The sequence below is a fragment of the Lentiprolixibacter aurantiacus genome, from assembly GCF_026241225.1.
Taxonomy (GTDB): Bacteria; Bacteroidota; Bacteroidia; order Flavobacteriales; family Flavobacteriaceae; genus Lentiprolixibacter; species Lentiprolixibacter aurantiacus.
Genome location: NZ_JAPFQP010000004.1, coordinates 516,697 through 629,109, shown reverse-complemented (window position 1 = coordinate 629,109; position 112,413 = coordinate 516,697). Strand labels below are relative to the sequence as shown.

Sequence of the window (112,413 nt, the reverse complement as noted above, 5' to 3'; positions counted from 1 at the left end):
TCCCGATCATGAAAATGGTCGGGATTTTTTATTGCCCCCTATCCACCACCATACCAACCTCCCTGATTAGAGCCTGTATAGGGGAACACTCCACAAGACAAGCCACTAAAGCCCTCCGACGGGGCGCTATGCGCCTCCTCCCCACAAACTCAAGATAACCTGTTTTACTGCAGTATGGAAACGGGTAAAAAATAAGAACGGTCTTTGAAAACAACCAAATCTCAAGCTCCTTGGAGCTATCATTCTTAATCAGTTCGTATGACTGGCATCATAGCAAGGATGATAAAGGTATAATATCTTTAATACCAAATCATTAATCAGTAATTGTCCATGATACGCACATTAACCCCAAGTGATTTACGGAAAGATATTTCCAAACAGAAAATCGACTGGAAACAGCTCAAAAAAAAGGAACCTTCTAGACCCCTAATAGGCCAGGAGCGTGCCTTGAAAGCACTGGAATTTGGAATTGGAAACAAAAGAGGGGGGTTTAACATCTATGTTTCGGGATATCCCGGAAGCGGAAAATCCAAAGCAGTTAACCATTTTCTTGAAGAAAAGGCAAAATTGGAAGAAACCCCGGGCGACTGGTGTTACGTAAATAATTTTCAGGATTCTTTTTACCCTAAAAAACTAAAGCTTCCCAACGGAGGGGGGCAAACCTTTAAGTTAGAGGTTCAGCAGTTGATCTTAGAAATACAAAAAATGCTGATCAATGCTTTTGAAAGTAAGGAGTATCACGATAGGAAGGAACAGATAATCGAAGAATTTAGGCAAAAGGAGAAGGAATTTCTTAAACAGATACATAGAAAGGCCAGAGAAAATAATTTTACTGTTACACGGACTCCCATAGAAATCCTCGTTATACCTACAGATAGAGAGGGAACTCCTTTAAGTGATGAAGAATTTAATAAACTTAACCAAAAAGAACGGGATCAAATCCTAGCAAAACAATCGGAACTTAAGGATGAATTGTTTCACCTGCTTCAAAAAAATCGGGAGATAGAACGCGAAAGCAATAAATCACTTTTTAAATTGGACGAAAGTATTTCTTCCTATGCCATAGACACTTTATTAGAGGAACTGCAGGAGAAATACATAGGTTTTGAAGATGTTCTTTTGCATCTTTCTGAAATCAAAAACGACATTATATCAAATTTGCACGATTTTCTAAAAGCCAGTTTACAGCAAGAAGGTCCCAGCTATAAACAGGATGTAAGGTTTCAGAAGTATGAAGTAAATGTAATTACAGACAACACCAACCTTTCTGGTGCCCCTATTGTACTCGAACTTAATCCAACCCTAAACAATTTGTTCGGCAAATTGGAACATGAATCGTACATGGGAACCCTCATAACGAACTTCACTCTGATTCGTGGTGGTGCATTGCACAGAGCAAACGGAGGATATCTGATTATTCCCTTAAAGGACTTGTTGTTTTCTTACTTCTCCTGGGAAAGTTTAAAGAGAGCATTAAAAAACAATGAGATTATAATTGAGGACGCTAGGGAGCAATTGGGGATTATTAGTGCTAAAAGTTTAAAACCTGAACCTATTCCTCTGGAGGTTCAGGTTATATTGATAGGTTCTCCCAGATGGTATTACCTGCTTTATGAACTTGACGAGGATTTTAAGGAACTCTTTAAAGTCAAAGCAGAGTTTGATACGGCTATGGATTACTCCCTCAGTAATATTCAGGATTTTGCTGGTGTCACCTATAAAATGCAAAGGGAAAATGACTTATACCCAATAAACAACAAGGCCATGGGCAGGCTTATCGAACACGCCTCGAGAATGGCAGATGATCGAAAAAAGATATCCATTAAATTCAGGGAAATCAGGGACATCCTTCATGAGGCTGATCATTATGCCCGAACGGGAGAAAAGAAAGTGATAGATGTAAAACATATAGAACAGGCAATAGAAGCTCGCTATTTTAGATCTAACCTTATCCAGGAAAAGATTAATGAACTGATAAAGAGAGGGCACTTGATGATTGACCTTACGGAATATAGAGTCGGACAAATCAATGGAATCTCGATTTTAGATCTTGGGGACATAAGTTTTGGTAAACCTAATAAGATTACAGTAAGTATAGCCTCTGGTAAAGTTGGATTGATTGATATCGAAAGGGAAGCCAAATTGTCCGGGCCAATTCACACGAAAGGCACACTTATTTTGCAAGGGTATTTACTCGAAAAATATGGGCAGGATAAACCAGTAAGTCTCTATGCAAGTTTGGTTTTTGAACAGAGTTATTCTGAAATTGATGGCGATAGTGCTTCTTGCGCTGAGCTGTTTGCCTTGTTGTCAAGTCTGGCTGATTTACCTATTAATCAGGGGATTGCCGTAACAGGATCCATCAATCAAAAAGGGGAGTTGCAACCTGTGGGGGCCATTAATCAAAAGATTGAAGGCTTCTTCGAAGTATGTGCCCAGCGTGGCTTAAGCGGAAAACAGGGGGTCATCATTCCCAGGCCAAACCTGGACAATTTAATGCTCAAAAAGGAAGTTGTAGCAGCAGTTGAAAAGGGGTTGTTTTCTATCTGGGCCGTGGATACAGTAGACGATGGCCTTGAAATTATTACCGGTTTCCCTGCAGGAAAAAGGTTGAAAGGAGGATCGTTCTCTACGAACTCAGTGCATTGTCGGGTAGATGAGAGGATCAGGCAACTAAATGCGAATATTGCAGCAGTTTCTGCCAGCAACGCAAAAGAAGAACACCTTTCATATTAGTCCCGGTAAGGAGCAGTTGTAAATCCAGAAAAAGAATCAGCTTTTCGATGGGGCGCTATGCGCCTCCTCCCCACAAGTTCAAGATAGGGAATAACGCTGCAGGAACCCAGCAAGAATAAGGATAGATTGATTTTCTGAAACCTTATCTAATCTGAAATACTGAAGGTTTTGAGCATGCCTTTAGCCTTTGAACCAGGTACTTCAGAAATGAAGGCGTAAGTACCAGGGCTTAAATCAGCTTCAAAATACTGTACACTTCCAGCAGGGGCATCATTAGTGCCGCCCAGGAAAGTAAAGCCTTCCGGTAATTTAGAACTCATAAGACCAGTAGGAGAGGCCCAATTTATCCAGGCCTCCAGAGCATCAAGGTCAGCACCTTCTTCCATGCGGACAAGATTCACATCGTGACCCACAAAATTTTCGTGCACAATCTGGTCTTCATAGGTTACTGAGAAAATAGTAGTTCCCTTGGTCATATTTCCTGAGTAGTTGATGCCATCTTCGCTGGAAATAGTAATGCTAACATTGGCTTCAGGCGGCTTATTTCCGCTATCCTCAGACCTGATAATAAACTCTTTTGCCATTCCCATAGAAGTGTGGAAACGACCATCAGGCATTCTTACGTAACATTCCATAATGTAATATCCCGGAGCCAGATTCAATGTGCTAATAGCAGTTTCCCGGGGCGAAATTAAACCCGTACCTCCTGAAAATACAACCTGTCCAAACCACTCAGGCAATTTTCCAAATGCCGCCATAGCCTCTTCCATTTTTCCTTCCATGATCATTGCCATACCTTCTTCAAAGGCAGGAGCTACCTCAGCTATTGTGTTCTCTATGGTAATTCCTTCCGGATATTTATCCAGTAAAATGAAATGAGGTTCGGTTGAAAGATTCTTGTAAACAAATGTGTTCCACCCGGAATTGATAGTGTCCGGAGCGAAAAACTCCATAGAACGGGTAACTACTTCAATTACTTCCCGCTCAGGTTCAGAGGCTTCTGCCTCGGATGCTTCTTGTTTTTTGGGATCCGACTTACATCCGACAAAAAAAATGGTCAAAAGTACTAACAAGGCGCTCAGCCTGCCTGATAAGAATAAATTGTTCATAATGGGTTGGTTGTTAATATGTTTTCTCAAATTAAGAAAAAAAATAACACGGCAAAAAGATAAAACAGAGATATGAAAGCCCCTGCTCAAATCCTGGGCAGGTCCCCTTCTCCCTTCAAGGGTAATTTGGAACTCCCCATCAAATAACTGTCTACATGATATGCCGCCTGTCTCCCTTCGGAAATAGCCCAAACTATGAGCGACTGACCCCTGCGCTGGTCGCCAGCTACAAAAACCCCGGGAATATTGGTCTTATAATTAGCTGCAGAAGCCTTGATGTTGGTCCTCGGATCCGTTTCAAGACCCAATTGATCGGCAATGGTCATTTCTGAGCCGGTAAAACCAAGGGCAAGCAGAGCCATTTCACATTTCCATTCTTTTTCCGTGCCTGGCACTTCCTTGAGTACAGGCCTCTTCCCCTCTTGTTTCTCCCAGCTTACTTCAACAGTTATTAAACCCTTCAAATTACCCTCTGCATCTCCTACGAATTCTTTGGTGGAAATACTGAAGACGCGCTCTGCTCCTTCTTTATGAGAAGAACTGGTTCTCAGGCGCATAGGCCAGAATGGCCAGGGTTGATTTTCGGGCCTTTCGGTGGTCGCCTTGGGCATGATTTCAAAATTAACAACAGACCTGGCTCCCTGCCTGAATGAAGTCCCAATACAGTCGGACCCGGTATCTCCCCCTCCAATTACGATTACGTCCTTATCTTTTGCGATCAGTTCCTTCTCAAATTCTGTAAGCCCTCCAACACGGCGATTATTCTGGGTAAGGAAATCCATAGCCTGAACTACCCCGTTAAGTTCGGCACCTTTGATTGGCAGACCACGCCTGACAGTTGCACCACCGCAGAGCACAATTGCATCGAAATCCTGAACCAGCTCACTAGCCGGGATATCCTGCCCCACATGCACCCCACATTTGAATGCTATCCCTTCGGCTTCAAGTACCTCCAGTCTGCGATCTATAATTTGCTTTTCCATTTTAAAGTCGGGAATACCATATCGCAATAAACCGCCGGGAAGCTCATCGCGCTCAAAGACAGTTACTTGATGACCGGCGCGATTAAGTTGCTGGGCTGCGGCCAGGCCTGCAGGACCAGATCCCACTATGGCCACACGTTTACCAGTTCGCGTAGTGGGCGGTTGTGGTTTGATCCAACCTTTATTAAAGGCCGTTTCAACGATATTCTTCTCAATATTTTCTATGGATACAGGATCCTCATTAATGCCCAGAACACAGGCCTCCTCGCAAGGAGCGGGACAAAGTCTTCCTGTAAATTCCGGGAAGTTGTTAGTAGCATGCAGTATACCTGCGGCCTGTTCCCACTTGCCGCGATACACAGCATCGTTAAAGTCTGGTATCAGATTCCCCAGGGGACATCCGCTATGACAAAACGGAATACCGCAATCCATACATCTTGCCCCCTGTTCTTTTAGCTCCTTTTCTTTTAAAGGAATAGTAAATTCCTTGTAATGCTTTGTGCGTTTCTCGACAGGTTGATACTGTTCAACCTTACGATCGTATTCCATGAACCCTGTAATCTTTCCCATTCCGCAGTTATATAGTTTGTGATTTTTCCCTTTCCAATCGTATTAGCGCCTGCTTGTATTCTTCCGGGAAGATCTTAATGAATTTTGGCAGGCATTGCTCCCAGTTCTCAAGGATTCGCTGAGCCAAAGGACTCAGGGTAGTGTTATAATGCGTTTCAATGAGTTCCCTTAATTGAGCGATATCCTGGTCCTCCTCTACAGGAAGCAAGTTCAGGGTGTTCTTATTGCACTTGCTTTCAAAGGTGCTATTTGGATCGTAAACATAAGCGATACCACCGCTCATCCCGGCTCCGAAATTACGGCCTACTTCGCCCAGGATCACCGCAACACCCCCCGTCATGTACTCGCATCCATGGTCTCCTATTCCTTCCACAACGGCTTTGGCCCCGGAATTACGAACACAAAAACGTTCCCCGGCCTTCCCATTAATATAGGCTTCTCCGGAAGTAGCTCCATAAAGGGTTACATTGCCAATAATGATGTTTTCCTCAGGTTTGATGGTTGAGTTTTCAGGTACTTTGATCACCAGGCGTGCTCCCGACAGCCCTTTTCCCAGATAATCATTTGTGTTACCATTAACCACCAGGGTGATTCCTTTAGTGGCAAAGGCACCGAAACTCTGGCCTGCAGAACCAGTAAAATTAATTTTTAGCGTATTGTCAGGAAGACCATCAGAACCGTAGATCTTTGAGATCTCATTGCTCACTATTGCCCCAACAGCGCGGTCTGTATTATGTATCGGAAAATCCAGTACAGTTTTTTCCTTACGGAACAGTGCAGGGTGAGCCTGTTCTATGATCTCAAATTCTATGGACTTGTGCACATCGTGCCGTTGCTTTTTCGTGTTGTGGAATTTTGTCCCCTTGGGAACATCAATGGTATGAAGTATAGGAGTCAGATCAATGCCACTGGCTTTGAAATGGTCAATTGCGGCCTTGCGATTCAGTTTCTGTACCTGACCAACCATTTCATCTACCTTTCGGAAGCCCAGTTGAGCCATAATTTCACGTAACTCCTGGGCAACAAAATACATGTAGTTGACCACGTGTTCCGGCTTTCCTTCAAACTTCTTGCGCAACTCAGGGTTTTGGGTAGCAATACCTACCGGACAGGTATTCAGATGACACACCCGCATCATAATGCATCCGGAAGCCACAAGCGGGGCCGTGGCAAATCCGAATTCTTCAGCACCCAGCAGGCAGGCGATAGCAACATCCCTGCCGGTCTTGAGCTGTCCATCACACTCCAGGACCACCCGATTGCGCAGATCATTAAGTACAAGGGTTTGCTGAGCCTCTGCTATACCGAGTTCCCAGGGAAGGCCGGCATGTTTCAGGGAAGTTAGGGGAGAAGCCCCGGTTCCCCCATCATGACCTGAAATGAGGATTACATCTGCCTTGGCTTTTGATACTCCTGCAGCTACAGTGCCCACACCTACTTCCGATACCAGCTTAACATTGATTCGAGCCTCTCTGTTGGCCGATTTCAGGTCGTAGATAAGTTGTGATAGGTCCTCTATGGAATATATATCGTGATGAGGCGGAGGGGAAATCAGCCCCACGTATGGAGTGGAATTCCTGGTTTTGGCTATAGCCGGATTAACCTTAGGGCCCGGCAATTGTCCCCCTTCACCCGGTTTTGCACCCTGAGCCATCTTAATTTGTATTTCCTGGGCATTGGTCAGGTAATTTGAGGTAACTCCAAATCTTCCTGATGCCACCTGCTTGATTGCACTGTTTTTCCAATCGCCTGTCTGGTTCCGGTAAAAGCGTTCCGCATCTTCACCCCCTTCACCGGAATTGCTCTTTCCACCAATCCGGTTCATGGCAATGGCCAGGTTTTCATGCGCTTCCTTGCTGATGGAACCGTAAGACATAGCGCCCGTCTTAAAACGCTTTACTATTTCCGTCCAGGGTTCTACTTCTTCGATGGGAATGGGATCAAAATTGGCAAACTCAAAAAGGCCCCTAATAGTCATCAAATTTCTGGATTGTTCGTTAACCAGGGAGGCATATTCCTTATATGTTGTTGGCTCATTATTGCGCACCGCTTTCTGCAGTTTAGCTATGGTAAGCGGGTTGAACATATGTTTTTCCCCATCCCTTCGCCAACGATATTCTCCTCCGATCTCCAGATCCAGATTGGCAGCAACCTCCTCCTTCTCAAAGGCCTTCTTATGTCTTTTGGCGATCTCTTTTTCTATTTCATAAAGACCAATGCCCTGTATGCGTGTTGGAGTATTGGGAAAATACTTGTCAACCACCCTGGTGCCAATGCCGATACATTCAAATAGCTGGGAACCGCGATAAGAATTAAGGGTAGAAATGCCGATTTTATTCATCACTTTCAGGATGCCTTTTCCCACGGCCTTATTGTAATTCTTAATAGCCTCTTCAAAACTGTATTCCTTAATATCCTGGGCCTCTATTTGTTCTCCGATGATTTCATTTACCAGGTAGGGATTAATTGCGCTGGCACCAAAGCCAAATAACAAAGCAAAATGATGCACCTCGCGTGGCTCCCCTGATTCAATTATTATGCTGAGCCTGGAGCGTTTCCCTATCGCCCGCAAACCGCTATTGACATAGGAACAGGCCAGAAGGGCCGGAATCGGAGCCTTTTCTTCACTGAGGTTGCGATCCGAGAGTATTATAATATTTGCTCCCTGGTCTATGGCCGCTTCCGCTTGTTTTAAAATGGACTCCAGTCCGTCTTCAAGACCATTATGACCCCTTTTTACTTCGTACAGGATGGGTATGGAAACTACTTTGTAATCCGGACTGGCGTCGTAGTTTTTAATTTTATCAAGGTCCTCCTTTGAAATTACCGGGTTTTGTATTTTGAGCTTCCGGCAATGTAGCTCGGTATATTCAAAGAGGTTCTGGTCACTGCCTAAAGTTAGACTGATGTCTGTGATAAGCTCTTCCCTGATACCATCCAGGGGCGGATTGGTTACCTGGGCAAATAACTGTTTGAAATAGTTGTACAGTAGCTGCGGTCTTTCCGATAAGACGGCAATGGGCGTATCAGAGCCCATAGAGCCAATGGGTTCCTTGGCATTCTTGCCCATTGGTAAAATGATGGAGTTGATGTCTTCCAGGGTGTATCCAAATGCAGCTTTTCTCTTTTCCAGCGGGGCTTCATCCAGAAATAAGGGGCAGTCGTTATAAGGGATATCCCGAAGGTGAACCAGGTTATTGTCTAACCACTTTTTGTAAGGGTGCTTGAGTGCAATTTCACTTTTGATCTCTTCATCGTTTACAATACGTCCTTCTTCCATGTTCACCAGGAACATCTTACCGGGTTCCAGGCGACCGTGAAACTCAATATTGGCAGGCTCCAGTTCAACTACACCGGTTTCAGAGGACATGATTACATAGCCGTCTTTGGTAACGCTGTATCGCGAAGGTCTCAGCCCGTTCCGGTCAAGTACGGCCCCTATGTAATTGCCATCAGTAAACGGAATTGATGCCGGGCCATCCCAGGGTTCCATCAGGCAGGCATTGTATTCATAAAATGCCTTTTTGTCTTCTGACATATCCGGATTCTTTTCCCAGGCTTCCGGAACAAGCATCATCATCACTTCCGGCAGGGACCTTCCTGTCATAAGCAAAAGTTCAACTACCATATCCATGGTTGCCGAATCTGATTTGCCCGGTAAAATTATCGGTAGTATCTCTTTGATTGCGGGACCAAACAAATCACTTTTCAGCAATTCTTCCCGGGATCGCATGCGGGAGACATTGCCTCTTAACGTATTGATCTCACCGTTATGGCACATATAACGAAATGGCTGTGCCAGATCCCAGGTTGGAAAGGTGTTGGTGGAAAAACGCTGATGCACCAAAGCAAGGCGGGTAATAACTCTCGGATCCATAAGATCCTTGTAATAAAGCTTTATGTCATGGGGCATTAGCAGCCCTTTGAATATAATTATACGAGTAGAAAGGCTGGGTACATAGAAGAAATGACGGTCAGACAATCGGGAATTCCCTATGGCATGCTCTGTAATTTTTCTGGCGATGAAAAGTTTAAGGTTGAAATCAAAATCTTCCTGTTCCTTTTCAGCCTTGCCAATAAAAACCTGCTTTACAAAGGGTTCACTTTCTTTGGCTATTCTTCCCGGTATGGCATGATTTACCGGGACATCACGCCACCCAACTAATTGCAGTCCGACCTCCTTTATCTGGGCTTCGAAAATATCGATACAATAATTGCGCTGATTTTCTTTCTGTGGCAGGAAAACGTTTCCTACCGCATAGGCTCCGGGTTCCGGGAGTTCAAATGAACACACTTCCTGAAAGAAAGCATGTGGTATGTCTATTAATACACCGGCTCCATCACCTGTTTTTCCATCGGCACTAACAGCCCCCCGGTGTTCCAGCTTATCCAGGATTTCCAGGGCCTTGTGAATAATGTCGTTCGACTTCTTTCCTTCAAGGCTGCATATAAATCCTGCCCCACAATTATCGTGCTCAAATTCCGGCAGGTATAATCCCTGTTTTCTATCAATCATGCGTTACGGTATTTCAGCTAAAATATCGTTTTGTGTAGAAAGTATATTCAAAAGTTAACAGCTTGATGAAATAAATTTAACTTTTACAATAAAACGTTAAAAAATGTTCAATTTGGAAAAAAACAAGTATCTGAATTAACAATTCCTCATTTGTGCTTGCCAGGAGTCGTTCAAGTACCCTTTGGAAGGGGGTCTTTTATGATTATAGGGCTATAAGTGTATTGTACCCCCTATAATAGAGCAGGTATAAAAAAAGGTAGCCAAAATAATATTCCGGCTACCCTTGAAATTTTAAAATGCACGCTAAGCAGTTATCTAATTGCTTAGCACAGAACGGGAAATTACAATCTTCTGGATTTCGGAAGTGCCCTCATAGATTTGTGTAATTTTGGCATCCCGCATCAGGCGTTCCACATGATATTCCTTTACATATCCGTTACCCCCATGGATCTGTACGGCTTCCACGGAAGCCCACATAGCTACTTCAGAGGCATATAATTTAGCCATGGCACCGGAGAGGTCATAATTATTACCCTGGTCTTTATCCCAGGCCGATTTGTAAACCAGATGCCGGGCTGCTTCAATCCGGGTATGCATGTCGGCAAGCTTAAAGGCAATGGCCTGATGCCTGCTTATTTCTTTTCCGAATGCCTTGCGCTCTTTGGAATACTTCAGTGAAAGTTCATAAGCACCGGCGGCTATACCAAGGGCTTGTGCTGCAATTCCAATGCGCCCTCCTGCCAGGGTTTTCATGGCAAATTTAAACCCGAAACCATCCTCCCCGATTCGATTCTCCTTGGGAACCTTTACATCATTGAATTGAAGAGAGTGGGTATCACTTCCCCTTATTCCCAGCTTGTTCTCTTTGGGGCCAATTTCGAAGCCGGGCATGCCTTTTTCCACAATCAGGGCATTAATTCCTTTATGACCTTTATCAGCGTCTGTTTGAGCCATAACCAGATATACGTCTGCTGTTCCACCATTGGTAATCCAGTTTTTAGTGCCGTTTAGCAGGTAGTGATCACCCTTGTCTATTGCCGTTGTCTTTTGAGATGTGGCATCACTGCCGGCCTCTGGTTCTGAAAGACAGAAAGCTCCTATAATTTCTCCCGTTGCCAAACGCGTCAGGTATTTCTGCTTTTGTTCTTCAGTCCCGAAGGTTTCCAATCCCCAGCAAACAAGAGAATTGTTAACGGATACTACCACTGAAGCGGAGGCGTCTATTTTTGACAGCTCTTCCATAACAATTACATAGGAAAGCGTGTCCATGCCACTGCCCCCATATTTAGGGTCTACCATCATACCCATAAAGCCGAGCTCTCCCATTTTTCGGACGGCTTCAGCCGGAAAGCGTTGTTCCTCATCTCTTTCGATTACACCCGGCAACAGTTCCTGCTGAGCAAAATCGCGCGCAGCTTGTTGGATCATCAGGTGCTCTTCGGTTAACGTAAAATCCATAATATGTGAAATTGACAAAAAAGGTCTACAAAGATAAGGCCTGGTTAGATATTTATCAATAATAACAACCCTAATTTGAGAATAATGAAACAATTATTTTTTCTGATAACAGGCCCTCCTAATAAAATAATCCTGGGGGTTTTAAACCAAGACCAAATTTTTATATTTGTCTGTAGCACTTTTTAAACCACATCCAAACCTGTAAATATGAGACAACATTAGCCCTTCGGGGCTTATTTTAACAAGAGAATCTCTGAAGTGGCCTTGGTGACAGGCTATATAATTTCTAAAATAATTTACAGGTAAAATAATGAAAGAACTACTAAAAAAATACGAGAATAAACCTCCGGAAATTGTTTTCAACTGGAAAGATTCGGAAACAGAAGCTGAAGGTTGGACAGTAATCAACTCTCTTCGAGGTGGTGCAGCCGGCGGAGGAACCCGAATGCGTGAAGGCCTGGATATGAATGAAGTGCTATCCCTGGCTAAAACCATGGAGGTGAAATTCACCGTTTCAGGACCTCCGATTGGCGGGGCCAAATCAGGGATCAATTTCAATCCACATGATCCCCGCAAAAAAGGCGTGCTTGAAAGATGGTACCGCGCAGTTTCTCCACTGCTTAAAAGTTATTATGGTACTGGTGGCGATCTGAATGTGGATGAGATTCATGAAGTAATCCCCATAACGGAAGAAGCAGGTGTCTGGCATCCGCAGGAAGGCGTATTCAATGGGCATTTCCGCCCAACTGAAGCCGACAAGATCAACCGGATCGGACAGCTACGACTGGGGGTTATAAAAGTTCTTGAAAACGAACAGTACTCCCCGGATATTTCCAAAAAATATACGGTGGCCGACATGATTACCGGTTTCGGCGTTGCAGAGGCCATAAGACATTATTACGACATTTACGGAGGCACCGTGATCGGGAAAAAGGCCGTTGTGCAGGGTTTTGGAAATGTTGGAGCGGCAGCAGCCTTCTACCTGGCTCAGATGGGAGCTAAAATAGTAGGTATTATTGATCGTGTGGGTGGTGTTATTAAGGAAGACGGATTCAGCTTTGAAGAGATTAAGCATTTTTTCCTGCATAAAAAAGGAAATACACTCCTCATTGCGGATGCAGATATATTGATTCCATTTGATGAAATAAACGAACGCATCTGGAGTTTGCCTACGGAAATATTTGCACCCTGTGCGGCTTCCAGGCTTATTACCCAGGAACAAATCTCCCAGATGATCGATACCGGACTGGAGGTGATTTCCTGCGGGGCCAATGTTCCATTTGCGGATAAGGAAATCTTTTTCGGGCCCATTATGGAATACACGGACGAACGCATCAGCCTAATTCCGGATTTTATCTCAAACTGCGGTATGGCACGCGTTTTTGCTTATTTTATGGAACGCAGGGTGTCAATGGATGATGAAAAAATATTTAATGATACCTCAGATACTATTAGAAAAGCAATTTTGAATATCTTTAAGCAAAATGCATCCAAAAAAAGCCTGAGTAAAACAGCATTTGAAATCGCTTTAAAACAACTCGTCTAATAATAAACCAACCATATGGAAACCATTATTATCATTGTTTTCTTAGTAGGATACCTCGCAATTACCCTGGAACATAATCTCAAGATAGATAAACTCATACCGGCACTGGCCATGATGGCCATATTATGGGCTATAATTGCCCTTACTCACCTGCCGGTATTCGAGGTAAATGCGGAGCTAAAGGAATTGGAGCCTTCACATCTGGATGAGATGTTGCTGCACCACCTGGGGAAAACGGCAGAGATCCTGGTTTTCCTGCTGGGAGCCATGACCATAGTGGAAATCATTGACTATTTTGATGGTTTTGCTACGATCAAAGGCTATATCAAGACCAGAAGCAAGAAAAAGCTTCTCTGGTTATTTTCTATTCTGGCTTTTGTTTTATCGGCAATTATAGATAACCTGACCGCAACAATTGTACTTGTTACCATCCTGCAGAAAGTAATTCAGGATAGGGAAACGCGCCTGTGGTTTGCGGGACTGATTATCATCAATGCCAATGCAGGGGGAGCCTGGTCTCCAATAGGTGATGTAACTACCACCATGTTGTGGATTGCGGATAAAGTATCGGCATCGCAACTGGTGATCACGGTCCTGGTGCCTTCCATTATGTGTATGGTAGTACCTACCCTGATCGCGCAGAATTTTAAGGCTTTTAAGGGCAATATAGAATCTATGGGGGAAATAGAAACTTCTAAATCCCCTTATGGGCCGATCATGCTCTATCTGGGTCTGGGAGCTATTGTTTTTGTACCCTTTTTCAAGACTATTACCCATTTGCCTCCCTACGTGGGCATGATGCTGTCCCTGGCACTGGTAGCTACCTTTGCCGAGATATATAGTAATGCCAAGATCAGCATCACAACGGTTGACGGAGAAAGCGACGCTGCTTCTCACCACAGCCCTGTGCACAAGTCGCTCTCAAAGATCGAACTTCCCAGTATCCTGTTCTTTTTGGGAATCCTTCTCGCTGTGGCGGCCCTGGAATCTCTGGGCTATCTGTTCCATTATGCTGAAAGCCTGAATCAGGCCATACCCAACACCGATATTGTGGTTATGCTCCTGGGTATTGGATCTGCTGTAATCGATAATGTACCACTGGTTGCAGCCAGTATGGGTATGTTTTCGCAGCCTATGGATAGCCCCTTATGGCATTTTATCGCCTACTCCGCCGGAACTGGTGGAAGTATGCTAATTATTGGTTCAGCAGCGGGAGTTGTGGCCATGGGTATGGAAAAGATCGATTTCTTCTGGTATCTTCGCAAAATATCCGTTTTGGCACTGGCAGGATTCCTTGCTGGAGCGGTGGTATTTATCTTAATGCGAGATTTTGTTCTATAAGGCATAATTTTATGCACTTTATGCCGTTATAGGGGCAACTGTAAATGAAAAAAATTTATGATTTTATTCCAGGATCTTGTGGACGAGACACAAGCAGGGGAAGTGATTTCTGAAGAAAAGACACTTTCAGTAATAGACCTTATCGTAAACGGAGGTGCGGGCAGCATTCTGATTATCTCAGTGCTATTTGTCATGTTGGCAGTGGCCCTCTACATTTATTTCGAACGAATTCTTGCTATAAAGGCAGCCTCCAGTATCGACAAAAACTTTATGAATCAGATCCGCGACCATGTCATGAATGGCAAACTGGAAGCGGCAAAAATCTTATGTGCCCAGACCAATTCTCCGGTAGCACGACTCACGGAAAAAGGGGTATCCCGAATCGGAAAGCCCCTCGATGATATCAATACGGCCATCGAAAATGCCGGTACGCTTGAGGTTTACAAGCTGGAAAAGAATGTAAACATTCTTGCCACCATTGCCGGGGCCGCCCCAATGATTGGATTCCTGGGAACTGTTATTGGTATGATCCTGGCTTTCCACCAGATGGCGAGCAGTGGCGGACAAGCCGAAATGGGGGCACTTGCCTCAGGAATATATACGGCCATGACCACCACAGTGGCAGGTTTGGTAGTGGGTATTATCGCCTATATGGGTTACAACCACCTTGTGAACCGCACAGACAAGGTTGTCCATAAAATGGAGGCCAATGCGGTTGAATTCCTGGATTTGTTGAACGAACCGGTATAATTTCGGGCTATGAAACTGAAAGGGAGAAATAAGATCAATCCACAGTTCAGCATGTCCTCGATGACAGACATTGTTTTTTTGCTGCTCATTTTTTTCATGCTGACCGCCAATGCACCCAATGCACTGGATTTACTATTGCCAAAAGCAAAGGGTAAGTCAACCAATACCCAAAACGTATCGGTGACTATCAACAAGAACCTGGAGTATTTTGTCAATAACGAAAGGATTAACGGAGAATACATTGAAATTGAATTAAAAAAGGCACTTAAGGACCAGGAGAAGCCCACGATCATTTTAAGGGCAGAAGAAAGTGTCGCCATAAAGGAAGCGGTTAATGTGATGGATATTGCTAACCGCAACAATTATAAGGTGATCCTGGCTGTGCGCCCCAACTAATGGCGTTACTGGATACGAGACACAAAAAGAAATCCTTCTGGCTTACCACTATACTGCTGAGCCTGTTTCTCCTATTACTTTTCTACATAGGTCTTACTTACATGGACCCGCCAATTGAAAACGGGATTACCGTCAATTTTGGTTATGTAGACTACGGGCAAGGGCCGGCACCGCCAAAACCTAAAGCACAACCGCAACCCGTGCAGGAAGAGGAACAGGAGGAGGAAGTACCTGAGGAACAGTTACCGGAACCTGTTGTTGAACAGGAAGAAGAAATGGTAACCGAAAAGGAAAGTGAAGAACTGCTTACCCGGGAATCTGAAGAAGCTATAAGGATCAAACAACAGGAAGCCGAAAAACGCATAGCCGAGGAAGCCGCCCGTAAAGCAAGGGAGGAAGCAGAACGCCTGGAAAGGGAGCGTCAGGCCGCAGAGGAAAAGGCAAGGCAGGAACGGGAAGCCAAAAAGAAACAGTTAGATGAGTTGATGGGCGGACTAAACAATGCTGAAGGTGCTGAGGCAGAAGCTGAGGGTGATGATCAGGGAGCGGGTGACAAAGGCCAGCCCGATGGTGATCCTTATGCAAATACCTACTATGGCAGCCCGGGGACAGGTAGTGGGACAGGCGGATATGGACTTTCCGGTCGTTCGCTGGCCAACAGGGGTAAAGTACAGCAGGAATGCAATGAAGAGGGCAGGGTTGTTGTTCGTATTGTGGTTGACCGCAATGGTAAGGTAATCGATGCCCAGGCAGGAGTAAAGGGAACTACCAACAACCATCCCTGTCTGCTGGAACCCGCACGTAAAACGGCTTTTCTTCACAAATGGAATCCTGATTCCAAAGCACCCAGTCAGCAAATTGGCTTTGTGGTGGTCAACTTCAAACTGGGAGAGTGAATTATCAGGAAACGCTGGAGTGGATGTTTGCCCAGCTGCCCATGTATCAGCGTAAAGGGAAGGACGCATATAGCGGCAAACTGGATGGTATAAGGCATTTAGCCGCCTACCTGGGAAACCCTCATTTTAAATTCAAAAGTATTCATGTAGCCGGAACTAATGGCAAGGGATCCAGTAGCCATATGCTGGCCTCTATCCTGCAGGAAGCCGGCTATACAGTGGGGCTTTATACTTCACCTCACCTTAAGGATTTCCGGGAGCGGATCAGGATCAATGGCAGGCCTGCCAGTAAGCAGTTTGTAATTGGTTTTGTTCGCCGTCATCTGGATTACCTGAAGCATCATAAACTCTCGTTCTTTGAGATGACTGTGGGAATGGCTTTCGATTACTTTGCGAAAAAGAAGGTAGATATTGCCATTATAGAGGTTGGTTTGGGTGGCCGTTTGGATTCTACCAATATCATTACTCCTGAAGTTTGTCTGATAACCAATATTGGGATGGACCATATGGACCTTCTGGGGGATACCCTGCCGAAAATCGCCAGAGAAAAAGCCGGCATTATGAAGCCCAATGTACCTGTTGTTATAGGTGAGTTTCACGAAGAAACGGCAGCAGTCTTTGAGGAGGTTGCATCAGAGGTGGGAGCTCCGCTGTACTTTGCCCGTGATAATAAGGAGCCTATCCATTATGAAACCGATTTATTAGGGGATTATCAGAAGTTCAATATTGCAGGAGTAATAGCTGTACTTAGGCATCTCCGCGGATATTCCGTGTCCCGAACCCATATCAAGAGCGGGCTCAATGCTATAGTCGAAAATACAGGTCTTTTGGGGCGATGGCAGGTTTTGCAGGAATCTCCAAAGGTAATATTCGACGTAGGGCATAACCAGGAGGGGATAGCGCTTATAATGAAACAACTTTCAAAGGAGACTTATACGCGGTTGCATATGGTATTGGGGTTTGTGAAAGAAAAGGACCTGCAGGCCATATTACCCTTATTTCCCGGGAAGGCTAAATATTTTTTTGCCAGGCCGCAGATTCCAAGAGGACTAAGTGCTGAAGAACTGCAGAAGGCGGCAGCACAACATGATCTGAGGGGAGAGGTTTATACTTCAGTTCAGGAGGCATACAGGGCTGCTTTAATGCACGCGAATAAAGACGACCTGGTGTTTGTTGGAGGCAGCAACTTTACAGTTGCTGAGGTATTGTAATTTTTCTGAAATTTTGTTTTTCGTACCAAAAAACTATCCTATATTTGCACCCGCCTCCGCTCCAATGGAGCTTCGGCGAACAAAACCCAGGTCACAGGGTTATATTATTGATAGAAAAAGAGGGCTCTTAGCTCAGTTGGTTCAGAGCACCTGCCTTACAAGCAGGGGGTCACTGGTTCGAATCCAGTAGGGCCCACATCAAGCAGAAAACCAGCACCATCCGGTGCTGGTTTTTTCTTTTCCCGAGAAAGCGAAATTTATTTCAGCTTTTGAGGGGAAGGAAAAAACAAAGGCAAACCTGTGAAGGTTTGCGGTTTTCTATTTGCAGTCGTTGTCTCCCGGTCTGGATCACGAGCATTAGCGAGTAATCCAGTGGCTTTCGCAGGAAAACAAAAAACCACCAGGGTTAGCAGTTGTGGATTTTCTAATTGCAGCCCCGGTTTCCTATTCTGGATCATGAGCAAGGCGAATACTCCAGTAACTTTTTAGAAGAAAGCCAAATTCATTTGAGCTTTGGGATGGAAAAGAAAAAATCAATTCGCGACAGGGAATTGGGGTTTTGTATTTGCAGTCGTGGTTTCCCATTCTGCATCATGAACGACGTGAGTACTCCATTCGGTTTTTTGATCAGGGGGCAGGAAATACGATCCTACTAACCGGCACCTCAACAGCCTCCTCCCATGGGATCATGGCGTTGATCAGTCTTACTGTGCTGAAGTCACATATATCCTCTTCCCTGATGGCAGCTTCCTTTATGATGCCATCCCGGATCAGTTGTTCACGCCTGACACCCTTTAGCAGGGGTGTGTTTGAGGTATACCATGACACCCCATCGCAGAACACCAGGTTGGCGTATGAAGCGTCTGTTACGCAACCGTTTTTTACAATGATAATATCATCTGCCCCGGAATTGGAAAATAGTCGGTTAATATGATCCCGGTTAGCGTATTTATGGTGGTATTCTATACTGTTATCCCTTGCGATCGCCAGGGATCCAACAACCCTTTTTTGATAAGGGATATATTGTACTTCCTGAATTTCATTTAAATCGTAGATTACCCTGCATTTGTACACCATTTGATCCGAAAGTGCATGGGTCTTGATGTATTCTTCCAGGTGAATCCTGGTGCCTGCCGAATAGTCCAGTAAGGTACGGTTTACCCTTTCCTGGTGGAGTGACAGGTTTTCGATAAGCCCATTCGCAATACGGATGGATTCAATAAATCGGGACATAAATCTTGTCTATCAGTTCCTGATATTCCTCTTCCATAGAACTAAGGTGAGTGATTCCACCACCACTCCTGTACGTGTAATTCTGATCGATATACCGGATCAGAATGCAGCTGTCCAGGTTTTTTCCATCGAAATAGCCTGCAATACCTGTGTAATAACCCCTTTCCGCTCCTTCGACTTCCTGTATAATCTGGACGGTTTTGTTTTTTGGGGCACCTGAAATGGAACCGGCGGGTAGTAATTCCCACAAGATATCTCCTATGGAGCTGGCAAAACCCTCCGGCAGGCTTCCGCAAATTTCCGAACTAACCTGTCCGAGTTTCTTGGAATTGGATTGAATTACCTCGTAGTACCGATATTTATTTACGGTTACATTATTAGCCACCTTGCTCAGGTCATTTCGCAACAGGTCTACAATTGTGGCATGTTCTGCCTGTTCCTTTTTGTCGGCCAGAATCCTGTCCCTGGCATCCTTCAAATCAGCGTCGATGGTACCCTTCATGGGAAAGGTACAGATCCGGTTGTTTTTAATCTGCACAAAAGATTCCGGGGAGAAACAAACAAATTCATCCTTTAGCCAGACTTTATAACGGGAAACCGAAGCGTGGAAAATTTCTTCAAGAGTAAGGTCCGTTTCAAGGGGACTGGAAACAGTCAGGTTTACCAGGTAGCTGTTTCCGCGAAGCAACTGATCCTTGACCTGGTTAAATTTCAATCGATAAAGATCCTGTTCCAGGACTGTTTTATCGAACCTGAATGCCCTATTGCCATTGCTTTTGGGGGCTACATTGGTTATACCGTCGAAGTTATATTTGAAACTCTCAGGACATTCATCCATTAACCATGCCCTCGGTTTTTGTTGCTCAAAATCGATCAAAAAAACAAAAGGCTTGCCTTCCTTTCCCCATTTGTTCAACTGTTCTCTAAACATGGAATCCTGACAGTGTCTTTAGTTTCGCGAAAATATCAAGAAAATTGATTCTATGGAACATTCTTTTTGGATGAAGCGATATAGTCTTTGAGGGCGAGCTTTTAAAGGTATTTAGTCTTCCTCCTTCTTCATTAAGGGTTTGATCAGGCGGTATTTGCCTAAATCGTATTTGTCCAGGAAAATCCCGCTTTTTCGGGACAGTCCATTTTCCATTATATAGCTTAATGGAACTGTTCGGTCAAAGCCCCTGAGGATTTCCTTGGTAATCGCGAGGACAGGCAGCGCAAGGATCATACCGGGTATACCCCAGACAATAGCTCCTATAAACAACCCCAGTATTATGAACAATGGGTTGATCTTTATGCTGGGTCCCATGATGTTGGGGGAGATGAGGTTACCTTCTATTTGCTGAATCATGATATAAAGTGCTACTACAGCAATAGGTTGCCAAAGGGTGTCAGAGAGGATCAGCATGTAGGTAAATGGCAATACCACCCCAATAGTGGTGCCAATGTATGGAATGATCTCCAGGAAACCGGCCAGGAACCCCCAGAAATAGGCGTAAGGCACCCCAATTGCCCAGAGTCCGGTTCCGATGAGCAACCCAAGGATCACGATTACAATCGCCTGTCCCATCAGGTAGCGTTTGGTAAGGTATTGCACTTTTAAAAACAGTGCCTCCAGTTTTTTCCGTTGATCTGGCCCTACCTGGGCAAGTAAAAAATTCTTAAAGGAAATCCGGTAGAGCAGTATAAAGTACGTGAGTACTATAATCAGCACCACATGGGCTATGACGGTGGTTGTGGAGGTCAGGCTTTCGCCCAGAGCATCTGCCGGGACATCCACTATGGAGTTGAAATTCTTCTCCACCCAATGTGAAGTGGATTCCGCATCCAACTTAAATTTATGATCCACCCAGTCCATGGCCAGGGTCATTTTTTCCTTTAATTTATCCCTGGACGAGGGTAGGTTGCCAAACAATATGCGCGACTGGTTGAAAAAGAAGCCTAAAACCAGCAGAAATGGGATTACTGCCGTGATATATGAGACCAGGATGGCCAGGATATTGTTGCGAATATGTCGCTCAAAAAAATTGACAATTGGGTTGAGGAAAAGGGCAAGCAGTACGCTGAACAACAGGGGTATCAGTACCACCTTGGCGGTAATAGTGATCCATACCGCCAAAGTACTGATGCCGAGGAAGTAAAAAATATTTTTTAAACTGATTCCAGCATTGCTCATGATGGATTTAAAATAGACTTAGTTGTTCTTTGTCATGAAATCGAAAAATTCCTTTTTAAGGTCGTTATACATTTCTCGTTCTGTCTGCATTTGTTCCCTGAAGTCCACATGGTAATCATACATAACGTGGTCCATACTGTTCTCTCCTGCCTGGTATTGTCTGGATATATTCATTTCATGAGCACGTATACGCTGCCTGAAGGCTTCGATCTTGGAGTGGTGTATGCGGAAGCGGTTTTCGAAGTGGTCCAGCTCTACCAGAAATTCCCTGTCCTGGCTTTTATGCAGAATTTCAGCCAGGCGGTTTTTGAAAATTTTGATTTCATCATCATAAAAATCGAGCTCTCTTTCCCACTGTTGATGCTCGAAGTGAATATCCTCGTTGAAGATGGGTTTGGTTTCCATAATATTCATGTTGTAAATCGTTAGACATAGGATAAATCTAGGGGGTTTGACCGGGGAATAAAATGACATAAGTCATTCTTTTGGCATGATCTAAGTCATTTAGTTCCCGTAACCGATTCGATACCTTTGAAATTGCCCTGCAATTCAATAAACATCGATGAATACGGCAAAACCCATATCCGCAGGATTTCGCCATTTCTTTGTGGAAATTGGCGAATTGTCTCTCTTTGCAGGCCGGTTCTTTAAAGAAACGGTTAAGCCCCCTTTTGAATTCAGGGAACTTTTGAGGCAATGCTATCATATGGGCAACCGGTCTTTAACCCTGGTCCTGGTTACCGGGTTTATAATTGGCCTGGTACTCACGCTGCAGTCAAGGCCCACCCTTGTGGAATTCGGAGCCGTATCCTGGATGCCCGATATGGTGGGAATCTCCATCGTACGGGAACTGGGTCCCGTAATTACTGCTTTGGTCTGTGCAGGGCGTATTGCCTCCGGTATAGGCGCCGAACTGGGATCCATGCGGGTTACTGAACAGATCGATGCCATGGAGGTATCCGGAACCAACCCTTTTAAATATCTGGTGGTAACCCGCATACTTGCCACAACATTGATGCTCCCGCTTTTGGTGATACTTGGAGATGCCGTAGCGCTTTATGGCTCTGCCCTGGTCGAGAATTTCAAAGGAGATGTTTCCTTCCAGCTTTATTTTAACCGTGTATTTGATGCACTGGAATACGGGGATTTAGTCCCGGCAACCATAAAATCTTTCTTCTTTGGGTTCGCCATTGGCCTGGTGGGTTGCTTTAAAGGCTACTACAGTAAGAAGGGTACTGCCGGGGTTGGCCTTGCTGCCAATACCGCCGTGGTATTTACTTCCATGCTGTTGTTTGTGATCGACTTTATCGCCGTTTTTATATCAGATATTTTTTATGAACTATGAAAGCTTCCCCTTCACATATAACGCAATTGAAGCCTAAGGAGCCTCCGGAGGTCATGATCCATATAGAAGATCTGTACAAGAGTTTTGGGGAAAATCATGTGCTCAATGGATTTAATATGAAATTGTTCAGGGGGGAGAACCTGGTGGTAATGGGTAAATCAGGCTCTGGCAAATCTGTTATGATCAAATGCCTGGTGGGCCTGATGAAGCCCGATAAGGGTCGGATTTTCGTAATGGGCAGGGAGATCGGCACCCTGGACCGTGAGGCGCTGGACATATTGCGATCGGATATAGGGTTCCTTTTCCAGGGAAGTGCACTTTACGACTCCATGACCGTGCGTGAAAACCTGGAGTTTCCTATGCGCAGGCACAGTGAAAAACTGGGTGAAATAACTGATACCCTTCCGCTAGTGCTGGAAGCCCTGGAAAGTGTGGGCCTCGCTCATACTGTTGACCTAATGCCCGAGGAACTTTCCGGTGGGATGAAACGAAGGGTGGCTTTGGCCAGGACATTGATCCTGAGGCCCAAGATCATTTTGTACGATGAACCCACCAGCGGCCTGGATCCGATCACAGCCAAGGAAATTATTGAACTGATGCGTAGCATACAGGAGAAATATGGAACATCATCGCTTATAATCACCCACGATGTGGACTGCGCCCGGGTTATTTCCGAGCGTATGATCCTGCTGGTTGATGGGGTGAATTATGCCGAGGGAACCTATGAGGAACTTGTCCTTTCAAAGGATCCCAAGGTAGAGGCATTTTTTAAGAAATAGGATATGGAAAAATCTACTGCCCAGAAATTGAAATTAGGTGTTTTTGTGATCCTCGGGACCGCACTGCTTGTTGTCGCTTCCTACCTGATCGGCAATAGGCAGAATATGTTTGGTCAGAACTTTACTATTGAAGCTGTCTTCAAGAATGTGAACGGATTGCAAAAAGGGAACAATGTTCGCTACGCGGGGATAAACGTTGGAACCGTTAGCGATATTGATATGGAAAACGATACCCTGATCCGCGTCCTCATGCTTATCGAGGAGAAAATGCATCCGCATATCAAAACCGATGCGATTGCCACTATTGGTTCAGACGGCCTTGTGGGCAGTATGATCGTCAATATCATTCCTGGCAATGGCAATGCGCCTCTGGTACAGGATGGGAGCCGGATAACTTCCTATAGCAGGATCGGTGCCGAAGATATGCTTAGTACACTTAATGTTACCAACGAGAATGCAGCCTTACTTACCGCTGACCTCCTAAAGGTTACTACAGCCCTGAGGCAGGGAAAAGGTACTTTGGGCCGACTGCTTAACGATACGGTTATGGCTAATAATTTAGAGCAGACCATCTACAACCTGAATAAAGCCAGCAGAGAAGCAGATATCATGTTCAAAGAATTGAATAGCCTTACGAAAGGGATAAAGGCTAAGGAAAGTATTGCCAATATATTGCTAACTGATACCTTGAGTGGCCAACGGGTAAAGGAGATTATGGTTAACCTCGAGATATCCAGTAAAAATATGGCAACGGTTACCAGCGATCTGGACAGCCTTGTAAAAGATTTAGATCAAAGCAGCGGAGCCTTTAATTATCTTACCCAAGATACCACCCTGGTAAATAGGCTTTCTGCTACTATGAAAAATATAGAGGAAGGAACAGCTAAATTCAATGAGAACATGGAAGCTTTGAAACACAGTTTCCTCACAAGGGGATATTTTAAGAAGCTGGAAAGAAAAGAGCGGAAAGCGGCTGCGAAACAGAATAATTCTCCCTGATGCTCAATAAGGCTGCCTTACGATAGTTTTCCATTTTTCTGGAGCCGCCCGGCGAATGTCAGACAAATAGATTTCATGGTGCTTTCCCCTATTGGTAAATCCCAATTCCCGAATATACTCATGAACCTTCTGAATAGTTGGGCCTTCTTCTGAAAAAGGACCGATATGCATTATTTGCGCGGCCCTTCCTTCTTCAAAGGATTCCAAACGAATTTTGTCCAGTGCCGGCAAGTCTTTTTTCTTTTTGATCGTTTCAATTACTTCATTTGCCATGTCCTGATCGATCATTTCGGGTTGCATGATCATGGCTGTCCATAACCAATCGTCCTTGGGGAGGCTGCCAAAGTTCTCCATATCATGGGCCCACCAGAGTCCTTCCAGCGGCATAACTCCGTAATCAATGCCCAGGGGTCCCTTTTTTATGGTAAATTTCAATGCATAGGACAGGGAAAAAAGAGCCTCAACGGCCTGTTTGTATTCAATAGCTGTATTGGGATCTCCCTTGCCGTCTATCATCAGGAAATTAAAACTGGGTACATGAACGGTAACTACATCGGAAGCCCTGGGTTGATACAGGGGTTTGAGTTCTTTTTTAAGGTCTCTTTTACTCATTTTTGTCCGAATACTTTTCCAACCTTCTCGGATCGTGGTTTGCCCAGTAAATTCCCTTTACGCCCTCTACCCAATTATCGTACATAAAAATAAGGGTAATTTCTTCTATCGTTTCGATAACACCCAGAATGATCATAGTGTAGAACAGCCAATATACCGGACCAAAAAAGAGTATCCACAGCACAAACGCAGCCTGGACTATTGCCGATAATTTTGCGAGATAGGTGTGAAATGCAGTGGCCTTGCCATACTTCTTAAGTGCGATAAGCATCTGGATGATGTAGGGGACAAAAGCGATAAGGATCAGTATGAAATTCTCCCGCATAAAGTCGTATTCGAAAATAAGGAGCCCAAACAAAGCGATGATCAGGGTAAGCTGGTCCCCATAAGAATCCAGTTGGGAACCCCGGGCACTGCTGATCTTTAATTTACGTGCGAGAAAACCGTCAATAGCATCGGTGGAATAGCTGATCAACATAAACCAGGAAAACAGTTCGCGTTCACCCAGCCAGATAAAGACAATAAGGATCGGTACTGCAAAGATGCGGTAGAAGGAAAACCAGTCCGCTATATTGAAATCCCTGAAAAATCGCATATATCCCTGTTTCAGATTTTAATTATGTCTGATGGCGTCTCTACCAGAATGGTGATCTCACCTCTGATGGCTATGGGTTGTTTCATTATATCCGGATTTTTCTGGATCATTTTAATCCAATCCTCCGGGGAAAATTCAGCTTTGCTGAATTTGGCAGAATAGGAGGTATGGTCCTGGTTGACCAGGTCCGCAACCTTAATTCCTAGCCTGTCTACCAGTTCCATGATCTGGGTGCCGGTCAGCGGAGTTTGAAGGATATCTATCTCCTGTATGGGAAGTCCTTCAGCTCTGGCATAGGCAAGGGTTTGTTTGGCCCTTCTGCTCCCGGAATTGTAATAAAGCGTAATCTGACGATCTGATGTGGCAATTTCTCCCATGGCTGTAATTTTGTTTCATATCCCATAAATTCAGGGAATCCATTATGGTAATGTTAAAGTTAGCGCAACTGCCAAAGCGGAAAAATGACTATTATCATGTATAATGCCCGCTGCTACCCTGACTGACTACCGTCATTTCATTTAGAAGGGCTTTTTAATAGTTTGCAGCTTAATCCTAAAGTAGATCAAATGAAATCCCTGTTGTACGCCACCGATTACTCACCTAATTCCGTGCCTGCCCTCAAGTTTGCATGGAACCTTAGTCAAAAACTGGATGTTCCGCTTTATGTGATGCACGTTTTTGACATCAATGCCACATTCATAAGCACGGTTAGCATAGCCTATGCGCGAATGGAGGAAACAGCATTTTTAAGGAATACCGAAAGGCTAAAGGAGTTTTGCCTGGAACACCTTGCTAAAATACCGGATCAGAAGAAATTGATTACGGTGGTTGCTGAAAACAGTATTGCTTCCCTGAGTATACTTGAAAAGGCCGAAGAAATAGGGGCAGGAATGATTCTGGCAGGCAAGAGGGGAAGCACCCTGATGCGCGACCTTTTTATGGGCAGCACGGCCTCCGGGTTAATTGAGAAATCTCATATTCCGGTAATGCTTTTGCCGGAGCATTATGAATTTTCCAGTATTGAAACTATTGTTTATGCAACGGCATTTGAACAGGCCGATATTTATGCAATCCGTGATATTACCCATTGGGCCTCCCTTTTTGGAGCTGAGATCAGGATTTTTCACGTATCTACCAGGGATGAGTATGCAGGGGAAGACCAGATGGAATGGTTTAAAGAAATGCTGTCACAAAAAGTAAATTATCCCAGGATGCAATTTGAATTGCGCTTCGCAGAGGATATTTATAAGGCTTTAACAGATTACCTCTGGGAAGTTAATGCAGATTTACTGGCCATGCTGGAACGCGAAGAACACCACCTGATTTCCAATATCTGGCATAGGGACCTTGTAAAAAGAATGAAAGGTGAATCTAACCTACCGCTTCTCAGTATTCCGAAGAGCAAGGAACATGCTTCAGGATTGGCCTGAGAAATTCAATTGAGAATGGAAAGATGTTAGAATCGGGGTCATTGGTAATGCAGATAGAAGATTGGTTTTCAGGAGGGAGTGCCCTTTGGGGTTATGGCCTGTGGATAGTCAATCTCTTAACAAACTTCTTTGCATTTATCGTATTGCATTTCCTGCTAAAGAAGAGTTTGCAGCAATTAGTAAGGCATAAACATGAAAACAGGCTCAAGTGTCCTTACTGCCCTCCTTTTAACCCATTACCTCAATTCTCTGAACAAATATTCAAGGAATTCCCGGACTATTGTTTTATTGAGCCAGGCTATAGTAGCAATGGTTTACGTTCAGGTCTTACTCCCTGTGCCAGGAATAATTGCTTACCTGTTGATCCTGGCGGTTACTTACGGTATTACCCTGTTGTTTATCCGTGATACCCAATTGCAGAATTGTGAATAAATTAAATTACTATGAAAATAAAAACAACTCCAATCGCGGTCAGCATTGCGCTGGGTACCGTAAGCCTGAAAGGAATACTGTGTATCCCGGATCAGCCCAGAGGGATTATACTGTTTTCACACGGTAGCGGAAGCAGCAGGTTGAGCTCAAGGAACAATTATGTTGCTTCAATATTGCAGGAAGAGGGCATGGCTACCCTTTTGTTCGATTTACTAACCGAGCAGGAAGACCTAAACTACGAAACTCGTTTTGATATACCGTTGCTAACCCAAAGACTCATCGCTGTTACACACTGGATTAAAGCAAAAGAGGAAACCAGAACACTTAAAGTGGCCTATTTCGGAGCCAGCACGGGAGCTGCCTCTGCCCTGGGAGCTGCCGCCTACTTTGGCAAAGAAATATCTGCTGTGGTATCCCGGGGGGGAAGGCCGGATTTGGCACTTAAAGTATTGCCAGAAGTAAAAGCACCAACCTTGCTTCTTGTAGGAAGCAGGGATCGAATGGTTATAGGCCTCAATGAGCGTGCCTATGACCAATTGCCTTGTACAAAAAGGCTGGAAATAGTCGAGGGGGCTTCCCATTTGTTTGAAGAACCCGGCAAATTGGAAGAAGTTGCCCTCCTGTCTGCCAAATGGTTTACAAAATACTTTAAATAGGAAATGGGTCATTTGTATGAAAACAGGAACGATGCAGGAAAGCAACTGGGGGAGCAATTGAAGGAATTTCTAGGCCAGGATATTGTAGTCTTGGCCATTCCCCGGGGAGGATTACCCGTAGGAGCTGAGGTAGCCAGGTTCCTTAAGGCTCCCCTGGACGTTGCCTTAACCAAGAAAATAGGTCACCCCTACCACAGGGAATATGCGGTAGGGGCGGTAAGCCTTGATAGTGTTGTACTAAGCGAAACAGAGACCATTCCCAGGGTTTATATTGAGGAAGAGATATCTCGCATCAGGGAAACACTTCGAAAGCGTCAGGATCAGTATTACAAGAAGCGAAAACCTGTACCCCTCGTGGATAAGGTGGTTATTGTTGTGGATGATGGGATTGCTACCGGGAATACGCTTTTGGCAACGGTACAATTAGTTTCAAAACAGCATCCGGCCAAAATAATTGTGGCAATACCCGTAGCACCGTTACAGGCGGTTCACATGCTTGAGGCCCTGCCCCAGGTAGATGAGGTGATATGCCTGGCCACGCCAATGAATTTCAGGGCAGTAGGACAGTTTTACCTGCATTTTTACCAGGTTTCCGACGAGGAAGCAATTCGCATCCTGGAGGAGGTTAATGCCACTAACCCTTAACCACCACCATAGGCTTTAACTTGGCCACCTTTGTTGCGATTCCTGAAGCATGGACCGTTTCCACTACCTCATTGATATCTTTGTAGGCAACGGGCGCTTCTTCGGCTATGCCTTTAAATGATCCTGCTTCAACATAGATGCCTCGAGAGCGAAGCTCTTCCTTGAGAACAGGTGCATTTACCTGTTTTTTGGCTGCCGTACGGGATAATCTGCGACCGGCACCGTGGCAACAGGAACCAAAAGTGATTTCCATGCTTCTGGCGGTACCCGCGAGCACATAAGAGCACGTTCCCATACTTCCGGGGATGATCACTGGCTGACCTGCTTTCAGGTATTTTTCAGGCAATTCCGGGAAGCCAGGTCCGAAAGCACGCGTTGCTCCTTTACGGTGTACAATCATCAGAGAAGACTTCCCCTCTACACTGTGTTCCTCTAATTTGGCAATATTGTGGGCAACGTCATACATAAGGTGCAGATCGTCTACCTCAGATCCAAATACTTTTGCCCATGCAGTCCTAGCCTCCCAGGAAATCAATTCGCGGTTGCACCAGGCAAAATTAGCTGCCGCGCACATAGCCCTGAAGTAGTTTTGCCCTTCTTCTGAATCAAAAGGAACGCAGGCCAGTTCCCGGTCCGGTACGTTGATCCCGTATTTTTCCATTGCTCCCATTATGATTTTGATATGATCCGTGGCTACCTGGTGCCCAAGTCCCCTGGATCCCGTGTGAATGAGCAATACGACCTGTCCGCACTCCAAACCATAGGCAGTGGCAATATTGGTATTGTAGATCTCATCAATGTAATCAACTTCTACAAAATGGTTGCCTGAACCTATTGTACCTAACTGATCTTTGCCCCGTTGTTTGGCCCTTTCCGAGACCAATCGGGGATCTGCCATTTCAAGTTTGCCATTGCTCTCTATAAAACGAAGGTCTTCCGCCTTTGCATAGCCCTGGGATACAGCCCATTCAGCACCATTACGAAGCACTTCATGCATCTTCCGGGAAGACAATAGTATTGATCCGCCCTTGCCCATTCCTGAAGGGATATGATTGTATAACTCCCTGGACAAAACTCCCAGACTTTCCTGTACAGTTTCACGATTAAGGGAGGACAGCAACAGTCTTACTCCGCAGTTAATATCATATCCAATGCCTCCCGGGGAAATAGCCCCTTTGGGATAAGAAGTGGCTGCAACACCACCAATAGGAAATCCATAACCTTCATGTACATCAGGCATAACCATGGAGGCCCCCTGTATTCCGGGAAGGGAAGCCACATTAACCAGTTGGGCAAGAGAACGGTCTTCCATGATTTCATCCAGCAGGGTCTCGGAGGCCAGAATACGTGCCGGGACATTCATGTATTGCGGGCGAAAAGAAGTGGGAATCTCCCAGAGGTAATCCTTAATCTTATTAATATGCTCTTTTTGAATTTTCATATTTCATATATCAAACAGAATTAAGGATTCCCAAAGGTCTGATGTGTTCTTTTTGACTTCTGCTTCGTGATAGGTTACGGCCTTAATTTCTTCATCCAGTTCTGAATAAGGGGCCCCGTAAATTTTTGCCGAGATATTTGTCTCTGAAAGGGCTGTCAATTCCATCCGGCAGAAAATGGCTTTTTCGGTATAGGAAACAGAGAGTACTTCCGAAAGGAAATCAACCATAAGACACCCAGGATCTGTAGCTGAAATATTAATAGGAATCTGCAGGGATAATTCCTTCTCACGTTCACAGAATTTCTCCTTAAGGATACCTGACATACCCAGCAGCCCTTCCTGAAAAAGTTCGGGTAAGGATGATGCCTCTAACCGCATACGGATATCAGCCGTATGCGGCAGATATTCTATGCTCATTTTCGGATAGCTTTAACCACAACAAAGGAACCCTCTCCGAAACCTTCCTTCGGGTACTGTGCGTCGACTATGTCATCCAGTTCCCCAAAAAGGGTCTGATTGAATTCCGGTTTGCTAAATCCCGTTTCCTTTAGAAGGCTTTCCACTCTCTTTACCGTATAAAAGGAAGCGTCTCTATAAAATGTGCTGCGATGTTTTTTTTCCAGGTAGTTTTGGGCCACTGGCATTTCCTTGTCCAGGAAACCGATAATAATGGATCCATCTCTTTTTAGTACCCGGTTAGCTTCCCTGAGGGCAAGTTTAAGATTGTCCAGATAGCAGATGGTCACAAACAACACAAAATCAAACTGCATGTCTGCATAGGGCAGTTGTTCTGCTGTGCCCTTCACAACTTCAATACCCCGTTGTACCGCCTTTTGCGCCATGACCTCAGCGGGTTCTATTCCTTCCCTGATTCCAAGTGCATGTGCAAACCTACCTGTACCCAGTCCTACTTCTATGCCATGGATATTCTCGGGGAGTTTCTCAAACTGGGCCTGTATCGCCCTGACCTCAGACTCAAAAACCATTTTATGATCTTCATACCATTGTTCATAATCCACAAGGTTGTCTTCAAATACTGTATATGCCATAATGATAAATTATTAATATTAGGAAACAGCAAGATCATGAGAATAAATGATCCTTGAAATGATATCGGTCAGACCTCGCAGGAATGGACCAGCCCGTATGGAATATAGGTAAATGAAAAAAGCACAACCTATTAGGCCGTGCTTTTAAAGAGGCTCCCAAAATTTTCCTTTTCAATCCATATCCATTATTCCAAAACAAACTTTGGTATTTACGCGGTATTCGGAAATAGCATTATCAGTAACTGTTACCTGCATATCCTGCACATATACTGAACGGATATCCTTCAGGGTTTTGGAGGCTTCTGTGACCACGTTCTGAACTGCATCTTCAAAACTCACTGTAGAGTTTCCTAAAATCTCAACTACTTTTAAAACGGCCATGATCTTGGTTTTAAGGGTTAAACAGCAGAAAGATAAAGGCTGTTAATGTATCCTGAAATGACCTTGCTCATTTACAGGGGCGACAGCTAATAGTTTTTGCAGATGCAAACCTTAATACCGAAAAAGGGCATTTATGGGCCGTTTTGAATAGGGCATATGCCCTTTGTCCAGTATGTAGACCTTGCCCCCCTTCAGGAAGGTATCTCTTGCCATCCTGTTATAAATGGAGATATTCTTTTTTGTTTTCTCTGAATCCAGGATAATACATCCCTTTTCCGAATAAGTTCCGAATTCGTCTGTACCTTTTTGAATGAATAAGGTATCCACTCTACCGTCCTTGACTGCCCGGAGAATATCTGCAATTTGGTGTGAGGTATTGGAACGGTGGACATTCTCCCTGTAAGCCCTGATTTTGGCATCCAAAGTTGCTTTAAAATACGGGGCTACAAGTTCCCAGGCTTCCTGCTGCAACGTTCCAACATCCTTAAATTCAGGATCTCCCCAAAGAGCTTCCTTATAAAGGTTGGGATAGGAATTTACTTCCTTGTAAAGAGAATGCCATCTGGAAACTCCGGCAACAATCAGAGGGGCATTGCTTTCGCCTAAAAGTTTCCTTACGCCTTTATCGATCTCCTTGAAAAACTTGATTAACTCTATTTTTTCATCATCCTTGCCTTCGCCATGACCGTGGAATGAACCCTGTGCATATCCGGCCTGGCCGCTGCGGAATTGTAGTGTTTTTTGCTGGTAATCATAACCTACTACTTCCTCCAGCTGTTCAGGGGCATGGGTTTCAAGATTCAGGTCTCTAAGGCCGTAGCGGTCTGCTTTGTATAGCCTTACATAATCCCTGCTAAGCCCAAGTATAAAATACTCGCCGTTTTGGTGATACATCGGGTATAGGGGAAGCATGTAAAAATGATTGCTGACGTAGCTTACTGGCTCGAAAGAAAAAGGTAACAGGTAGTATTGCAGTCCGGATTCTTTTTCAAGGAATATAGCCAGCCCGTCACCGGGATTACGCCACAATTCACGGTTTTCCACAAGACTGTGCAATGGTTTGAGATACTCCTTTATTTCGGGATCTTTCATGCCGTATTCGCCCAGCGTTTTTTCGAGCCTGTGGATCTGGGATTTCAGCGTGGCAGGCCCCATCTCCTGATTCTGTTCCTTTCCTTTTTTGAACATGGGCAGGTAGATGCTGACGCAAAAAGGATTGCGGGTTTCTGAAAGATTTTTAAAGGTATTTAATGGCAGGGGTTTTGTACTAATTGAACGCATTTTATTTACATTTTCACCAAAGTAGCGAATGCCCGGTTAATGCAAAATGATATGCATCATCCCACTACTTATCTGTTGTCTTATTACTGCGCGAGGGTATTCTTGATTAACAGAAATTCACTGACATTGGTCATGTCAATGGCACCAACCAGGGCTCCGGCTTGATCAATAACGGGAAAGAAGCGTTGTTTTTGTCGGGCAGCGACTTCAAAGAATTCAGTGAGCCGACCGTCCTCTTTCATTGCATAGAACCCAGTATTCATAAAATCCCGGACAAGTAGTTTGCGGTCTTTGCTGCGATTGATGATTTCCTTGTGATATATGGTCCCTGCAATCTGGTTGTTTTCTACAACTACAAAATCCTTCTCGGTACTCGCCAGCAAGAGGTCAATAATTTGCTCCATGGTATAATCGGGGCTTACTGTGGTTATCTGGGTGAGCATGGCATCTTTTACCAAATGCCCCTCCAGTAGTGTTGTCTGTTTCACCATCTGGTTTTCGCCATAGGCCCCGATGAAAATAAACAAAGCAATGAGGACAAGGAAGGGGTTGAAGAACAATCCCAGGATAAAAAATACCACAGCCAGGGTTTGTCCCAGGGTGGCTGCTATTTCCGTTGCCCTGGCCCTGTTCATCTTAAAAGCCAGTAAAGCTCTCAATACCCTCCCTCCATCCATAGGGAAAGCGGGTATCATGTTAAATGCAACCAGCATAATATTGGCTATCAGCAGATAAAAAAGCAGTGTACTGAAATTAGGTGTTGTGAGCAGGGTTTCCAGTTTATCCGCTTCCATACTGAGGTAGGTCCCCAGGGGAACCACAAGCAGCAAGAGCAAGGCAATAACTACGTTTACTGCAGGTCCGGCCAGGGCGACAAGCAATTCCTGGCGGGGTTTTTCCGGCATCTTTTCCAGAGAGGCTACTCCACCTATAGGCAGCAAGGTTATTTTTCTGGTTCCGATATTGAACTTTCTGGCGGTTAGGGCATGACCTAATTCATGCAGTACAACGCAAAGGAATAGGAATAAGATCAGGGAAACATTCATAAGTGCTGAATTGAGGTCACCTCCACGTCTTATATCCAGGTAAACTACCCAGATCAGTAGCAGGGTAAAGGTCCAGTGCACTTCAATCTTGATACCTGCCACTTTTCCCAAATGCAATACACCTTTCATAACTATAATTTACATCAATCTAGTCACATAAGCCAATTTCAGCAATGATTAAGATCATACCTTATATCTGGACCCTGGTTTAACTTTGATTGTTAATCGCATCAAAGAAGGAAATGGAAAGAATTCAGGAATCAAAACTTGCCCATCTTAATACCAAACAATCACTCTGGGATCAGGTATTCACTGTGGCCCCACTGGTGATCATTGGTACGCGTGAAGATGATAAATATGACCTTGCCCCGAAGCATATGGTCACACCAATTGGATTTGGACCTTATTTTGGATTTGTGTGTACACCGAGGCATGCCACCTTCCACAATATAAAGGATACCGGAGAATTCACGGTGAGCTTTCCCAAACCGGATCAGCTGGTATTCACCTCACTCAGTGCAACTCCAAGAAAAGATTCCTGCTCAAATTATGACATAGTGTTCGAATCCCTCCCCATGGTAAAAGCGCTTAACAGGGATTTGCCCATTATTGAAGGGGCGTATTTATACCTGGAGTGCAGGTGCCTGAAAATCCTGGATGGTTTTGATGACTACGCTATTATTACGGGTGAAGTGCTGGCAGCATATGCAGACAGCCAATATACCCTGGTCTCCGAACGGGATAAAGATAAACAGCTTCGACAGCATCCCTTATTGGTTTATGTAGCTCCCGGAAGATTTGCCACGATTACGCAAACGTTTAATTTCCCATTCCCCAAAGATTTTGAACGATGAAGAGGGTCTGTAGCCATGTAGCAGAAATACTATCCTTCCTCCACGCACATGAAGATGAGATGCGAGAATTTCTCGGGGATCTGGTTTCCATGGAGACACCTTCTCATAATAAGGAAGCACAGCATATTATCCTGGAGTTTTTAAGAGAACGCTTTGAAGCGCTTGGTTTCCATGTTCTCCATGTCCCGGGAAAAAAAACAGGAGGCTATTTATATGCGAGGCCACTAAAACGAAATAAAAACAGGCCCATTCAGTTGCTCATCGGTCATTGTGATACCGTCTGGCCCACCGGAACCCTTCAGGAAAGGCCTTTGTCCTATGAAAAGGGAAAAATAAAAGGTCCGGGAGTATACGATATGAAAGCGGGACTTACTCAGATATTCTATGCCCTGGCCGCTATACAAAGCATGCCCCTGCCCATAAAAGTAGAACCGGTGGTTGTGATTAATTCCGATGAGGAAATAGGCAGCTGGGAATCTACAAGCATAATAAAGCGATTGTCCCGTATAGCCAGCCGGGCCTTTATACTGGAACCTCCTTTAGGCCTGGATGGTAAACTGAAAACTGCAAGGAAAGGAATTGGTCGCTTTACCATTACTGTAAAAGGAAAAGCTGCCCATGCCGGTCTGGACCCCACCAAGGGTATCAATGCCATTGTGGAATTGTCCCACCAGGTGCAGCAGCTCTATGCCATGAACGACTATGAAAAAGGGATAACGGTTAATGTTGGTACGATTGAAGGGGGTATCTCCCCCAATACAGTGGCTCCTATGAGCAAAGCTGTGGTTGATGTCCGCGTACTTAGTGAAAAGGACGGTGAATTTATCACCAAAAAAATCAAAAGCCTGAAACCACATCACAGGGATGTTGAATTGATCATTGAAGGGGCAATAGGCCGCCCCCCAATGGAAAAGACCCCCAGGAACCAGGAACTCTGGAGGATTGCCCAACTGCAGGGGAAACAACTTGGTTTAAAATTGGAAGAAGCCACCGCAGGAGGCGGCTCAGACGCCAATACCACCAGCTTGTATACCGCTTCTCTGGATGGTCTGGGAACCCCTGGTGACGGGGCACATGCGCTGCATGAGTTCATTTTTGAGAAAAAACTCCTGGAACGTACTGCACTGCTCACCCTGTTGTTATTGACGGAACCTATAAATGCTGCCTGATGGATCATAAATATATATACACCTCATTAACCCGGATCTCGGATCTGGAAAACAAGGATTTTGGTTTAAAAAAAATAGACAGGACCCACTGGGAAACCGGCGACTATGTTGCCTGCAGGATCCTTGATCCCGGTAGTAATAACATCCTTACCCTTGAGCTTACAACGGGCAGGATGCGTGGTATTATTGGAGGAGAGTCTATTGTAGGCGCTTTGGGCGAACGCCACGCCACGCTGGAGGCCACCGGTACCTGGAGGGAGGTGGGAGACGATCTGAAGATGCACGTGCTCACTGCAGCGGGATTATTTGGTAAGCTTACATCCAAATCGGTCTTTATCCCAAATATGATGGAGGTGGTTTATATGGGGCACGTAATGCGTTATGGAAACAAGGTGCGCATGCAGGATTTTATAATTCCTACACCTGTAGTTCCCTTTAAGACCCCAGTGGTGCTATTTACGGGTACTTCAATGTCTGCCGGTAAAACTACCTCGGCCCGTATTGTAACCAACCTTTTTGTACAGGCCAATTACAAGGTGGTGGGTGCCAAGCTTGCGGGCGCGGGCAGGTACAAAGATATTCTGGCCATAAAGGATGTAGGCGCTGAAGCTGTCATGGATTTTGTAGACGTAGGCCTGCCTTCATCCATCTTTCCCAGGATCCAGTACAAGGAAAGGATCCAGTTGCTTTTGAGTCATATTGAGAAGCTAAAAGCCGATATTGCTATTGTTGAAGTAGGGGCCTCGCCACTGGAGCCCTACAACGGTGATATTGCTATTAAGCTAATAGGGGAGCAGATTAAATGTACCGTTCTCAGTGCCTCGGACCCCTATGCCGCCTACGGGCTTATGAAGGCTTTTGAAATTGTGCCAGACATAGTTACAGGTATTGCCTCCAATACTATTGCCGGACGCGCCATGGTAGAAGAACTTTGTGGTGTTAAAACCCTCAATTTGATCGATTTCAGTACAACTCCTGAATTGAAGGAGATCCTTACGGAAACAACCGGTTTTCCAGTATAGAAGCTGCAAACCTGACAAGTATCATATTTACAATCCTCCTGGAATATTATCTTGTTCTGTATCAAAACAAACTGATTCAGCAAATAGAGCGATGAAAACAACCGAGATGAATGTGTGCCAGAGCTGTGGGATGCCAATAAGGAATATGTCCGATTTCGGGACCTATCCGGATGGTAGTGTAAACACGGACTATTGTTTCCATTTTTATCAGGACGGACATTTTACGGATCCCGATGTTACACTGGAAGAAAAAATTGCGCGAAATATTGCTCTGGCTCAAAGATTGGGTGTTTCCAGGCAAAAGGCACAGAGGATGGCCAGGAACATTTTGCCCGGACTAACGCGCTGGCGAAAAGCCGGCAGGAAGGTTTCCTCCTGATTTGGTATTGGTTAAACAGGTATTGTTTGATCATAAGGGATCGGGATATTCCGTAATACCAGAACATATGAATGTTATTCCAAAAGTACCCCGGCACAATTTCCTTTTACTGCCTTTACTGGGTATGGGGCTTTTTGTGATCCTCTATGTACTGGCCGCTATAAAATACCCTGGAGGCAGCTGGATCGATGCCACTGCCCCCGGCTTTAGTTTCTGGCATAATTATCTTTGCGACCTGCTGGATTACCGCGCATTGAATGGCGAACTGAACAGTGGAAGGTATTATGCCCGGGCATCCCTGGGTGTATTGTGCCTTAGTTTGATATACCTCTGGCTTTTCCTGCCTCATCTTTTTCCAAAATGGAATTGGAATACGAAGCTCATGTGGGTATCTGGCATACTCGCTTTTCTGTCCACCATGCTGCTCTCATCTGGCACCCATGATGTTACTGTTCGGGTCGCCGGTTTATTCGGCGCAGTTGCACTTTTAAGCGCCTTTGCAGAGATGTGGAAGGCCGGTTACATTGGGCTTATGAGATATGGATTTATCTGCCTGTTTATTTTCCTTGGAAACTATTATATCTATGAAACCGGCAAAGGGTTATTCAGTCTTCCGCTAATACAGAAAATTACTTTTAGCGGATTTATTGCCTGGTTTATATGGGTGGACCTGATCCTTTACAAACGGTTTAAAAACAAAGCCATGCATAAGGTCTTACCTCAGGATGGTCTAGGCTGATAAATATTAAATGAAAAAGGGTTTTTGCTATTGCGGATGCTCTTCATTATTAACTCTAAAATTTTAACTATGAACCCGACGTATCTATTTCTGATTATTCTCGGCTTAATCCTGCTGGCCGGGATCCGTGTGATCTATCAGTACAAAAGAGCACTGAAGTTCCGCTTCGGTAAGTATGTAAAAACATTGCAGCCCGGTTTCCGGTGGATCATTCCCATTGTGGAAACCATTCAGGTGGTTGATATCCGTGTGATTACCATCAACATAATTTCCCAGGAAGTTATGACGGAAGACAATGTACCCTGCAGCATTGATGGTGTGGTTTTCTTTAAGATCTATGACCCCGAAAAGGCTGTGCTTGAAGTGGAGGAGTTCTCCTTTGCCATAACCCAGCTTTCGCAGGCCGCCTTGCGCGATGTCTGTGGTAAGGTAGAATTGGATACCATCCTTTCCAAACGGGAAGAAATGGGTAAAAATATCAAGGCTATTGTAGAGCAGGAAACCCATGAGTGGGGAATCGAGATTATGGACGTTAAGATCAAGGATATCCAGCTCCCTGAGAATATGAAGCGCATGATGGCCAACCAGGCCGAGGCAGAACGCTCACGAAGGGCCAGGATTATTTTGGCGGAAGCGGAAGAACAGGCAGCAAACAAGTTGTTGGAAGCCGGTTTGCAGATCGACAAGTCTCCGTCAGCTATCAAGCTGAGGTTATACCAGACCTTGTCTAATATCGCCGCAGAAAAGAATTCCACTATACTGTTCCCGTTCCCGGAAGAAGTCCTGCCGAGAATCAGCAAGAAGAAATAGGATTGACGTGATATTTGCAAAAGGGAAGGTGTCAAAAACATTTCTGTCTCTGGCACCTTTCTTCATGTCTGATCGGTAAACTCCGGTAACTATTCAGTGAGTCAGATAGGACTCATACTTTTTCAGGCCATCGTTTAGCATTTGAACAACTGCTGAACTGGTTATAGTAGCTCCTGATACCCCATCAACCATGTATGCCCCCTGAATCACTGCCTTGCCATTCTGATTAAGGCCAAATACGTTGCCTTCACTCAAAATTTCCTGGTTGCTGAACTGATCGCCAAATGCTGAACTCATAATGCCATTTCCATATCCTTCGCTTTCCATTTCATGACCAAAGCGAACTTTCAATATTGTACCGGTGCCTTTATCGATCAAGATTCTCGCCCAAATTGGACCGAGGTAACCTTTGCCCGTAAATAACAAGAGGCTCCTATCCGATCCCTTATCTTCAAAAATGGGCAGGGCAGAGGCTTTTCCATTTTTCATTATGCCTTTATAAAATTTGAGGTTTTGTTCAGCATCCGAAGCAATTACCCCTTCTTCTCCCATCACTGCCTTATAATTGAACAAGGTGTCTGTTAATGTACTGTCCGAAACTTTGAAATCCATAAATCTGGCTATTTCTGCAAAAGCCGGGTCCAGGCTTTTAATAACTTCTGCTTCGGGAACTGCTGCGGGTTCTTCCTTATTGGGCTTGTCCTTACAGGAAGCAACCGAAAGTATAATCATCAGGACAGGTAAGCATAGCTTGGCTGAGTGCATTGGTTTGAAGTGCATGATTAATTGTTTTGATTTACAGAACGGGCCGGATCCATCGCAGTACTTTGGAATTTCCGGCCCATTTTACATTATTATTTTAAGGGATCCATACCCATGGCTACTCGAGGTCTAGCTTCATTAATTCCCAGTTATCCCCTTTTTTCACCGCAGCCAGGTTCTTTGAAAGCAATTTTGCTCGCAATTCGGGGAGTTCATACCGTCTTTTGGACATTAAAATATTATCCCGTTTGGCGAGCAAACGCATGATGTCTCCTTTCTGATCCAGGATTACCTCACTGAATTTATAATCATATATGTTAAGCTGGAAGTTATTTTTTCCACGGAATGTTTTGGTCATCAGGATTCCTACGGCATAACCCTGATCGAATTCCGTTACGTTGAGGTATTCTGGCTTAATCCTGGTGGTACCCGTTTTGTCGATAAATCCATAGACATAAATTTCCTCTTCCTCCAGCATTTCCCTGATCATGCAAAGCCCGTCCCTGAATGCCGGATAGCGAATGGCTTCAATGCCTTTCCTTTCTTTGTCTGCCAATTTGTTCCAAACAAGGTCATCCCTGAAGTCGATTACCAATTCTCCTTCCTCATTGATAAAACCCCATTGGTTCCCGACTCTTACTGCAGCCAAACCATCACTAAAAGGGGCTACTTCGTCTATATCTTTCAACTCCTGCCCAAAACTGGAAAAGGACAGAAAAGTCAACAGAGCAAACAAGATCATACTTCTCATAATTCTGAAATTTATTAGATTAATTACTGGCCCAAAGGTATTGTCCTGCAGGAGCATAAAATATGACTTTAATCAGGCACAAGAGGATGTATAGCCTTGCTAATTAGTTATTGCCAAAGCGTTATAGCATGCTGGATATCAGGTAAAAAATGGAAAATACAGTTACGTTTCAGAACATTATATTGGAATAAATAAGGCTTTTCAGTTCCTTGGGAAGTCCGTCACGTATATCTTCCATCTCCCCCAGGGATATATATTTCCTTAGGTAAATGAAGGTGGTGTTAATATACTGTTCTGCAACATCGTCGCTATATTCAAAGTCGTTGATGGCGGCAGGGCCGTCATGCTGGCGCACCAGATCTATGAATTCCGGGATGCGCTTTACTTTGGGTTTTTTCTGTCTTATGTTCCATCCATGGACGTAAACGGCCTTGAGGAACATGGGTAGTTGGGCTATAAGTTGCAGTGATTCCTCTGGGGTAATGATGTCTCTTAAAGCATGAAGTATGGACGTCAGAATCCTTCCGGCCTTATCCCTGTTATCTCCCAAATTCATCTCCTTAGCATAATGTTTTAAGAAGGTGTTGCCCTCTGTTGCATACTGATTGAAATTAAGTGCCATGATCTGTCTTTTAAGATTTTTAATATCAACTCAATATGAGAAATTCATGCTGTTCCTGAAATGATCATGATCAGTTGCCGGTATAATTCTGACTATTTCTGCAATAATCTTTGCAATGGTTTTTTTCGCCTATTTAAGACTGACCATGATCATAGTATCTCCCCGGGGTTATCTGTAATTTTAGGAGAACTTAAAATATCAGGGCTATGTTTAAAATTCTGCTTCCAACGGATTTTTCGGATAATGCCTGGAATGCCATAAGCTATGCAATGGAATTCTTCAAAAACGAACAGGCCACATTTTATTTATTGCATACCTATACCCCCGCTTTCTATCGTATGGACTATATGATGGGAGGCCCTTCCTTCAGCGCTATTCCTGATGTGGGAGTGGATATTTCCCTGGCTGGCCTTGAAAATACTTTGGAACAGGTTAATAAGACGTTCAACAATCCCAATCATACCGTAAAGACTATCTCGGCGTTCAATCTTCTTACTGATGAGATAAATGAGGTTTCGGAAGAGAAAGATATTGACCTTATAGTAATGGGTACCCAGGGAGCCACAGGGGCCAAGGAGATATTCCTGGGTTCCAATACGGTATTTGTGCTCCGCAAGGCAATAGTGCCCGTCCTGGCCATCCCTGAATCCTATAGTTACCAGAAGATAGAAAAAATGCTGTTTCCTACAGATTATCAGATATTTTACAAACCGGAGGAAATAGATACTATTAAAGGATTTGCAGCAATTCATGGTGCAGAGATAACCGTACTCCATGTCAAGGAGGAATATGACCTCAATGAAACCCAGGTTGCCAATAAGCAACATCTTGAAAAGTGTTTGGCCGGGGTCTCCCATCGCTTTGAAGAAAAGAAGGGAGCCATTATGCCGGATGCCGTGATTGACTATATCAACGATCATAATTACCAGCTGTTGACCATGATGAACCGGAAACATTCCTTTATGGAGCGACTGCTTTGGAAGCAGAATATAGATCAGATAGGCTTCCATACTCCTGTACCTTTTCTGGTGATAAGAGATACTGCTAGTGATATTAGATAATAAGCCCTATGAAAAAGATCCTGATACTCACCGACTTTTCCGATCCTGCATGGAACGCCCTGTTTACTGCACTTAAATTGCATGAAGGACGTGAATGCCAGTTTTATATTCTGCATACCTATGAACCCAGCTTTGCAGGGGTACTTGGAAATACGGCAAAAAAACGCGTAGGTGTGCTGTACGATTCCCTCGAGGCACATACGGAGTCTGAATTAGACAGGATTGAAGAATATCTGGGAATGCACCAGCATGAACCCCGGCACCACTTCAAGACCCTGTCCCTGGCCGAGGACCTTGTAGATGGTATTCAAAAAACAGTCAGGGAAAAAGAGATAGACCTGATCGTTATGGGAACCAAGGGAGCCACTGGTGCACGGGAAGTCTTTATGGGAAGCAATACGGTCCGCGTGATCAAAAAAGTGCGTAACTGCCCCATACTGCTTGTGCCAGCAACAAGCGATTTTAAAATGCTGCATGCGGTTATCTTCCCAACGGACTTTACCCAATACTACGATCCCTATGAATTGTCGCCATTGCTAGACCTGGTAAACGCCTGGAGCGCAAAGATCATTGTCTTTCAGGTAGCTCAGGAATTTAGACTAAGCCCAGAACAGGATGCAAATAGAAAGCTGCTGGAAAAACGATTGAAGGGAGCTCATATAGAATGGAAGAGGGGAAGCCTTAAAAGTACGGTTGAGGCCGCTATTATGGAATTCATCGAAACCTGTGATGCCGATCTGATAGCTTTGATTCACTATCATCATACCTTCATGGAACGCCTTACCCGCGAACCGGTTATTAAAAAGATTGGTTTTCATACCCCGGTTCCCATGCTGGTATTACCAGACCTCTGATGCGGATTATCATTAATCTATAGAATTACCTCTGATGCGAATATTGCTACCAACCGATTTTTCAAAAAATGCCTGGCATGCCATACAGTACGCCCTTTATCTTTTCGAGAAAAACGACTGCCAGTTTTTCGTGTTGCATGCCCATCAGGTGAGTCCCTCAGGTTTGGTGAGCACTATTAACAAAGAACGGGACACGCGTTTGTTTGAGATTACCTTACTGGAAGCCCAGGAGAAACTAAATAAGATTGTCAATCACCTGGATGCCATCAATAAGATTGCCGGCCATCACTTCGAGGGTTTATTGGAGACAGATACCCTGCTGAATGCCATTGGCAGGCAAATGATTGATAAAGACATTGACTTTGTGTTTATGGGGACTCAGGGCGCCTCAGGGATGAAAGAGGTTTTTCTGGGAAGCAATACGGTGAGGCTAATCCTTAACTTAAAAAACTGTCCTATCATGGTGGTGCCGGAACATTTTGAAATTGGCCCCTACAGGGAAATCCTTTTTGCTACCGACTTTAAGCATCATTATAAAAAAGCTGAAATACAACCCTTGCAGGATATTGCCGCAATTATTGGGGCCACTTTGGTGGTAACCCACATAGCCATGGAAGAAACCCTGGATGCGGAACAGAAGCAACTCCGCAAAATGCTGTATAGGTTGCTTGAGGGTTCAGATTTCCGCTTTGAGGATATTGCCTATTATCCCAATATCGCTTCTCGTATACAGGAATGGTCGCGGGAAGCACATATGGGTATGATTGCCATGATCAACTGCAGGCACGGATTTTTTAGCAGCTTGCTCAGGGAGCCTGTAGTTAAACGAATTGCTTTTCACACAGAAGTCCCATTCCTTGTCCTGCCAGAGATAACCTAAATCCAAATCCCAAGCTGGTTTATTGCTGCACTTTAAAATTATTCTATCGGGCGGCTTACATTTCCTGGGTTTATCCCATAAATTTGTCAATTGAAAATCATGTCAATGAGCAAAGCAGTTTATATTGCAACTTCTGAACCCAACAGTGGTAAGTCTATAGTTACTCTTGGGGTAATGCACCTACTAACCGGAAGGGCTGCCAGAGTGGGTTATTTCAGGCCTATAATCGATGACTACCCGAAGGGTAAGCGCGACAATCATATAAATACGGTAATCTCGAATTTCAATCTCGAACAGTCTTACGAGGAGTCCTATGCCTGTACTCGCAGCGAGGTAGTGCAAAAAAGCAGTGAGGATAAGGCTGATGAAATTCTGGATTCTATAATCGAAAAGTTCAAAGCTCTCGAAAGCAAGACCGATTTTGTGCTGGTAGAAGGGACTGATTTTTCCCGTGAAGGTACTGTTCTTGAATGGGACTTTAATTTGCTGGTAGCCCAGAACCTGGGGATACCAGCCATCCTGCTGGCAACGGGCTTGGGTAAATCTGTGGAAGAATTGACCGGCAACCTCTACCTTGCTTTCGACTCCTTTCGGGGTAAAGGAGTAGATGTGCTTATGGTTGTGGCCAATAAGGTAAGGCCTAAGGATCTGAAACGGGTTGCAGGAATGTTGCGCAAGCAGATTCCTGAAAATGTACTTATAGGGGCCATTCCCTTAAATCCACTTCTGGGGAATCCCACAATTAAAGAAATCGCCGAGCAGATGAAGGGCAAGGTGCTGTTTGGCGAACAGAACCTCAACAATCAGGCGGGTCACTTCGCGGTAGGGGCAATGCAGCTGAATAATTACCTCACGCATATGAAAAAAGATATGCTTGTAATTACCCCCGGCGATCGGTCCGATATCATCCTGGGAGCCCTGCAGGCTAATTTATCCCTGAATTATCCCTCAGTTTCAGGGATAATATTAAGTGGTGGTCTGGTGCCTGCCGATTCCGTTCTCAGGCTTATCGAGGGTTTGTCTGAGGTGGTTCCCATAATTTCCGTTAAAGGTGAAACTTATGTAGTGACCAACAAGATTGGATCGATAAAACCCAGGATTTACGCTGAGAATACCCAGAAGATCAATACCTCTATCAAGGATTTTATAAAGTATATATCGGAGGAAGAACTGGCTCGATTGCTTGTTACTTCCAAAACCAATGGCATAACTCCGAGGATGTTTCAGTACAACCTGCTGAAGAAGGCCCAGTCCAACAAGAAGCATATTGTCTTGCCGGAAGGGACCGATGAGCGAATTTTAATGGCTGCCCAGGACTTGTTGCATGACAATGCGGTATCCCTTACGCTTCTTGGTGAGCCGGAACGGATCAGGAATAAGGTGAAGCAGATGGACCTGGACCTCGATCTTGATCAGGTTACCATTATCGATCCCGTCAATTCACCTCATTTTGATGATTATGCACAGACCCTGTATGATTTGCGCAAACACAAGAATGTAAATCTGGCCATGGCCAGGGATCTGATGGAAGACGTTTCGCATTACGGAACCATGATGGTCTATAAAGGGCATGCAGATGGGATGGTGTCCGGAGCTGTGCATACCACCCAGCATACCATCCGACCTGCCCTGCAGTTTATCAAGACCAAACCGGAGGCATCCATTGTGTCTTCCATTTTTTTCATGTGCCTGGAAGATCGTGTTACCGTATTCGGAGACTGTGCCATCAATCCGAACCCAACGGCAGAACAACTTGCCGAAATTGCAATTTCATCGGCTGAGACCAGCAAGATGTTTGGTATAGAACCGAGGATTGCCATGCTTTCCTATTCCTCAGGTACTTCCGGTGCTGGAGAAGATGTGGAACGCGTGCGGGAGGCTACTTCAATTGTGAGGGAACGTAGGCCAGACCTGCTCATTGAAGGACCTATACAGTACGATGCCGCCGTGGATATTGATGTGGCTAAGAGCAAATTACCTGACTCGAAAGTTGCCGGAAAGGCAAGTGTCTTCATATTTCCTGATCTCAACACCGGTAACAATACGTATAAGGCGGTCCAACGCGAAACAAAAGCACTTGCCATTGGACCTGTGATACAGGGCCTGAATAAACCAGTAAATGATTTAAGCAGGGGATGTACTGTAGACGATATTATCAATACCGTAATCATTACGGCCATTCAGGCTCAGGAATAAATAAGATATTATGCTAATTCTGGTATTGAATTCAGGAAGCTCTTCCATTAAGTTCCAACTTCTGTCCATGCCTTCTGGAACAATGATGTGTTCGGGTTTTGTAGAGCGCATAGGCAATCCCGGGGCCCGCTTTTACCTTGAGACTACCAAAGGGGAATATGATAAGGAACAGGAGGTGCCAGGCCATCAAAAAGGACTTGAAATTATTGCGACCCATCTGACAAACCCGGAATTGGGCTTACTACAGCCGGGACAGAAGATCAGTGCTGTTGGCCACAGGGTGGTTCATGGGGGGAAGTTTTATGCCCAAACCGTGAAAGTAACACAAATTGTAAAGGAGAAAATAAAGGAATTGGCCTCTCTTGCGCCTTTGCACAATCCCAACAACCTGCTTGGGATTGAAGTATCTGAACAATTGTTTCCTGAAGCGGAACAGGTTGCTGTCTTTGATACCGCATTTCACCAATCTATACCGGAAAAGGCCTATCGTTATGCCATTCCCAATGTCTTTTATGATGATCATGGCATAAGGGTCTACGGCTTCCATGGTACAAGTCATAAGTATGTATCAGAAAGGGCGTCGGAATATCTGGGCCGGATCCCATCGCGCATGATCACCATTCATCTGGGCAACGGGTGCAGTATTACCGCTATCAGGGACGGAAAAAGTGTTGACCATAGTCTGGGATTCGGACCTTCCAACGGACTGATCATGGGTACCCGAAGCGGAGATATTGATCACGCGCTCATTTTTTATCTATTGGAGAGAGGCTACACGGCTGAAGAGCTAAACCAGATCCTGGTTAAGGAAAGTGGTATGTACGGCCTGACCAGATTAAGAGACTTGCGCGATATTCAGTCAGCCGCCGAAAAAGGGGATAGAAATAGTATACTGGCCCTCGATATGATGTCCTACCGTATCCGAAAATATATCGGCGCCTATGCTGCAGCCATGAACGGCCTGGATGTGTTGGTTTTCACCGCTGGGATTGGTGAGAATTCTGCATTGGTAAGGGAACAGGTCTGTGGTGAAATGGATTATCTGGGCCTTGAGATCGACCCTGATAAGAACCAGAAAGCTAAACGAGGCATATGCGAGGTGCAGTCCTTCGATGGCCGGGTTAAAATCCTAATCGTTCCAACCAATGAGGAATTGGAAATAGCCAGGCAGACTTACCAATTACTGAAGTAGCCTACTGAAGGAAGTAGAGCAGGACAGTAATGTTTCTCTTTCCAGGGATTGGAGAAGATCAATCTTTCCTGCGGCTCTGTGACCTGTCCAGGTTGCTTCGACCCCTGTTAGACCTGTTGTTGTGATATTCTTCTATTCGGTCTCCCCTGTAATCCCGGATCCTTACGTAACGCGATCTTCGGAGGTTGTAGCTTCGGTAACGTGGGGGTAGCACCTTCCTGCGTATCCATACCCCTCCATTGAGGTAAACGTACATGCTGGTATTCAGGTCATAGTAAATGGTCAGTTCAGGAAAATAGACATAGCGTACTACTTCCAGCCGGTTAGGATAAAACCATGGAGGCGGCGGAGATGAGGGTCTCGAAGTTATAAGGACTGGTCCGCAACCCATTAATAACCATATAAATCCACCCAGGAGCAAACGTTGACTCAGTTTAAAGATTTTCATTGGATATAGTTTTTAACATAGTTCAAAATAATAATGAGCTTTTCACATTTGAAATGACCAAGGTCATTTCACAGGATAGTACTAACCTGTACATTGGGGTGATAAATAATTAAAACGTTTATAGTCATGACAGATAACAGTGGAAATGTATTGCTGGCATTGTTGACTGGTGCTGCAATAGGAGCGGGAATCGGTATCCTGTACGCTCCGGACGAAGGAATTAAAACCAGGAAAAAGATCAAAAGGAAAGCATTGGATGCTAAAGAAGATCTTACCGAAAGGATAGTGCACGCCAAGGAAGAATTAACTAAGACTGCCAATGAGAAAAAAGAGGCATTTGAGCAAAAACTGGAAGATACTATATCTACCATGAGCTATAAGGCCGATGATATCATTGTAACCTTGGAACGAAAATTAGAAGAGCTCAGGAAAAAGAATGCCGAACTTCAGAAAACCTGACCCATGGCTTTTGAAGAATTGAAGCACGATTTTTCTGAGATCGATAAGGAGGTGTCTGCTTATGTAGAACACAGCCTGGAGTATGCCAAGCTCAAAAGTTTTAAGATCTCCATGGTACTGGTTACCTATTTTGCCAAAGTTGTATTGATAGGAGTCCTTGCCATACTGACCTTGTTATTTTTGAGCCTGGCAGCTTCTTTTGCCTTAGGCGAGGAATTAGATAATCTGTTGTATGGATTCCTCATAGTAGGCCTCATATACCTGTTACTGGCATTTGTTGGCTATGTATTGAGGGAAAAGCTCAACAAACCCATTTTAAGAATGTTCTCCAAACATTATTTTGACGAGTCATGACAAAACAATTTAGTTCTTTTGATGAAATAGATGAGCAACTTAAGATCCTTACGCTTAAGCGTGAAATAGATAAGGAATGCGCAAAGCTCAGGATTTACGATATAAAAAATCACCTGTATCCGGTTAACCTCGTTCGTAGTATGGATGGGACCTTAGCCCGGGTCATGATCCCACTGGTGCTGACCCGGATAATGAAAAAAATCCAATCCCGGAAAAAGGAAGAAGTCTAGCCACATTAATTTGTGGCTTTTTTTGGTTATTACCTGCCAGATTCGACCAAAAGGAGCAACTTTCCTAAATTTATCACAGTAAAATCAATTTTTTAATTTAAGCAGCGACAGCTTATGGAGCTAGGACTGGTGCTTAGTGGAGGAGGTGCGCGCGGAATAGCGCATCTCGGAGCGCTTCAGGTTTTCAGGGAATGGGGTTTGAAACCCGAAATTATTGCAGGCACAAGCGCAGGGGCCATTATAGGTGCCTTATATGCTGCAGGCATGGAGCCTGAAGATATTTTTGAATTCATCAGGAGCACGGAAATATTCAGTTTAAAGAAATATGCAGTTAGCAAACCTGGTTTTGTAGACACGGAGAAGTTCTACAATCGCTTTTGTGAATGTTTTGCTTCTGACAATTTTTCTTCCCTTTCCATTCCTGTGCTGGTTACGGCTACGAATTTGCTCTCGGGATCTCCGGTAGTTTTCAGCGAGGGTGAACTGGTCAGGCCTATTCTTGCTTCGGCCGCTTTTCCAGGGGTTTTTACACCTGTAAGGATAGGTGATGCGTATTATATTGATGGGGGGGTTCTCAATAATTTTCCGGTAGACTTGGTTTCCGGCAAATGTGAAAAGCTTATCGGGATTTATGTCAACCCGTTTGAACAAAAGGGCTATCAAGACTTTAAACACTCTTTGTCCATACTGGAACGCGCTTATCAGATCCGTGCCTCCCGGGACTCACTATCCAAATTTGAGTTTTGTACCGTTGTTATTTCGCCACAAGGGCTCAAGCGCTTTGGCACATTTGATCTCAATAACCTGGAAACGATCTATCAATTGGGTTACGAATCTGCATTGAGGACTTTGGATGCAAATCGGGGGACTTTTGAAAAGTAGGATGTGTGCCCTAAACAAAATAAGCCCCGGAAAACCTGTAAATTACATGGACAACACAAGTTTTCCAGGGCCTGACTAATTAAACAAGACCGTCATGAAATCTCCACCTTTTTAGGTGCTTTTTTCACAACTTCCTCTTTTTTTACCAGATTGAAGCGCAGGATGCCATCTTTGTACTTGGCTTCAATTTCTTCATCCTTTACACTTTCTGGTAACAATAATGACCTTTCAAAAGCATTATAGCTGAATTCTTTCCTGGTGAACTCCTCTTCTTTCTCTTCTTTTTCGGCTGATTTTTCAGCAGAAACACGCAGGTAGCCATCTTCCAGAGTAATGTCAAAATCTTTTTTGGAAAATCCTGGTGCAGCCAGTTCAATTTCGAAATGATCATCCAATTCCTTAATGTTCAGGGCGGGTTCCCCGGTCCTGCCATTCCAGAAGCGCTCATTTAACAGGCCTCTTTTCCAGAATCGATTGTCAAAGAAATCTTCCATGTCAAAAAAATCGGAAGTAACCAGATCGGCAAAAGGTCGAGTCCTTTTTTTAAATTTTACAAGTGACATGATAAATACTTTTGGGTTATACATTAAATCGGCACCAAATCTAATGGAAAACTTCCTCCTTTGAAATGATCTTGGTCAGGCCCGGTCTTAACCGGTTGATTTATTGAAAGTTTGATTTGATTTTTTCCAAATCATCAATGCAGAGCTGTTATCAAAACCTGACAGAAGTCATAGTGGGCCCGACTTGGATAATGTAGCTTTAGAAAAGCATTGGAGAGCCTTTATTAAGGCCATTATTAACGTATAAATCGTGATTATGCCAACTAGGGAGTTATTAAAATATAAAGCTGAAGATAATTTCAAGGACTTTTACGAAAGGATAAAATCATTGGTTCCGGAATTGGAGCGATTTATGGTCGCAAGCCTCAAGGTGTCCGAAAACCAGGGGAAAATTGACCGGCAATTCTATGACCCCAGGGGGATGCTGGATGAGGTGTATTTAGATATCTTCCGGAATTTGCCGGAGGATATGGACCTCAATAAACTGAAACATCTGTTGTTCGAAAAATCCATAACTAAGATCGATGATCTGCTACAACAGGAAGCCGAAACATCGACCGCAATACATGCGGATAATATTCTGAAGCAGGAATTGAACCGATTACAGGAAAAATGGTTTGTTGATGTTGATGGTGATCTCTTGCTTAAAACCGAGTTGGACGACATTTCCTATAAACAGGATCATCAATGGTCTCCTCCTATACTTCTGGATGAAGCAGTTGAGCAGCAGCTGATCCATAAGCTGGACCTTGATGAATCTAACTTTCTGTCAGAGGAAAAACGCGGTTTAATGGGAAGTGTATACGATAGGATTCCTTCCCGTAGCAGACACATGCTTGAACTTTTTGTTTTTGGCGATCAGACCCAAAAAGATATTTCGGAGATAATGCACATTAACGAGGAAAAGGTGAGCAGGATGCTCCGGATTATGTTCGAAAAGTTCAGATTAATTTAGTTCAGTACCATACGCAGCGGACAGTGATCCGAGCCGTAAATTTCTGAAAGTATCTCTACTTCCTGTAATTTTGGAAGCAATGATTTGCTGATCAAAAAATAATCGATCCGCCATCCGGTATTTCTTTCACGCGCCTTAAATCGATAGCTCCAATAGGTATAGGCTACATTATCAGGGTAGAGGGATCTGTATGTATCTATGAAGCCCTCCTGAAGATAATTCTCCATTCCATCTATCTCAATCTGGGTATAACCTGCGGTCTTGTTGTAATTAGTCTTGTCATTTTTTAGATCGATAGGACCATGGGCCACATTGAAATCGCCGCATACGACAACGGGCTTTTTTGATTCCAGGTTTTTCAGGTAGGTCAGAAAAGCAGCGTCCCAGGCTTTTCGGTATTCCAGTCGCTCCAGCTTTTGGCCGGAATTGGGAACATATACATTGACCAGGAAGAAAGCGGAATATTCTGCGCATATGATACGACCCTCTTCATCAAATTCCGCGACACCCATATCCAGGGAATGGCTTTGGAAAGGTATTTTGCTGATTAGGGTTGTTCCGGAATACCCTTTTTTTAGCGCGGAGTTGTAGATATGGTGATATTTCTGGTATGGCGAAAGGGCCGCCGCAACTTCCTTGTCCTGCGCCTTGGTTTCCTGAAGGCAAAGCACATCCCAATCCAGTTCTTCCAGGGATTTGAAAAAATCTTTCTTGATCACAGCGCGAACGCCATTTACATTCCATGAGACGATCTTCATAGCTATCGTTTAAGGGGTCTGAAGTTGTGTTTAAACCGGGCTTCCAAAGTTAGGGGATATTCAATTAATACGCCTGATCTATGTTTCTGTCATTCAAAAATAATACCGTGATTTGGAGGAAAAAGCCCATAAATTTACGATATTCGTCGGTCTATATTTATGGTGATTCTAAATCCAAAATGGGAACAGGAGTGTTAGCTCAGCTGGTTTAGAGCACCGCCTTGACAGGGCGGGGGTCGTTGGTTCGAATCCAATACACTCCACATCAAGCAGAAAACCAGCACCATGTGGTGCTGGTTTTTTCTTTCCCGAAGAAAGCCAAATTCATTTGGGCTTTCGAAGGGAAAGGAAAAACCAAAGCGGACCTGTCAAGGTCTGCGGTTTTTTATTTGCAGTCGTGGACTGCATTTGGATCATGAGCGTAGTGAATAATCCAACGGGCTTTCGAAGGGAAAGGAAAAACCAAAGCGGACCTGTCAAGGTCTGCGGTTTTTTATTTGCAGCCGCGGACTGATTTTGGATCACGAACGCCGTGAGTAATCCTCAAATTGGGCATAAGGGAAAGGTATTCCCCTCAAGCGGAATAGTTGATTTTTTAACCCAACGCTTTGGTTGGGACAGGTTTGCATGGGGAAATTATTCGGATCGCTATATCCTCTTTCTCATTTGCATGATTTAAAAATCAAGTATGCTAAATGAGGTCCAGTATCCGCTCCAGTGCCATTCCTCTGGAGGCTTTTATCAGAATAGTACCCTCAGTTACCGGGTGTTTCCTGAGGTAATCCTTAAGGTCCTCAAAAGTTTTGAATTTATGTGCCCTAGAGGCGGTGTCGAAAAAGTGCTCACCAACCAGGAATACCCCCTGATACCCCATCTTTTCGGCTTGTTCTGCAATTTGCTGATGCTCCATTGCGCTGTCCTGCCCAAGCTCAAACATATCTCCCAGAAAAACTATTTTGTATTCAGCTTCCATGTCTTTGAAGTTTTCAAGGGCAACTTTCATGCTGCTTGGATTGGCATTATATGCATCCAGTACAATGGTCAGTCCGTCGCGCTTAATCAACTGAGAGCGGTTAGCCTCAGGCACATAATTTTCAATGGCCCGTTTCATATCTTCAGGGGGTACTTCAAAATATTCCCCGATAAGGAGTGCTGCACAGCAATTACCAAAGTTATAGGCACCGATCAATTGTGATGTGATGGTTGTCTGGTCAAAGCCTATTTTTACAAATGGATCAGCCCCCAGAAACCGGATGATCCTGTAGTCTGACTTATCTCTGCTATATCCTGTTTTTCTCCCATATGCGTTCAATTTTTGGAGCTGTATCGGATCATCTGCGTTGAAAAATATGAACTTATCATGGGCTATAAGGTGGTCGTACATCTCACTTTTGCCTTTGATCACCCCCTGAACGCCCCCAAATCCCTCGAGATGGGCTTTGCCAAAATTGGTGATATAGCCATAGTCCGGTTCTGCCAGTTTGCACAAAAAGGCGATTTCCTTCTGGTGGTTGGCGCCCATTTCAATAATGGCGATATCAGTTTCCGGGTTAATAGTTAGCAAGGTGAGGGGTACGCCAATGTGGTTGTTTAGGTTCCCTTTTGTGGCAATGGTATTGTATCTGGTTTTAAGTACGTTGTGGATGAGCTCTTTAGTGGTGGTTTTTCCATTGCTACCTGTAAGTGCCACTAACTTCGTGCCGCAATAATTGCGGTGATAGAGGGCGAGGTCCTGTAGGGTCTTTAGGGCATTGGATACAAGAACGGTATGATTACCCGTTGCATAATACTCTTCGTCAATAATTGCGAGTATAGCTCCTTTTTTAAGGGCTTCCCTGGCATAGGCATTCCCGTTGAAATTCTCACCCTTAAGAGCAAAAAAAATACACGGCCCATCAATTTTCCGGGTGTCCGTGCATACAATAGGTGTTTCGAGAAACAATCTGTGCAAGGCGGCAATCTCCATGCATCAAAGATAAAAAAAGCCCCGATACCTTAGGTGTCGGGGCCAATAACACTTTGCTTAAAATATTACCTAGCTTTTTTACCTCTTACGGTCTTGTTCTTGGTCTTGGATTTGGAACCAACCCTTGACATGGCACATCGGAAACCGATATAGTCAGTGGCCATGTATTGAGGCAAATATCTTCTTTGTGCAGGATCTAACCAGTAGGCACGGTCTCTCCAGGAACCACCTTTGTACACACGAACTTCATCATTGATTAGCGAAGTACGGTAGTTGTCGGTGTCGTACTGACGTACCAGATTACCGGCAGAATCTCTTTCCACTTTGTGTTTGGGAGCATTATACATCTTCCTTTGACTTTCATCATCCTCATCGCTGAAGCGATCAAAGAATCTTGATGATCCCGGGTCACCATCCCTGTAAGCCCTGTTGTCGCTATCAGAGAAATTGGTTCTCAAATAGGTTTCCTGTTCATCTACAGGCACCATTTTGATCTCTCCAGGCAGATTCACGGCAACTACTTTTCCTGTAGGAAGAGTATCGTAAACAATATTGTCTTCCAGGATCTTGACCTTACCATCCTTATCGATAGCCGTCTTCATGAAAACATTACCACGGTAATAATTGAAGTCAGAGATTTCATCATCAACTATAGGTCGGTATACATCAGCAACCCATTCCGCCACATTACCGGCCATATCGTATAATCCGTGGTCGTTTGGTTTGTACGACTTAACTTCTGCAGTAATATCGGCACCATCGTCAGACCATCCGGCAATTCCGCCGTAGTCTCCTTTACCTTGCTTAAAGTTGGCCAACTGGTCGCCACGACCTACACGCTGGCCATTACGAGTGTAATCGCCTTCCCAAGGGTATTTCTTCCTTCCCCTGTAGTTATTATACTCACGGGTACCTACGAGGGCCTGAGCGGCATATTCCCATTCTGTTTCTGTAGGTAAACGATATTCGGGCATGATGATACCGGAGCTTCTTTTGGCGAAAACGGATACAGAATCCCGCTTTTGCTTACCTTGAAGAGAATCAATTTCGCCACCGTATACCGATTCCGGCCTGTTCAGGTACGCTTCTGTGCTGAAGGTTCCTGAGCTTTCACCAGTCAGGGGCTTGTATTTTGCTTCTGAATCCAGGTATCCTTCGCGCTCAAGCAAAGCCTCATTAACACGGTCTGTACGCCATTCGGCAAACTCAACGGCCTGTACCCAGTTCACACCAACCACAGGATACTCAGCATAAGCCGGGTGGCGCAGGTAATTGTTGGTCATGGTTTCATTAAACCCTAGACGGTTTCTCCATACCAAGGTATCAGGAAGGGCTCCCTTATAGATATTGGCATATTTAGGATTTTCCGGTGGGTATACTGCTTTAAGGTAGTCCAGGTACTCCAGATACATTACATTGGTAACCTCCGTTTCATCCATGTAGAAAGATTGTACGTGCTGCGTGGTTGGGGTATTATTCCAGTCATGCATCACGTCATCCTGCACCTTTCCTTTGGTGAACGTACCTCCTTCAACAAATACGAGGCCTGGGGCAGTTTCCTGTTCCTTAAAATCGGAATTGTACTGGAATCCTCCTTCCTTGGCATTGATCTTCCAGCCAGTAGCCCGAGAGATATTCTTGGAACTCGATGACTTTTTACAGCTGTTAAGGCTTAGGGCTCCCGCAATTACGGTTAATGAAAGAAAAACCCTGGTCATTTGTTTTTTCATCTGTATTTAGGACTTTACATAGTCAAACCGCACTTGTCGGTTTGTGGTTTTAGATAGATTAAGTGTCGCTTTTGGCTAATAGAACGAGCATTTACCCATAATATTTTACAGCCCCGAATTTTTTTTGCGGCTTTCCAGCAGCCCGGTTTTTCGGTAGTTTTCGACAAATTGATAACGCAGGCTTTGCCGGAATAGTATATGGCTTTTTCCTGTTGGCCGCCTGAAACACCGCTCTTAGGTCTGCCAAACCTGAATTTATGAGACTAAGATCTATGTATTTATAAGGGGTAGAGAGGGAATCCGGTTAATTGGGATTTAAGTATTTTCCTGATTTTTAGGTTTTATCCGGAATAATATATGATTAGGCAGTAGTTTCAAACAATAAGTACGGAAGAGCTCCGTTCTGTTGTTTTATACCATATAGTCTATATACAAGAAATTTTGCATATGAACAGGATGAAAAAATTATCATTGCTACTCCTCTTTTTTCTAGTTTACAAGGCTGTTGCCCAGGAAGATAGAAGAGTTATCACCACAGCAGTACCCTTTCTTACGATTGCTGCCGATGCCAGGGCTGCTGGTATGGGTGATATGGGTGTGGCTACTTCTGTAGATGCATTTAGTCAGCAATGGAACCCTGCCAAATTCGCTTTTGCCGAACAACAAATGGGAATCGGTGTGAGCTATACACCATACCTGGAAAGTATTATCACAGATATTTCCCTTCTGGGTGCTAACTTCTACAATAAGATCAATGACCAGAGCGCCTTCGCCTTCAGTTTGAGGTATTTTACACTGGGTGAAATTGAATTTCGTCAGTTTGCTAATGATGAGCCCAGGATTGCTAAGCCCAATGAACTGGCATTAGACGGTTCCTATGCCCTTAAATTAAGTCCGACTTTTTCCATGGCCGTGGGCGGCCGGTTTATCAGGTCCAACCTGAAACTTCAGGATGCCGGCGATGTGGATTCCCAGGCCTCAAGCACTTTTGCTGTCGATGTTGCGGGTTATTACCGTTCTCGGGAGATAGCATATAACAGTTTTAGTGGACGGTGGAGGGCCGGATTTAATTTGTCTAACCTCGGCGGTAAGATCAAATATGATGATGGTGGACAGGAAAATTTCATCCCCACCAACTTGCGATTTGGAGGTGGTTTTGATTTCATCTTTGATGCAGACAATACGCTCGCACTCACGGCAGAATTCAACAAATTACTTGTTCCTACCCCCAAGGATTTTGACGGAGATGGAGATATCGATGCAGATGACAATGCAGAGTACCAGGAGCAAACTTTCTTTGAAGGTATTTTTTCATCCTTTGGAGATGCCCCGGATGGGTTTGGTGAAGAGTTAAAAGAGGTTACCTGGGCGCTTGGTGCTGAGTACAGTTACCAGAATGCTTTTATGGTTCGTACAGGTTATTTCAACGAGAGCGAGGAAAAAGGATCCAGGAAGTTTTTTACCCTGGGTGCTGGCTTTAAGTTCAAGGCAGCACAGATAGACCTTTCTTACCTGTTCTCAACTTCTCAGGTGCGAAATCCACTTGAAAACACCTTGAGGTTTTCCCTTACTTTCAATCTGGGACAGGAGTTTATCAATGATTAAGTAAAATAAAAAGACAACCAATCCATAAATAGGAAAAACCTGCTTCACGGCAGGTTTTCTTATTTTTACACTCATTGCAATACCAATATGGAAAAGAAAAGCATTGTAAGCGAAATCAACATTTACCATGATGTTGGAGAACTCAGCCCCGAGGAGCAGCTACTGCTAAAGAGGGCAAGTGAGGCAAGGGAGGACGCCTATGCCCCTTATTCCCGATTCAAAGTGGGTGCCGCAGTTCAGCTGGAGAACGGTGCAATTATTATTGGCAGCAACCAGGAGAATGCCTCTTTTCCTTCAGGATTATGCGCGGAACGGGTAGCGATCTTTCAGGCTGGTGCCAGTAACCCCGGAGTAACAGTTAAATCAATAGCCATAGTAGCTGCCCCCGAGAAATCGGATTCAGGAAAACCGGCAGCGCCATGCGGCAACTGCAGGCAGGCCATTTATGAGTACGAAAGCAAACAGCAAAAACCCATCAGTATTTTGATGATGGGCAGTGACGGAAGGGTATTCAAATGCAGGTCAATAGAAACTTTATTGCCACTGGCTTTCAACAATGATTTTCTGGGATGATCACCTTTGCTACGGTATTCCTGAAAGAACAGCAGTAAACCCGGTTACTTTCTATTTCCCCTTTTTCGGCATTTCTTTTTCTCAATGGATTTAATGTGTATTTTTGTTTTCCATTTTTGGGGGCAAACCTATTGCTCCCCGGGAATGCTAAAATCAAAAGAAACCTGATTCATGGAGAAAATAACTAAAGAGGTTTATCTGAAATGGTATGAGGATATGCTGTTCTGGAGAAAGTTTGAAGACAAGCTTGCAGCAGTTTATATTCAGCAGAAGGTTCGCGGTTTCCTGCATCTTTACAATGGTCAGGAGGCAGTTTTAGCTGGTGCACTTCACGCCATGGATCTTACCAAGGACAGAATGATTACGGCTTACCGGAACCACGTGCAGCCCATAGGAATGGGTGTGGACCCCAGAAGGGTTATGGCAGAGTTGTATGGAAAGGTTACCGGTACCTCCAAGGGTATGGGTGGGTCAATGCATATTTTCAATAAAGAACATCGCTTCTATGGCGGTCACGGTATTGTAGGGGGTCAGATCCCCCTCGGAGCAGGACTGGCCTTTGCTGATAAATATTTTAAACGAGATTCTGTGACCTTGTGTTATATGGGAGATGGTGCCGTGCGGCAGGGAAGTTTGCACGAAACCTTCAACCTGGCTATGCTCTGGCAATTGCCTGTAGTTTTCGTGTGCGAAAACAATGGTTATGCTATGGGAACTTCTGTTGCCCGTACGGCGCACCATGAAGAAATCTGGAAACTTGGCCTGGGATATGAAATGCCTTCTGCCCCCGTTGACGGAATGGATCCAAAAAAAGTAGCACAGGAGATGAGCAAGGCAATTGAGCGGGCACGCAGTGGGGGAGGACCAACTTTCCTCGAGATGAAAACCTATCGCTACCGAGGGCACTCTATGTCGGATGCACAGCACTACAGGACTAAAGAAGAAGTAGAGGAATACAAAAAAATTGACCCAATTACACAGGTTAAAGAGGTGCTCCTGGATAAGAAATATGCCACCGAAGAAGAAATTAAGGAAATAGACAAACGCGTAAAGGATAAGGTCAAGGAATGTGAACAGTTTGCAGAAGAATCTGCCTATCCTCCTGTAGAGCAATTGTACGACGTAGTTTACGAACAGGAGGACTATCCTTTCTTACCACATAAATTATAGACAAATGGCGCAAATAATCAACATGCCCAGGCTAAGCGATACCATGGAGGAAGGAACCGTGGCTAAATGGCTTAAGAATGTTGGAGATAAAGTGGAAGAGGGCGATATCCTGGCAGAGATAGAAACTGATAAGGCCACCATGGAATTTGAGTCTTTCCACGAGGGTGTGCTTTTGCACATAGGAATACAGGAAGGCGATGGAGCCCCCGTAGACTCTTTGCTGGCTATTATTGGCGATGAAGGGGAAGACATTTCGGCCTTGCTTGATGGAGGCTCAAAACAGGAAGCTAAACCTCAGGCTCCCGCAGAGGAAGCCGGGGAAGCTGCACCAGCACCAGCTGCATCTGCAGAAATTCCCGAAGGTGTTGAAATTGTTAAGATGCCCCGCCTGAGTGATACTATGGAAGAGGGTACCGTTGCGACCTGGTTGAAGAAAGTCGGAGACACTGTTGAAGAAGGAGATATCCTTGCTGAAATTGAGACGGATAAGGCCACCATGGAATTTGAGTCTTTTTACTCCGGAACACTTCTGCATATTGGAATAGGGGAAGGCGAATCAGCACCTGTAGATGAGGTACTGGCCATAATTGGCCCTGCCGGAACGGATGTCAGTGCTGTATTGGCAGGCGGAGCACCAGTAGCTGCGACCCCTGAAAAAGTTGAAGATAAAGCAGCCGCCCCGGACACCATAGCTGAGGTGCAGGCCACGGCTGTACCGGCTCCGTCTGCAAATGGCGAACGACTCTTCGTTTCTCCCCTGGCTAGGAAAATGGCCGAAGAGAAGGGTATTGATTTAAGTACTGTTTCCGGTACGGGAGATCACGGCAGGATAATCAAAAGAGATATTGAGAATTACAAAGCTCCAGCTGCGGCAGCTCCGTCAATACCGGCATCAACAGAAACTGCAGCATCCCCTGTTGCACCTTCTGTAGTCCTTCCGGTTGGAGAAGAGCAGGTAGAGGAGGTTAAGAATTCTCAGATGCGTAAAGTAATTGCCCGCAGGCTCAGCGAATCTAAGTTTACCGCTCCCCATTACTATCTGATGATTGAGGTAGACATGGACAATGCTATAGCTTCCAGGTCTCAAATCAACGATATACCTGATACCAAAGTATCATTTAACGATATGGTAGTAAAAGCCTGTGCGATGGCTCTGAAGAAGCACCCACAAGTGAATACCAGCTGGAATAATGATACTACAAAGTACAATAAGCACATAAATATAGGTGTGGCTGTAGCTGTAGAAGATGGTTTGGTAGTACCGGTAATCCCTTTTACGGACCAGATGTCTCTGACGCAGATAGGAGCTGCAGTAAAAGACCTCGCAGGCAGGGCCCGCAACAAAAAGCTTACACCTGCTGAAATGGAAGGAAGTACTTTTACGGTTTCCAACCTGGGTATGTTTGGTATTTTGGAGTTTACCTCAATTATCAATCAGCCGAACTCTGCAATTCTTTCTGTTGGGGCAATCGTGGAAAAACCAGTTGTCAAAAATGGAAACATCGTAGTTGGCAACACCATGAAGCTTTCTCTGGCTTGCGACCACCGTACCGTGGATGGTGCCACGGGGGCCCAGTTCCTCCAGACACTAAGGATGTACCTGGAAAATCCGGTGACCATGCTGGCCTGATCACAAGGGTTAAGAAAAAAGTTAATCAAAAAGCATCTCTTGTTCCTGCAAAAGATGCTTTTGTTTTAAATGGGTAGTTTATTATGTACAGGTATCTTACGGTGATTCTGAGCTTTCTCGTAATCCTGAGTTGTGCTTCGCAGAAGCGGGCTAAGGAAGGAGAAGTGGTAGAAATTATTTTGGGACATGGTCGTAAAGCAGAAATGAACAATGTCCTGCAAAATAATGCCAGGCCGGTTAAGGGGGAAATGTTTACAGATAGTACCCACATAAAGCAGCTGGTATATTACTTGTCTTCGGATGAAATGAAAGGCAGGGAAACCGGAAGCCTTGAAATTGATTATGCAGCAGAATTTTTAGAAAAACTCTTTGTCCAGAATGAGCTGAGACCTTACTTTTCAGGATATAGGGATACCCTTTTAAATTCCAAAACTACTGCTTGCAATATAGTGGGTTTCCTTCCTGGGCAGGACCCGGAATTGCGAAAGGAGTACATTCTTATCGGGGCACATTATGATCATATCGGTCTTGTTAATGTGATTAATGGAGACTCTATTGCCAACGGGGCCAATGACAATGCCTCAGGTACTGCCACGGTCCTGGAACTATCGCGCTATTTCGGTAAGGGGAAAACCAATAAACGCAGTTTGATTTTTGCTTTGTTCAGTGCAGAGGAAAAAGGATTGCTGGGTTCCCGCCACCTGGCCCAAAGATTAAAGGCGGAAGGGGTTAATCTTTACCTGATGCTGAATTTTGAAATGACAGGTGTTCCTATGAAAACAGAGGATTACCTCATGTACATTACCGGCTATGCCAAGTCCAATCTGGCTGAAATTGCAAACTCCCTAGTATCCGATGAGCCTATTGGATATCTTCCTGATGAAGATAAGTTCAACGTCTTTGAGAGATCGGACAACTTCCCTTTCTACGGTAATTTCAAAATTCCCTCCCATACGTTTTGTACATTTGACTTTAGCAATTATCCTCATTATCACAGGGCAACAGATGAACCGGAGGAGTTGGACTACAAACATATGTCGGGCCTGATAAATAAGATGATTCCTATTATTGAAGGACTCACCAACAGCCCGGGTCAGACGGTTAAATTGAAATAATGGCGAACATAATAATTACAGGGACCAGCAGAGGTATAGGATTAGAAATGGTTAAACGCTTTGCCGATTGCGGGCACCGGGTGCTGGCCTTGTCGCGAAACCCTGATCCGGTTGCTACCCTGCAATTGGATGCCGTTGCTCATTTTCCATTCGACATCACCAGTACATCGGACATTGAGAAGGTAATAAAGTTCATAGCCGGAGAATGGAAAGAGGTAGATGTGCTCATCAACAATGCCGGATTATTGCTGAATAAACCCTTTGAGGAAACCACGGCATCAGAATTTGAAGCCGTTTATGCAGTGAACGTTTTTGGCGTTGCCAGGCTGATCAGGGCGGTCCTGCCCTTTATGAATCAAGGAGGCCATGTTGTTAACATCAGTTCGATGGGGGGCGTTCAGGGGAGTGCCAAATTCCCGGGGTTATCTGCCTACAGCAGCAGCAAGGGCGCACTGATTACCTTAACAGAATTGCTGGCCGAAGAATACAAGGAAAAGGGGCCCTCCTTTAATGTCCTGGCACTTGGAGCTGTGCAAACTGAGATGCTGGAGGAGGCATTTCCGGGCTACCAGGCACCTTTGAGTGCCCAGGAAATGGCGGCTTACATTCAGGACTTTGCCCTGGCAGGGCACCAGTACTATAACGGAAAGGTGCTGCCGGTTTCCAAGTCAACCCCCTAATTTCGTTTCCTGAACTTCTGAAGGCAGGGTTCAAAACAGGGGAAGGTTATAATAAGGAATCCGCCCTCAAGACGGAGACCAATTGAATAATCCACTGAATCGGCACAATCTATCCAATAACCGGAATCCGATAATGCGTATGTTCCAGTAATTGTACCTTCCGATTCTATGGAAAAATCGCAAATAGAACCCCTGGAAGTATAGATGCCATCTTCAAAAAAAGTGATTTGTTTATCGCTGCTTACAGATCTGAATCGGCCACTTCCGTCTCCTGGGTCTGCCAATACCTCTATCAGAGTCCATTCTCCAACAATGTCTGTTGTAACTTCAGGACCATCACATCCGTTTAAAAGGATGATTGCCCCCATGGCAAATAATAGTCTTTTCATAATACTGCTAAGATTCCAATATCTTCAAAAGGTTGTCTGGGAATCTTAGATAAGTAAGAATATTTAGTAAAAAAGTACAGCTTAATTGTTTCATCTACTTATCATTTAGGCCTATTTTTGGTTCCATGAAGGAGTTATTGATGCACTATATCCCCGATACTGCGATTGATCCCTGTGTTGATTTGTTAGGCAGTCACAGGGTAGAGGTAAAGGTCGTTAACCATCGCGTTAGCAAACATGGAGATTACAAAAGGACTGCGTTGGGATACCACCAGATTACAGTCAATTCCTCCCTGAACCCCTATCGTTTCCTGATCACTTTAATACATGAGATCGCACATCTTAAGGCCTTTGAAGTATATGGCAGGCGGATTAAACCTCATGGAATCGAATGGAAACAAACCTTTAAGGATTTAATGCTTCCCTTTTTGAGGCCGGATATCTTTCCATCCGAGCTTCTGCCGCATCTGGCTAAACATTTTATCAATCCCAAAGCCAGCAGTGCCGTGGATGCAAAATTATCTCTAGCTTTGAATCGATATGACGGGAAGGAAGAAAGGATATATCTTTTGGATTTGCCAGCGGGAAGTGTTTTCAGTATACATAATGGCAGGCAATTCAGGAAAGGGCATCAGCGTGTTAAACGCTTTGAATGCGCTGAGCTGCATTCGGGAAAGGTCTACCTTTTCCAACCCCATACAGAAGTTGAACATTTAGGCAATTAATCATATGAACAATAATTATTACGCGATTCTCATGGCTGGAGGGGTAGGTTCCCGCTTTTGGCCCGTAAGTACCAGGGAATACCCGAAGCAATTCCACGATTTGCTGGGAAGCGGGCATACCCTCATCCAAAAGACTTTTAATCGTTTGAAGCGATTTATACCTGCTGAAAATATTTACGTGCTCACCAATGAAATATACCAGGACCTGGTTATGGAGCAACTCCCGGAAATTGATAAATCCCAGGTTATTCCGGAGCCGGCTATGCGGAATACAGGCCCTTGCATTTTATACGCGGCGCTTAAGATCCAAAAACAAAACCCCGATGCTTTGATGCTGGTAGCTCCCAGTGACCACTGGATTGAGGATGAAGAAGCATTTAAAAATGACGTTACCCTTTGTTTTGAAAAAAGCAAATCGGAATCTGTTTTGTGTACCCTGGGGATAAAGCCAACTTTTCCAACTACCGGATACGGGTATATTGAATTGGAAAAGGAAGAAAAGGAAGAAGGCCTGAGGACTGTGAAGCAATTCCGGGAAAAACCCGATTATGTTACCGCACAGAGCTTTCTGGAGCAGGGGAATTTCCTTTGGAATGCCGGTATTTTTATCTGGAGTGCCAGAACAATCATTGATGCCTTCGCCAAATACCAGCCAGAAATGTACAGCCTGTTCAAAGCAGGTATACCGGTGCTGAATACGGAGCAGGAAGCTGAGTTTATTGCGACACACTATCCTCAGGCTGAAAATATTTCCATTGACTATGCCATCCTGGAGCATGCTGAAACCACTATGGTGCTCCTGGCAACGTTTGACTGGAATGATCTTGGTACATGGGGGGCTTTATATGATGAACTGGCCGAAAACCAACGTCGGAATGTTGTGGTAAATGGGAAATTTATAAGTCAGGATGCTGTTGGAAACATCATCCATGTGCCTGAAGGTAAGCTTGTTGTGCTTGACGGCTTAAGTGATTATATTATTGTGGACAAAGAGGAAGTTCTGATGATTGTTCCGAAAAGCAAGGAACAGGATATCAAGAAAATCAGGTCTGTGGTAGGAGAAAAATTTGGAAAACACTATGTTTAGGAGATGATAAACGAGGGACTTGAAAAGGAAAATATTCAATCGCCAGGTGATGGAAATGGAAGCGGTGAGGAAATAAAGCGAGATTTCCAGGGCCTTATTGGAAATGTGCGCAAGTTCCTTTCCGAGCTTTTGAATATCAGGCAAAACACAGACCAGGATGCAACCAGGGAAGCCATAATTGCGGATATTCCTTTTAAAGGACATACGTCATGGATCCTGATTTGTTCCATATTTATCGCCTCTGTCGGGCTTAACGCCAATTCCACTGCTGTGGTTATCGGGGCCATGTTAATTTCTCCCCTCATGGGTCCAATTTTAGGTATGGGTATGTCCGTGGCCATAAATGATATTTTTACACTGAGGAGGTCGCTTAAGAATTTTGGGGTTATGGTAATTTTAAGTGTACTTACCGCTTTTCTTTTTTTCAAATTCTTTCCACTTCGGGATGAATCTTCAGAACTGCTGGCCAGGACTGCACCTGATATCCGGGACGTGCTTATTGCCTTTTTTGGTGGACTGGCACTGGTAATTGCCCGTGCAAAAAAGGGTACCATTGCCTCGGTGATTTTTGGTGTGGCCATCGCTACGGCCCTGATGCCACCCCTTTGTACCGTCGGTTTTGGATTGGCCATAGGGAATCTGAACTATGCAGGTGGAGCCATGTATTTGTTTATTATCAACACCATTTTTATTGGGCTTGCAACCTTTCTGGTGATTAAATACCTGCGTTTTCCAATGGTTCGGTACGCCAATTCCCGCAAAAGGCGTTTTACCGCACGGGTTGCCTCTTTAATTGCCCTACTGGTAATGGTTCCGGCAGTTTATACCTTCTACATTGTGTTCCAGAAATCGCAGTTCGAATACCAGGCTAAACAGTTGATAGACGAGACCATTGAAGTTTATCAGTTTATGAAAAGTGGACGTTTTATGGACAATCTTACTGAGATTGAATATAATAGGGAAGGAAACTCCTTTATCGAACTGGTTATTATGGGCGACGAAGCGATCCCGGAAAACGTGATCAACTCCTGGCGAAACCAGAAAAGTAAATATCCAATGCTTGAAGAAGCAGAACTCCGTGTAGTTCAGGGCGGAAGGGATGATTCGGAGGAGAAATTCAGGTATGTAAACGAACTATACGAGGCTAAAAAGGCTGAATTGTTGAACAAGGATGAGCGTATCCGGATCCTGGAAGCTGAACTGGCCAACCTCAGCCGTCAGGCAACCCAACAGATACCCTTTGCTGATATCAGTTCAGAAGCCAGAGCTTCTTATGAAAACCTAGATGGCTTCAGTTTTTATTACAGTATCCGTACCGATTTCAGCAAGACAGATACCGTCCCTGTTTTTGAAGTGAAGTGGAAAGAGGCTGCCAGCAGTGATCAGATAGTCCAGGACAGCCGCAAATTGCACGAATGGCTTAAATTAAGGCTTAAGAACAATGCCATCCAATTGAAAACCTCTGCAAATTAGTCCCCGTCTTTCAGATACATCTGACGTACTTTCTTGAATAATTCCGAGGAGTAGACAAAATCGGTGATTGCCTTGTTGTCTGTCCTGAAGATATCCTTATTGGTGCCTTCCCATTCCTTAACACCATTTTTAAGGAAGACGATTTTCTCACCAATTTCCATCACCGAATTCATATCGTGACTGTTGATTACGGTAATAATGTCGTATTCCTTGGTAATTTCCTGTATGAGGTTGTCTATCAGGATAGCCGTATTGGGATCCAGTCCGCTATTGGGTTCGTCGCAAAAAAGGTATTTCGGATTCATGACTATGGCACGTGCAATAGCCACTCTCTTCTGCATGCCACCTGAAATCTCCGAGGGAAATTTTTTGTGGGCATCTACCAGGTTTACCCGCTTCAACACAAAGTTTACACGGTCTTCCATTTCAGAACGGGATTGTTTGGTAAACATTTCCAGTGGGAACATCACATTTCCTTCAACTGTCATCGAATCGAAAAGGGCACTACCCTGGAATACCATACCCATGTCCTGCCTAAGGTCGCGTCTTTCATCCCCGGATAGCAAGGCAAATCTCCTGCCATCATAACTTATGGTGCCTTCATCTGGTATCATCAGACCCAGCAGGCATTTCATAAAAACAGTCTTGCCCGAACCACTTTGACCAATAATGAGGTTGGTCTTCCCTTTTTCAAAGGTGGTGGTAATGCCTTTCAAAACATGGGCATCCCCAAAGGATTTATGGAGGTTTACTACTTCGATCATCAGCCCAGGAGTAATTGAGTGAGAATAAAATTCAGGATGATAATTACCACACTGGTCCAGACAAACGCTACGGTACTGGCCTTACCCACATCCAGGGCACCACCTTTCATATAATACCCGTGGAATGACGGCAAAGTAGCTATGATAAATGCAAATACTACTGACTTGATAAAGGAATAGGTAACGTGGAAGCTTATGAAATCCAACTTAATACCCTCCACAAATTCTGCACTGGAGCTGTGGTTGCCGAGCACATTGGCTACCCAGCCTCCAAAAATTCCCACATACATGGCTATGGCCACGATAAAGGGGTAAAAAAGCATGGCAATGATCTTTGGAAAGACAAGGTAATTGAGGGAGTTTACCCCCATCACTTCAAGGGCATCAATTTGCTCCGTTACCCTCATGGTACCAATGCTGGAGGTGATATAGGAACCCACCTTGCCCGCCATGATAATGGAAGTAAATGTAGGAGCAAATTCAAGGATTACGGATTGTCTGGTAGCAAAACCAATCAGGTTTTTAGGGATCAGCGGATTGGTCAGGTTGAGGGCTGTCTGTATAGCCACAACACCTCCAATGAATATAGATATGAATATGATAATTCCAAGAGAACCGAAGATAAGTTCATCTATTTCCTTGAGGATCAAATTCCTCATTATTGCCCATTTGGTTGGTTTTTTGAAAACCTCGCGAACCATAATGGCATAGCTTCCAATAGCGGAAAGGTAGTTCATCTAAACGGCGTAAACTTCTTTGCGTAAAAATAACAATATTAACTTTCATTTGACTTTTGATTCCCTTTTTTGAGTCCTTAATTCGCTATTTTTGAAGATTAAAATTGATTTCTATGAAGCGTTTTCAACAGTTTGTACTGGCTCTGTTTTTCATCATTTTTAGTGCAGATAATACCCTGTATGCACAGAAGAAGAATAAGGTTCGCAATTCTGGAGATACGGAACAGACCGCACCTTTTACACGGCCTAAATTGGTAGTGGGTATTATTGTAGACCAAATGCGCTACGACTACCTTACGCGCTTTTGGGGTCACTATGGTGAAGGAGGCTTCAAACGCCTGGTTAATGAGGGTTTTAATTGCCGTAATAACCATTTCAATTACGCCCCTACCAAAACTGGCCCGGGACATGCTTCCGTCTATACGGGTACCACACCGGCGGTACATGGAATTATAGGCAATGACTATTACGACAAAGAAAGCGGTGCTGAGGTCTATTGCGCCTCAGACCCTGATCAGCTTCCCATTGGGACCCAATCCGAAGATGGCAAAATGTCCCCTCACCGCATGTTAGTTTCAACAATAACGGATGAACTCCGACTGCATACTCAAATGCGATCAAAAGTGATTGCCATATCTTTAAAACATCGTGGAGCTGTATTTCCAGGAGGCCATACAGCCAGTGCTGCCTACTGGTTTTCAGGGGAATCAGAAGGTAAATGGATTAGCAGTTCTTATTACATGGAAGAGCTCCCGGCATGGGTAAAACAGTTTAATGCTTCCGGATCGGTTGATAAGTATAAGAAGGTCTGGAATACATTAAAACCTATTGATACTTACCTTGAGAGCGGGGCCGACAATACCCCCTACGAAGAAGCCTTTAATGGGGAGTCCGCGCCGGTTTTTCCTCACAACCTGCCAAGCCTCTGGGAGGCAAACGAACAATATGAGATGATTTTCGATTCACCTTATGGTAATAGTCTTACTACCGATTTTGTTTTTGAGGCCTTGGACAATGAAAATCTGGGTGAAGATGACATAACAGATTTTTTGGCGATTAGCTATTCCAGTACTGATCGTATCGGGCATCAATTCGGAGTTAATTCCAAGGAAGTGCAGGATACCTATTTAAGGTTAGACAAGGACCTGGAGCGTTTGTTTGCGGAGCTGGACAAAAAGGTAGGCGAAGGACAGTATACCGTGTTTCTGACTGCGGACCATGCTGCCGTAAATGTTCCTGCTTACCTGAAAGATGCTGGTATTCCAGCTGGTAATTTTAGTTTTTCATGGCACAGAAAGAAATTGGATGACTTTTTAAGTTATCGATATGGGACATCTGATCTGATAAAGGATTATTCCAATGCCCAGCTTTTTCTGGATTATGACTTAATTCAAAACCTCGATCTCAGCTTAAGGGAAGTGCAAGAAGAAATTGCTGCTGAAATCCTCAAGTATAAGGGAATAAGCCAGGTGTATACCGGTTATCAGATGATTAACAATGATTACAGGGCAGGGATACCTCACATCCTGCAGAATGGGTATCACCCAACACGATCAGGTGATGTTTTATTTGTGCTGGAACATGGATATGCTTTTGGAACTAGCAAAGGATCTGAACACGGTTCTCCACAGGTGTACGACACACATACGCCCTTGTTATTTTATGGTAAGGGAATAAAAAAGGGGAGTACGGCTGCACGGACCGAAACTCCAGATATCGCTCCGACTATTGCCTCGCTCCTGGGTATAGCATTTCCCAACGGAACCACGGGAAGCCCTATTGAAGCCGTGTTAGAATAGTTTTTTGCGTATCCCCTGCCAGCGGTGTTTTCGGATAAAGCGTCCTTCTTCTTCTGATACGATATAGGGTTTTTTGTTTTTCCTGGCAGAAAGGTAACCCCTAAGGTTATCTATAAATGCAGGTAGTTTTTTTGATTTTAGAGCCATCTTGAGGGAAGCAATTATGGTAATACCCAAGCCGTAACGCAGGGCATACATGGCTTCCCCCTGTAAAAATTTGGCACGCTTGTTATAAGCAGCTCCAATAGGTCTTAAATGTTTGACCCTCAGCGTTTCATCGGTATAAATGGCAAAGCCATGAAATAAAGCCAGGAGTTCGTCAACCGTATCCCAGCCCATTGCTGCTTTTAACCCTCCTATTGCCTTAAAACAGGATTTGGAGTACGATTTAAATGCACCTCTAACGTGGTCATTATTCATGGGATGGTTGCGTTTCCATTCACCTTTGGTATCCTTTTCATAAGCGAACCCTCCGGCTATACCCACTTGTGGATTCTCCTGGAAAATCCTGGCAATGTGTTTGAAATAATCAGGAGGCAGGATGATATCTGCATCCAGTTTTACCAAAAAGTCATACGCGTCATCAAGCAATTCCAAACCATAATTAAAGGTTTGAATCACTTTACTTCCAGGCATATGCTGCTCAGATGAATGGCGGTTTCTCTTTTGAATGAAGGGATGCTTTTTTACATAGCCATCAATGATACCCTCGGTATCATCTGTAGAATGGTCGTTAACAACAATAACCTTTTTTGGTGGCAGGCTTTGGGCTACTACAGAATCCAGTGTGCCTGCAAGAAATTCGGCCTCATTATGCGCGGGGATAATAATGTAATACTCCATAGTGTGCCGGGAACTTTTAGCTGTTTCTGCGTTCTGCGTACACAATATAGTATCTGGGAGTGAACCACCTTAACAAAGGTCTGAGCCCTATTTTCTTAACAGGATGTGTCCATTTATGCCGGTCTTTGATTTCCCATCCGGCTTTGTCCAGTAACCAGTCGAACTGCCAGTCCTCAAATTCATGATAATGCCTGTCCCAGGGATCCTCTTTGCTTCTGTATGCACTGGCAAACCAGAGTTTCAGCGGAACGCTGGCCACCAGTTTTTTGGTTTTTATAGCCTTAAGAACATTGAAGGGAGCCACCATGTGTTCCAGGATCTCGAAGGCTGTTACTACCTCCGCAGATGATTTGCTTACCGCACCAAGGTTCATGTCCAGGTCTTCACCACTGGTATTCTCCACCTCATACCCACGCTCTTTCATAATATCTGAAAACGGGTTTTCTACTCCCAGATCAAGAATATGAGCTGGTTTTCCTATATGCTTTTCAAGGAAAGTGATTGTTTCGCTATATCGCTTGCTTGGATACGATTTTTCGTACATAAGGAATCAACAACGATATACAAAAGCATTGATATTCATTCCTGCACCAACGCTGGCAAACATAACGATATCCCCTTCCTCAATGTGGTGACCTTCCAGTTGCCCACGTTTAACCATGTCAAATAAGGTTGGTATAGTAGCAACGGAACTGTTGCCCAGTTTTCTGATATTCATGGGCATAACATCTTCAGGTGGCTTCATGCCGTAAAGTCGGTAAAAACGGCCCACTATAGCTTCATCCATTTTTTCATTGGCCTGATGGATGAATATCTTCTTAAGCTCAGTTATGGGAACACCACTTTCTTCAAGGCATTCTTTCATGGCCTTGGGCACGTGTGAAATGGCAAATTCATAGATCTTACGCCCATACATCTTGATATATTGGGTAGTATCGTTGCTTTCCTTATTGTAGGTTTCGCCATTGAACAGGAAATACGCTTCTTCGTTGGCATAAGTGAGGGATCCATGTGCCAGGATACTCCCCGAGCTGCCTTCCGAGGATAAAACACAGGCTCCGGCCCCATCGGAATAAATCATGGAGTCCCGGTCTACGGGATCTACAACCCGGGATAAGGTTTCTGCACCAATAACCAGGCAATTTTTAGCCATGCCACTCTTAATGAAAGCATTTGCCTGTATAACTCCTTCCACCCAGCCCGGACAGCCGAAAAGCATGTCATAGGCCACGCAACGGGGGTTCTTAATTCTGAGCTGGTTTTTAACCCGAGTAGCCAGGGTGGGCAACATATCGGATTGTGCATGCCCTTTGGTTACATTTCCAAAATTATGGGCAAAAATAATATAGTCCAGATGCTCCGGGTCTATTCCCGCATCCTCAATAGCCCGCTGTGCTGCGTAGAAACCAAGATCGGAAGTATTGTAATCATCACGTGCATAGCGTCTTTCTTTAATACCTGTAATAGCCTTGAATTTATCAATAATTACAGTAGTAGGCTGGTCGAATGGCGCCCCGTTGCTGTTCAGGAAATTGTGTTCCTGAAAATCCTGATTTGTAGTTTTTATGGAAGGGATATAACACCCTGTTCCTCTTAATCCAACGTTCATCATACTTTTTCCAATAGTTACAAAGGTGATAATATAACCAAATTTACTTATGCGTTGAACCTTATAATGCTGGTTTCTACGATACCCAACACCTCCAATCAGGGCTATAATAAACTCATTATTAAACTTTTAAACCCTAACGATTCCCCGGTTCAGGTAACGCATTCCAAACACGGTCAGGCATAAGCTGCCATAGGGGCACAACTACACATCAGGTTTCTATCCCCATAGGCATCATCAACCCTCCTCACACTGGGCCAGAATTTGTTATCAGCCACGTAAGGCAGAGGATATGCTGCTTCCTGGCGGGTATATTCGTATGGCCAGACATCCGAACTTACCATGGCCATTGTGTGAGGAGCGTTCTTAAGCAATTGCAGGTAACGTTCCTCTCCCTGGCCAGCAAGTTCAATTTCGCCGTAGATAGCAAGCATGGCATCGCAAAAACGGTCCAGTTCAGCCAGACTTTCACTTTCAGTAGGTTCAATCATCATGGTTCCTGCAACCGGGAAGGATACTGTTGGGGCATGGAAGCCATAATCCATCAATCTTTTGGCGATATCCGTAACCTCTATGCCATACTGTTTGAAAGGCCTGCAATCAATGATCATTTCATGAGCAGCCCTGCCCTTTTCCCCTGTATACAGAATTTTGTATTTCTCTTCCAGCCTGTTTTTGATATAGTTGGCATTGAGTATGGCAATTTTGGTTGCCTCTTTAAGCCCTTCTTCCCCCAGCATTTTTATATATCCATAGGAGATTAGGCAGGCCAGTGGACTTCCCCAGGGGGCAGCCGAGATAGCGGTAATGGCGTGTTCTCCTCCGGTGCTTATTACGGGGTGGCCTGGCAGAAAGGGAGCCAGTTGGGATGCCACACAAATAGGGCCTACTCCCGGACCACCACCACCATGTGGAATAGCAAAGGTCTTATGTAAATTCAGGTGGCAAACATCAGCGCCTATGGCGGCAGGATGGGTAAGACCAACCTGGGCATTCATATTGGCACCATCCATGTAAACCTGTCCGCCGTTCTCATGGATCAATTGGGTGATTTTACGGATAGAGGATTCGTAAACCCCATGTGTTGAGGGATACGTAATCATAAGAGCCGCCAGGTTTTCAGAATTGGCAATTACCTTTTCTTCCAGGTCAACTAAATCAATATTTCCGTGATCATCTGTTTTGGTAACCACCACCTTCATTCCTGCCATTACAGCGGAAGCGGGATTAGTACCATGTGCAGAGGCAGGAATGATACAGATATTCCTGTGTGTATCCCCGCGTGATTCGTGATACGCCCTTATAGTCATCAAACCGGAATATTCTCCCTGTGCCCCGGAATTAGGCTGAAGCGAAGTAGCAGCAAAACCGGTAATGGTCGTAAGGTCATCTTCCAGTTTACGAAGGACCTCATGGTAACCGGCTGCCTGTTCTACAGGAGCAAAAGGGTGGATGTTCCCCCATTCCGGAGTACTGAGGGGAAGCATCTCTGTAGCTGCATTCAGTTTCATTGTGCATGAACCCAGCGGAATCATGGAATGGTTCAGGGCCAGGTCCTTACGCTCGAGTTTTTTGAGGTATCGCATCAATTCTGTTTCAGAATGATAGGAATTGAAGACTTCGTGTTCCATAAACGAAGAGGACCGCTTAAGGCTCTCCGGAAAAATATCCTCGGATGTGGACTGGTAGGGGGAGAGGTCAACAAGGCTCCCAGAGCCGTCCAAACATCCCGCCAGTTCCATCAGGTCTTTTTGGGTGGTAGCTTCATTAAGCGAGATCGAAAGGGTTTTATCGTCAATATAATTCAGGTTGATCTCCCGTTCTTCGGCCAGTTGTTTTACTGTATCAATATTTTCAACACGGATCTTTAAAGTGTCAAAAAACAGCTCGTTCTCCTGTTCAATTCCTGAATCACAAAGAAAAGCGTTGAGGATCTTTGCCTTCCTGTGTATTTCATTTGCGATATGCCGGAACCCATCAGGACCGTGGTATACCCCATAGGCTCCTGCCATAACGGCCAGCAGCACCTGTGCTGTACAGATGTTGGATGTTGCCTTATCCCGTTTTATATGTTGCTCCCGTGTTTGAAGCGCCATTCGCAAGGCGGGCTGGTTATCCAAATCTAAGGTGATACCGATAATCCTGCCCGGGATGTGCCTTTTGTAAGCTTCACGCGTGGCAAAATATGCTGCATGCGGTCCGCCATAACCAAGCGGAATACCGAAACGCTGGGTGGTTCCCACAACTACATCAGCTCCCATTTCACCCGGAGGGGTCAGCAAGACCAGACTTAGCAGGTCCGCAGCTACGGCAACCTTTATATTATTAGCCTGACAGTGGGCAATGAAAGAGCCAATATCTTCAACCTGGCCATATTTCCCCGGATATTGCAGAAGTGCTCCAAAATAGTCTGTCCCATAATCAAAATCCCGATGATCGCCTACCTCTAGCTCTATACCCATGGGTTTGGATCGGGTAGTGAGCAACGAAACCGTCTGTGGCAATACATTTTCCGAAACAAAGAATTTGTTAACGCCCAGTTTCTTTTGATCCCTGCTTCGCAAATGATGAAGCATAGTCATGGCTTCTGCGGCAGCCGTACTTTCATCCAGTAAAGAAGCATTGGATAGTTCCATTCCGGTAAGGTCGGAAACCATGGTCTGAAAATTCAGAAGGGCTTCCAGCCGACCCTGGGCAATTTCAGCCTGGTAAGGGGTATAAGCTGTATACCAACCTGGGTTTTCAAGGATATTTCGCTTAATAACGGAAGGGGTTACACAGTCGTGATATCCCAGGCCGATATAGTTTTTAAATACCTTGTTTTTCTTCGATACTGATTGCAGATGGTTCAGAAATTCTGCTTCGCTTATGGGCTGGTCCAGTTGCAGTGGTTTATCCAACTGAATTTCCCCTGGAATGGTTTCTTCTATAAGCTGATCAAGGCTGTCAACCCCGATGGTTTGAAGCATATGGTTCAGGTCCTGCGGTCTGATTCCCACATGCCTTAGCGCAAATCTCTCCGTATTCATTTTACTGGAAATTTTGAAATGCACAAAATTAGGGATTAATTCTCTTAAAATGGTCTAAATACGGTTCCTGCAGATGAAAGTTTTTAACCATAAATCAACGGTTTGAAGCGTTTGGTTACATTTGTTTAATGAAGCTCCTGAAGGACGTTTTCAAGTTTTATCTGCATTCCAGTATACATGTTGGCCTGGCGGTACTTTCACTGTTATGGGCTACCTCTTATTTCTTAAACAATATCCCGGGAAAAGGGCTGAGTATTTTTGTTTTTTGCAGTACAATAGCCACGTATAATTTTATAAAATATGGTGTAGAAGCACATAAGTATCTCATTGTATCCAATCGCTACCACAGAAGCATTCAATTTTTTAGTATTGCCAACCAGGGGCTGGCCCTGATATATATTGGTCAATTGAACAAATCCGGTTTGATTTTGCTGCTCTTTGTAGCCTTTTTGATAGCGATTTACGCCATTCCCATTTATCCCAGACTCAAAAACCTCAGGAATTACGGTATCCCCAAAGTGCTGCTGGTTGCTCTGGTGTGGACCTTAATAACTTCCCTATTGCCCATGCTGCAGTTTGATGTAGTATGGGGTTGGGACCGTTATCTTGATTTGACACAGCGTTTCCTGCTGATTTTGGTTTTAATGGTTCCCTTTGAAATCCGCGACCTGAATGTGGACCTTCCCGAATTAAGAACCATACCTCAGCGTATTGGGGAAACTGCCACCAAAGCCCTGGGTTATTCCCTGGCGATTGTATATTTCCTTCTGACTTTTCTTAAGGACGACTTACATCCACAGGAACTTATGAATCAGGCAGTGCTGCTGCTTTTGTTAATATTAATATTGGTGTCTACGAGCAGAAGGCAATCAGAGTATTATGCGGCATTTTGGGTAGAGGCTGTGCCCGTAATTTGGCTGGGAGTAATTTGGGTGCTGGATTTACTTCAGCTTTCTTTCTGAATCTTCTTTTTCATTTCTTCCTTGTCCTTTGCAGAAAGGCTATGCAAACCGGCTTTATCGCAAAGCCGGGTCAATCGGGTGTTCTTCCTGGAAAAAGAAGCACAGGTCTTGCATGCCAGGATATGCAGGAAAAGCTGCAGGCGTTCCCTCCAGGAGGCTTCTTTGTATTGCTTCCGGTTGCATATATGGGCGGCTTCCTCACATGAAATCATTATCCAAACCAGTTTTTATCCAGGCATCCCATCAGCGACGTACGCGCCCTGTGGATCATTACCCAGAGATTAGACGGATTTATTCCTAATTCATTACACACATCTTCCGTGCTCATGCCCTGTATGGTCTTCAAGGTGAATACTTTGGCTTGCTTTTCAGGTAATTTGCCAATACAATCCTGTATGGCCTGCCCCAATTCTTCATTCTCAATCGCACCTAACTCCTTCACACTAACAGGATCTGCAGCCCGTTCCTCCAGCCAGTCGCCTTCGGAGTCCTCCTGGGAAACGTACTGCATGCGCACCTCTGCCTTGCCTTTTTTTGAGTTTATCTTCCGGTAATGATCAATTACCTTTCGCTTTAAAATGGAAACCAGCCAGGTCCGCTCCGAGGCGGTACCCTTGAAATTTTTGGCAGAACGCAAACCGGCCAGAAAAGTTTCCTGAACCAGGTCCCGGGCTATTTCCGAATCACTCACCCGCGAAACCGCATAGTTATACAGGTAATCTGCATAGGTATCCACCCAGGTGTCAGGCTGCAGTTGATGTGTGTTTGTACCGCTAGGCATCTGCACAAATTTAAGGCTAATATGCAAGAATAAATATCACTATTTTTGAATAAACCCTTTGTCATGAAACGATTACTCATTTTATTTTTTATTGGAGGATTATTGATCTCATGTTCGGAAAAAAGGCAGATGCCCATAACAGAACTGACATCTTCAGATCTGGAAAATGCGGTACTGCTAGATGTGCGTACACCCGAAGAATTCGCTGAAGGACATCTTGAGGGCGCGGTTAATATGGACTGGTATCAGGCAGATTTTACCAGCAGACTTGAAGCAGTAGACCGGGGCGAAAAGGTCTATGTGTATTGCAAAAGAGGGGGTAGAAGTGCCGAAGCAGCCCAATTATTAGACTCCCTTGGGTACAAGGTTATAGACCTTACCGGTGGATATGATGCCTGGCTTGAAGCTAAGGACTAAGCTGTTTTCTTCATCAGCCCGGCCCTTTCCAGTAATGCCTCCAGGCGTGGTTCCCTTCCCCTGAAACGCACATATAATTCCATAGGTTTTTCCGTACCTCCTTTGGAAAGGATATGCCTCCGCAATTTTTGAGCTGTTTCCTGATCAAATATTCCCTCTTCCTTGAAATAGGCAAATGCGTCTGCATCGAGAACCTCCGCCCATTTGTAGCTGTAGTACCCCGAGGAGTAACCACCCTGAAAAATATGGGAAAAGGCTGTACTCATGCATGTATCCTGATGATCCGGGAAGAGCCGGGTAGCTTCAAATGCGGCAGCTTCATAGGCTTTTACATCTTTTACGCCAGATGGATCTTTGCCATGCCATGCCATATCCAGCAATCCAAAACTCAGCTGCCTCAAAGTGGCCATTCCTTCCTGGAAGGTGGCACTTGCCTTAATTTTGTTGATTAGCTCCATTGGAATTACTTCCCCAGTTTTATGGTGAAAGGCAAAGAGTTCCAGTGCCTCTTTTTCATAGCACCAGTTTTCCAGAAGCTGGCTTGGGAGTTCCACAAAATCCCAGTATACCGATGTGCCGCTAAGGCTGGGATACTCTGTATCCGCAAGCATTCCGTGCAGGGCATGCCCAAATTCATGGAATAGGGTAGTCACTTCCGTAAAAGTCAGGAGTGATGGCCTGGTTTTGGTAGACCTTGTAAAGTTGCACACGTTAGAGATATGGGGCCTTTGGTTTTTTCCCCCTTTGCGATACTGGGGTTTAAATGAAGTCATCCATGCCCCACCCCTTTTTCCGGATCGAGGGTGAAAATCTGCATAGAAAAGGGCAATAAATTTTCCTTCCTCGTCAAAAACGCGATATGTAATTACTTCTTCGTGGTATTTATCCACATCATCCACCGCTTCAAAGCGCAATCCAAACAATTTTTCCGTAACCCGGAATACCCCATCCAAAACGTTTTCCAGCTTGAAATAGGGTTTGAGCTGCTCATCGTCAAGTTCAAAAAGCTTTTTCTTCAGTTTTTCGGAATAATAGGCCGCATCCCATTTTTGCAGATCAGCTATGCCATCTGTGTCCCTGGCAAAGTCTTTAAGTTGCTGAAATTCCCTTTCAGCAGCCGGTTTTGCTTTTTCGAGCATTTCATCCAGAAAGTCCATGACCTTTTGAGGGGTATCTGCCATCCGTTCTTCCAGCACAAAATGTGCATGGGATTCATAGCCCAGCAACCGAGCCCGTTCAAAGCGCAACCGGGATATTTCCATTACCAAACCTGTGTTGTCCAGTTTGTCTCCGTGAAATCCCTTGCTTGCAAAAGCCAGATAGAGCTTCTTGCGCAGCTCCCTGTTTTTGGCGTATTTCATAAATGGCAGGTAACTGGGGTAATCCAGGGTAAAAACCCATCCTTCTTTCTTTCGAGATTCTGCAAGCTGCCGGGCGGCTTCAACAACTCCTTCGGAGAGACCCTCTAACTGACCGGGATCCTGAAGATGTAACTCGTATTTGTTTGTCTCAGCTAAAACATTTTCTCCGAATGAGAGCTTGCGGGTTGCCAGAGCAGTGTCTATTTCACGGAGCCTTTTTTTATCTTCCTCAGAAAGGTTGGCACCATTCCTGGTGAAATGCCTGAACTTTTTTTCCAGAAGGGTTATCTGTTCCGGGTTCAGATCCATAGTCTGGCGGGAATCGTAAACGGCTTTTACCCTTTTGTAGAGATCGTCATTAAGCGTGATGTCATTGCTGAATTCCGTCAGCAGTGGAGAAATCTCCTGAGCCAGCCCCTGGAGGGTTTCATTTGTGTTAGCGGCATTGAGGTTGAAAAAGAGGCTGGAGATTCGATCCAGGTGCTGACCGCAGAACTCAATAGCTTCTATTGTGTTGGCATAGGTTGGGGCCTCATTGTTTTTTACAATGTCATCAATTTCCTTGCGTGCATCTTCCAATGCAGACAGGAAGGCCGGTTTAAAATGTTCATTTTTTATCCTGGAAAAAGGCGCTTCATCAAAAGCAACAAGTAGGGGATTTACCTCTGACATACTTTACAGTTCAAAAATTAGAATTACAGGTTTTATTCGGGATGTTTGGTTACAACTTGCGAACGGATTCCGCACCCTTGATAACCTTCTCTTTGAGTCCTTCTTTGTATGCCATTATTTTTTCGAGTATTTCCGTTTCCTGACTACCTAAGATCTGGGCAGCCAGTATTCCCGCATTTCTGGCTCCATTAAGTGCTACGGTGGCTACAGGTACCCCGGCAGGCATTTGAAGGATAGACAAGACAGAATCCCACCCGTCTATGGAATTACGGCTTTTAACCGGCACGCCTATCACCGGCAGTGGAGAAAGTGAGGCCACCATTCCTGGCAAATGTGCAGCGCCTCCCGCCCCGGCAATGATCACACTGTATCCGTTTTTATGGGCATTCTTACTGAATTCAAAAAGTTTTTCCGGCGTTCTGTGAGCCGAAACGATATCTACATCCACGGCAATGTCGAAAGATTTAAGCAGGTCTACTGCTTCCTGCATTATTTCCAGATCACTGGTACTTCCCATTACTACGGCTACTTTGCTCATTCTATTATGTTGTTAGTTACTGATAACGCGTATTTTTTTCTTTACAGTTTCTGCTATTTCACGGGCTTTGTCCACATCCTGGTTCACTATGGTAACATGTCCCATTTTCCTGAATGGGCGGGTTTCCTTCTTTCCATAGATATGGGGGACTACGCCATCCAGCTGCAATATTTCATCAATATTTTCATAGACAACATTACCCGTATACCCTTCGGCACCTACAAGGTTGACCATAATTCCTGCTACCTTGCTTTCAGTATTTCCAAGGGGAAGGTTCAGTATGGCGCGTATATGCTGTTCAAACTGGTTGGTGTAACTCGCTTCTATACTGTAATGCCCACTATTGTGTGGCCTGGGCGCCATTTCGTTTATAAGTATTTCATTATCCCGTGTCTGGAACATCTCAACAGCGAGCAAACCAACATGATGAAGTTCCCGGGAAACCTTCAGGGCTACGTCCTGTGCCTTCCTCGCAACAGCATCCGGGATACGTGCCGGACATATAACATACTCCACCTGATTGGCTTCCGGGTGGAATTCCATCTCCACAACAGGGTATGCCTTCTCCTCACCATCAGCATTTCTGGCGACAATTACTGCAAGCTCATTTTCAAAATCGATCAGCTCTTCGGCTATGCATTCCACGTTCGGCAGGTTCTCCAGATCCTTTTCGGAGCGCACTACCTTTACGCCTTTGCCATCGTAACCGAATTGGGCACTTTTCCATACGAAAGGAAAAGAAAGTCCGCCATGGGCAATGCTTTCCCGGATTTCACTACTGTAGGCAAACCTGGAGAATGGAGCCGTGGGCAGATTGTGATCCACATAGAAAAGCTTTTGACGGGCTTTGTTCTGTATGGTGCGGAGCACACGTGGCTGCGGATAGACCGTTATCCCCTCTTCCTCCAGCTTTTCCAGGGCTTCCACATTAACGTTCTCAATCTCTATGGTGAGCAGATCAACATCTTTACCAAAGTTATAAACGCTTTCAAAATCCAGCAGATCACCCTGGATGAATTCATTGCAGGCAATCCGGCAAGGAGCTTCTGAAGAAGCATCCATTACCCGGGTATAGATATCAAATTTCCGGGTTTCATAAAGTAACATTTTACCTAGCTGTCCACCGCCAAGGATACCCAGTTTAAAATCGGAAGAAAAGTAATTTTTGGTCATAGAAATTACCTGATACGCCAACATTACAGCTTATTCCAACAAAAATACGGCTAAATCTCATAAACCCATGGAACAGGCTAAAAAAAGAGAAATCAAAACCTTATCTTTGGCATCCGCAAATAAACTGACCATTGATTAAACTGCACGACAAACAATTCGTTCCGTTCCTGAGCGAGGCGCAAATTTTTGAAGCGGTAAAAAAAGTTGCCGAAGATGTTGCCCGTGATTACAAGGACAAGAATCCAATATTTGTAGGAGTTCTGAATGGGGCTTTTATGTTTGTTTCAGATTTCCTGAAGCACTATCCTTATCCCTGCGAGGTTACTTTTGTAAAGCTAAGTTCGTACCGTGGACTTACTTCTACCGGAATTGTACGCAATTTGCTGGATGTGCCGGAAAACATTGAAGGCCGGAGCGTGATTATCCTTGAGGATATAATTGACACGGGTCGCACCCTTCAGGAACTGGTTCACCTTTTTTCCAATACCAATGTGAAAGACTTCAAGATTGCCAGTTTATTTTATAAGTCGGAGGTCTATAACGGGGAATACGCTATTGATTATTTCGGACTGGAGATCCCGGATAGATTTATTGTAGGTTATGGACTTGATTACAGGGAACTGGGAAGGAATCTCAGGGAAGTATACCAATTAAAAGAAAATCCAATGATTAATCTTGTTTTATTTGGAAAGCCGGGGGCCGGCAAAGGAACCCAGGCTAATTTCCTAAAAGAAAAATACAATCTCGTTCACATTTCAACCGGCGATGTCTTTCGGCGGAATATCAAAAATGGAACAGAACTGGGCACACTGGCCAAATCATATATAGACAAAGGAGAGCTGGTACCGGATGAGGTTACCATCAATATGCTAAGGGATGAGGTGGAGCAAAACCCTGATGCCAGTGGCTTTATTTTTGATGGTTTCCCGCGTACTACTGCACAGGCTGAGGCCCTGGATAATTTACTCGATTCCAAAGGGATGAAAATTGACGCTACCCTTGCACTTGAGGCAGAAGATGAAATACTGCTGCAACGCCTTCTGGAACGCGGCAAGACCAGCGGGCGGTCTGATGACCAGGACGAATCAAAGATCCGAAATCGCTTTGCCGAATACAACGAAAAGACAGCTCCGTTAAAGGATTTCTATATGGCACAGGAAAAGTTCCACAGTGTAAATGGGGTTGGGGAAATCGATGAGATTTCAGAGCGACTGGCCGGGGTGATAGACTCCCTGGTTACCGCATAAGAGTGCTTAAGACAACCGTCAAGGCCATAAGACTTTATCATGACTGAAGGTAATTTTGTAGATTATGTGAAGATCGATGTGGTTTCCGGAAAAGGTGGCCAGGGATCTGCACATCTCAGACGTGAAAAATTTGTAGCCAAAGGCGGACCAGACGGAGGCGATGGAGGGCGCGGAGGTCATGTGATTATCCGTGGAAATAAAAACCTCTGGACACTTTTCAGTTTTAAATTCAAAAGACATTTCAAGGCGGGCCACGGAGAGCATGGCAGCAAAAGCAGAAGCACAGGTGCAGCCGGTGCTGATGTTTATATCGATGTTCCTCTCGGAACGGTTGTGCGGGATACTGAAACCAAACAACTGCTTTTTGAGATAACCGAAGACGGAGAAGAAAAAATAGCCGCCGAAGGAGGACTTGGAGGTTTGGGTAACTGGCATTTTAAATCGGCAACCAACCAAACCCCGCGTTATGCTCAGCCGGGCACAGGCGGAGAGGAAAAAAAACTTACCCTTGAGCTCAAAGTACTCGCAGACGTGGGCCTGGTGGGATTTCCCAACGCAGGCAAATCTACACTGCTGTCAGCGCTTACCGCAGCCAAACCAAAGATTGCCGATTATGAATTTACAACCCTAAAACCGAACCTTGGGATTGTTCAGTACCGGGATTTCCGAAGTTTTGTACTGGCAGATATTCCAGGGATTATTGAGGGAGCTGCTGAGGGCAAAGGCCTTGGGCATTATTTCCTTAGGCATATTGAACGCAACGCAGTGCTGCTGTTCCTTATCCCAGCCGATAGTCCTGACATCAGGAAGGAATACGAAATTCTGCTCAATGAACTGCGTAAATACAATCCTGAGATGCTCGATAAATCCCGCATAGTGGCCATTTCGAAGTCGGATATGCTGGATGAAGAACTTATGGCGGAAATGGATGAAGAGTTAAAAAAGGACTTTTCGGATGTGCCTTACCTTTTTATTTCATCCGTTTCCCAGTTTGGATTGCAAAAGCTTAAAGATAAGCTCTGGGTGCTATTGAACGAATAGGGGCTCAGGAATACCCTTCAGCAGCTTATTTTTTACTAATTTTAGTAAGCAATCATGAAAAAAATAATACTCCCGATATTGCTTATCCTTCTGGCGTCCTGCGGTGCGGTACGGGTTAATTATGATTATTCTCAGGAAACGGATTTTTCAGTTTATACTACCTATGATTACTATCCGGATATGGATACGGGGTTATCTCAGCTCGATACCAAAAGACTGTTAAGGGTTGTTGATTCGGTCATGCAAATCCGGGGATTTAGCATATCAGACCAACCTGATTTCTATATCAACATTCAAAGTTCCGTATACCGGGATGCCACTTCATCATCAGTTGGCGTAGGCATGGGTGGCACCGGCCGCAACGTTGGCGGAGGTATATCGGTGGGAGTTCCACTGGGGGGCAGTGGCATAACCCGGGAAATCGTCTTTGATTTTGTGGATGCCGACCGCGATGCCCTATTCTGGCAAGCGGTGAGCAATAGCAACTACCGGGAAAATGCTTCACCCAGTACCAGAGAAAGGGTATTGAGGGAAGTGGTAGCTAAGGTCTTTTCCAAATACCCTCCTTCCAAATAGAGGGCTGTTTCCTGTTTTAATACCGTACAAAACCCTATAATTACCGTTCGTCATAAGCTCGTTGGTGTCAGTCTGACAGCCATTTACTTTTGTTTTGATAAAATTTTGGGGACCTACTGTAACATAGTTCTGCAGCAGGTCACTAATCATTTGAACTTATTAAATCATTAAATTCTAAATCATGCAATTAAGATTTCAATTTTTTAAACAATTTCTGGGTATTGCCTTCTTCTTTCTAAGCTTTCAGGGCTTTGCGCAGGACGCAACAGGGAACTGGAAAGGGACCTTGAATGTTCAGGGAACGGAAATACCTCTTGTTTTTAATATCGAAGAGGCCGATGGTCAGTACTCTGCTACTATGGATAGCCCTTCCCAGGGTGCAACTGGCATCCCTATGGATGAGGCCTCGCTATCGGGAAGTGAGCTTACCATTGTTTTTAAACAGGCCGGTATTAAGTACGTGGCCACGCTGGAGGGCAATACTCTAAAGGGAACATTTTACCAGGCGGGCATGGAGTTCCCGCTGAGTATGGAAAAGTCTGAAAAAACCATACCAGGAAACCCAGAATTAGTGAGTTCTGATGAAGAACTCGAAAAACTGGTTTCACTTGACGCGGGAGACTATAAATATTCGGTAGAGGATTACTTTGCCAGGCCAAAAGCCTCGTCTTTCCAATTCTCACCAGATGGAAAATACATGTCCTATCGCGAGAAGGATGAAAACCTGAAAAGACATGTATATGTGCGTAACATAGCCACAGGGGAGGTAAAACAGGCCATAGAAGAAAAGGAAGAGCTTATTCGCGGGTACGGATGGGTGAACAATGAAAGAATGGTTTACTTGATGGACCAGGGTGGTGATGAGAACTACCACGTTTATGCAGTGAATATTGATGGAACTGATCAACGAGATCTGACCCCATTTGACGGTGTTCAAGCTCAGTTTTCGGACCTGCTCAAAGACGATAAGGATCACATTATTGTGAATATGAACAAGAACAACCCTCAGGTGTTTGAGCCTTATAAGGTAAATGTGGTTACCGGGGACATAGAACAATTGTACAGCAATGAAGATCTCAGCAGTCCGATTATAGGCTATAGCTTTGATAAAGATGGTAACCTCAGGGCTTTTGTCCGTCTCAGGGATGGTGTTGAAACCGACCTGTACTATGCCATAGAACCCGGAAAGTTCGAACGCATAAAGGAGTTGAACTGGAAAGATTCATTTGGAATTCTTCAATTCAATTATGCTACGGAATATCCCCATGATGCCTACATGGTATCTAACCTGGAAAATGACAAGGCAGAGATAATCCTGTACGATCTCAAAAATGGGAAAATCCTTGAGAAGGTTTTTTCCAATGATAAATACGATGTGTCTGGTATGACTACTTCCAGAAAAAGAAATTGGGAAATCGATTCTTTCCAGTATGAAGGTGAAAAACAGGAAATTGTGCCCGTTAGCAAATATTATAAAAAGCTTCATAAGCGAATTACTTCACGGTTTAAAGGCAAACAATATGGTATTGCCGATTTTACCGATGACGAAAGCAAATACCTGATCTACATTACCAGTGATAAACTTTTTGGCATATACTATTCCTATGATGTGAAATCAGATGAGTTTAAGGAACTGTATAATATGATGCCGCAGCTAAAGGAAGAAGACATGGCCGAAATGCGACCTATCACTTTTACCAGCAGGGATGGACTTACAATTCATGGGTATATTACTCTTCCCAAGGCGGCATTGCAAGGGCAAAAAGTACCGGTAATTGTGAATCCGCACGGCGGTCCACAGGGAATCAGAGATTCCTGGGGTTTTAATCCGGAGGCTCAGTTGTTTGCAAGTAGAGGCTATGCCACGCTTCAGGTAAATTTCCGGATATCAGGCGGATATGGAAAAAAGTTCCTGACATCCGGCTTAAAGCAGATTGGACGCAAGGCCATGGATGATGTGGAAGACGGGGTAAAGTACGTAATTGAACAGGGATGGGTAAATCCGGAAAAAGTAGCCATTTATGGTGGAAGTCATGGAGGATATGCCGTATTACGGGGACTTACCAAAACACCTGACCTGTATAACTGTGGAGTGGATTATGTAGGGGTTTCCAACATATTTACCTTCATGAAATCTTTCCCACCGTACTGGAAGCCATACCTTAAATTAGCCAAGGAAATTTGGTATGATGAGGATATCCCGGAAGAGAAGGCAATAATGGAAGAAGTTTCTCCGGTATTCCAGATAGATAAGATCAAAAAGCCGCTCTTTGTTGTGCAGGGAGCTAATGATCCTCGGGTCAATATTGACGAATCTGACCAGATTGTAAGTGCGCTTCGCAACAAAGGATTCGATGTGCCATACATGGTTAAGTATGATGAAGGACATGGATTTGGCAAGGAAGAAAACCGCATCCACCTGTATAAGGCTATGATGGGATTCTACGCCAAGCACCTGGGAGACAAGGAGCTTAAAAAGCCCATACTGGATTAAACAACCATTCGGTTAATATTAAAAGGGGAGGTCCATAGACCTCTCCTTTTTTTTGGCCTTGAAGCACATTTGCCGTTTGCGTAGTAAATTTTGCCGTCCGTCATAATTGTATTTCGAAGGCACTCTCGTTATCCTAAATTGCAGGGGTAAATCAAAAACTGATGTTATGATAACTTTAGCCAAGATTGTAGCGACCTTAATCCTTGTAATAATCACTTAAATTGAATACAATGACGAAATACAGTGAGCTCAAAACATCAGCAGCCGGAAAGATTGTGGTCATTGCTCTGGTAACCTTCACCATGGCTTTGCTTGGATATTATGTTGGTCAGGCAATGTTCTACCTTTTTAACTAGCACGTATTTGATGGGTATTGCTTTATATTTGGACTAGCTTATTTGCTTATGCAACTATCTCATAAAAGACGAAACCGAATTTTCTGGCTATTGCAGATCCTGGGATGGGGGATAATGAATTTGTTATCATTATTCGTAATAAAGGGGATGAGCTCTACATTCCTTATCTATTCCATATTTGCAGGAATGTTTGTGGGAATTGTATCCACATCCTTGCTAAGGATATATCTCAAAAAACATATTTTCTTTGAAAATTTTGGATTAAGGGAGATTGCCAAAATATTTGTTTCTACTTCACTTGCCTCGGTGCTATATGCACTTCTTAGTATAGCTTCCGGATTACTTTTCACCCTTGTTTGGACACTGGAGAATGAAATCGACAAAAAGCTGTTTGAGATGTATAATAGTTTTTGGTTGCTGATAACCGGCTCTGTCTTTACTGTATTCGGATGGGTTATTCTTTATCTGGTTATCAAACTGTTACTGAAGTTAAATGCAGACCGTATAGAACGACTAGAACTTAATGCCACTCTCAAACAGGCGCAATTGAATACCCTGAAAGGACAAATCAACCCCCATTTTATGTTCAACAGCCTGAACAACATTCGAGGTTTAATGCTGGAGGATGTTGAGCGTTCCCGTGAAATGCTTACCAAACTGTCGGATATGCTTCGCTATTCTCTCAGTAAAAATAACGTCAATGCAATAGTCCTTAAGGATGAACTGGAAATGGTGGATAATTATATTGACCTTTCCAGGATACAGTTTGAAGACCGCATGACTTTTATTAAGGAGGTTGTTCCGGAAAGTTTGCATTTGGAAATACCACCAATGATCGTTCAGCTTCTTGTTGAAAATGCAGCAAAGCACGGCATAGGAAATCTCAAGGAAGGAGGTGTAATCAAACTTATAACCAAAGTAAAAGATCAGGTACTTCATATTCAGGTAATCAATTCGGGAAAGCTAAAAATTGACACCGGATCAACACAACTCGGACTCCAGAATATTAAACAGCGTCTGAAGTTACTTTATGGCGGAAGGGCTACCTTTTCTCTGGAACAACTGGAGGATGAGGTGATGGCGCATATTAAAATCCCAATACAATGAATAAGATAAGTGCCGCCATAGTAGAAGATTCCCGCCTTGCCCGCAATGAGCTTAAGGAACTTCTGAAGCATCATAAAAATATAGAACTGGTTGGTGAGGCTCCCAATGTAGATCAGGGATATGAACTGATCCGTTCGAAACGCCCACAACTTCTTTTTTTAGATATCAACATGCCGGAAAAAGATGGTTTTGAACTGCTGGAGATGCTGGATGAGGTACCCATTACTATTTTCACCACTGCCTTTGATGAGTACGCGATCAAATCCTTTGAATACAATGCCCTGGATTATTTGTTGAAACCTATAAACGAGAAGCGCTTTGCCGTGGCCATAGAAAAAGTGACCGCCAAAATGGAAGCTAAAGGTGATGATACAAGTTCAGAGCATAAACTTCGGGAAAGCAGTCAGATTTTTATAAAGGACGGGGAACAATGCTGGCTGGTCAAAATAGCAGATATTGTGCTTTTTGAAATTGTGGGCAATTATACCAGGGTTTATTTTCAGGACCAGAAACCCCTGCTGTACAAATCCCTTAATCAAATAGAAGATAAACTACCTCCGGATACCTTTTTTCGTGCCAACAGGCAGCAGATCGTAAACATAAATTTTATCGGGGAGGTAATACCCTGGTTTAACGGAAAACTCAAATTGACGATGAATAACGGATCTGAAGTTGAAATTTCACGTCGCCAGTCGTACATATTCAAAGACAAGCTCAGTTTTTAGAAAGATTTCAGCAAACCACCATCCAGAGGGATATTAGCACCGGTAAGGTAACTGGCTTTGTCTGACGCAAGGAAAGTAACCAATGCACCGTATTCTTCTGGCTTTCCGATTCGTTTCATGGGCACCTGTGCCTCCATGCCTGCCCTTACTTCCTCTGGTTTAATACCCTGTTGTTCCGCCTTTTTTGCATTCAGCTGGGCAATCCTTTCCGTATCAAAATAGCCCGTTAAGACATTATTTACTGTAATCTGCTGCTCTGCGACGTCCCTGGACAGCGTCTTTGCCCAGGTTACCACGGAAGCCCTGATGGTATTGGACAATGCCAGGTAGGAGAGGGGCTCCTTTACTGATATGGAGGTTACATTTATGATGCGGCCCCATCTTTGTGCTATCATATGATCCAGGGCCAGCTCCGTAGTATACACAACGGTTTTAAACAAGGTGTCAAATGCCTCCTGATAATCTTCAACCCCGACCTCCAGGCTTCCCGCAGCCTTTGGACCCTGTGTATTGTTGACCAGGATATCTACCTGGTGGTCTTTAAAGAATCCTTCAATCTTATTTCGGTATGATTTGAAATCAGCAAAGTCCACTGTAAGATACCCGTGCTGCTGTTTGCCCTTGCAGGGCAGATCCTTAACAACTGAACTGAGCAGTTCTTCAGATCGGGCCATCAGGGTTACGGATGCCCCGCTCGCAGCCAGCTGTTGGGCAATAGCCCTGCCTATACCCTTGCTGCTACCGCCAACCAATGCCCGTTTGCCTTCTAGTGAAATCAACATAAGCTACTTGTATTCATCCCGTACAGGGCTAAATATATCCATAAGTTTGCAAGGCGTGAGTGCCTTTCCGGAATGAGGGACTTCAGAAGGTATAACAACCAGCTCTCCGGGACCGTATATCCTTGTATTTCCCCCAACGGTAAACTCAAACTGCCCTTGCTGTACCTGCATGATCTGTTCGTGCATGTGGGCATGCTCGGGCACTTCTGCCCCTGCTTCAACCTCCCAGAAAGCCAGACTCATGTTTTTACCATGAATTAACCTTCCGTGATAGCCTGGTATAATCTCCCGGGGTTTTATTTCAGATAGTTTATAATCCATATTTAATTGAATAGTATAATCCCTGCTCATCCAATGGGCCTTCATTGTAGCGGGTTTGCTACGAATATAAAAAGATTTGCCCCTCCTGTAAAGGTTGGCAAGCCCCTTTTCTCTTCCTATCTTTGTCCGGTAAGCAAAACGAGGATGCGTATACATTTTATTGCCATTGGAGGCAGTGCCATGCACAATTTGGCCCTTGCCCTGCAGGACAAGGGCTATGAGATTTCAGGGAGTGATGATGTGATTTTTGAACCCTCCAGAAGCCGTTTGGAAGCCGCAGGCCTCCTGCCCGGTGAAATGGGGTGGTATCCCGATCGAATAACCAGAGACCTCGACGCAGTAATTATCGGTATGCATGCCAAAGCAGATAACCCGGAATTGGAGCGGGCAACCGAGCTCAATCTGAAAACCTTCAGTTATCCCGAGTTTCTCTATGAGCAATCCAGGCATAAAACCCGGGTGGTTATTGGGGGAAGCCATGGCAAAACCACAATCACCTCAATGATCCTCCATGTGATGCATTATTTTGACAGGGAAGTTGATTTTATGGTTGGGGCCCAGCTGGAAGGTTTTGATCGGATGGTACACCTCACCGAGGAGAATGACTTTATTGTTCTGGAAGGGGATGAATATCTTTCTTCCCCAATAGACAGGCGACCGAAGTTTCATTTGTATCAACCCAATATTGCCCTTTTAAGCGGCATTGCCTGGGATCATATCAATGTTTTTCCCACCTTCGAAAACTACCTGGAACAGTTTGAGATCTTCCTGGAGAGCATTGTGAATGGTGGAAGCATTACCTACAATGAAGAAGATCCTTCGGTGAAAAAACTCGTAGAAGAATGCGAGATCCCCATTCGCAAATTTCCCTACGAAACACCACAATATACCTTAGAAGAAGGAATAACTCACCTGGAAACCCCGGAAGGCCCTATGCCGATTGAAGTTTTTGGCAAACATAACCTGAGTAACCTGGCTGGCGCAAAATGGATCTGTCAGCAAATGGGTGTAGATGAAGATGATTTTTACGAAGCTATTTCCTCTTTTAAGGGGGCTTCCAGGCGACTGGAGTTACTTGCCTCCGGGGAAAGCGGACTGGCTTTCAAGGATTTTGCACATGCGCCAAGCAAGGTTAGGGCAACCACTAGTGCAGTGAAAGAACAGTATCCGGATAAAAAACTGCTGGCGTGCCTGGAACTGCACACTTATAGCAGCCTCAACCCATCCTTCCTGGGGGAATATAGCGGAAGCCTCGACCAGGCCGATGTTGCTGCGGTTTTCTACTCCCCTGAAGCCCTGGCGATTAAAGGTATGCAGCCCCTTGGTGAGGATGATATAGTGCGGGCATTTGGCAGGGATAATTTGCAGGTATTTACCAATGCGAAGGATTTTGAATCCTTTTTGCTGGGACACAGCCCCGATCAGGGCGTACTGCTTTTGATGAGCTCCGGAAACTACGGGGGGCTTGACCTGGAACAAATCAAAGCCTTGTATAACTAGGCGGATTAAACCCCAAATTGCTTTAAATGGTGGTCCAAATGCTTGTATTGTAACTTCCCCCACTGTTCTGGCGTAAATTCTCCAAAAATCGGATGTGGATTCCAGTTTTCACGACCTTTGAGGTGGTGTAATTCTGTGATCATTTCACTTAAAGTCCTGAATTCTTTTTCGAAGTCTTTTTCTTCAGTAGCCTTTGCAGCCTTTACCGTAGGCAGGTTTTTTCTCCAGGGCTTGTCGTTGTAAAGCGATTTCTTGAACAGCAGCCTGATTAGGGGATTGCTCTTACGCTTGGGCTCTTTATTCTTGATGGCGATCCGGATGGGGAGCTGGCAATGCCAGAGCATCTGGGCAACCGTCATTTTACCCCATTGCCTTTCAGAATCAGGGCTAAGTGCTTTCATGCGAGACTTTACTTCCTGATAGGTTTTTTCATCAAAAATCGATTTCATTATTGTCAGCTATAAGTACAATTTGAAGTTACTTAAAAATATCCTTCATTCGGTGTAAAAGGTGAAATCAAAGTTGGGTTCTTCATTATCCATAAGCAGCTGGGCTCCGGATGACAAACCTCGGGAAAAGTTGAGGGATAAGGGTGCTTCCACCCTCTCGGATGCAGAACTGATAGCCATATTGATTGGTTCGGGAAACCGTGATAAATCTGCGGTTTTGCTTGCCAAAGAGATTCTTGCTGCTGCCAGTCATAGTATCTCGGGGCTATCTAAATTTACCCTGCATGAACTTGTGCGATTTAAGGGGATTGGGGAGGCAAAGGCCATTGTTATAATGGCAGCATATGAAATAGGTAGGAGAAACTACAGCAAATCGAATAAAAAACGGATACACATCAAGGACAGTAATGGGGCATACCAGGTCTTATTCCCAAAACTTGCCTGCCTGCCTCATGAAGAATTCTGGATACTTTACCTAAATAATGCCAATAGGGTAATTCATGAATTCCAGCTCAGTAAAGGAGGGATAACGGGTACACTGGTCGATGTGCGATTACTTCTGAAAAAAGCACTGCAAGTAGGTGCTGTAGCCCTGATCCTGGCACATAATCATCCCTCGGGCACTCTTAGCCCCAGCGAGGCCGATAAGGAAATAACCCGAAAGATCCAGCAAGGGGCCCGGATGATGGATATTAAAATTCTCGACCATTTAATAATTACCAGAGAAGACTACTTTAGCTTTGCAGATCAGAACTTATTACTTTAGCAGAAAGGAAAGCCAACTTTTCCAACAGGTTTCGATTCAGATGTTATTAATATACACACACAAGATTACTTCCCGATTCCGGTATACCATGAAGCAAATATTTACCAGGATATTGGGTGTCGATGTAACCTATACTACACGTGTGGAAGATTTCATCAAACACAGCGGACCCAAAATAACATATACCAGGCAGCCCCTTCAGAATGAGTTCTTCATTCGCAATAATGATCTTTTATTTCAATCCGGCATCAATGATTTTTCGCTTACGATTGAATCCTGGGAGGGAGTACCCTGTTTTTTCAGGACCGGAGAACGGAGCAACCTGCCCTTTGATATTTTTGCAGCCGGTTTTTTTCTGCTCAGCAGATATGAAGAGTACCAGCCACATGTCAAAGACCAGCACGGAAGGTTTCCGCCCACCGAAAGTGCGGCCTACCGGCACAACTTCCTGCGGATACCAATTGTTGATGTCTGGGCATACAAAATGCTTGAAAAGCTGAAAGAACGTTTCCCGGACATTGAAACAAAGAACAGGATGTACGGGTATACTTCCATTATTGATGTAACTACTTCCCATGAATATGCTCATCGGGGATTGTTGCGCACCGTGGCGGGGATTGCCCTGGATACTGGGCGTTTTCGGTTCAGGAGAATATCCGAACGGCTGGCAGTACTGTTGGGTATTAAACAGGATCCTTTTAACAATTTTGGAAAGCTCATAGAACTGCATCAAAAGACTGGTGTAAACAGTATGTTTTTCTTCCAGTTTGCCGACTATTCGACCTACGATAAAAATGTATCTACTGAAAATAACAAGTTCAGATACCTGATAAAATGGGTGGCCGATTACAGCACTGTTTCCCTGGCCGCATCTTACAGTTCGTTCCACGACAATGACTTGCTCAAAAACGAAAAAAACAGATTGTCTGAGGTTATCCATCGCCCTGTTAATTATTCCCGAATGCGATATAATAGGGTGGACGTACCCGGTACATACCAAAACCTCGTGGAAGCAGAGTTTACAGACGATTTTACTATGGGTTACACTCATGAAATTGGTTTTCGGGCAGGAACCTGTACCCCTTTTTACTTCTATGATATAGCCATGGAGGAACAGCAGCCCATCAAGGTACACCCCTTTGCCATACACGATTACGCCCTTCTTGATTTGAAATCGGAAGAAGTAATGCTGAGGGAAATAGATGCTGTTTACGATGCTGTTAAAAAAGTGAATGGTCAGCTGAAAACCGTGTTTTCAAACGAACTTCTGGGAAGCAGGCAAAAGGTTAACTGGCTTGAGCTGTACTCCAAACTTATTGGTAAATACCATGTATAAAGAACTAGTCACCGACGTTTTTTTTGACCTGGATCATACCCTGTGGGATTTTGAAAAAAATTCAGCGCTGACTTTTGAAAAAATATTTAAGGAAAACGAATTGGAGGTAAACCTGGAACGTTTCCTGAAGATATACACACCAATTAACCTTGCCTACTGGAAACTGTATCGGGAAGAGAAGATCAGCAAACCTGAGCTCCGATATGCCAGGTTGCGCAATACTTTTGACCAGCTCTCAATAACTGTGGAAGATGAGCTTATTAGTACCTTGTCTGTACAGTACATAGAACACCTGAGTACGTTCAATTATCTGGTTCCTAATACCCTCTCAATCTTAGACTATCTATACCCGAAATACCGACTTCATATAATTACCAATGGCTTTCAGGAAGTGCAGCAGAAGAAACTGGAAAACGCATCTATAGCCGCCTACTTTGAACACGTTATTGATTCAGAGACGGCGGGTGTTAAAAAACCCAACCCCTACATTTTCACCTATTCCCTTGAGAAGGCAGCAGTAGCTCCGGAAAAGGCTATTATGATAGGTGATAACCTGGAGGCCGATGTGCTGGGAGCAAGGGCGGTTGGACTGCATACTTTACATTTCAATGTGCATAAAGATCCATCGCATCAGCATGGCGAGATAATCGACGACCTGATTGAAATAAAAGCCTATTTGTAGAGTTATATAGAAAAGCACCTTCGGGGAATACGGAATGTTTAAATTACAGGGTAGCTTACGAATAACGCGAATGCTATGCGCTTGCTGAAAAAGAGTCTTCATTATTTCCTGCTACTGATAGCAGTTCAATACGCCTGTGTTGATAAGCAGAATTTGGATCAGTTCGACGATCTGAGCGTTACTCCTACCGTTGCTTCCAGCCTTGTTTATGTAGAGTCGCCTGAGGAGGTGATCAACAATGCAGCAGGGGCTAATTTTTATGCCCAGGATTTCAATTTTGATGCCTTCAATGAGGACTTTTTTGCCGAGCGGGTATTAGAGGGGTCTATTACTTATGAGATTGAAAATACTACCAGTAAACCACTGGAGATTACCATTAGCTTCCTTGACGATGCAAGCAATGTCCTGGATACGGAAACATTCCTGATTGATGCCGCTCCCACAGCCGTCCTTACACGTGAGATCTTTTACGGGGGTGCAACCGGGAGGAGCCTGGATATTATTCGCAATACTTCTGGTATCCGTGTTTTTGGCCTGAATCTTGGGGATAATACCAGTGTGTCGACCCTTCCGGACCCTAGAATTGTGCTGCGTTCAAGTGGAAGATTTAGGTTGCGCCTCAGATGAACAGGAAACATTTTATTTTTTTCTTTCTATTGCTGCTCAGCACTTTAATCCGAGCACAAAATAAACAGTTATTGTACGATTTTGTGGAGATTCCGCAAGCCCTTATGCTCAATCCCGGAATGGAGACTGGTTATGATTGGTATGCCGGTATTCCCGGCCTTTCTGGTATTTATGCACAAGGAGCAACAAGCGGGCTTTCGGTTGATGATATTTTTGCGGATGACGGGCTGGACATCAATGATAAGGTACGGAACCGTGCGGTATTTGGACTTGGTATACGGGATAATCAAAGCCTTACCGGCCAGATAGAGGTATTAAGCGGTGGCTTTCGGAGTAGAAAAAGACCACAGGATTTTTATTCTTTTGGCATTTATGGAGAGAGTGACTGGATTAATTACTGGCCCAGGGACCTGGCCATACTGGCGTATGAAGGAAATGCAGACCGAATAGGGGAGCGATTTGACCTGAGCCACCTGAAAACCCGTGGGGACGTCTTGAGCGTATTCCATTTTGGGGTAAACAGGCAGTTGAACCGCCAGCTTACCGCCGGCGTTCGTGCTAAACTGTATTCCAGTATTCTCAATTACACCTCTACCAGCAATGATGGATATTTCCTGACTCGTCAGGGCCAGAATAACCTCCTTACCAATATCCTTGTGGCCGATATGAGGTTGCGCAGTTCCGGATTAAGAGCTCTGGAGAATGCCGCAGATGAGGACGTATCTGAAGTAACGAGCACTATCCTGGGCAGAGGCCTGTTAGGTGGTGATCTGGGATTGGGACTGGACTTTGGATTTACATATAAATTAAATCCGCAAACCGTTATCACGGCTAGTATCCTGGACCTTGGTTTTATCTATCATTTTAGTGATGTGGATAATTTCAGCCTTCAAGGAAGGGCGGCAAATGAAGGTGTGGAAATTATTTTACCAGATGCCCTGGATGACCCGGGCGCCGATTTCTGGCAGGAGTTGGTGGATGAGATTGAGGCACTGATACCCTTCGGTGAGGATACCCGTAGCTATGTAACCTTTCGTCCGACCAAATTATACGGAAGCATCAAATACAGCTGGGGAATGCCAAGGAGTTCATTTGCCCAGGACTGCGATTGCGATGTTACAGCGACAGCCAGGGCCAACAGGAATATTTACCGCAATAGTGTTGGGGGACAGCTATTTGTGGTAAACAGGCCCAGAGGGCCACAGGCCGCGCTAACTGCCTTTTATGACAGGCGACTGGGCAATTTCCTGGCCCTGAGGTCTACCTACACCCTGGACAAGTATTCTATGACCAATTTTGGCCTTGGATTAAGCCTTCAGGCCGGACCTGTTAATTTCTATATTCTGGCAGACAATTTACTGGCCTATCAAAACCTCGCTGCCGCTCATACTGCTTCTTTCCAGTTCGGATTAAATATCCTATCTTGGGGAGATAACTGATTCATTATGCGAACATTTCGGCTTTTGTTCCTTTTTCTTGCAGGCGGTTTTTTTGGCACACAGGCACAGGAAGTCTTATCGGCATACAAGTATGTGATTGTACCTACAAAATTCGAGAGCTTCAAAAAAGAGAACGAGTATCAAACAAGTACCCTGTTAAAACACCTATTGGTTGAAAAGGGATTCAATGCGGTGTATGACAACGCCCTGCCTTCTGAATTAAGCAACAACAGGTGTCTAGGGCTAACTGCCATACTGGTGGATGAATCCGGGATGTTGACTACAAAAGGGCATATTTCTTTTCAGGATTGCCAGTCACAGGAGGTTTTCAGAACTCAGACAGCGAACAGCAAAATTAAGGATTACAAAGGGGCTTTCAAGGAAACCATAACTGAAGCTATGGAATCCCTCAATAATTACACCTATTCCTATCAGCCGGCCGAAGTTAAAGAAGCTCCTATTACGGTAAACTTCGGGGATGATGTTAAAACCCTGGAACCTGATCCAGTTCCCACTGAAAAAATTGAGGAAATAACGACTAAGGCTAAAGAAGTCTCCGGGATTCCTGTTGTTCAGGAAAAGGAAACCGGTGTTTCAAAGCCCACCGTCCCGGAGATTAAAGAAGTGCCTCAGGTTGCAAAGGAAACGGTTCCTTCGGTACCTGAAGCTAAGGACAGCTTCCTTCTGTATGCCCAGCAAATTCCCAACGGATTTCAACTGGTAGACAGTAGCCCTAAAGTGCTGCTGCGAATCTATGAAACCGGGAAAAAGGGCGTGTTCCTGGCCAGGGGTGATGCAAGTGAGGGCATTGTCTATGAGGACCAGGGAAACTGGTATTTCGATTATTACAAGGACGGAGAACTGGTACACCAGACCTTAAATATCAAATTCTAGTAGTTGTATTTGTCTTTCCAGCGGTTGCGGAGAAACTCTTGCAACCCAGCCTCGCGTTTGTTTTTACCGGGTTCATAAAACCGAACCCCTGAGAGGTCGTCCGGCAGAAATTCTGAGGGCACAAAATTTCCTTCAAAATCGTGGGCGTAGGCATATTCCTTTCCATAACCCAGGTCCTTCATCAGTCTGGTTGGTGCATTCCTCAAATGAAGGGGCACTGAAAGGTCTCCTGTTTCGGAAACCTGCTGTTGTGCCTTGTTAATGGCCATGTATCCCGAGTTGCTTTTTGGGGAGGTAGCCAGATAAATTGCACATTGACTCAGGATAATCCGGGCTTCCGGGTATCCTATGGTATTCACAGCCTGAAAAGTGCTGTTGGCAATTACCAGGGCCGTGGGATTAGCCAGTCCAATATCTTCAGAGGCTGATATGAGCATCCTGCGGGCAATGAACTTTACATCTTCCCCACCTGCGATCATGCGTGCCAGCCAATATACGGCTGCATTTGGATCGCTGCCCCGGATCGATTTAATAAAGGCAGATATTATATCGTAATGCTGTTCCCCGGTTTTGTCGTAAAGCACCGTATTCTTCTGAACCTTGGCCATTACCAGTTCGTCGGTAATGGTTAAAGATTCCGCGTCTTCTGATGAAACCACCAGCTCAAACATGTTGAGCAACTTCCTGGCATCTCCTCCTGACAACCGCATTAATGCTTCCGTCTCCTTTAGCGCAATTTGCCGCTCTTTCAGTAACTCGTCTTCCTGCATAGCCCTTTGAAGAATAGCCTCCAGGTCTTCCTTCCCAAAAGGATTCAATACATACACCTGGCATCTGGATAGTAGTGCTGGTATAACTTCAAAACTGGGATTTTCTGTTGTTGCCCCGACCAGGGTTACCCAGCCCTTCTCAACCGCCCCCAAAAGGGAGTCCTGCTGGGACTTGCTAAACCTGTGGATCTCATCAATAAAAAGGATCGGATTTTTAGTGGTGAACAAACCTCCCTGTTCCTTGGCTTTCGCAATGACTTCACGCACATCTTTAACCCCGCTGCTTATAGCGCTGAGGGTGTAGAAGGGGCGTCCACTTTGAGTGGCAATGATATTGGCCAGCGTAGTTTTGCCCGTTCCTGGAGGTCCCCAAAAAATGAGGGAAGGGATGTTGCCGCTTTCTATTTGCCTGGTAAGGGAACCCTTATCGCCAACCAAATGGCTTTGGCTGATATAATCACTCAGGGTTTTAGGACGTACCCGATCGGCAAGTGGCTGACTCATACCATAAAAGTAAAATAAAATGTAATTTCGGTGCATGACCGAAGAACGATATTTCAAATTTACTTACAGCGTGCTGCTGGTTCCCATGATAGCTGTTTTGCTTATCTGGATTGTATTCTGGGTTGAAGTGCGCTTTCGGGTCAATTTAAATGATTTTGGGGTTTATCCCAGGACACTGAAGGGTTTGAGGGGAATCCTTTTCAGTCCGTTTATCCATGGATCCCTATCCCACCTGTATAACAATACAATACCGTTGGCCGTACTGAGCGCAGCGTTGGTATACTTTTACAGAGACGTTGCTCTTAAAGTATTTCTGTTAGGATTTCTTTTGGCCGGTATACTAACCTGGTTGATTGGCAGGCCTTCCTATCATATAGGCGCAAGCGGAATGATATATGTACTGGCCTCATTTATTTTTTTTAAAGGAGCCTTTACCAGGCACTACAGGTTAATGGCACTGTCCCTGATCGTTGTTTTTATTTATGGCAGCATGCTCTGGTACATCTTCCCGGTTAAGGAAGGAATTTCATGGGAAGGCCACCTGGCCGGATTTATAACTGGGCTTGTGCTTGCTTTTGCATTAAGGGCTGAAGTCCCCAAACCACGAAAATACGCATGGGAACGGGACGATTATAACGAAGAGGAGGATGAATTCCTGCGTCATTTCGACCAAGACGGGAATTTTATGGAACGCCCCAAAGATGCTGAAGAATCAAAACCACAGGTTCAGATACGATACCACTATCGGAAGGATAAGCCAAAACCTCCGGAAGATTCCTGAATTTGCTTGTAGGGATAAAGAGTTAGGCGCCTCGTTGACGGACTGTTTCATAGAGGAATACACCACAGGCAACAGACACATTCAGAGAAGCAATACTGCCAGCCATTGGGATTTGGGCCAGGTGATCCACAATTTTCAGCACGGCAGGGGATATCCCCTTGTCTTCGGCACCCATAATAATAGCCAGGGGCTTTTTCAGATCCAGATCGAATAGGGTGTTGGTCGTTTTTTCCGTGGCAGCAACTACGTTTACACCCGAAGCCTGCAGGTAGTAAACGGCGTCTTTCATGTGGTTGACCTTTGCGATAGGAATGTTGAATACTGCTCCCGCAGAGGTTTTTACAGTATCTGATGTGACCGGTGCCGATCCTGAACTCGGGACAATGATACCGTCTACGCCAGTGCATACTGCTGTTCGTATGATCGCACCAAAATTCCTGACGTCTGATACACGGTCCAACAAAAGGAAAAGCGGGGTTTTTTTGCTGGCGCATACCTGGTCTACCAGTTCTTCAAATACACTAAAGGAAACCGGAGAGACAGTAGCCACTGCGCCCTGGTGATTGCCCCTGACCAGCTTATTTAACTTCTGGAAGGGGACATAGGAAGTGGTTATCCCTGCTTTACGCAGCTTATTTTCCAGCTGAACAAAAAGCTCACCTCCCAGTCCTTTCTGTAAATAGACCTTGTTGATTGCAGTTTCTGAATCAATAGCTTCAATAATGGCCCTCAGGCCGTAAATAAATTGGGACTTTTGCATTAAATGCCTTTAACGTTGATTTTCATTTGATTTAGCGAAATATCAAAAAATAATCCGTACTTATTTAGATTACCGGACTAAATTAGTGTTCTTTTCCCTGGACTGTGGCCTTTGCTACGGGAAAAATACTATTACTTTATTATCCTTCAAGTATTTTCATGATTTCACATGCAACTCTACAGTAAACGCTATTAGGGAATCCCCGGAGGTTGCGTCTGTAATCTCAAAGGTAGCAATTACGGTCTTGCGTTTAAGGAACCAGGATTTGGATAGGGGCATTTTATTCAGGCCAGGTTTTACATTTACTTTATAACGGGTGTCCCATTTCAATATTTGTAAACTGCTTGTTCAGAAATTCTGGCAAACGCATTTTACTTTGATTAATGTTCGTATAGAATATCTTCCCAGGGGGAGTGTAGATCATGCTCTGAAAGAAACTCCTGGTCCTTTGGAGGTTTAGCGTATATAAAAAAGAGGCCTGTTATCTTTATAACAAGCCTCTTAAACTTACTTAATGAAATAAATTTAACAGCAGCTGATGGTCAACAACTACTGTAAAACTGTTTCTATTCATCAATATCCTCGATATTGACAACAGCTGTTTTAAGTGAATCTGTTCCCCCGCGTCCGACGGCAATTTCACCATCATTACTGGTAGCGCTTGCCAAAGTAACCTGGAGGGTTTTATCTCCGTCTACAACGTCATCGGTAAGAAGAACAACAACGATATCTGCATTTGGCGCTAAACCATCCAAATTAGGAGTTCCGTCAGGTTTAAGAATAACTACAGAACCTCCGGCGCTTGTTGCCCCATCAACTGTGAAGTCGACCCCAAATACTGCCGTTCCACTGAAGGTATAATTCACGGTTATATCCGTTACAGTTCCTCCCGGAACCTCAACATTCAATTCTTCCGATCCTCCATCTTCTGTGGTATCTACTGGAGCTATACTGGAACTTGCACCAGGGGCACTAAACGCGACGTATCTCGGTAATTCCTCAACGGAAAGACCCCGGTCATCTAAGTCATAATCCTCTGTACATCCTATCAAGAGTAAAGCGGATCCTAAAATCGTATATACTATATTTTTCATTTTTTTCATGTTTTATAGATTTTCAAACCACATAGGAACATCCGTTTCCGGATTCGCTGGGGTATTAGGGTTAGCACCCACTTCATCCGGTGGATAGTTAAATCGTTTCAAAATAGTAGAGATATTCGAAGCCGGAGGTGTTTCTAAAACAGGAAACTGATTTCTCCGAACATGATTCCAACTCAGAACCGGTTGCAAAAATGCCGCAAGATACTGCTGATTGTACACATCTTCCAGAGTAGGTGCAGGCAGACTGTTCACATAGGCGTCTATGTCTGCAGTGGAAACTGTTGTGATAACCCCGGGGATATCCTGCCCCCACCATGTAATGGAATTCCTCACGCCATTTCTATAATTGGTTTCCGCATTACCTGCAGCTGTAACACCCTCCAAAGCCAGTTCAGCCTTGTACAAATCTATCTCCGCCGGCAACATTACCATATCCGGCAAGTCTGCCCTGATAATATTATTGCTCAAAACAGAGGTGGTGTTATCAGGGAAAAGGTCGATACCTGGAGCAGGCAAATCATTACGGGCAACCCAAAGATCATATCTTGGATCTCCGGAATCTCTTAACAATGCATCAATAGGATCTCCAGGGCCAAATACATTCTGGCTTTCATTATCCGGACCAAAAAACGCTGTAATGATGGTGAGCATTCCGTTCTGTGCCCCGGGCTGTCCTGAATACCGTAGGTAAGCCGCCTGACCATTGCTTGTCATCAAAGGCTGACTTAAGGTGGCATTTATCTGCGCATCTACGTTGGCACCACCATTTCTCAATAGCATCAAAGCTCTGAGTTTTAGTGAATTTGCCAGTATTCTCCAGCTTGCCATATCACCACCATACCACTGATCACCGGCAGGGGTTATAGCAAATACGCCACTGCTGGGAGTACTGTCTATAAGTGCAATTGCCTCATCGTACATGGCTACAACGCCGTTAAGAATGGTTTGCTGATCATCAAAGTTCGGAAATGGAAATTCCTGTCCGTTTAGCGCTTCTGTAAAAGGGACATCTTCCCAAATACTGGTGAGCTCGTAAAAGATATGCGCACTTATAATCGTGGCAATGGCATTTACATTATTGCTGGTAGGGCCTGCTGCTGCTGCATCTGCTTTTACCAGGGATAAGTTACCCAGTACCTGGTTGTACATCATCCCCCAGGTGTTACCAGTAAGGAATATACTGGTTCTACCATTTTTTGGACTGTTAAATGTGTCTGAAATGTACTGTGGAACGTCACATATCCTCGTTCCCAACTCAGTTACTTTTCTGGACGAATACTGCACAAAAACATAGGGTAAAACTGCATTTGGATCTGCACTGGTAGCAACCAGGGGATCTGTATTTATATCCAGCTTATCGTCACAAGAAGACAACGAGCCAAGAATAAATGCAAACGATAGTAGTATTAATCTAATTCTTTTCATCTCTATTTTTTTAGAATGTTAACTTAACATTGAAACCAATACTTCTTGTTGAAGGGATACTGGCTCTTTCAATTCCGAATCCGTCCGCTCCTGAACCAAATAAGGTAGCTTCAGGATCAATATGGGGCACTTCAGAATAAAGTAGTAGCAAATTCCTTCCTTCTACACCGAATGTGAGGCCCTTGATAAAACTATCACCCAACAATCTGGATGGGAATGTATAGGATAAACCTACCTCTCTTAGCTTTATGAAAGAAGCATCATAAATGTATGGTTCTGCCACACTGTTGTCATTTAATGAAGTCCAGAAATCCTGGGCACTTAGTAGCGGTACATCATTATCTCTTCTTGTGAATGTGCCATCTCCATTATCTGTAAGGATAATACCCTGTGTATCGATAAAGGTTCCTTCTCTGTTTAATAAGGTTTCTTTTACTAATCCACCTGTTTGCAGAGCTTCAACAGTAGAGGACTTCATTACTCCACCCCATCTAACGTCAATGGTGGTCGACAGATTAAATCCTTTATAGCTGAAACTATTAACCCATCCTCCTGTCCAGTCCGGAAGTACGGATCCTAATGTAGTGGCTTGACCGGCCTGCCTTCTTCCAGTATTTGGATCAATAATAGGTCTTCCGGTTTCTTCATCCCTCAAGTGTGGGAAAGCATAAAGCTGGAACTCTTTTCCTGGCTCTGCAACCACCTGAACACTGTTAAAACCAGAAGCTATTACTACCCTGTCAAGGCCTTCGGTAAGGGAAACTACTTCAGACTCTACCCTGGAGAAATTTATTCCTGTGTTCCAGGTAAAATCACCAATGATCAAAGGAGTGGCCTCCAGGGATATTTCAAAACCTTCCTGGTCAACTCGCCCCACATTGGTTGTTCTAAAGGCAAATCCAGTGGTTTCTGGTATAGGAATGTTTAATATTTGGTCATCGTTCTGGTTTTTGAAGTAGGCCATATCCAAACCTAAACGTCCGTTGAACAGTTTCAAATCCAGACCAAACTCGTAAGAAGTTTGTTCTTCTGGTCTCAGATCGGCAGCCGGAATTGTGGCCGATGCCGAATAAGCCAACGCCCCATTGAACGGGAAGTTATTGTTCAGGCTGTATTGTCCTGTCGCTACTGTTATCGGATTGAAATTAAAGTTCAGTAAGTAGGCATCTGTATCGTTACCTACCTTTGCCCAACTCGCCCGAATCTTACCAAAGCTCAGGAAATCACTTTTAATATTGAAGGCATCGCTGAATACAAAGGCCATACTTGCAGAAGGATAGAAGTATGAGTTGTTATCCGTTGGCAAGGTTGAAGAAAAGTCATTCCTTGCTGTAAGCGTAAGGGTAGCCCAGTTCTTGTAACCGAATTCCGCAGAACCATAGATACCAAATAGCCTGGCTTCTGTAAAATCCCTAACAGGGATGGCTTGTTCTGCATTTGCAGGGCTGAAAAGTTCAGGGATCAATAAATTCACCCCTGTTATTTGCTGTCTTTCAAAGATCCTTGCATTATATTGCATACCACCCAGGACATTTACTGAAATATCATCAGTGATGTTTGTGTTATACGATGCTATAATGTCTGATGTTATTTCATTTCTCCTGATATTATCGGATATGAAATCACCAAACAGTCGACCTACAGTACCCTTGCTATTTTCAATCAACCTTCTATCATCCTGAAGATCCGCTCCTACTCTGGCAGTAAGGGCAAAGCCATCAAAGGGTTTGAAGGTCAATTGGAAGTTTCCAAAGATCCTGTCGTCATCCCGGTCATTGGCATTTTCATTACGAATCCAGAATGGGTTGTTGCTTACATTCCCCTGGTTGTTGGTTATCAGGTTAATCTGGTTTCCGCTTTCATCTATCCAGGGTTTAAAGAGATTCTGGTCCAGATTACTGCTGAAGGATGCGAAACTAATAATGTTAGGATCGTTCGCCCCGGAGGCTCCAGTTCCTCTGGACTGGGTAGTGGTATATTGGATACCAAATCTGGATTCCAGTTTATCGTTATGCCTAACCCCGGCATTCAGACCTATGGTAATCCTGTCAAGGCTCGCTCCTGGTAATATACCTTCCTGGTTAGTAGAAGTTAAGCTGATTCGGTAATCAAATTTTTCATTCGCATCCGAAACAGAAAAGTTGTTGATACGGGTTATCCCTGTGCGGAAGAAATCCCTGATGCCATTATCCTTAACAGCCTGCAGTGGGCCAGATTCTCCCGTAATGGGAAGGTTATCTACTGTTTGACCAACAATTCTTGGCCCCCAGTCAAAGCCTACACTACCTGCATCGTATTGCCCCTGGGTACCCATGGCATATTCCTGCTGGTAGTCCGGAATCCTGAACAGCGATTCGAATCTTGTAGAGGAATTCAGTTCAACTCGGGCTCCTCCGCCTTCGCCAGCCTTACCTCTTTTTGTGGTTACAATGATTGCTCCTGCCGCAGCTCGAGAACCGTATAAAGCGGTTGCAGCTGCACCTTTTAATACGTTTATGGATTCTACATCATCCGGGTTGATGACCGAAGCACCATTGGCAAAATCCCTTGTTCCTGTAATCCTGCTTCCGTTACCCGGGGTTTGTGCATCATTAATAAGTACACCATCCACAACCCACAGCGGGTTATTCCTTCCGGATAAGGATGAAACACCACGTATGATGATTTTTGAGGAACCACCCAGGTTACCACCAGTATTGGTGATCTGAACACCAGTAACTTTACCCTGAAGGGAGTTTACAATGTTCGTTTCACGGGCTTTCACCAAATCTTCCCCTTCTACGATATCAGTTCCGTAGCCCAGAGTTCTGGCTTCCCGTTGTATACCCAATGCGGTTACAACAACTTCTTCCAAAGCCTGCGCATCTTCTTCCATCTGTACATTAATTACATCAGAAGCGCCAATAGTCCTGTTCGCTGTTTTTTGCCCGATATAGCTAAACTGCAAAACCTGACCTACTTCGGCCCGGATGGAGTAATTTCCATCAAAATCTGTTTGAGTTCCTGTGGCAGTTCCAACGACAAGCACGTTAACACCCGGTAGGGGTGTGCCCGTCTGATCTGTAACGTTTCCGGTGACTGTCTTTTCCTGAGCAAAAGACAAATGCACGACAAACGCTAAAATCAGCGTTAAGATTCCATTTAAATGTGTTCTCATTGTTAAATTGTTTGAGTTTATCAAACCAACAAGTTCTAAATTTAATGTTAATACACCAAGGATTTTTTAATATTTCTTTAAGAAAAGGATTTATTAATCCCCTTTGGCCATATGATGATTCATATCCCAGATAAGGATGTCTATTTAATGTCTGAAAATCTCAATGTGATATATGCTAGTTTTTCTGTCAAGAATTCAAGGCTATACAGAATTGGGTAATCTACAGCTGGCCTTATACTTCAAAAACGAACATGATTATGGTAAATGTCATTGCTCAATGCAACATTTAATAGCTCAATAACTCCAGGTTTTTAGGGCATAATTACCATGGATTTCGCATCCCAAAAGCACCCGGCTAATTTTTCCTTTTAAAATAAATGCGCAGGCATTTGAATTATAATGATTTATTAGTACATTTGCCAGCCCTTTGACGAGGGTAGATTTATACATTATAATATAGTATGCCAACAATTTCACAATTAGTACGAAAAGGAAGGGCCACAATTACCAAGAAGAGTAAATCGGCTGCTTTGGATTCGTGTCCCCAGCGAAGAGGGGTTTGTACGCGGGTATACACCACTACACCGAAGAAACCAAATTCTGCAATGCGTAAGGTTGCAAGGGTAAGGTTAACTAACGGTAAAGAGGTGAACGCATACATTCCTGGCGAGGGCCACAACTTGCAAGAGCACTCGATAGTATTGGTTAGAGGCGGAAGAGTTAAGGACTTGCCAGGTGTAAGATACCACATTGTACGTGGAGCATTGGATACTGCCGGTGTTGCGGGCAGAACCCAAAGGAGATCCAAGTACGGTGCCAAACGTCCGAAACAATAAACGATAACGAACAGGAACGATGAGAAAAAGACAGGCAAAGAAAAGGCCACTCTTACCAGACCCAAGGTTTAACGACCAGCTGGTGACCCGTTTTGTAAACATGCTGATGTGGGACGGGAAGAAATCGGTAGCCTTCAAGATATTTTACGATGCAATTGATATCGTAGACCAACGCAAAACGGACGAAGAAAAAACCGCCCTGGAACTATGGAAAGATGCCCTTTCCAATGTGATGCCTCACGTAGAGGTCCGCAGTAGAAGGGTAGGTGGTGCTACCTTCCAGATTCCGATGCAAATCCGACCAGACCGCAAAATTTCTACCGCAATGAAGTGGTTGATCCTTTTTGCAAGGAAAAGAAATGAAAAATCGATGGCCCAGAAGCTGGCTGCAGAGATCCTGGCGGCATCCCGTGAGGAGGGTGCAGCAGTGAAGAAGCGTGTGGATACACACAAAATGGCCGAAGCGAACAAAGCATTCTCTCACTTCAGATTTTAATTTCAACAATGGCAAGAGATTTAAAATACACACGTAATATTGGAATTGCCGCGCACATTGATGCCGGTAAAACCACCACCACAGAACGTATACTTTTTTATACGGGGGTGAGTCATAAGATTGGTGAGGTGCACGACGGTGCTGCCACTATGGACTGGATGGCTCAGGAGCAGGAGCGCGGGATTACCATTACATCCGCAGCCACCACCTGTACCTGGAATTTTCCAACCAGCAACGGGCAGTTGACCAATGAGTCTAAACCCTACCATTTCAATATAATTGATACTCCCGGTCACGTGGATTTTACTGTTGAGGTAAACCGTTCACTGAGAGTCCTTGATGGTCTGGTTTTCCTGTTCAGTGCTGTAGATGGCGTTGAGCCACAATCCGAGACCAACTGGAGGCTGGCTGACAATTACAAGGTGCCGCGCATGGGCTTTGTAAATAAAATGGACCGACAGGGATCTAATTTTCTGGCGGTTTGCAACCAGGTAAAAGACATGTTGAAATCAAACGCAGTGCCGATTGTTCTTCCAATCGGGGAAGAAGCAGATTTCAAAGGTATTGTTGATTTGGTTAAGAACCGTGCGATTGTATGGCACGAGGAAGATATGGGTTCTACGTTTGACGTTATCGATATTCCAGCTGAAATGGAAGATGAGGTACATGAATACAGGGCCCACCTGATTGAGGCAGTTGCAGAATACGACGAAACCCTTATGGAGAAATTCTTCGAGGATGAAAACTCCATTACCGAGGATGAAATCCACGCTGCCCTCAGAGCTGCTGTTATGGATATGAGCATTATCCCAATGGTATGCGGTTCTTCATTTAAAAATAAAGGTGTTCAATTCCTGCTGGATGCAGTATGTCGATACCTTCCTTCTCCCCTGGATAAGGAGGCTATTGTAGGTACTGACCCAAATACAGGTAATGAGATCACCCGCAAGCCGGATGTCAAGGAGCCTTTTGCCGCCCTGGCATTCAAGATTGCCACAGATCCATTCGTAGGACGTCTGGCTTTCTTCCGGGCATACTCCGGTAAGCTGGATGCAGGATCCTACGTACTTAATAATCGTTCCGGAAACAAGGAACGTATTTCAAGGATCTACCAGATGCACTCCAACAAGCAAAACGCTGTTGAGTCTATTTCTGCAGGAGACATTGGAGCTGCCGTTGGTTTCAAGGATATTAAAACAGGAGATACACTTTCGGATGAGAAACATCCTATAGTGCTGGAAAGTATGATCTTCCCGGATCCTGTGATCGGTATTGCTGTTGAGCCTAAAACCAAGGCCGACGTTGATAAACTCGGTATGGCCCTGGGTAAACTGGCTGAGGAAGATCCAACCTTCCAGGTTAAGACCGATGAGGCTTCCGGACAAACCATTATTTCCGGTATGGGTGAATTGCACCTCGATATTATTGTAGACCGTCTGAAGAGAGAGTTCAAGGTTGATGTAAACCAGGGACAACCTCAGGTAGAATACAAAGAGGCCATTACCCAGCAGGCCAAGCACCGTGAAGTGTACAAAAAACAAACGGGTGGTCGCGGTAAGTTCGCAGACATCGTATTTACCATGGAGCCTGTTGGTGAAGAGGAATCCGGACTGGTATTTGTTAACGAGATCAAGGGAGGTAACATCCCTAAGGAATACATTCCTTCCGTAGAGAAAGGTTTCAAGGAGGCAATGAAAAACGGCCCTCTGGCAGGATTTGAGATGGATAGCATGAAGATCACTCTTACCGATGGTTCATTCCACCCGGTGGATTCTGATTCGCTTTCCTTCGAACTTGCTGCAAAAATGGGTTACAAGGCAGCTGCCAAATCAGCACGCTCGGTTCTTATGGAGCCTATCATGAAGCTGGAGGTTCTTACCCCGGAAGAAAATATGGGTGATATTGTAGGTGACCTTAACCGAAGAAGAGGACAGGTAAACAATATGGACGACCGCGCCGGATCCAAGGTGATCAAGGCAGAAGTTCCATTATCAGAAATGTTTGGTTATGTAACGGCACTGAGGACGCTTTCCTCCGGTAGGGCTACTTCTACCATGGAATTCTCCCACTATGCCGAGACCCCAACCAACCTGGCAGAGGAAGTAATTAAAATGGCAACTGGTGTAACCGCTTAAGTTAGAGTAAAATGAGTCAGAAAATCAGAATAAAACTTAAATCTTACGATCATAACCTGGTAGACAAGTCTGCCGAGAAAATCGTAAAGACGGTAAAGACCACCGGTGCTGTAGTAACCGGGCCAATTCCACTACCTACTCACAAGCGGATTTTTACAGTATTGCGTTCTCCGCACGTGAATAAGAAATCGAGGGAGCAATTCCAGTTGAGTTCATACAAGCGTCTTCTGGATATTTACAGTTCTTCCTCCAAGACCATCGATGCCCTGATGAAGCTGGAGCTTCCCAGTGGTGTGGAAGTGGAGATCAAGGTCTGATAATAAAATAAACTGTTTCTGAGGGAACAGGGACATGTCCGGAGCGTTTCGCGAAGGAAAAACGGTAACAAAAATAAATTCAGGGTTGAATTATTTTTGGCCCTGTTTTTTTGTAAACAAGAAAAGTAAAAATTGAACTATTAAATAAATAAGTATGTCTGGGTTAATTGGAAAGAAAATCGGCATGACCAGCATCTTTGACGAGAGAGGGAAGAACATTCCATGTACCGTTATAGAAGCTGGCCCCTGTGTCGTTACCCAAGTCAGAACCGAAGAGGTAGACGGGTACAGCGCCCTTCAGCTCGGTTTCGATGACAAGGCAGAAAAACGTGCTAACAAGGCCGAAATGGGCCATGTGAAAAAAGCAGGTACTTCTCCCAAGAAAAAAGTCGTTGAGTTCCGGGATTTTGAAGGTGAATTTAAATTGGGAGATACACTTGGCGTGGATCTCTTTAACGAAGGAGATTTCGTGGATGTCTCTGCCACTTCCAAAGGAAAAGGATTCCAGGGAGTTGTTAAAAGACATGGCTTTGGCGGTGTTGGTCAGGCTACACACGGACAGCACAACCGATTAAGGGCTCCTGGATCTATTGGAGCTGCTTCCTATCCTGCACGGGTATTCAAAGGAATGCGCATGGCAGGGAGAATGGGAGGAGAAACAGTAACTGTTCAGAACCTTAGGGTGTTGAAAGTAGTACCCGAAAAGAACCTGCTGGTATTGAAAGGCTGTGTTCCGGGTCATAAGAATGCTTACGTAACTATTGAGAAGTAATGAAGGTAGCGGTTTTAGATATCAAGGGAAAAGATACAGGTCGGAAAGCAGATCTTTCGGATGCTGTATACAAGATTGAGCCGAACAACCACGCCATCTATCTGGACGTGAAACAATATTTGGCCCACCAAAGGCAGGGTACGCACAAATCAAAAGAGCGTGCAGAAATTGTCGGAAGTACCCGCAAGATCAAAAAACAAAAAGGTACAGGTACTGCCCGTGCGGGTAGTATTAAGTCTCCTGTATTCCGTGGTGGAGGTCGAATATTTGGACCACAGCCAAGGGATTACGGGCAAAAAGTGAACAAAAATGTTAAGCGCTTGGCTCGAAAATCAGCGCTAAGCATCAAGCAACAGGAGAAGGCAATTTTGGTTGTGGAGGACTTTCAGTTCGAGCAACCCAAAACCAAAGATTTTGTTGACATTCTGAAATCCCTCGGGATTGAAAATAAAAAGTCACTCTTCGTCTTGGGCGATACAAATAATAACGTATATTTGTCGTCGCGCAATTTGGAAGGTTCTGAAGTTGTAACTAACACAGAATTAAGCACTTACAAAATATTGAATGCCAACAATATCGTGCTTCTTGAAGGTGCGCTGGAAGGAATTGAATCAAACTTAAACAAGTAAGGGCCATGAGGGTGTTGATTAAACCGATCATTACGGAGAAGATGACCAACGACAGTGAGCTGTACAATCGTTACGGTTTTGTTGTGGATCCGAGGGCTAATAAACTGCAGATCAAAGATGCAGTGGAAGAGACTTATGGGGTATCGGTCAAGAAGGTCCGCACTATGAATTACGGTCCTGTACGTAAGACCCGTTACACAAAAACAGGTGTTCAGCAAGGCAAAACCAATGCCTACAAGAAGGCCATAGTAGATGTGGAAGACGGGGATATTATTGATTTTTACAGTAATCTATAAAGACGCGAGATGTCAGTTAGAAAATTAAAACCGATCACTCCCGGGCAGCGTTTTAAAGTAGTAAACGGATTTGACGCGATTACTACTGATAAGCCGGAGAAAAGCTTGCTTGCTCCGTTAAAAAGAACGGGAGGTAGGAACAGTCAAGGAAAAATGACCACACGTCACAGAGGTGGTGGTCACAAGAGGAGGTATCGTATCATAGACTTCAAGCGCGAAAAGCATGATGTGAAAGCGGAAGTGAAGTCTATACAGTACGACCCAAACAGATCGGCTTTTATTGCCCTTGTGGAATATAAGGATGGCGAGAAGCGATACATCATTGCTCAGAATGGCCTGCAGGTAGGTCAGGAAGTTGTTTCCGGAAACAAGGTAGCTCCCGAAATAGGGAATGCCATGCCACTGAGCGATATTCCATTGGGAACAATTATTTCCTGTATTGAGCTGCGTCCCGGACAGGGAGCCGTACTGGCCAGGAGTGCCGGTACTTTTGCTCAGCTCATGGCAAGGGAAGGTAAATATGCAACGATCAAGTTACCTTCAGGGGAAACCCGAATGATCCTGGTGAAATGCCTGGCGACGATCGGAGCAGTTTCCAATTCGGACCATCAGCTTGTAGTATCTGGTAAAGCAGGTAGAAGCAGGTGGTTAGGAAGAAGGCCAAGAACCAGACCAGTGGCTATGAACCCTGTTGATCACCCAATGGGAGGTGGAGAAGGAAGAGCTTCTGGAGGACATCCGAGATCTAAGAACGGTATTCCTGCAAAAGGATACAGAACCCGTTCCAGGACCAAGGATTCCAACCGATATATCATTGAACGAAGAAAGAAATAAAACGTAAAGAATAATGGCACGTTCCTTAAAAAAAGGACCTTACGTTCACTACAGCCTGGATAAGAAAGTCCAGCAAAACTTAGAATCCGGTAAGAAATCCGTGATCAAAACCTGGTCAAGAGCCTCCATGATCACTCCTGATTTCGTAGGCCAGACCATCGCTGTGCACAACGGGAAACAATTTGTACCTGTATACGTAACAGAGAACATGGTAGGTCACAAACTGGGCGAGTTTTCCCCAACCCGTTCCTTCAGGGGACATGCAGGGGCCAAGAACAAAGGTAAAAAGTAAGTAAGCTATGGGAGTACGTAAAAGAGAAATGGCCGAAAGGTTAAAAGCAGAAAAGGCACAGCTGGCCTTTGCGAAGCTCAATAACTGCCCTACTTCCCCGCGTAAAATGAGGCTGGTAGCTGATCTTGTGCGCGGAGAAGGTGTAGAGAAGGCGCTGGCTATCCTCAGGTTCAGCCAGAAGGAAGCTTCCCGGAGACTGGAAAAACTTTTGTTGTCTGCCCTGGCGAACTGGCAGGCCAAGAATGAGGATGCTGATATTGAAAGCGCTGACCTCTTCGTAAAGGAAATCAAAGTAGACAGTGCGCGTATGCTGAAAAGGCTGCGACCTGCACCACAGGGACGTGCGCATAGAATCAGAAAACGTTCCAACCATGTAACCTTGGTTTTGGGAGCACGAAATAACGCAGAAAGCTAGCGAGAAATATGGGACAAAAGACAAATCCAATAGGGAACAGGCTTGGGATCATCCGTGGTTGGGAATCCAACTGGTATGGTGGAAATGATTACGGAGACAAGCTCGCTGAGGATGACAAGATCAGGAAGTATATCAATGCCCGTCTGGCAAAAGCCAGTGTTTCCAGGGTAAT

114 protein-coding genes and 2 tRNA genes (1 of these 116 only partly in view) are annotated in these 112,413 nt (G+C 44.5%); 70 read left to right on the top strand and 46 right to left on the bottom strand.

What is annotated here, in order from left to right; all coding sequences use genetic code 11:
- Positions 1-330 precede the first annotated feature (330 nt).
- Complete coding sequence (locus tag OO016_RS14360) at positions 331-2,736, top strand: Lon protease family protein (RefSeq protein WP_266015484.1); 2,406 nt, start codon at positions 331-333, stop codon at positions 2,734-2,736.
- Positions 2,737-2,882: 146 nt separating this feature from the next.
- On the opposite strand, the gene OO016_RS14355 is transcribed toward OO016_RS14360, so the two are convergent.
- The 4 genes from OO016_RS14355 to OO016_RS14340 all read right to left on the bottom strand — a co-directional run bounded on the left by OO016_RS14355 (position 2,883) and on the right by OO016_RS14340 (position 11,372).
- Positions 2,883-3,845 (bottom strand): hypothetical protein, encoded by a 963-nt coding sequence (locus OO016_RS14355; RefSeq protein WP_266015482.1) that lies wholly within the window; start codon positions 3,843-3,845, stop codon positions 2,883-2,885.
- Between the two features lie 86 nt (positions 3,846-3,931).
- On the bottom strand, positions 3,932-5,398 hold the full coding sequence (locus OO016_RS14350; protein ID WP_266015479.1) for a glutamate synthase subunit beta: 1,467 nt from the start codon (positions 5,396-5,398) through the stop codon (positions 3,932-3,934).
- A 7-nt stretch (positions 5,399-5,405) separates the two neighbouring features.
- Positions 5,406-9,914: a glutamate synthase large subunit gene (gltB, locus tag OO016_RS14345; RefSeq protein WP_266015476.1), complete on the bottom strand. Its 4,509-nt coding sequence runs from the start codon at positions 9,912-9,914 to the stop codon at positions 5,406-5,408.
- 315 nt (positions 9,915-10,229) lie between these two features.
- On the bottom strand, positions 10,230-11,372 hold the full coding sequence (locus tag OO016_RS14340; RefSeq protein WP_266015474.1) for an acyl-CoA dehydrogenase: 1,143 nt from the start codon (positions 11,370-11,372) through the stop codon (positions 10,230-10,232).
- Between the two features lie 310 nt (positions 11,373-11,682).
- Between OO016_RS14340 and OO016_RS14335 the strand changes: the two genes are divergently transcribed.
- The 7 genes from OO016_RS14335 to OO016_RS14305 all read left to right on the top strand — a co-directional run bounded on the left by OO016_RS14335 (position 11,683) and on the right by OO016_RS14305 (position 17,708).
- Positions 11,683-12,918: a Glu/Leu/Phe/Val dehydrogenase dimerization domain-containing protein gene (locus OO016_RS14335; RefSeq protein ID WP_266015471.1), complete on the top strand. Its 1,236-nt coding sequence runs from the start codon at positions 11,683-11,685 to the stop codon at positions 12,916-12,918.
- 15 nt (positions 12,919-12,933) lie between these two features.
- The gene (gene nhaD / locus OO016_RS14330; RefSeq protein ID WP_266015467.1) at positions 12,934-14,259 is read left to right on the top strand and encodes a sodium:proton antiporter NhaD; all 1,326 of its coding nucleotides are present in this window, start codon (positions 12,934-12,936) and stop codon (positions 14,257-14,259) included.
- 57 nt (positions 14,260-14,316) lie between these two features.
- Positions 14,317-15,009: a MotA/TolQ/ExbB proton channel family protein gene (locus OO016_RS14325; RefSeq protein WP_266015464.1), complete on the top strand. Its 693-nt coding sequence runs from the start codon at positions 14,317-14,319 to the stop codon at positions 15,007-15,009.
- Positions 15,010-15,018: 9 nt separating this feature from the next.
- Positions 15,019-15,405, top strand: a complete 387-nt coding sequence (locus OO016_RS14320; protein ID WP_266015461.1) for an ExbD/TolR family protein — start codon at positions 15,019-15,021, stop codon at positions 15,403-15,405.
- On the top strand, positions 15,405-16,301 hold the full coding sequence (locus OO016_RS14315) for a cell envelope integrity TolA family protein (protein WP_266015458.1): 897 nt from the start codon (positions 15,405-15,407) through the stop codon (positions 16,299-16,301). Before OO016_RS14320 ends, OO016_RS14315 begins: the two co-directional genes overlap by 1 nt.
- Entirely contained in the window at positions 16,298-17,512 is a 1,215-nt protein-coding gene (locus OO016_RS14310; RefSeq protein ID WP_266015455.1) for a bifunctional folylpolyglutamate synthase/dihydrofolate synthase, read from the top strand. The genes OO016_RS14315 and OO016_RS14310 overlap by 4 nt, the downstream gene beginning before the upstream one ends.
- A gap of 121 nt (positions 17,513-17,633) precedes the next feature.
- A tRNA-Val gene (locus OO016_RS14305) sits at positions 17,634-17,708 on the top strand.
- Between the two features lie 431 nt (positions 17,709-18,139).
- Here OO016_RS14305 and OO016_RS14300 read toward each other — a convergent pair.
- From OO016_RS14300 to OO016_RS14285, 4 genes are all read right to left on the bottom strand, one after another.
- A complete protein-coding gene (locus tag OO016_RS14300) occupies positions 18,140-18,745 on the bottom strand; it encodes an aminotransferase class IV (RefSeq protein WP_266015452.1) in 606 nt (201 codons plus the stop codon).
- Positions 18,729-19,676 carry an aminodeoxychorismate synthase component I gene (locus OO016_RS14295; RefSeq protein WP_266015449.1) on the bottom strand — a complete coding sequence of 316 codons (948 nt, stop codon included), beginning with the start codon at positions 19,674-19,676 and terminating at the stop codon, positions 18,729-18,731. Before OO016_RS14295 ends, OO016_RS14300 begins: the two co-directional genes overlap by 17 nt.
- A gap of 111 nt (positions 19,677-19,787) precedes the next feature.
- The gene (locus OO016_RS14290; protein WP_266015445.1) at positions 19,788-20,918 is read right to left on the bottom strand and encodes an AI-2E family transporter; all 1,131 of its coding nucleotides are present in this window, start codon (positions 20,916-20,918) and stop codon (positions 19,788-19,790) included.
- 18 nt (positions 20,919-20,936) lie between these two features.
- Positions 20,937-21,323: a hypothetical protein gene (locus OO016_RS14285; protein WP_266015442.1), complete on the bottom strand. Its 387-nt coding sequence runs from the start codon at positions 21,321-21,323 to the stop codon at positions 20,937-20,939.
- Positions 21,324-21,480: 157 nt separating this feature from the next.
- On the opposite strand from OO016_RS14285, the gene OO016_RS14280 reads away from it, so the two are divergent.
- Genes OO016_RS14280 through OO016_RS14270 form a run of 3 tightly spaced genes read left to right on the top strand, consistent with a single transcriptional unit; the run spans position 21,481 to position 24,041 of the window.
- Positions 21,481-22,263, top strand: a complete 783-nt coding sequence (locus OO016_RS14280) for an MlaE family ABC transporter permease (RefSeq protein ID WP_266015439.1) — start codon at positions 21,481-21,483, stop codon at positions 22,261-22,263.
- Positions 22,260-23,042, top strand: a complete 783-nt coding sequence (locus OO016_RS14275; protein ID WP_266015436.1) for an ABC transporter ATP-binding protein — start codon at positions 22,260-22,262, stop codon at positions 23,040-23,042. The genes OO016_RS14280 and OO016_RS14275 overlap by 4 nt, the downstream gene beginning before the upstream one ends.
- A gap of 3 nt (positions 23,043-23,045) precedes the next feature.
- Complete coding sequence (locus OO016_RS14270; protein ID WP_266015434.1) at positions 23,046-24,041, top strand: MlaD family protein; 996 nt, start codon at positions 23,046-23,048, stop codon at positions 24,039-24,041.
- Between the two features lie 3 nt (positions 24,042-24,044).
- On the opposite strand, the gene OO016_RS14265 is transcribed toward OO016_RS14270, so the two are convergent.
- The 3 genes from OO016_RS14265 to OO016_RS14255 are packed head-to-tail and all read right to left on the bottom strand — an operon-like array spanning position 24,045 to position 25,625.
- Positions 24,045-24,653, bottom strand: a complete 609-nt coding sequence (locus OO016_RS14265) for a GyrI-like domain-containing protein (protein ID WP_266015432.1) — start codon at positions 24,651-24,653, stop codon at positions 24,045-24,047.
- A complete protein-coding gene (locus OO016_RS14260; protein WP_266015430.1) occupies positions 24,646-25,248 on the bottom strand; it encodes a CDP-alcohol phosphatidyltransferase family protein in 603 nt (200 codons plus the stop codon). The genes OO016_RS14265 and OO016_RS14260 overlap by 8 nt, the downstream gene beginning before the upstream one ends.
- A gap of 11 nt (positions 25,249-25,259) precedes the next feature.
- The gene (locus tag OO016_RS14255; RefSeq protein ID WP_266015428.1) at positions 25,260-25,625 is read right to left on the bottom strand and encodes an arsenate reductase family protein; all 366 of its coding nucleotides are present in this window, start codon (positions 25,623-25,625) and stop codon (positions 25,260-25,262) included.
- Between the two features lie 189 nt (positions 25,626-25,814).
- Here OO016_RS14255 and OO016_RS14250 point away from each other — a divergent pair, with 189 nt between their 5' ends.
- The 4 genes from OO016_RS14250 to OO016_RS14235 all read left to right on the top strand — a co-directional run bounded on the left by OO016_RS14250 (position 25,815) and on the right by OO016_RS14235 (position 28,411).
- The gene (locus tag OO016_RS14250; RefSeq protein WP_266015426.1) at positions 25,815-26,678 is read left to right on the top strand and encodes a universal stress protein; all 864 of its coding nucleotides are present in this window, start codon (positions 25,815-25,817) and stop codon (positions 26,676-26,678) included.
- A 192-nt stretch (positions 26,679-26,870) separates the two neighbouring features.
- On the top strand, positions 26,871-27,110 hold the full coding sequence (locus OO016_RS14245; protein WP_266015424.1) for a hypothetical protein: 240 nt from the start codon (positions 26,871-26,873) through the stop codon (positions 27,108-27,110).
- A gap of 11 nt (positions 27,111-27,121) precedes the next feature.
- On the top strand, positions 27,122-27,766 hold the full coding sequence (locus OO016_RS14240) for a dienelactone hydrolase family protein (protein ID WP_266015422.1): 645 nt from the start codon (positions 27,122-27,124) through the stop codon (positions 27,764-27,766).
- 3 nt (positions 27,767-27,769) lie between these two features.
- On the top strand, positions 27,770-28,411 hold the full coding sequence (locus tag OO016_RS14235) for a phosphoribosyltransferase (RefSeq protein ID WP_266015420.1): 642 nt from the start codon (positions 27,770-27,772) through the stop codon (positions 28,409-28,411).
- Here OO016_RS14235 and OO016_RS14230 read toward each other — a convergent pair.
- The 6 genes from OO016_RS14230 to OO016_RS14205 all read right to left on the bottom strand — a co-directional run bounded on the left by OO016_RS14230 (position 28,401) and on the right by OO016_RS14205 (position 33,738).
- Positions 28,401-29,852 (bottom strand): RtcB family protein, encoded by a 1,452-nt coding sequence (locus OO016_RS14230; protein ID WP_266015418.1) that lies wholly within the window; start codon positions 29,850-29,852, stop codon positions 28,401-28,403. The two genes, OO016_RS14235 and OO016_RS14230, sit on opposite strands and share 11 nt — an antisense overlap.
- A 3-nt stretch (positions 29,853-29,855) precedes the next feature.
- The gene (locus tag OO016_RS14225; RefSeq protein ID WP_266015416.1) at positions 29,856-30,269 is read right to left on the bottom strand and encodes an archease; all 414 of its coding nucleotides are present in this window, start codon (positions 30,267-30,269) and stop codon (positions 29,856-29,858) included.
- The gene (locus OO016_RS14220; RefSeq protein WP_266015414.1) at positions 30,266-30,901 is read right to left on the bottom strand and encodes a class I SAM-dependent methyltransferase; all 636 of its coding nucleotides are present in this window, start codon (positions 30,899-30,901) and stop codon (positions 30,266-30,268) included. Before OO016_RS14220 ends, OO016_RS14225 begins: the two co-directional genes overlap by 4 nt.
- 171 nt (positions 30,902-31,072) lie before the next feature.
- Positions 31,073-31,282, bottom strand: a complete 210-nt coding sequence (locus OO016_RS14215; protein ID WP_266015412.1) for a dodecin family protein — start codon at positions 31,280-31,282, stop codon at positions 31,073-31,075.
- A gap of 111 nt (positions 31,283-31,393) precedes the next feature.
- Positions 31,394-32,563 carry a baeRF7 domain-containing protein gene (locus OO016_RS14210; protein ID WP_266015410.1) on the bottom strand — a complete coding sequence of 390 codons (1,170 nt, stop codon included), beginning with the start codon at positions 32,561-32,563 and terminating at the stop codon, positions 31,394-31,396.
- 83 nt (positions 32,564-32,646) lie between these two features.
- Entirely contained in the window at positions 32,647-33,738 is a 1,092-nt protein-coding gene (locus OO016_RS14205) for a site-2 protease family protein (RefSeq protein ID WP_266015408.1), read from the bottom strand.
- Positions 33,739-33,851: 113 nt separating this feature from the next.
- Here OO016_RS14205 and OO016_RS14200 point away from each other — a divergent pair, with 113 nt between their 5' ends.
- The 6 genes from OO016_RS14200 (at position 33,852) to OO016_RS14175 (ending at position 38,582) form a co-directional block, all read left to right on the top strand.
- Positions 33,852-34,463: a flavin reductase gene (locus OO016_RS14200; protein WP_266015405.1), complete on the top strand. Its 612-nt coding sequence runs from the start codon at positions 33,852-33,854 to the stop codon at positions 34,461-34,463.
- Positions 34,460-35,632 (top strand): M20 family metallopeptidase, encoded by a 1,173-nt coding sequence (locus tag OO016_RS14195; protein ID WP_266015402.1) that lies wholly within the window; start codon positions 34,460-34,462, stop codon positions 35,630-35,632. The genes OO016_RS14200 and OO016_RS14195 overlap by 4 nt, the downstream gene beginning before the upstream one ends.
- Positions 35,632-36,654 (top strand): hypothetical protein, encoded by a 1,023-nt coding sequence (locus OO016_RS14190; RefSeq protein ID WP_266015400.1) that lies wholly within the window; start codon positions 35,632-35,634, stop codon positions 36,652-36,654. The genes OO016_RS14195 and OO016_RS14190 overlap by 1 nt, the downstream gene beginning before the upstream one ends.
- A gap of 91 nt (positions 36,655-36,745) precedes the next feature.
- Positions 36,746-37,033 carry a zinc ribbon domain-containing protein gene (locus OO016_RS14185; protein ID WP_266015398.1) on the top strand — a complete coding sequence of 96 codons (288 nt, stop codon included), beginning with the start codon at positions 36,746-36,748 and terminating at the stop codon, positions 37,031-37,033.
- 67 nt (positions 37,034-37,100) lie between these two features.
- A complete protein-coding gene (locus tag OO016_RS14180) occupies positions 37,101-37,772 on the top strand; it encodes a hypothetical protein (protein ID WP_266015396.1) in 672 nt (223 codons plus the stop codon).
- 69 nt (positions 37,773-37,841) lie between these two features.
- On the top strand, positions 37,842-38,582 hold the full coding sequence (locus tag OO016_RS14175) for a slipin family protein (protein ID WP_266015393.1): 741 nt from the start codon (positions 37,842-37,844) through the stop codon (positions 38,580-38,582).
- 93 nt (positions 38,583-38,675) lie between these two features.
- On the opposite strand, the gene OO016_RS14170 is transcribed toward OO016_RS14175, so the two are convergent.
- From OO016_RS14170 to OO016_RS14160, 3 genes are all read right to left on the bottom strand, one after another.
- Positions 38,676-39,362: an FMN-binding protein gene (locus OO016_RS14170; protein ID WP_266015390.1), complete on the bottom strand. Its 687-nt coding sequence runs from the start codon at positions 39,360-39,362 to the stop codon at positions 38,676-38,678.
- A 100-nt stretch (positions 39,363-39,462) separates the two neighbouring features.
- A complete protein-coding gene (locus tag OO016_RS14165; protein WP_266015388.1) occupies positions 39,463-40,095 on the bottom strand; it encodes a WG repeat-containing protein in 633 nt (210 codons plus the stop codon).
- 169 nt (positions 40,096-40,264) lie between these two features.
- Entirely contained in the window at positions 40,265-40,717 is a 453-nt protein-coding gene (locus tag OO016_RS14160; RefSeq protein WP_266015385.1) for a DUF2267 domain-containing protein, read from the bottom strand.
- 206 nt (positions 40,718-40,923) lie between these two features.
- On the opposite strand from OO016_RS14160, the gene OO016_RS14155 reads away from it, so the two are divergent.
- The 5 genes from OO016_RS14155 (at position 40,924) to OO016_RS14135 (ending at position 46,900) form a co-directional block, all read left to right on the top strand.
- Positions 40,924-41,778, top strand: a complete 855-nt coding sequence (locus OO016_RS14155; protein ID WP_266015383.1) for a universal stress protein — start codon at positions 40,924-40,926, stop codon at positions 41,776-41,778.
- Positions 41,779-41,786: 8 nt separating this feature from the next.
- Entirely contained in the window at positions 41,787-42,632 is an 846-nt protein-coding gene (locus OO016_RS14150) for a universal stress protein (RefSeq protein ID WP_266015381.1), read from the top strand.
- A gap of 34 nt (positions 42,633-42,666) precedes the next feature.
- Complete coding sequence (locus tag OO016_RS14145; RefSeq protein WP_266015378.1) at positions 42,667-43,512, top strand: universal stress protein; 846 nt, start codon at positions 42,667-42,669, stop codon at positions 43,510-43,512.
- A gap of 105 nt (positions 43,513-43,617) precedes the next feature.
- Positions 43,618-45,708, top strand: coding sequence for a phosphate acetyltransferase (gene pta / locus OO016_RS14140; protein ID WP_266015375.1), 2,091 nt, complete (start codon positions 43,618-43,620; stop codon positions 45,706-45,708).
- Positions 45,709-45,718: 10 nt separating this feature from the next.
- The gene (locus tag OO016_RS14135) at positions 45,719-46,900 is read left to right on the top strand and encodes an acetate/propionate family kinase (RefSeq protein ID WP_266015372.1); all 1,182 of its coding nucleotides are present in this window, start codon (positions 45,719-45,721) and stop codon (positions 46,898-46,900) included.
- Positions 46,901-46,958: 58 nt separating this feature from the next.
- Here OO016_RS14135 and OO016_RS14130 read toward each other — a convergent pair whose 3' ends face one another.
- A complete protein-coding gene (locus tag OO016_RS14130; protein WP_266015369.1) occupies positions 46,959-47,348 on the bottom strand; it encodes a hypothetical protein in 390 nt (129 codons plus the stop codon).
- A gap of 126 nt (positions 47,349-47,474) precedes the next feature.
- Here OO016_RS14130 and OO016_RS14125 point away from each other — a divergent pair, with 126 nt between their 5' ends.
- From OO016_RS14125 to OO016_RS14110, 4 genes are all read left to right on the top strand, one after another.
- Positions 47,475-47,807 carry a YtxH domain-containing protein gene (locus OO016_RS14125; RefSeq protein WP_266015365.1) on the top strand — a complete coding sequence of 111 codons (333 nt, stop codon included), beginning with the start codon at positions 47,475-47,477 and terminating at the stop codon, positions 47,805-47,807.
- Positions 47,808-47,810: 3 nt separating this feature from the next.
- Positions 47,811-48,161 carry a phage holin family protein gene (locus OO016_RS14120; RefSeq protein WP_266015362.1) on the top strand — a complete coding sequence of 117 codons (351 nt, stop codon included), beginning with the start codon at positions 47,811-47,813 and terminating at the stop codon, positions 48,159-48,161.
- Positions 48,158-48,391, top strand: a complete 234-nt coding sequence (locus OO016_RS14115; protein ID WP_266015359.1) for a DUF6327 family protein — start codon at positions 48,158-48,160, stop codon at positions 48,389-48,391. The genes OO016_RS14120 and OO016_RS14115 overlap by 4 nt, the downstream gene beginning before the upstream one ends.
- A 114-nt stretch (positions 48,392-48,505) precedes the next feature.
- Positions 48,506-49,273, top strand: a complete 768-nt coding sequence (locus OO016_RS14110; protein WP_266015356.1) for a patatin-like phospholipase family protein — start codon at positions 48,506-48,508, stop codon at positions 49,271-49,273.
- A gap of 92 nt (positions 49,274-49,365) precedes the next feature.
- On the opposite strand, the gene OO016_RS14105 is transcribed toward OO016_RS14110, so the two are convergent.
- On the bottom strand, positions 49,366-49,836 hold the full coding sequence (locus tag OO016_RS14105) for an Hsp20/alpha crystallin family protein (protein WP_266015354.1): 471 nt from the start codon (positions 49,834-49,836) through the stop codon (positions 49,366-49,368).
- A 256-nt stretch (positions 49,837-50,092) separates the two neighbouring features.
- Between OO016_RS14105 and OO016_RS14100 the strand changes: the two genes are divergently transcribed.
- Complete coding sequence (locus OO016_RS14100) at positions 50,093-50,791, top strand: sigma-70 family RNA polymerase sigma factor (RefSeq protein WP_266015352.1); 699 nt, start codon at positions 50,093-50,095, stop codon at positions 50,789-50,791.
- Here the strand turns inward: OO016_RS14100 and OO016_RS14095 are convergent.
- A complete protein-coding gene (locus tag OO016_RS14095; protein ID WP_266015348.1) occupies positions 50,788-51,549 on the bottom strand; it encodes an exodeoxyribonuclease III in 762 nt (253 codons plus the stop codon). The two genes, OO016_RS14100 and OO016_RS14095, sit on opposite strands and share 4 nt — an antisense overlap.
- A gap of 188 nt (positions 51,550-51,737) precedes the next feature.
- Here OO016_RS14095 and OO016_RS14090 point away from each other — a divergent pair.
- Positions 51,738-51,812, top strand: a tRNA-Val gene (locus tag OO016_RS14090).
- Positions 51,813-52,240: 428 nt separating this feature from the next.
- Here the strand turns inward: OO016_RS14090 and OO016_RS14085 are convergent.
- Positions 52,241-53,515: a UDP-N-acetylmuramoyl-tripeptide--D-alanyl-D-alanine ligase gene (locus OO016_RS14085; RefSeq protein ID WP_266015345.1), complete on the bottom strand. Its 1,275-nt coding sequence runs from the start codon at positions 53,513-53,515 to the stop codon at positions 52,241-52,243.
- A gap of 65 nt (positions 53,516-53,580) precedes the next feature.
- Positions 53,581-55,245 carry a gliding motility lipoprotein GldJ gene (gene gldJ / locus OO016_RS14080; RefSeq protein WP_266015342.1) on the bottom strand — a complete coding sequence of 555 codons (1,665 nt, stop codon included), beginning with the start codon at positions 55,243-55,245 and terminating at the stop codon, positions 53,581-53,583.
- A 456-nt stretch (positions 55,246-55,701) separates the two neighbouring features.
- Between gldJ and porV the strand changes: the two genes are divergently transcribed.
- From porV to OO016_RS14050, 6 genes are all read left to right on the top strand, one after another.
- The gene (gene porV, locus OO016_RS14075; protein WP_266015339.1) at positions 55,702-56,850 is read left to right on the top strand and encodes a type IX secretion system outer membrane channel protein PorV; all 1,149 of its coding nucleotides are present in this window, start codon (positions 55,702-55,704) and stop codon (positions 56,848-56,850) included.
- 87 nt (positions 56,851-56,937) lie between these two features.
- Positions 56,938-57,423, top strand: a complete 486-nt coding sequence (gene cdd, locus OO016_RS14070; RefSeq protein ID WP_266015336.1) for a cytidine deaminase — start codon at positions 56,938-56,940, stop codon at positions 57,421-57,423.
- 171 nt (positions 57,424-57,594) lie between these two features.
- Positions 57,595-58,593, top strand: a complete 999-nt coding sequence (gene pdhA, locus OO016_RS14065) for a pyruvate dehydrogenase (acetyl-transferring) E1 component subunit alpha (RefSeq protein ID WP_266015333.1) — start codon at positions 57,595-57,597, stop codon at positions 58,591-58,593.
- 4 nt (positions 58,594-58,597) lie between these two features.
- Positions 58,598-60,223: a dihydrolipoyl dehydrogenase family protein gene (locus OO016_RS14060; RefSeq protein WP_266015330.1), complete on the top strand. Its 1,626-nt coding sequence runs from the start codon at positions 58,598-58,600 to the stop codon at positions 60,221-60,223.
- Positions 60,224-60,306: 83 nt separating this feature from the next.
- The gene (locus OO016_RS14055) at positions 60,307-61,338 is read left to right on the top strand and encodes a M28 family metallopeptidase (protein WP_266015327.1); all 1,032 of its coding nucleotides are present in this window, start codon (positions 60,307-60,309) and stop codon (positions 61,336-61,338) included.
- A complete protein-coding gene (locus tag OO016_RS14050; RefSeq protein ID WP_266015324.1) occupies positions 61,338-62,018 on the top strand; it encodes an SDR family NAD(P)-dependent oxidoreductase in 681 nt (226 codons plus the stop codon). Before OO016_RS14055 ends, OO016_RS14050 begins: the two co-directional genes overlap by 1 nt.
- Here the strand turns inward: OO016_RS14050 and OO016_RS14045 are convergent.
- Positions 62,015-62,407 (bottom strand): hypothetical protein, encoded by a 393-nt coding sequence (locus OO016_RS14045; RefSeq protein WP_266015321.1) that lies wholly within the window; start codon positions 62,405-62,407, stop codon positions 62,015-62,017. The two genes, OO016_RS14050 and OO016_RS14045, sit on opposite strands and share 4 nt — an antisense overlap.
- 125 nt (positions 62,408-62,532) lie before the next feature.
- On the opposite strand from OO016_RS14045, the gene OO016_RS14040 reads away from it, so the two are divergent.
- From OO016_RS14040 to OO016_RS14030, 3 genes are read left to right on the top strand one after another with little or no spacing between them, the layout of a single operon-like run.
- Positions 62,533-63,132 (top strand): SprT-like domain-containing protein, encoded by a 600-nt coding sequence (locus tag OO016_RS14040; RefSeq protein ID WP_266015318.1) that lies wholly within the window; start codon positions 62,533-62,535, stop codon positions 63,130-63,132.
- 4 nt (positions 63,133-63,136) lie between these two features.
- A complete protein-coding gene (locus tag OO016_RS14035; protein ID WP_266015316.1) occupies positions 63,137-64,219 on the top strand; it encodes a mannose-1-phosphate guanylyltransferase in 1,083 nt (360 codons plus the stop codon).
- Between the two features lie 6 nt (positions 64,220-64,225).
- Complete coding sequence (locus OO016_RS14030; RefSeq protein ID WP_439649337.1) at positions 64,226-65,692, top strand: DUF389 domain-containing protein; 1,467 nt, start codon at positions 64,226-64,228, stop codon at positions 65,690-65,692.
- Here OO016_RS14030 and OO016_RS14025 read toward each other — a convergent pair.
- Both OO016_RS14025 and OO016_RS14020 read right to left on the bottom strand, forming a co-directional pair.
- Positions 65,689-66,456: an ABC transporter ATP-binding protein gene (locus tag OO016_RS14025; RefSeq protein ID WP_266015310.1), complete on the bottom strand. Its 768-nt coding sequence runs from the start codon at positions 66,454-66,456 to the stop codon at positions 65,689-65,691. The two genes, OO016_RS14030 and OO016_RS14025, sit on opposite strands and share 4 nt — an antisense overlap.
- Entirely contained in the window at positions 66,456-67,193 is a 738-nt protein-coding gene (locus tag OO016_RS14020) for an MlaE family ABC transporter permease (RefSeq protein WP_266015307.1), read from the bottom strand. Before OO016_RS14020 ends, OO016_RS14025 begins: the two co-directional genes overlap by 1 nt.
- Positions 67,194-67,306: 113 nt before the next feature.
- On the opposite strand from OO016_RS14020, the gene pafA reads away from it, so the two are divergent.
- A complete protein-coding gene (gene pafA / locus OO016_RS14015; RefSeq protein WP_266015304.1) occupies positions 67,307-68,992 on the top strand; it encodes an alkaline phosphatase PafA in 1,686 nt (561 codons plus the stop codon).
- Here the strand turns inward: pafA and OO016_RS14010 are convergent.
- From OO016_RS14010 to gcvP, 4 genes are all read right to left on the bottom strand, one after another.
- On the bottom strand, positions 68,984-69,835 hold the full coding sequence (locus OO016_RS14010) for a glycosyltransferase family 2 protein (RefSeq protein ID WP_266015301.1): 852 nt from the start codon (positions 69,833-69,835) through the stop codon (positions 68,984-68,986). The genes pafA and OO016_RS14010 overlap by 9 nt on opposite strands.
- A gap of 16 nt (positions 69,836-69,851) precedes the next feature.
- The gene (locus OO016_RS14005) at positions 69,852-70,379 is read right to left on the bottom strand and encodes a class I SAM-dependent methyltransferase (protein ID WP_266015299.1); all 528 of its coding nucleotides are present in this window, start codon (positions 70,377-70,379) and stop codon (positions 69,852-69,854) included.
- Positions 70,380-70,385: 6 nt separating this feature from the next.
- Positions 70,386-71,444: a 3-oxoacyl-ACP synthase III family protein gene (locus tag OO016_RS14000; RefSeq protein ID WP_266015518.1), complete on the bottom strand. Its 1,059-nt coding sequence runs from the start codon at positions 71,442-71,444 to the stop codon at positions 70,386-70,388.
- Between the two features lie 176 nt (positions 71,445-71,620).
- Complete coding sequence (gene gcvP / locus OO016_RS13995; protein WP_266015296.1) at positions 71,621-74,473, bottom strand: aminomethyl-transferring glycine dehydrogenase; 2,853 nt, start codon at positions 74,471-74,473, stop codon at positions 71,621-71,623.
- A 128-nt stretch (positions 74,474-74,601) separates the two neighbouring features.
- Here gcvP and OO016_RS13990 point away from each other — a divergent pair, with 128 nt between their 5' ends.
- Entirely contained in the window at positions 74,602-75,435 is an 834-nt protein-coding gene (locus OO016_RS13990; protein WP_266015293.1) for a UbiA prenyltransferase family protein, read from the top strand.
- Here OO016_RS13990 and OO016_RS13985 read toward each other — a convergent pair.
- Together OO016_RS13985 and OO016_RS13980 are read right to left on the bottom strand one after the other, a co-directional pair.
- On the bottom strand, positions 75,420-75,647 hold the full coding sequence (locus OO016_RS13985; protein WP_266015290.1) for a hypothetical protein: 228 nt from the start codon (positions 75,645-75,647) through the stop codon (positions 75,420-75,422). The genes OO016_RS13990 and OO016_RS13985 overlap by 16 nt on opposite strands.
- A complete protein-coding gene (locus OO016_RS13980) occupies positions 75,647-76,216 on the bottom strand; it encodes a sigma-70 family RNA polymerase sigma factor (protein ID WP_266015288.1) in 570 nt (189 codons plus the stop codon). The genes OO016_RS13985 and OO016_RS13980 overlap by 1 nt, the downstream gene beginning before the upstream one ends.
- Before the next feature lie 63 nt (positions 76,217-76,279).
- Between OO016_RS13980 and OO016_RS13975 the strand changes: the two genes are divergently transcribed.
- The gene (locus OO016_RS13975; RefSeq protein ID WP_266015285.1) at positions 76,280-76,633 is read left to right on the top strand and encodes a rhodanese-like domain-containing protein; all 354 of its coding nucleotides are present in this window, start codon (positions 76,280-76,282) and stop codon (positions 76,631-76,633) included.
- Here OO016_RS13975 and OO016_RS13970 read toward each other — a convergent pair.
- From OO016_RS13970 to purK, 3 genes are read right to left on the bottom strand one after another with little or no spacing between them, the layout of a single operon-like run.
- Positions 76,630-78,666, bottom strand: coding sequence for a M3 family metallopeptidase (locus OO016_RS13970; RefSeq protein ID WP_266015283.1), 2,037 nt, complete (start codon positions 78,664-78,666; stop codon positions 76,630-76,632). The two genes, OO016_RS13975 and OO016_RS13970, sit on opposite strands and share 4 nt — an antisense overlap.
- A 49-nt stretch (positions 78,667-78,715) precedes the next feature.
- Complete coding sequence (gene purE, locus OO016_RS13965) at positions 78,716-79,204, bottom strand: 5-(carboxyamino)imidazole ribonucleotide mutase (protein WP_266015280.1); 489 nt, start codon at positions 79,202-79,204, stop codon at positions 78,716-78,718.
- A gap of 12 nt (positions 79,205-79,216) precedes the next feature.
- Positions 79,217-80,377, bottom strand: a complete 1,161-nt coding sequence (gene purK, locus OO016_RS13960) for a 5-(carboxyamino)imidazole ribonucleotide synthase (RefSeq protein WP_266015277.1) — start codon at positions 80,375-80,377, stop codon at positions 79,217-79,219.
- A 131-nt stretch (positions 80,378-80,508) separates the two neighbouring features.
- On the opposite strand from purK, the gene OO016_RS13955 reads away from it, so the two are divergent.
- The 7 genes from OO016_RS13955 (at position 80,509) to OO016_RS13925 (ending at position 87,923) form a co-directional block, all read left to right on the top strand.
- A complete protein-coding gene (locus OO016_RS13955) occupies positions 80,509-81,624 on the top strand; it encodes an adenylate kinase (protein ID WP_266015274.1) in 1,116 nt (371 codons plus the stop codon).
- Between the two features lie 39 nt (positions 81,625-81,663).
- Positions 81,664-82,665 (top strand): GTPase ObgE, encoded by a 1,002-nt coding sequence (gene obgE / locus OO016_RS13950; RefSeq protein ID WP_266015271.1) that lies wholly within the window; start codon positions 81,664-81,666, stop codon positions 82,663-82,665.
- 54 nt (positions 82,666-82,719) lie between these two features.
- On the top strand, positions 82,720-83,241 hold the full coding sequence (locus OO016_RS13945) for a DUF4136 domain-containing protein (RefSeq protein WP_266015269.1): 522 nt from the start codon (positions 82,720-82,722) through the stop codon (positions 83,239-83,241).
- Between the two features lie 181 nt (positions 83,242-83,422).
- The gene (locus OO016_RS13940; protein ID WP_266015267.1) at positions 83,423-85,735 is read left to right on the top strand and encodes a S9 family peptidase; all 2,313 of its coding nucleotides are present in this window, start codon (positions 83,423-83,425) and stop codon (positions 85,733-85,735) included.
- 230 nt (positions 85,736-85,965) lie between these two features.
- Positions 85,966-86,091, top strand: coding sequence for a hypothetical protein (locus OO016_RS13935; protein WP_266015265.1), 126 nt, complete (start codon positions 85,966-85,968; stop codon positions 86,089-86,091).
- 147 nt (positions 86,092-86,238) lie between these two features.
- Positions 86,239-87,198 carry a sensor histidine kinase gene (locus OO016_RS13930; protein WP_266015263.1) on the top strand — a complete coding sequence of 320 codons (960 nt, stop codon included), beginning with the start codon at positions 86,239-86,241 and terminating at the stop codon, positions 87,196-87,198.
- Positions 87,195-87,923, top strand: a complete 729-nt coding sequence (locus OO016_RS13925; RefSeq protein ID WP_266015261.1) for a LytR/AlgR family response regulator transcription factor — start codon at positions 87,195-87,197, stop codon at positions 87,921-87,923. The genes OO016_RS13930 and OO016_RS13925 overlap by 4 nt, the downstream gene beginning before the upstream one ends.
- On the opposite strand, the gene OO016_RS13920 is transcribed toward OO016_RS13925, so the two are convergent.
- Both OO016_RS13920 and OO016_RS13915 read right to left on the bottom strand, forming a co-directional pair.
- The gene (locus OO016_RS13920; protein WP_266015259.1) at positions 87,920-88,705 is read right to left on the bottom strand and encodes an SDR family oxidoreductase; all 786 of its coding nucleotides are present in this window, start codon (positions 88,703-88,705) and stop codon (positions 87,920-87,922) included. The two genes, OO016_RS13925 and OO016_RS13920, sit on opposite strands and share 4 nt — an antisense overlap.
- Positions 88,706-88,708: 3 nt before the next feature.
- Complete coding sequence (locus OO016_RS13915) at positions 88,709-89,026, bottom strand: cupin domain-containing protein (protein ID WP_266015516.1); 318 nt, start codon at positions 89,024-89,026, stop codon at positions 88,709-88,711.
- Positions 89,027-89,170: 144 nt separating this feature from the next.
- Between OO016_RS13915 and OO016_RS13910 the strand changes: the two genes are divergently transcribed.
- Positions 89,171-90,526, top strand: a complete 1,356-nt coding sequence (locus tag OO016_RS13910) for a UDP-N-acetylmuramate--L-alanine ligase (protein WP_266015257.1) — start codon at positions 89,171-89,173, stop codon at positions 90,524-90,526.
- A 5-nt stretch (positions 90,527-90,531) separates the two neighbouring features.
- Here the strand turns inward: OO016_RS13910 and OO016_RS13905 are convergent, their stop codons facing one another.
- The gene (locus OO016_RS13905) at positions 90,532-90,975 is read right to left on the bottom strand and encodes a DUF1569 domain-containing protein (protein ID WP_266015256.1); all 444 of its coding nucleotides are present in this window, start codon (positions 90,973-90,975) and stop codon (positions 90,532-90,534) included.
- Positions 90,976-91,036: 61 nt separating this feature from the next.
- Here OO016_RS13905 and radC point away from each other — a divergent pair, with 61 nt between their 5' ends.
- The 6 genes from radC (at position 91,037) to OO016_RS13875 (ending at position 96,719) form a co-directional block, all read left to right on the top strand.
- Positions 91,037-91,741 (top strand): RadC family protein, encoded by a 705-nt coding sequence (radC, locus tag OO016_RS13900; RefSeq protein ID WP_266015254.1) that lies wholly within the window; start codon positions 91,037-91,039, stop codon positions 91,739-91,741.
- Positions 91,742-91,781: 40 nt separating this feature from the next.
- Positions 91,782-93,077 carry a polysaccharide deacetylase family protein gene (locus tag OO016_RS13895; RefSeq protein ID WP_500793340.1) on the top strand — a complete coding sequence of 432 codons (1,296 nt, stop codon included), beginning with the start codon at positions 91,782-91,784 and terminating at the stop codon, positions 93,075-93,077.
- Entirely contained in the window at positions 93,070-93,759 is a 690-nt protein-coding gene (locus OO016_RS13890; RefSeq protein ID WP_266015251.1) for a YjjG family noncanonical pyrimidine nucleotidase, read from the top strand. Before OO016_RS13895 ends, OO016_RS13890 begins: the two co-directional genes overlap by 8 nt.
- Before the next feature lie 75 nt (positions 93,760-93,834).
- Positions 93,835-94,386 carry a hypothetical protein gene (locus tag OO016_RS13885; RefSeq protein ID WP_266015248.1) on the top strand — a complete coding sequence of 184 codons (552 nt, stop codon included), beginning with the start codon at positions 93,835-93,837 and terminating at the stop codon, positions 94,384-94,386.
- A 71-nt stretch (positions 94,387-94,457) separates the two neighbouring features.
- Complete coding sequence (locus tag OO016_RS13880) at positions 94,458-95,825, top strand: DUF5723 family protein (protein WP_266015246.1); 1,368 nt, start codon at positions 94,458-94,460, stop codon at positions 95,823-95,825.
- Positions 95,826-95,831: 6 nt separating this feature from the next.
- The gene (locus OO016_RS13875) at positions 95,832-96,719 is read left to right on the top strand and encodes a hypothetical protein (protein WP_266015243.1); all 888 of its coding nucleotides are present in this window, start codon (positions 95,832-95,834) and stop codon (positions 96,717-96,719) included.
- Here the strand turns inward: OO016_RS13875 and OO016_RS13870 are convergent.
- Entirely contained in the window at positions 96,716-97,993 is a 1,278-nt protein-coding gene (locus OO016_RS13870; protein WP_266015240.1) for a replication-associated recombination protein A, read from the bottom strand. The two genes, OO016_RS13875 and OO016_RS13870, sit on opposite strands and share 4 nt — an antisense overlap.
- A 34-nt stretch (positions 97,994-98,027) precedes the next feature.
- Here OO016_RS13870 and OO016_RS13865 point away from each other — a divergent pair, with 34 nt between their 5' ends.
- Complete coding sequence (locus OO016_RS13865; RefSeq protein WP_266015237.1) at positions 98,028-98,774, top strand: rhomboid family intramembrane serine protease; 747 nt, start codon at positions 98,028-98,030, stop codon at positions 98,772-98,774.
- Positions 98,775-98,796: 22 nt separating this feature from the next.
- Here OO016_RS13865 and rlmB read toward each other — a convergent pair whose 3' ends face one another.
- From rlmB to OO016_RS13840, 5 genes are all read right to left on the bottom strand, one after another.
- On the bottom strand, positions 98,797-99,534 hold the full coding sequence (gene rlmB, locus OO016_RS13860) for a 23S rRNA (guanosine(2251)-2'-O)-methyltransferase RlmB (RefSeq protein WP_266015234.1): 738 nt from the start codon (positions 99,532-99,534) through the stop codon (positions 98,797-98,799).
- A 156-nt stretch (positions 99,535-99,690) separates the two neighbouring features.
- Positions 99,691-99,813 (bottom strand): hypothetical protein, encoded by a 123-nt coding sequence (locus OO016_RS13855; protein WP_266015231.1) that lies wholly within the window; start codon positions 99,811-99,813, stop codon positions 99,691-99,693.
- Positions 99,814-100,100: 287 nt separating this feature from the next.
- Positions 100,101-100,628: a hypothetical protein gene (locus tag OO016_RS13850; RefSeq protein WP_266015228.1), complete on the bottom strand. Its 528-nt coding sequence runs from the start codon at positions 100,626-100,628 to the stop codon at positions 100,101-100,103.
- A gap of 12 nt (positions 100,629-100,640) precedes the next feature.
- A complete protein-coding gene (locus OO016_RS13845; RefSeq protein ID WP_266015226.1) occupies positions 100,641-102,062 on the bottom strand; it encodes a SusD/RagB family nutrient-binding outer membrane lipoprotein in 1,422 nt (473 codons plus the stop codon).
- Between the two features lie 10 nt (positions 102,063-102,072).
- Positions 102,073-105,219, bottom strand: coding sequence for a SusC/RagA family TonB-linked outer membrane protein (locus OO016_RS13840; protein ID WP_266015223.1), 3,147 nt, complete (start codon positions 105,217-105,219; stop codon positions 102,073-102,075).
- A 461-nt stretch (positions 105,220-105,680) separates the two neighbouring features.
- Between OO016_RS13840 and rpsL the strand changes: the two genes are divergently transcribed.
- The 11 genes from rpsL to rpsC form a co-directional block, all read left to right on the top strand.
- Complete coding sequence (rpsL, locus tag OO016_RS13835; protein WP_266015220.1) at positions 105,681-106,055, top strand: 30S ribosomal protein S12; 375 nt, start codon at positions 105,681-105,683, stop codon at positions 106,053-106,055.
- A 19-nt stretch (positions 106,056-106,074) separates the two neighbouring features.
- Positions 106,075-106,551 carry a 30S ribosomal protein S7 gene (rpsG, locus tag OO016_RS13830; protein WP_266015218.1) on the top strand — a complete coding sequence of 159 codons (477 nt, stop codon included), beginning with the start codon at positions 106,075-106,077 and terminating at the stop codon, positions 106,549-106,551.
- A gap of 8 nt (positions 106,552-106,559) precedes the next feature.
- A complete protein-coding gene (gene fusA / locus OO016_RS13825; RefSeq protein WP_266015216.1) occupies positions 106,560-108,686 on the top strand; it encodes an elongation factor G in 2,127 nt (708 codons plus the stop codon).
- 11 nt (positions 108,687-108,697) lie between these two features.
- A complete protein-coding gene (gene rpsJ / locus OO016_RS13820; protein WP_266015214.1) occupies positions 108,698-109,003 on the top strand; it encodes a 30S ribosomal protein S10 in 306 nt (101 codons plus the stop codon).
- A gap of 154 nt (positions 109,004-109,157) precedes the next feature.
- The gene (gene rplC / locus OO016_RS13815) at positions 109,158-109,775 is read left to right on the top strand and encodes a 50S ribosomal protein L3 (protein ID WP_266015213.1); all 618 of its coding nucleotides are present in this window, start codon (positions 109,158-109,160) and stop codon (positions 109,773-109,775) included.
- Positions 109,775-110,404: a 50S ribosomal protein L4 gene (gene rplD, locus OO016_RS13810; protein WP_266015212.1), complete on the top strand. Its 630-nt coding sequence runs from the start codon at positions 109,775-109,777 to the stop codon at positions 110,402-110,404. The genes rplC and rplD overlap by 1 nt, the downstream gene beginning before the upstream one ends.
- Positions 110,405-110,409: 5 nt before the next feature.
- Positions 110,410-110,700, top strand: coding sequence for a 50S ribosomal protein L23 (gene rplW, locus OO016_RS13805; RefSeq protein ID WP_266015211.1), 291 nt, complete (start codon positions 110,410-110,412; stop codon positions 110,698-110,700).
- A 9-nt stretch (positions 110,701-110,709) separates the two neighbouring features.
- Positions 110,710-111,534, top strand: coding sequence for a 50S ribosomal protein L2 (gene rplB / locus OO016_RS13800; protein WP_266015210.1), 825 nt, complete (start codon positions 110,710-110,712; stop codon positions 111,532-111,534).
- 13 nt (positions 111,535-111,547) lie between these two features.
- Positions 111,548-111,826: a 30S ribosomal protein S19 gene (rpsS, locus tag OO016_RS13795; RefSeq protein ID WP_266015209.1), complete on the top strand. Its 279-nt coding sequence runs from the start codon at positions 111,548-111,550 to the stop codon at positions 111,824-111,826.
- Between the two features lie 7 nt (positions 111,827-111,833).
- Positions 111,834-112,241, top strand: coding sequence for a 50S ribosomal protein L22 (gene rplV, locus OO016_RS13790; RefSeq protein WP_266015208.1), 408 nt, complete (start codon positions 111,834-111,836; stop codon positions 112,239-112,241).
- 8 nt (positions 112,242-112,249) lie between these two features.
- Positions 112,250-112,413, top strand: the 5' end (the start) of a protein-coding gene (gene rpsC / locus OO016_RS13785) for a 30S ribosomal protein S3 (RefSeq protein WP_266015207.1). It continues 547 nt past the right edge of the window; the window shows 164 of its 711 coding nt (coding positions 1-164); its start codon is at positions 112,250-112,252; the stop codon falls past the right edge of the window.

What these genes read in the sequence shown, in the direction of transcription:
- OO016_RS14360 (WP_266015484.1), top strand. Translation starts at nt 331, where the DNA reads ATGATACGCACATTAACCCCAAGTGATTTACGGAAAGATATTTCCAAA.
- OO016_RS14355 (WP_266015482.1), bottom strand. Translation starts at nt 3,845, where the DNA reads ATGAACAATTTATTCTTATCAGGCAGGCTGAGCGCCTTGTTAGTACTT.
- OO016_RS14350 (WP_266015479.1), bottom strand. Translation starts at nt 5,398, where the DNA reads ATGGGAAAGATTACAGGGTTCATGGAATACGATCGTAAGGTTGAACAG.
- gltB (WP_266015476.1), bottom strand. Translation starts at nt 9,914, where the DNA reads ATGATTGATAGAAAACAGGGATTATACCTGCCGGAATTTGAGCACGAT.
- OO016_RS14340 (WP_266015474.1), bottom strand. Translation starts at nt 11,372, where the DNA reads ATGGATTTTACGTTAACCGAAGAGCACCTGATGATCCAACAAGCTGCG.
- OO016_RS14335 (WP_266015471.1), top strand. Translation starts at nt 11,683, where the DNA reads ATGAAAGAACTACTAAAAAAATACGAGAATAAACCTCCGGAAATTGTT.
- nhaD (WP_266015467.1), top strand. Translation starts at nt 12,934, where the DNA reads ATGGAAACCATTATTATCATTGTTTTCTTAGTAGGATACCTCGCAATT.
- OO016_RS14325 (WP_266015464.1), top strand. Translation starts at nt 14,317, where the DNA reads ATGATTTTATTCCAGGATCTTGTGGACGAGACACAAGCAGGGGAAGTG.
- OO016_RS14320 (WP_266015461.1), top strand. Translation starts at nt 15,019, where the DNA reads ATGAAACTGAAAGGGAGAAATAAGATCAATCCACAGTTCAGCATGTCC.
- OO016_RS14315 (WP_266015458.1), top strand. Translation starts at nt 15,405, where the DNA reads ATGGCGTTACTGGATACGAGACACAAAAAGAAATCCTTCTGGCTTACC.
- OO016_RS14300 (WP_266015452.1), bottom strand. Translation starts at nt 18,745, where the DNA reads ATGTCCCGATTTATTGAATCCATCCGTATTGCGAATGGGCTTATCGAA.
- OO016_RS14295 (WP_266015449.1), bottom strand. Translation starts at nt 19,676, where the DNA reads ATGTTTAGAGAACAGTTGAACAAATGGGGAAAGGAAGGCAAGCCTTTT.
- OO016_RS14290 (WP_266015445.1), bottom strand. Translation starts at nt 20,918, where the DNA reads ATGAGCAATGCTGGAATCAGTTTAAAAAATATTTTTTACTTCCTCGGC.
- OO016_RS14285 (WP_266015442.1), bottom strand. Translation starts at nt 21,323, where the DNA reads ATGGAAACCAAACCCATCTTCAACGAGGATATTCACTTCGAGCATCAA.
- OO016_RS14280 (WP_266015439.1), top strand. Translation starts at nt 21,481, where the DNA reads ATGAATACGGCAAAACCCATATCCGCAGGATTTCGCCATTTCTTTGTG.
- OO016_RS14275 (WP_266015436.1), top strand. Translation starts at nt 22,260, where the DNA reads ATGAAAGCTTCCCCTTCACATATAACGCAATTGAAGCCTAAGGAGCCT.
- OO016_RS14270 (WP_266015434.1), top strand. Translation starts at nt 23,046, where the DNA reads ATGGAAAAATCTACTGCCCAGAAATTGAAATTAGGTGTTTTTGTGATC.
- OO016_RS14265 (WP_266015432.1), bottom strand. Translation starts at nt 24,653, where the DNA reads ATGAGTAAAAGAGACCTTAAAAAAGAACTCAAACCCCTGTATCAACCC.
- OO016_RS14260 (WP_266015430.1), bottom strand. Translation starts at nt 25,248, where the DNA reads ATGCGATTTTTCAGGGATTTCAATATAGCGGACTGGTTTTCCTTCTAC.
- OO016_RS14255 (WP_266015428.1), bottom strand. Translation starts at nt 25,625, where the DNA reads ATGGGAGAAATTGCCACATCAGATCGTCAGATTACGCTTTATTACAAT.
- OO016_RS14250 (WP_266015426.1), top strand. Translation starts at nt 25,815, where the DNA reads ATGAAATCCCTGTTGTACGCCACCGATTACTCACCTAATTCCGTGCCT.
- OO016_RS14245 (WP_266015424.1), top strand. Translation starts at nt 26,871, where the DNA reads ATGAAAACAGGCTCAAGTGTCCTTACTGCCCTCCTTTTAACCCATTAC.
- OO016_RS14240 (WP_266015422.1), top strand. Translation starts at nt 27,122, where the DNA reads ATGAAAATAAAAACAACTCCAATCGCGGTCAGCATTGCGCTGGGTACC.
- OO016_RS14235 (WP_266015420.1), top strand. Translation starts at nt 27,770, where the DNA reads ATGGGTCATTTGTATGAAAACAGGAACGATGCAGGAAAGCAACTGGGG.
- OO016_RS14230 (WP_266015418.1), bottom strand. Translation starts at nt 29,852, where the DNA reads ATGAAAATTCAAAAAGAGCATATTAATAAGATTAAGGATTACCTCTGG.
- OO016_RS14225 (WP_266015416.1), bottom strand. Translation starts at nt 30,269, where the DNA reads ATGAGCATAGAATATCTGCCGCATACGGCTGATATCCGTATGCGGTTA.
- OO016_RS14220 (WP_266015414.1), bottom strand. Translation starts at nt 30,901, where the DNA reads ATGGCATATACAGTATTTGAAGACAACCTTGTGGATTATGAACAATGG.
- OO016_RS14215 (WP_266015412.1), bottom strand. Translation starts at nt 31,282, where the DNA reads ATGGCCGTTTTAAAAGTAGTTGAGATTTTAGGAAACTCTACAGTGAGT.
- OO016_RS14210 (WP_266015410.1), bottom strand. Translation starts at nt 32,563, where the DNA reads ATGCGTTCAATTAGTACAAAACCCCTGCCATTAAATACCTTTAAAAAT.
- OO016_RS14205 (WP_266015408.1), bottom strand. Translation starts at nt 33,738, where the DNA reads ATGAAAGGTGTATTGCATTTGGGAAAAGTGGCAGGTATCAAGATTGAA.
- OO016_RS14200 (WP_266015405.1), top strand. Translation starts at nt 33,852, where the DNA reads ATGGAAAGAATTCAGGAATCAAAACTTGCCCATCTTAATACCAAACAA.
- OO016_RS14195 (WP_266015402.1), top strand. Translation starts at nt 34,460, where the DNA reads ATGAAGAGGGTCTGTAGCCATGTAGCAGAAATACTATCCTTCCTCCAC.
- OO016_RS14190 (WP_266015400.1), top strand. Translation starts at nt 35,632, where the DNA reads ATGGATCATAAATATATATACACCTCATTAACCCGGATCTCGGATCTG.
- OO016_RS14185 (WP_266015398.1), top strand. Translation starts at nt 36,746, where the DNA reads ATGAAAACAACCGAGATGAATGTGTGCCAGAGCTGTGGGATGCCAATA.
- OO016_RS14180 (WP_266015396.1), top strand. Translation starts at nt 37,101, where the DNA reads ATGAATGTTATTCCAAAAGTACCCCGGCACAATTTCCTTTTACTGCCT.
- OO016_RS14175 (WP_266015393.1), top strand. Translation starts at nt 37,842, where the DNA reads ATGAACCCGACGTATCTATTTCTGATTATTCTCGGCTTAATCCTGCTG.
- OO016_RS14170 (WP_266015390.1), bottom strand. Translation starts at nt 39,362, where the DNA reads ATGCACTTCAAACCAATGCACTCAGCCAAGCTATGCTTACCTGTCCTG.
- OO016_RS14165 (WP_266015388.1), bottom strand. Translation starts at nt 40,095, where the DNA reads ATGAGAAGTATGATCTTGTTTGCTCTGTTGACTTTTCTGTCCTTTTCC.
- OO016_RS14160 (WP_266015385.1), bottom strand. Translation starts at nt 40,717, where the DNA reads ATGGCACTTAATTTCAATCAGTATGCAACAGAGGGCAACACCTTCTTA.
- OO016_RS14155 (WP_266015383.1), top strand. Translation starts at nt 40,924, where the DNA reads ATGTTTAAAATTCTGCTTCCAACGGATTTTTCGGATAATGCCTGGAAT.
- OO016_RS14150 (WP_266015381.1), top strand. Translation starts at nt 41,787, where the DNA reads ATGAAAAAGATCCTGATACTCACCGACTTTTCCGATCCTGCATGGAAC.
- OO016_RS14145 (WP_266015378.1), top strand. Translation starts at nt 42,667, where the DNA reads ATGCGAATATTGCTACCAACCGATTTTTCAAAAAATGCCTGGCATGCC.
- pta (WP_266015375.1), top strand. Translation starts at nt 43,618, where the DNA reads ATGAGCAAAGCAGTTTATATTGCAACTTCTGAACCCAACAGTGGTAAG.
- OO016_RS14135 (WP_266015372.1), top strand. Translation starts at nt 45,719, where the DNA reads ATGCTAATTCTGGTATTGAATTCAGGAAGCTCTTCCATTAAGTTCCAA.
- OO016_RS14130 (WP_266015369.1), bottom strand. Translation starts at nt 47,348, where the DNA reads ATGAAAATCTTTAAACTGAGTCAACGTTTGCTCCTGGGTGGATTTATA.
- OO016_RS14125 (WP_266015365.1), top strand. Translation starts at nt 47,475, where the DNA reads ATGACAGATAACAGTGGAAATGTATTGCTGGCATTGTTGACTGGTGCT.
- OO016_RS14120 (WP_266015362.1), top strand. Translation starts at nt 47,811, where the DNA reads ATGGCTTTTGAAGAATTGAAGCACGATTTTTCTGAGATCGATAAGGAG.
- OO016_RS14115 (WP_266015359.1), top strand. Translation starts at nt 48,158, where the DNA reads ATGACAAAACAATTTAGTTCTTTTGATGAAATAGATGAGCAACTTAAG.
- OO016_RS14110 (WP_266015356.1), top strand. Translation starts at nt 48,506, where the DNA reads ATGGAGCTAGGACTGGTGCTTAGTGGAGGAGGTGCGCGCGGAATAGCG.
- OO016_RS14105 (WP_266015354.1), bottom strand. Translation starts at nt 49,836, where the DNA reads ATGTCACTTGTAAAATTTAAAAAAAGGACTCGACCTTTTGCCGATCTG.
- OO016_RS14100 (WP_266015352.1), top strand. Translation starts at nt 50,093, where the DNA reads ATGCCAACTAGGGAGTTATTAAAATATAAAGCTGAAGATAATTTCAAG.
- OO016_RS14095 (WP_266015348.1), bottom strand. Translation starts at nt 51,549, where the DNA reads ATGAAGATCGTCTCATGGAATGTAAATGGCGTTCGCGCTGTGATCAAG.
- OO016_RS14085 (WP_266015345.1), bottom strand. Translation starts at nt 53,515, where the DNA reads ATGGAGATTGCCGCCTTGCACAGATTGTTTCTCGAAACACCTATTGTA.
- gldJ (WP_266015342.1), bottom strand. Translation starts at nt 55,245, where the DNA reads ATGAAAAAACAAATGACCAGGGTTTTTCTTTCATTAACCGTAATTGCG.
- porV (WP_266015339.1), top strand. Translation starts at nt 55,702, where the DNA reads ATGAAAAAATTATCATTGCTACTCCTCTTTTTTCTAGTTTACAAGGCT.
- cdd (WP_266015336.1), top strand. Translation starts at nt 56,938, where the DNA reads ATGGAAAAGAAAAGCATTGTAAGCGAAATCAACATTTACCATGATGTT.
- pdhA (WP_266015333.1), top strand. Translation starts at nt 57,595, where the DNA reads ATGGAGAAAATAACTAAAGAGGTTTATCTGAAATGGTATGAGGATATG.
- OO016_RS14060 (WP_266015330.1), top strand. Translation starts at nt 58,598, where the DNA reads ATGGCGCAAATAATCAACATGCCCAGGCTAAGCGATACCATGGAGGAA.
- OO016_RS14055 (WP_266015327.1), top strand. Translation starts at nt 60,307, where the DNA reads ATGTACAGGTATCTTACGGTGATTCTGAGCTTTCTCGTAATCCTGAGT.
- OO016_RS14050 (WP_266015324.1), top strand. Translation starts at nt 61,338, where the DNA reads ATGGCGAACATAATAATTACAGGGACCAGCAGAGGTATAGGATTAGAA.
- OO016_RS14045 (WP_266015321.1), bottom strand. Translation starts at nt 62,407, where the DNA reads ATGAAAAGACTATTATTTGCCATGGGGGCAATCATCCTTTTAAACGGA.
- OO016_RS14040 (WP_266015318.1), top strand. Translation starts at nt 62,533, where the DNA reads ATGAAGGAGTTATTGATGCACTATATCCCCGATACTGCGATTGATCCC.
- OO016_RS14035 (WP_266015316.1), top strand. Translation starts at nt 63,137, where the DNA reads ATGAACAATAATTATTACGCGATTCTCATGGCTGGAGGGGTAGGTTCC.
- OO016_RS14025 (WP_266015310.1), bottom strand. Translation starts at nt 66,456, where the DNA reads ATGATCGAAGTAGTAAACCTCCATAAATCCTTTGGGGATGCCCATGTT.
- OO016_RS14020 (WP_266015307.1), bottom strand. Translation starts at nt 67,193, where the DNA reads ATGAACTACCTTTCCGCTATTGGAAGCTATGCCATTATGGTTCGCGAG.
- pafA (WP_266015304.1), top strand. Translation starts at nt 67,307, where the DNA reads ATGAAGCGTTTTCAACAGTTTGTACTGGCTCTGTTTTTCATCATTTTT.
- OO016_RS14010 (WP_266015301.1), bottom strand. Translation starts at nt 69,835, where the DNA reads ATGGAGTATTACATTATTATCCCCGCGCATAATGAGGCCGAATTTCTT.
- OO016_RS14005 (WP_266015299.1), bottom strand. Translation starts at nt 70,379, where the DNA reads ATGTACGAAAAATCGTATCCAAGCAAGCGATATAGCGAAACAATCACT.
- OO016_RS14000 (WP_266015518.1), bottom strand. Translation starts at nt 71,444, where the DNA reads ATGAACGTTGGATTAAGAGGAACAGGGTGTTATATCCCTTCCATAAAA.
- gcvP (WP_266015296.1), bottom strand. Translation starts at nt 74,473, where the DNA reads ATGAATACGGAGAGATTTGCGCTAAGGCATGTGGGAATCAGACCGCAG.
- OO016_RS13990 (WP_266015293.1), top strand. Translation starts at nt 74,602, where the DNA reads ATGAAGCTCCTGAAGGACGTTTTCAAGTTTTATCTGCATTCCAGTATA.
- OO016_RS13985 (WP_266015290.1), bottom strand. Translation starts at nt 75,647, where the DNA reads ATGATTTCATGTGAGGAAGCCGCCCATATATGCAACCGGAAGCAATAC.
- OO016_RS13980 (WP_266015288.1), bottom strand. Translation starts at nt 76,216, where the DNA reads ATGCCTAGCGGTACAAACACACATCAACTGCAGCCTGACACCTGGGTG.
- OO016_RS13975 (WP_266015285.1), top strand. Translation starts at nt 76,280, where the DNA reads ATGAAACGATTACTCATTTTATTTTTTATTGGAGGATTATTGATCTCA.
- OO016_RS13970 (WP_266015283.1), bottom strand. Translation starts at nt 78,666, where the DNA reads ATGTCAGAGGTAAATCCCCTACTTGTTGCTTTTGATGAAGCGCCTTTT.
- purE (WP_266015280.1), bottom strand. Translation starts at nt 79,204, where the DNA reads ATGAGCAAAGTAGCCGTAGTAATGGGAAGTACCAGTGATCTGGAAATA.
- purK (WP_266015277.1), bottom strand. Translation starts at nt 80,377, where the DNA reads ATGACCAAAAATTACTTTTCTTCCGATTTTAAACTGGGTATCCTTGGC.
- obgE (WP_266015271.1), top strand. Translation starts at nt 81,664, where the DNA reads ATGACTGAAGGTAATTTTGTAGATTATGTGAAGATCGATGTGGTTTCC.
- OO016_RS13945 (WP_266015269.1), top strand. Translation starts at nt 82,720, where the DNA reads ATGAAAAAAATAATACTCCCGATATTGCTTATCCTTCTGGCGTCCTGC.
- OO016_RS13940 (WP_266015267.1), top strand. Translation starts at nt 83,423, where the DNA reads ATGCAATTAAGATTTCAATTTTTTAAACAATTTCTGGGTATTGCCTTC.
- OO016_RS13935 (WP_266015265.1), top strand. Translation starts at nt 85,966, where the DNA reads ATGACGAAATACAGTGAGCTCAAAACATCAGCAGCCGGAAAGATTGTG.
- OO016_RS13930 (WP_266015263.1), top strand. Translation starts at nt 86,239, where the DNA reads ATGAGCTCTACATTCCTTATCTATTCCATATTTGCAGGAATGTTTGTG.
- OO016_RS13925 (WP_266015261.1), top strand. Translation starts at nt 87,195, where the DNA reads ATGAATAAGATAAGTGCCGCCATAGTAGAAGATTCCCGCCTTGCCCGC.
- OO016_RS13920 (WP_266015259.1), bottom strand. Translation starts at nt 88,705, where the DNA reads ATGTTGATTTCACTAGAAGGCAAACGGGCATTGGTTGGCGGTAGCAGC.
- OO016_RS13915 (WP_266015516.1), bottom strand. Translation starts at nt 89,026, where the DNA reads ATGGATTATAAACTATCTGAAATAAAACCCCGGGAGATTATACCAGGC.
- OO016_RS13910 (WP_266015257.1), top strand. Translation starts at nt 89,171, where the DNA reads ATGCGTATACATTTTATTGCCATTGGAGGCAGTGCCATGCACAATTTG.
- OO016_RS13905 (WP_266015256.1), bottom strand. Translation starts at nt 90,975, where the DNA reads ATGAAATCGATTTTTGATGAAAAAACCTATCAGGAAGTAAAGTCTCGC.
- OO016_RS13895 (WP_500793340.1), top strand. Translation starts at nt 91,782, where the DNA reads ATGTTATTAATATACACACACAAGATTACTTCCCGATTCCGGTATACC.
- OO016_RS13890 (WP_266015251.1), top strand. Translation starts at nt 93,070, where the DNA reads ATGTATAAAGAACTAGTCACCGACGTTTTTTTTGACCTGGATCATACC.
- OO016_RS13885 (WP_266015248.1), top strand. Translation starts at nt 93,835, where the DNA reads ATGCGCTTGCTGAAAAAGAGTCTTCATTATTTCCTGCTACTGATAGCA.
- OO016_RS13875 (WP_266015243.1), top strand. Translation starts at nt 95,832, where the DNA reads ATGCGAACATTTCGGCTTTTGTTCCTTTTTCTTGCAGGCGGTTTTTTT.
- OO016_RS13870 (WP_266015240.1), bottom strand. Translation starts at nt 97,993, where the DNA reads ATGAGTCAGCCACTTGCCGATCGGGTACGTCCTAAAACCCTGAGTGAT.
- OO016_RS13865 (WP_266015237.1), top strand. Translation starts at nt 98,028, where the DNA reads ATGACCGAAGAACGATATTTCAAATTTACTTACAGCGTGCTGCTGGTT.
- rlmB (WP_266015234.1), bottom strand. Translation starts at nt 99,534, where the DNA reads ATGCAAAAGTCCCAATTTATTTACGGCCTGAGGGCCATTATTGAAGCT.
- OO016_RS13855 (WP_266015231.1), bottom strand. Translation starts at nt 99,813, where the DNA reads ATGCCCCTATCCAAATCCTGGTTCCTTAAACGCAAGACCGTAATTGCT.
- OO016_RS13850 (WP_266015228.1), bottom strand. Translation starts at nt 100,628, where the DNA reads ATGAAAAATATAGTATATACGATTTTAGGATCCGCTTTACTCTTGATA.
- OO016_RS13845 (WP_266015226.1), bottom strand. Translation starts at nt 102,062, where the DNA reads ATGAAAAGAATTAGATTAATACTACTATCGTTTGCATTTATTCTTGGC.
- OO016_RS13840 (WP_266015223.1), bottom strand. Translation starts at nt 105,219, where the DNA reads ATGAGAACACATTTAAATGGAATCTTAACGCTGATTTTAGCGTTTGTC.
- rpsL (WP_266015220.1), top strand. Translation starts at nt 105,681, where the DNA reads ATGCCAACAATTTCACAATTAGTACGAAAAGGAAGGGCCACAATTACC.
- rpsG (WP_266015218.1), top strand. Translation starts at nt 106,075, where the DNA reads ATGAGAAAAAGACAGGCAAAGAAAAGGCCACTCTTACCAGACCCAAGG.
- fusA (WP_266015216.1), top strand. Translation starts at nt 106,560, where the DNA reads ATGGCAAGAGATTTAAAATACACACGTAATATTGGAATTGCCGCGCAC.
- rpsJ (WP_266015214.1), top strand. Translation starts at nt 108,698, where the DNA reads ATGAGTCAGAAAATCAGAATAAAACTTAAATCTTACGATCATAACCTG.
- rplC (WP_266015213.1), top strand. Translation starts at nt 109,158, where the DNA reads ATGTCTGGGTTAATTGGAAAGAAAATCGGCATGACCAGCATCTTTGAC.
- rplD (WP_266015212.1), top strand. Translation starts at nt 109,775, where the DNA reads ATGAAGGTAGCGGTTTTAGATATCAAGGGAAAAGATACAGGTCGGAAA.
- rplW (WP_266015211.1), top strand. Translation starts at nt 110,410, where the DNA reads ATGAGGGTGTTGATTAAACCGATCATTACGGAGAAGATGACCAACGAC.
- rplB (WP_266015210.1), top strand. Translation starts at nt 110,710, where the DNA reads ATGTCAGTTAGAAAATTAAAACCGATCACTCCCGGGCAGCGTTTTAAA.
- rpsS (WP_266015209.1), top strand. Translation starts at nt 111,548, where the DNA reads ATGGCACGTTCCTTAAAAAAAGGACCTTACGTTCACTACAGCCTGGAT.
- rplV (WP_266015208.1), top strand. Translation starts at nt 111,834, where the DNA reads ATGGGAGTACGTAAAAGAGAAATGGCCGAAAGGTTAAAAGCAGAAAAG.